This is a genomic window from Pseudomonas sp. MLB6B (genome assembly GCF_054508135.1).
Genome location: NZ_CP199313.1, coordinates 3,523,287 through 3,638,629 on the forward strand (window position 1 = coordinate 3,523,287; position 115,343 = coordinate 3,638,629).

Consider the following 115,343-nt stretch of genomic DNA (forward strand, 5'->3'; position numbering starts at 1 on the left):
GGCCAGGCGCGGATCTTCTCGGAGCTGGGCAAGGGCACCACGGTGACCATCTACCTGCCGCGCTCGCAAGGCGACACCGTCGAACAGCGCAGCGAGCCGAGCGCCACCAGCACGGTGCGCAACCAGGCGGGCAAGACCGTCTTGATCGTCGACGACGAACCGACCGTGCGCCTGCTGCTCGACGATGTGCTCAATGACCTGGGCTACACCGTGATCGATGCGGCCGACAGCGTGGCGGGGCTGACGGTATTGCGCTCCAACACGGCCATCGACCTGCTGATCACCGACGTCGGCCTGCCGGGCGGGCTCAATGGCCGGCAACTGGCCGACGCTGGGCGAGTGCTGCGGCCCCACCTCAAGACCCTGTTCATCACCGGCTATGCCGAGAGCGCGGCGATCGGCAACGGGCAGCTGGAGCCGGGCATGGCGATTCTGACCAAGCCGTTCGCGGTGGAGGCGCTGGTGGCGCGGGTCAGGGAATTGATGGGGGTATGACAGGCCTGCTCGCCTGATCGGCGAGCGCCTCCACCGTTACGGCCGCGCCGGTTCGTAGCGGCTCAACTCGTACTTGGCGATGGCCGCGCAGTGCACTTCGTCCGGTCCATCGGCCAGGCGCAGGGTGCGTTGCATGGCGTACATGTAGGCCAAGGGAAAGTCGTCGCTGACCCCTGCCCCGCCATGTAGCTGGATGGCCCGGTCGATCACCTGCAACGCCACATTGGGCGCCACCACCTTGATCTGGGCGATCTCGCTGCGCGCGACCTTGTTGCCGACGCTGTCCATCATGTGCGCCGCCTTGAGCGTCAGGAGCCGGGCCATTTCGATCTGCATGCGCGACTCGGCGATCCTGTCGAGGTTGCCGCCCAACAGCGCCAGCGGTTTACCGAAGGCGTGGCGGCTGGTGGCGCGGCGGCACATCAGCTCCAGCGCGCGTTCGGCCATGCCCACCGAACGCATGCAATGGTGGATGCGCCCGGGGCCTAGCCGCCCTTGGGCGATCTCGAAGCCGCGGCCAGGGCCGAGGATGACGTTTTGCAAGGGCACGCGCACGTCGTCGAAAGTCACTTCGGCGTGGCCATGGGGCGCGTCGTCGTACCCGAATACCGGCAAGGGCCGCACGATCTTCAGCCCCGGCGTGTCGGTGGGCACGAGGATCATTGAGTGCTGCTGGTGGCGCGGCGCCTGGGGGTCGCTCAGGCCCATGAAGATCAGCACCTTGCAGCGCGGATCGCAGGCGCCGGAGGTCCACCATTTGCGTCCGTTGATCACCCACTGCTCGCCCTGAAGTACGGCGGTGGCGGCCATGTTGGTCGCGTCGGAGGACGCCACGTCCGGCTCGGTCATGGCGAACGCCGACCGGATCTCGCCCTTGAGCAGGGGTTCGAGCCAGCGGCGTTTCTGCTCGGCCGTGCCATAGCGCACCAGCACCTCCATGTTGCCAGTGTCCGGCGCCGAGCAGTTGAAGGGTTCGGGGCCGAGCAGCGAGCGGCCCATGATCTCGGCCAGCGGCGCGTATTCGAGGTTGCTCAGCCCTGCACCCAGCTCCGATTCGGGCAGGAACAGGTTCCACAGACCGGCGGCCTGCGCCTGGCGCTTGAGGGTTTCGACGATGGCGGTGGGCTGCCAGCGGTCGCCTTCGGCCACTTGCCGGGCGAACACCGCTTCGGCGGGGTAGACATGCTCGTCCATAAAAGCGCTGACGCGTTCGCGCAGGGCTTGCACCTTGGGCGTGTAAGCAAAATCCATGGGCACGCTTTCCTGATGATCGGCGGGTGTGAGCGCAGAGCCTAGGCCAGAGGCAGCCAATCCATCCAGTGTATTTTTTACGTGTATTAACATTCATAAGCGTTATAGGATCAGCCGCAATGTCCGTCAGCGAGCAGCGCATATGAGCCTCAGCAAGGTCGACCTCAACCTGTTCATCGTTTTCGATGCGATCTACACCGAAGCCAACCTCACCCGCGCCGGGCAGATCGTCGGCATCACCCAGCCCGCGGTGTCCAATGCCCTCTCGCGCCTGCGCGAAACCTTCAACGATCCGCTATTCGTACGCACCGCCCAGGGCATGGTGCCCACCCCCATGGCGCAGAACATCATCGGCCCGGTGCGCAATGCGCTGACGCTGCTGCGGGTGTCGGTGCAGGAAAGCCGGCTGTTCAACCCCTTGGAAGCGAGCAAGACCTTCCGCATCAGCATGACCGACCTGATCGAAGCGGTGATCCTGCCGCCCCTGTTTCAGCGTCTGCGCCGGCTGGCGCCTGGGGTGACGATCGACAGCTTTCCCAGCAAGCGTCGCGAAACCACCAAGGAACTGGCCGCCGGCCGCCTGGACTTCGCCGTGGACGCGCCGCTCAACACCGACCCCCAGGTGCGCCACGTCAAGCTGTTGCAAGACCGCTTCGTCTGCGCCCTGCGCCAGGGCCATCCGCTGGCCGACACCCGCCTGACCCTCGATAGCTACTTGAGCATGGCGCACATCCACATCTCCAGCCGGCGCAACGGTTTGGGCTATGTTGACCTCGCCTTGGGCCGGATGGGCGTGCAGCGCAAGGTGGTGCTGCGCTCGCAGCATTACCTGATGGCCTGTCAGGTGCTGCAACAGTCCGACCTGGTGATGACCGTGCCCGAACGCTTCGCCCGCCGCCACCAGCTGCGCTACCTGCCCCTGCCGATCGACGTGGCGCCGCTGGAGACCCACCTGTACTGGCACGAAAGCACCGACCAGGACCCGGCCAACCGCTGGATGCGCGAGCAGATCATCGAGCTGTGCCAACGGGTGGCGGCGCAGGACGCGGCTACGCAACTGTGAAAAAGTTTAGCCAGGCAGCGTTGCTATAAGCATGGAACCGGTCCGTGCAAACCTATGACAGCGGAGCGTTCATTTGCCTGAGCGAATCGACGTATGTTTTTGCGGTTTAAAGCGGTTCATGCCTTGGGCAAAAGGTATGCCAGCAGCGGCTGTCGTCGAGGCCGAGTCGCCTAAGGCACTTGCCGCCAATAGTCTGACAGTGGCTTTGTTGCCCAAATCCTGATAACCAGAGACACCTATCCCGTCTACGCCTCGAGTGTTTACGTTATTAATATTTGAAAAGGCTTCAGCGAATGATCGAGTTCCAGGCGTACTGTAGCCACTTAAGCAGGCCATGAAGATGACCTCGCGATACCGGGCCGTATCGATTGCGTTCGTTTTTAACCACTCGCTAAACTGCTCAGGTCCTACCTTCTCACCCTGCACCAGCAATTTTCCTTCAGCGCCATGCGTATAAATCAACAATTTGCGTTTTTTAAAAAACCCCGACTTTGAATGGTAGACCCCAAGTTGATCATCGAATCGATAGAGGGGCTTTAGGTGCTTGTAAGTTACAAGTGCTCGGTTCTGCGCTGCCAGCGATTCAAAGGGCGCGCGACCGTCTGGATCGGACAGGGTAATAGGATTATTAAGCGCGTATGCATAGTAACTTATACCCCCGACCAAAAACGGACTTTCACCGTCGGGGCTGCCGAAGCGCATAAGTGTTGGAGAGTACCAACGATGGCCGTTTCCCAAGGGATACCATCCCAGTAGCTCATCCGGCCGCTCGCCACAAAACCCTACGGAACTGCGCTCAATACCGTCGGCGTAGCCAAAAGGTGTAAAGTTGAACGAAATGCGCTTTGCACCGGCGGTAGTCACCACCAGCGTCTGCATCGGATCTGTGTTGAGCAGACTCGCATTACTCTCATGGCTCCGCACGATAGCGAGCGTTCGACTAGCATACTTGACCAGTCTGGTGCTCGTGCGCACTGAAAAGACAGTGCTGATGTTTTCTTTTTGATAGAAAAAGTTATTCATCACAAGCCCCTCAAAAACCACAGTCTAGTTGACAGCGGTGTTGAATGGTCACTGGCAAAATTATCAGTTGCCCGTGCAAGGCAGCACACTGCCCTAAGGGAGCAAGCCGCTGGACCGTTGTGAATCGTCGCATGGTGCCTAAGCGATGCCATTCGCTGCGTATGGCACCGCACACGTATAGTTAAAGCACTCGTTTGATCAGAGATTCGATGCGGGTGTAGCGCAGCCGCCTTAGGAAAGTACGCACCTTTTTGGGATGGTCGCCCTGCTCACCCAACGTGTTGGCTTGGTCGACCAATTCAGTGTGTCGACGTATACCATCCAGTTCGAGTGCGCGTGGCCCCAACCACTCACCGTGGGGATCGTCTAGCAACAGCGCGTTTTCCAGGTCGAGATTGAAGCCGCGCGGGTTGAAATTGTTGCCGGTCAACAGGCTGTAGCGCTGATCCACCCACAGGCCCTTGGCGTGGAAGGTGTGGCCCGGGTCGTTCCACATGCGTATGTGCAACTGGCCACGCTCCAACGCGCGGTGCTGACGGCGGGCGAAGGCGCGCAGATTGTCCTCATAGAGATAGGGCAGCGCAGCGCTGGCGCTGAAGGGTTCTTCGGGCGCGACATAGAAATCGTTGGCGGTGCGGTGGCCGACGATCAGTTCGACTTGTACGCCACGGGCGAGCGCCAGGTGAATCTCGCGCATCAGCATACGCGGCGGGTTGAAGTACGGCGTGCACACTACCAGTTCGCCCCGGGCGGCGCGGACCAGGGCGCAGAGCGTATGGTTGAGGGCGTTGCCGCGACCGATGCCGAGCAGCGGCACGACGCGCAGGCCTTCGCTGACGGGCAACGCGACCCGGTACTGCAACTGCCGCATGCGCTCGCGCAAACGCCGGATCTTGCTGCGCAGGCTGCGGCTGTCGGGCACATCGGGCTGGTCGAGACGCGGCGTGGCGTTACCGTCGATGATCTGGCGCACCACCTGCACCATGCTGTCGGCCAGCGCGGGGCTGCGCAGCAGGTGGTAGCGGTCCAGGCGGTAGCGGTCGAAGCGGTGCAGGTAGACGTTGTTGAAGCTGGCGCCGGTATAGAGCACGCAGTCGTCGATCACGCTGCCCTTGAGGTGCAGCACGCCGAACAGCTCACGGGTTTGTACCGGTACCCCGTGGATCGCCACGTCCAGGCCCTGCAGGCGGCGCTGCGCCTGGTACCAGGCCGCGTTGCCGGGTTGCTTGCCAGCGCCGAGCAAGCCGCGTTGGGCGCGGAACAGGTCGACCACCACGGTGATGTCCAGCTCGGGTCGCGCGGCCTTGGCCCGGTACAGCGCATCGAGCACCTCCTGGCCGGCTTCGTCCTCTTGCAGATACAGCGCGACCAGGACGATGCGCCGGGTCGCGCCTTCGATCAGGTCGAACAAGGCGCGGCGGTAGCGGGCGGCGTCCGCCAGGACTTCGATGGCGTCAGGGGTGATGGCGATGCCGGGCAGGCGGGCGAGCGGGGAATCGAACGTCACGAAAAGGCAACCTCCTGGCTGGCAGCGACCGATGCGCTGCTGCGGTAGTCGATGGATAGGTGCCAGTGTAGGGCCTGGAACGCAGCTGGCCCAAACTAAATACCGATAGCCGCTTTGCTTGCAATGCACGCCTTGAGCGACGAACTTCCCCATTGCCCGTGAGTCTGACGGGCCACCACGATCATCGTTCGCACAAAGGACGCAACCATGAACAGCACCGCACCCGTCACGGATCCTCGGTCCCTTCTCGCACAGGTAGCCTTGGCATGAGCGGCTTTCCCCACGACCTCGACCTGGACACCTTCTGGGACGATTGCGACTATGCCCGCAAGGAATACACCGACGTGCCGCCCAGCGACGCCTGCATCGCAGAAGTCGAGGCCGAACTGGGCTACCGTTTGCCGGCGTCCTACGTCGCGTTCATGCGCAGGCACAACGGCGGCTTGCCGCGCAACACCTGCTTCCCCACCGAAGAATCGACCTCATGGGCCGGTGACCACGCTGCCATCAGCGGTTTCCTAAGCATCGGGCGGCAGAAGATGTACTCGCTGTGCGGCGAGTTCGGCAGCCGCTTCATGATCGAGGAATGGGGCTATCCGGATATCGGCGTGTACATCTGTGACACCCCGAGCGCCGGGCATGACATGGTCGCCCTCGACTACCGTGCCTGCGGCCCCAAAGGCGAACCCCAGGTGGTACACGTCGATCAGGAAGGAGACTATCACATCACCGTGCTGGCCAAGGACTTCGAGACGTTCGTATGCGGGCTGGTCAGCGAAGAGGTGTACGACAATTCCGAGGAAGTGTTCGAGGACGACCTGCATCGGGTCACCGAAGGCGAGTTTTCGGAGATGTTCGCACCTTTGCTGACGGACTTCGCGCCGTTTCCTCGCATCGGCGAGGCCGTGCGTGCGGTCAGCCTGCGACTGCTCGAAGAAAAACGCTGCTTCGCCCTGCACGCCGACCCATTGTCCTACCTGCTGTACGACGTGCAGTTCTGGGTGTATCAGCACCGCCACCGGGTGGAGCGCCGACAGCAGTATCTCGACGCCTATAGGGGGATGGTCGCGTTCGGTGGGAAAGGGTTCAGCACTGGAGGCTATGCACCAGGTTTCGTGGAGGACTGGTTCGAGGCGCGGGTGGCGGCTGGAGAATTGATCGAAACCGATCAGGGCTTGGTGTTGAGCGAGGCGCATATCGCGCAGATGATCGAACAGCTACGGCATGCGCTCAAGGACGTTGGACGATAACAGCGCCCCGGCCTGCAACCCTCCGCTCACCTCTGAGCTGGAAGCCGCGCAAAGGCGCCTCCAAAAAAGAGCCATGCATCAGGGTGGTACCGGCCAGTTAAGCAATCGGGGCCGCTTAGCGGCCTAATGGCCTCAATCCGGAGCCCACAGGATGAACGCGTTTGCCTGGATCAGGGCCGCGTCGCGGCCCATCGCGGCTAATCGGAACGCCGAACCGGCCGCTCCCACAGTTGTTTGTTGGAGCGGCTTTAGCCGCGATGGGCTGCAAAGCAGCCCCAAGTAACACTGTTTCGGCTTAGCTGGCTGACATGTTCCGCATCAGAGTCTCCTAGCTATACCGCACGGTCCAGATCGAACCGATCCAACTCCATCACCTTCACCCACGCCGCCGCGAAGTCCCGGACGAACCGCGCTTCGCCGTCGCTGCTGCCATATACCTCGGCCAACGCCCGCAGTTGCGCATGGGAGCCAAACACCAGATCGACCCGGCTCCCGGTCCAGCGCGCTTGCCCGGTGTTGCGGTCGCGCCCCTCGAAGGCGTCGTTGTCCGAAGAGGTCGGCTTCCACTCCACGCCCATGTCCAGCAAATGGCGGAAGAAATCGTTGCTGAGCACCCCGATCCGATCGGTGAACACCCCTTGGGTATTGCCGCCGTGGTTCACGCCCAGCACACGCAAACCACCGATCAGCACGGTCAGCTCCGGCGCGGTCAGGGTCAGCAGCTGTGCGCGGTCGAGCAGCAGGCGTTCGGCGCCGACGCTGTACCGGGTCTTGGTGAAATTACGGAAGCCGTCATGCAGCGGCTCCATCACGGCGAACGATTCGACGTCGGTCTGCTCCTGTGACGCATCGCTGCGGCCACCGTGGAACGCCACCTGCAAGGGATGCCCAGCCGCCTTGGCCGCCTGCTCCACCGCTGCGGTGCCGCCCAGCACGATGAGATCAGCCAGGGAAACGTCCCTGCCCTCGGCGCGGCATTGCGCCTGCACCTGTTCCAGCACGGCCAGCACCTTGCGCAACTGCTCGGGCTGGTTCACCGCCCAGTCCTTCTGCGGCGCCAGACGAATGCGCGCACCGTTGGCCCCACCGCGCTTGTCCGAGCCACGGAAGGTCGACGCCGAGGCCCAGGCGGTGGACACCAGTTCGCTCACGCTCAAACCGGATGCGAGCAAGCGCCGCTTGAGCGCGTCGGTGTCCGCGTTCGACAACGGCGCCAGCGCTTTGGGCAGTGGGTCTTGCCACAGCAGCTCTTCCCGCGGCAGTTCCGGGCCGAGGTAGCGCGACAGCGGGCCCATGTCGCGGTGGATCAACTTGTACCAGGCGCGGGCGAAGGCGTCGGCCAATTGCTCCGGGTGCTCCTTGAAGCGGCGTGCGATGGGTTCGTAGATCGGGTCGAAACGCAGCGCCAGGTCCGAGGTGAGCATCGACGGCGCATGGCGCTTGCCGGCATCGAAGGCGTCCGGCACCTGCCCTGCGCCCTGACCCTGGGTGGGCCGCCATTGGTGCGCGCCGGCCGGGCTCTTGAACAGTTCCCACTCGAAGTTGAAGAGGTTTTCCAGGTATTCGTTGCTCCAGCGCGTCGGGGTGGAGGTCCAGGTGACTTCCAGGCCGCTGGTGATGGCGTCGGGGCCGACACCGCTGCGGTAGCGGTTGTGCCAGCCCAGGCCTTGGGCCTCCAGACCGGCTGCTTCCGGCTCGGCGCCGACGTTGTCGGCAGGCGCGGCACCGTGGGTCTTGCCGAAGGCGTGGCCACCGGCGATCAGGGCCACGGTCTCTTCGTCGTTCATGGCCATGCGGCCGAAGGTTTCGCGGATGTCACGGCCGGAAGCGACCGGGTCGGGGTGCCCGTCCGGGCCTTCTGGGTTGACGTAGATCAGGCCCATTTGCACTGCGGCCAGAGGATTTTCCAGGTTGCGGTCCTGGCTCAGGTCGCGACTCTGTTCTTCGCCGTGCTTGTCGGGCTCGGCCACCAGGTCGCCCTGGCCCGGGGCCTGCGCTTTGCCATAGCGGGTATCGCCACCGAGCCAGACCTTCTCCGAACCCCAGTACACGTCCTGATCGGGTTCCCACGCGTCAGGCCGGCCACCGGAGAAGCCGAAGGTCTTGAAGCCCATCGATTCCAACGCTACGTTGCCGGTCAACACGATCAGGTCGGCCCAGGAAATTTTCTGACCATATTTCTGCTTGATCGGCCAGAGCAGACGCCGGGCCTTGTCCAGGCTGACGTTGTCGGGCCAGCTGTTGAGCGGCGCGAAACGCTGCTGGCCCGAGCCCGCGCCGCCGCGGCCGTCGGCGATGCGATAGGTGCCGGCGCTGTGCCAGGCCATACGTACGAACAGGGGGCCGTAGTGGCCGAAGTCGGCAGGCCACCAGGGCTGGGAGTCGGTCATCAGGGCGTGCAGATCAGCCTTGAGCGCCTGGAAATCCAGTTGGCGGAAAGCGTCGGCATAGTCGAAGTCGGGCTGCAACGGGTTGGATTGCGCCGAATGCTGATGCAGCACGGCGAGGTTCAGTTGGTCGGGCCACCAGTCGCGGTTGCTGGTGCCGCTGCCTGCGGTGTGGTGGAACGGGCATTTCGATTCGGTGGACATGGCTATCTCCCTACGGCTCGGGTCTGTCACGGTTGCGCGTTGTGCCTGCAAAAGTCGGCCGCGTCAAAAGTGCGCGATCTGGTGTTGGGTCGGCAGGGTCGCCGGACACTGGCGATTCCAAGCGGCGCCCGACCAGGCCGGGCAACCCCTCGAAAGAGCGTAGACGAGCTTTGAGACAGTTCTAATAGAACCGCTCTAGGGGGCCGATAGCCTGCCACCATCCATAGCTGACCAGACCCCATCCCGCCTGACCCAAAGAAGGGGCTTCAGCCCCTGACCGCCTTACGCAGCGCCTCCCACAGCCCCTCCACATGAACGCGTTCGGTCGGCAACGCGCCGATCGAGACCCGCACCATCCACTGCCCTTGCAACTGCGCGGGGGTCACGTAGGCCGAGCCACTGGCGTTGAGCCGCGCGGCCCAAGCCTGGGTATGAGCTTGCAGCGCGTCGCCATCGAGCCCTGGCGGGCAGTGGCGCAGGCACAGCGTCTGCAAGTGCACGGGCGCCAACAGCTGCCAATCCGCCTCGGCTTCGACCTGCGCCGCCAACCAGCGGGCATTGTCCAGGTCTCGCCGCAGCCGCTGCTGCAAAGCGTCCAGCCCTTCGCTGCGCAACATGAACCACAGCTTCAACGCGCGGAAGCGGCGACCCAGCGGAATGCCCCAGTCGCGCAGATTCTTCACCTGGCCGTCGACGCTCGATTGCAGATAGCTGGGGTTGGTGCTCATCACCCGAATCAGGTGCTGCGGGTCGCGCACGTAGTACAGCGAGCAGTCGAAGGCCACGCCCAACCACTTGTGCGCGTTGACCACCAGCGAGTCGGCGCGCTCGATGCCCTGCCACATCCAGCGGCATTCCGGCAGGATCATCGCCGAACCGGCCATGGCGGCATCGACGTGCAGCCACAACCCATAGGCCTGGGCGATGGCGCCGATGGCGTCCAACGGGTCGAGGGCGGTGGTGGCCGTGGTGCCGGTGGTGGCGACGACCGCGCAAGGTTGCAGGCCGTCGGCCAGGTCCTGCTCGATGGCCGCCTGCAAGGCCTCGGGGCGCAAGGCGTAGTGGGCGTCGGTGGGAATCAGGCGGATGTTGTCGCGGCCAAATCCTGCCAGCAGTGCGGCTTTGTCCACCGAACTGTGGGCCTGGGCGCTGACGTAGACGATCAGCGGCCTGGCCTGGGCTTGCAGGCCGCCTGCGGTCAAGGCGTAGCCGCTGGTGCGTTCTCGGGCGCAGATCAAGGCCACCAGGGTGCTGGTCGATGCGGTGTCCTGGATCACCCCGCTCCACTGCCCTGACAGGCCCAGCGCCTGGCGCAGCCAGTCGAGCGTGGTTTCTTCCAGCTCGCTGAGCGCCGGGCTCGATTGCCAGGACAGACCGAGCACGCCCAGGCCGGTGCTGAGAAAGTCGCCCAGCACCGACGACAGCGTGCCATTGGAAGGGAAATAGCCATAGAACTGCGGATGCTGCCAGTGAGACAAACCCGGCATCACCAAGCGCTGGACGTCTTCGAGCACGGCCTCGAAAGGCTCGCCCTGCTGCGGAGCGGCCGTGGGCAGCGCAGCTTTCAGGTAGCCGGGCTCGACCTGGGCCATAACCGGTCGTTCGGCCACGGTCTGGCGGTAGTCGGCGATCAGGTCGATGAGTTGGTGGCCGTACTGGCGAAACTGTTCGGGGGTCATGCGACGGGCTCCTGGGCACGATTGAACGATGCGCCAGTGTAGGCCGGCAACGGTACCCGCAGTACCGCGCCGGGCGCATAGCTGCTATGGCGAAAGCGGTGCGCTGCCCGGCACGCTGAACTGCGAATGGCACCACAGCGCAAAGACCCGTTCGCGCAACCAGCGGTGTTCGGGCGAGCCGTGCCAGCGCTGGTGCCACACCACCCAGTAGCGTTGCGTGTGCTCGACGAAATCCAGTGCGCGCCAGGTCAGGGGGTGGCGCAAGCACAACTGGCGCGCGATGTGTTCGGGCAATGTGGCCAGGTAATGGGTGCTGGCCACCACCTGCACGGTGGCGGTGAAGAACGGCACATCCAGGGCGATGCGGCGCTGCAAGCCGTGCTCGCGCAGGTGGCGGTCGACGAAGCTGTCCTTGTCGCCACCGGCGCAGATACGCACGTGCCCGTAGGCCAGGTAGTCGGTCTGGCTCAAGCGCTCGGCGGCGGCCAGGGGATGGTCCTGGTGCATCAGGCAGACCACGCGGTCCTCGCCCAGTACCCGGCCATGCAGGTTGGGCGGCGAGTCGTCGAACAGCGTGGTGGCCAGGTCTATCTCACCGTTGGCCAGCAACGGGTAGTCGCCCGCCTGCCAAGTGCGAAAACCCAAGGAAACGCCTGGCGCTTCCTGCGCCAGGGCGGCGACCAGCAACGGCAGCATGTGCTCGGCCACGTAGTCCGAGGCAGCCAGGCAAAAGCGTCGGGTGCAGCGTGCGGGATCGAACGCAGCGGGTTGCGGCAAGGCACTGAGCGAGTGCAGCACGGCCTGTAGCGGCGTACGCAACTGTTCGGCCCGCTCGCTGAGCACGTAACCGCGACCCTGGCGTACCAGCAGCGGGTCGTCGAACGCTTGGCGCAGGTGCGCCAATTGCCGGCTCAACGCCGATTGGCTGCACCCCAGGCGCTGGGCGGCGTGGCTGAGGTTCTTCAGGTGCAGGAGGCAGTCGAGGGTGCGCAGGTGGGCGAGGCTCAGGGCGGCGAACGCGGCGTTCATGGGCGGGGCCTAGACGGTGTGGGAAGCGAGCTTGCAGGGCACCTGCCAGGCGGACATCGACCCTGGAGGGGTTGTAAGGGACGTGAACGCGAAAAGGCGCTCGGCGCTGCCATGAGATGCGAGCAAACGCCAACCGCATTGGTCGCGGTTCAGGGTCGCCGGGGCCACGCGCGGGCCCCGGCGCGCTCGGTCACTCGGTGAGGCCGACGTAGACGTTCTGGACGTCGTCGTGATGGTCGATGGCTTCGAGGAAGGCTTCCACTTCGGCCAGGGCCTCGGCACTCAGGCTGCTGGCTGCGACCGGGTTCTTCGGGGTGTAGCCGATCTTGGCCGAGGTGACGGTGAAGCCGTGCTCGGGCAGGGCTTTCTGCACAGCGCCCAGATCACCGGTGTCGGTGATGAACAGGGTCGAACCCGGCTCTTCGCCTTCCTCGAAATCCTGGGCACCGGCTTCGATGGCGGCCATTTCCGGGTCGGCATCGCCTTCGGGGGTGGCTTCGATCAGGCCGACATGGTTGAAGTCCCACGAGACCGAGCCGCTGGCGCCAAGCTGGCCCTTGCGGAAGGCCACGCGGATCTCGGCGACGGTGCGGTTGACGTTGTCGGTCAGGCATTCGACGATCAGCGGCACTTGATGCGGCGCGAAGCCTTCGTAGGTGACGGCGGTGTACTGCACGGTGTCGCCGTCCAGCCCCGCACCCTTGCGGATGGCGCGTTCCAGGGTCTCGCGGGTCATCGAGGCCTTCTTGGCCTGCTCCACGGCCAGGCGCAGGCGCGGGTTCATGTCCGGATCGGCACCCGACTTGGCGGCGATCTGAATCTCCTTGGCCAATTTGCCCATGACCTTGCCTTTGGCGTTGGCCGCGGCTTCTTTATGTTTGGCTTTCCACTGTGCGCCCATGACGACTCTCTAGGTTTCGCTGGCCGATTCAGGAAGCGACCGGCCAAGGTGGGGTGCAGTTTATACGCCCTCGGCCAAGTGTCGACAACTCCGTACACCCCACCGCCGCGCGCTTTAGCGGGTGGCGACCACGAACAGCCTCGGAAAGGCCAGCAGCACCTGGGCGTCGTCGGCGCCCGGGTAGTCCGCGCGCAGGGCCTCGCGGTACTGGGCCAGGAACGCCGTTTGCCCGGCTGGGTCGAGGCGCGCCAGGTAGGGCCGCAACGCCGAGCCCTTGAACCACTCGACCACAGCGTCCACACCGCCGGCCAGGGGGTGGTGGTAGGTGGTGCCCCAGACGTCGACCCGCTCGCACAGCGGCGCCAGCAGCTCGAAGTAGAACGGCGCGGCGTGGCGTGGCGGCAGCCTGAAGTCGGCGAACGTAGCGGCCCATTCGCCACTGCCGGCGACTTCGCGCAGCCGGCGATGCGCGGGTTCGTCGAGGTTGTCGGGCGTTTGAACGGCCAGGCTACCGCCCTCGCTGAGTTGTCCGACCAGATGCGGGTAAAGCGTTCGGTGTTCTGGCACCCACTGCAAGGAGGCGTTGGCCAGAATCAGATCTTGCGGCTGCGCGGCGCTCCACTGGGCGATGTCGGCCTGCTCGAAACGCACGCGCGGCACGTTCAGGCGGGGGCGCTGGCGGGCCTGGTCGAGCATGTCCTGATCGTTGTCCAGGGCGGTCACCTGGCTGTCGGGGCAACGTTGCAGCAGCACCTCGGTGGAGTTGCCCGGCCCGCAGCCCAGGTCCGTGGCATGGCGGACGGGGCGCGGCGCTACGGCCGCGAGCAGATCGCGCACCGGGCGCGTGCGTTGGTCTTCGAAACGAACGTATTGGCTGGCGGACCAGGACATGGGCGACTCCTTGGAAGGGATGGGCAACAGCATAAGGCAGCTGTTCGCGATTGCCAGCCTGACCGTTTGCGGGTGGGGCTACCCTCGGTATCCGTAGGTGTGATCATGGCCCTGTGGCGGGATGGCGCGGACCGGCCGGCAGGCGCAGTGGCTCATCGTCGGGAAATCGCAAGCCGAGCCATCGCCACACAAGCATTCCGTTTCTCGACACCAACGGGCATAATGCCCGCCCTCGTTGGGGAGTAGCCTGCGCTGGCGGCCTTGGGCACCGCGCGTTCACGTCAACATTCTCGGCAGCCGCCGTGGCGTGGACATCTTCGGATTGGCGAGACCAACGACGCATCCATGCCTAAGGTCGGGCGTGTGGTCGCGTCGTTGACTCATAGCCCGACCGGATCCTGACCGTGAATCCCATTTCCCTCTTCTTCCTGGCCCTGGCCATGTCCACCGACGCGTTCGCGGCGGCCATCGGCAAAGGCGCCACCCTGCACCGCCCGCGCCTGAGCGAAGCGCTGCGCACCGGCTTGATCTTCGGCGTCATCGAAGGCATCACCCCGCTGATCGGCTGGGCCATCGGCCAGGCGGCCAGCGGTTACGTGCAAGCATGGGACCATTGGATCGCCTTCACCCTCTTGCTGCTCTTGGGCCTGCACATGATCCACAACGGCTTGCAGGCCGACCACGAGGAAGCGGAAAAGCCCACCCAGCACGGTTTCACGATGCTCGCCCTGACCGCCTTCGCCACCAGCATCGACGCGCTGGCCGTGGGTATCGGCCTGGCCTTCATCGACGTCAACATCCTGGTAGCGGCCGCTGCCATCGGCTGTGCGACCCTGGTCATGGTCACCCTTGGGGTGATGCTCGGCCGGGTACTCGGCACCCTGGTGGGCAAGCGTGCGGAAATCCTGGGCGGCGTGGTGCTGATGCTGATCGGCGCGACTATCCTCTACGAGCACCTGTCGGCGCAGTGACGCGCTGACGTGCCCGGCCCAGCGTGTCTGGACCGGGCACCGCAGGCTTTTCGCCTGCCCCCTCGTTGCCGCCCGGTTTTGTCGGTATGGTGGCGACAGAGAAGGATGTTCTACCTGCACAGGAAAGACCCAATGCCCACACGCAACGTCATCAACGCCTCCGTCAGCCCCAAAGGCAGCCTGGAGACGCTGTCGCAACGTGAAGTTCAGCAACTCAGCGAAGCCGGTTCCGGCACCCTCTACACCCTGTTCCGCCAGTGCGCCCTGGCCATCCTCAACACCGGCGCCCATGTCGACAATGCCAAGACCATCCTCGAGGCCTACCGCGACTTCGAAGTACGCATCCACCAGCAGGACCGCGGCGTGCGCCTGGAGCTGCTCAATGCGCCGGCCGACGCCTTCGTCGACGGCGAAATGATCGCCAGCACCCGCGAAATGCTGTTCAGCGCCCTGCGCGACATCGTCTACACCGAGAGCGAGCTGGCCAGCCAGCGGATCGACCTGGAAAGCTCCCAGGGCATCACCGATTACGTCTTCCACCTGCTGCGCAACGCCCGCACCCTGCGCCCCGGCGTGGAGCCGAAGATGGTGGTGTGCTGGGGTGGCCATTCGATCAGCAGCGAGGAATACCAGTACACCAAGAAGGTTGGCCACGAACTGGGCCTGCGCAAACTCGACATCTGCACCGGCTGCGGCCCTGGCGTGATGAAGGGCCCGATGAAGGGGGCGACCATCGCCCACGCCAAGCAGCGCATGGCCGGCAGCCGCTACCTGGGCCTGACCGAGCCGGGCATCATCGCCGCCGAAGCGCCCAACCCGATCGTCAACGAACTGGTGATCCTGCCCGACATCGAGAAACGCCTGGAAGCCTTCGTGCGCGTGGGCCACGGCATCATCATCTTCCCCGGCGGCGCCGGTACGGCAGAGGAATTCCTCTACCTGCTGGGCATTCTCATGCACCCGGACAACGCTTCGCTGCCCTTCCCGGTCGTGCTGACCGGCCCGCGTAGCGCCGAAGCCTTCCTGATGCAGCTGCATGCCTTCGTCGGCGCCACGTTGGGCGAGCAAGCGCAGCGGCATTATCAGATCATCATCGACGACCCGGCTGCCGTGGCGCGGCACATGGTCGAAGGGCTCAAGGAGGTCAAACAGTTCCGCCGCGAGCGTAACGACGCCTTCCATTTCAACTGGTTGCTGAAGATCGACGAGGGCTTCCAGCACCCGTTCGACCCGACCCACGAGAACATGGCCAACCTCAGCCTGCGCCGCGACCTGCCGCCGCACCAGCTGGCCGCCAACCTGCGCCGGGCGTTTTCCGGGATCGTCGCGGGCAACGTCAAGGACAACGGCATCCGCCTGATCGAGCGCCACGGGCCGTACCAGATCCGCGGCGACAGCGCGGTGCTCGACCCGCTGGGACGCCTGTTGCAGGCGTTCGTCGACCAGCACCGGATGAAGCTGCCAGGCGGCGCTGCGTACGTGCCGTGCTATCAAGTGGTGAGCTGAACGGCGTCGGAGCGGCCACCCGGCCGCTCCAACATCCGCTGTGTTTTCCTACACCCACTGGTGAACCTGCCGCTATAAAAATGGTCTTTGGCTGACGGTCAACCCACCCGACCGAATCACGGCCCGCTGCATGGGGCCTTCATTCGTCCCGTTCCAGCGAAGATCGATATGCCTGATTCCCGCCTCGCCCTCCCCGCCCTTGCCGTCCTGCGCGGCAGCCTGTTCGCCGCCCTGGCCGTGCTCGCCGCGCCGGCCCACGCCGAGACCCAGGCCAACGATGCCCGTTGGGTCAGCGACAGCCTGAGCACCTATGTGCGCAGCGGCCCTACGGACGGTCATCGCATCGTCGGCAACCTCAAATCCGGACAGAAAGTCACGCTGTTGGGCACCCAAGGCAACTACAGCCAGGTACGTGGCGAAAACGGCGACCAGGTGTGGATTCTCACCAGCGACCTGCAAGCCGTGCCCGGCCAGAACGAGCGCGTGCCGCAGCTCGAAGCCCAGGTCAACGAACTCTCCGGCCAGCTCAAGACCATCGACGACAGTTGGAAGAACCGCGTACAAGGCATGCAGGAGACCCTCGACTCGCGCAAATCGCTGGTCGATGAGCTGCAAGCGCGCAATACCACCCTCAGCGAACAGCTCGACGAAAGCCAATCGGCCCTCAGAGACACCCAGGCACGCCTGGGCGATGAAAACAAACAGGTGATGATGCGCTACATGGTCTATGGCGGCAGCATCGCCGGCGCCGGGCTGCTGGCCGGCCTGATCCTGCCGGCTCTGACCCGCGGCCGCAAACGCAACGACCGCTGGTTCTGAACCGCGCCTCAGATCGGCGCTTGAACGATGCGCGCGTTCCACTGCTCACGGAAACGTTCGCGCCACCCCGGGCTGCCACTGTCGAACCATTCGAGGGTGGCGGCAATGCTGTCGGGAGTGACCATGAAACGCTCGATATGGCCGGCCACGGTCGCGTCCGATAGATGCAGCAGCGCCAGATAGGCGTCGAAGGACTCGGCCAGCACCACGTACTCGTCGCCCTGCTGGCGCCGCCCGGTCCAGGCCGGCAGCCCGGCGACCATGGCCGCCACCTGTTGACGACCTTCGCGCAGGTCCAACAGCAGTACGCTGGCGCCACCGTCGCGACCGATGGGCAACAGCCCGCTCGACGGAAAGCCGTCGGTTTCGCGCAACTGCCCAAGCTCGAACGGGTTGGCGCCCCATTCGCTCTGCGCGTCGAGGCCGTACAACGTAAAGCTCAGGACATCGCGCTCACCGTTGGCCAGGGTCACGGCCACGTCGTAGTCGAGATCGGCGCCATTGATGCTGCGCAGGAACGCGCGATAGTCGTCAGGCAAGCGTGCGCCCAGCTGGGCCTCCAGCGAGGCGATGGCTTCTTCGCTGGCCGGCTGGCCGGTGTCTTCCAGCAAGAGTCCACGGTATTGGGTCATGGAGGGTTCCGATAAGTCTGTGTGTCAGGGTCGCCCAAGCGCTGCCAGGCAAGGCCGAACGGGGTGTCGGCGCTCGATGCCGTGCAGATAGTCGAACCCCATGGGCTCGATGCCGCGCTCGCTCGCTTCGTAGCCACACTTTACCCCGTGTCTCAAGACAGGTCCTGGTTCACCTGGCTGATCGCCTGCACCACACGCCTGGCCCCCTCCTTGATGTCGCTGATCGAAGTTCCGGCCTGGGACGCGAACGACAAGCCCAGCGCAGCGCTGCTCTGGCTGTTCTCGATCTCCACGATCGCCTGGCTGGCCAGGGTCTGGTTCTGCGCAACCACGCCCACGATCTCTTCGGTGGCCTTGCTGGTACGCGCCGCCAGTTGCCGCACCTCATCGGCCACCACGGCGAAACCGCGGCCCTGGTCGCCGGCGCGCGCCGCCTCGATGGCGGCGTTGAGCGCCAGCAAGTTGGTTTGCGAGGCGATGCCGCCGATGGTCTGCACGATCGAGCTGATCACCACCGACTGCTTGCCCAGCGCCTCGATGGTGACCGCCGCCGACTGCATCTGCTGCGAAACGCTTTGCATGGTCGATACCGCCTGATCCACGACGGACGCGCCTTCGCTGGCGCTGACATCGGTACTATTGGACACTTCAAGGGCCATTTGCGCTGCACGCCTGACCTCGTTCTCCCGCTGCACCTGGTCGGTCACCACCGAGGCGAACTTGACCACACGCACCAGGTTGCCTTCGGCATCGTTGACAGGGTTGTAGCTGGCCTCCAGCCATACCTCGCGGCCACGGCTGTCCAGGCGCTTGAAACGTCCGTTGACGTACTGCCCGGCGTTGAGAGTGCGCCAGAACTCGGCATAGGCGGAGCTTGCCGCGTATTCGGGTTCGCAGAACATGCGGTGGTGTTCGCCCACCACTTGATTGAGGCTATAGCCCATGCTGGCGAGGAACTGCTCGTTGGCCCCCAGCACCGTGCCATTGAGATTGAACTGGATGGTCGCGGTCGAACGCAGCAACGCATCGAGCAACGCCTGGTTTTCCCGCGCCAGGCTGACTTCCGCAGACACGTCGCAGCCATAGCCGACGATCTGTTGCAGCGCACCCTGCGCATCGCGCACTGGGTGCCAGGTCAGGCGCAACCAGGCCAGGCTACCGTTGGCGCGCAGGAAGCGGTAGTCGTCGCGCACCGGGACACCTGCCGCGACGGCCTTGGCATAGGCATGGAAACACGGCAGCTTGGACACGTAGCCAGGCACCAGCTGGGACAGCTTCTGGCCGAGGACCTGCGCATCGGCATAGCCCAGGGCCCGGGTGAAGGCGGCGTTGCATTCGGTGACACGGTTATCGGCATCCAGCCTGAGGACGATACCGGCCTGGTCCATCAGGCTCAGCAACTGTACGGCGCGCGCAAGATCGGCTTCGCGCTCGGCCAACGTGGCTTTCAGATGCCGGTTGAACATGATCAAGACCTACTGTGGGTTGAAGGAGAGGTGGCGGCGGCTTCAGGCAAGCGCCCGTGCCGCGCCGGCCGTGTGCAGCCAGGCTTCGAACGCTGCGCTGGGCATGGGTCGGGCAATCAGGAAACCCTGTGCCTCGTGACAGCCCAGCGCGCGCACATGGGACAACTGTTCGAGCGTTTCGACGCCTTCGGCGGTCACGCGGTATCCCAGCTCGATCGACAGTTCGACGATGGTACGGACCAAGATGCGTTCGCGCGAGCAGGCCGCCGACTGCTGGATCAGCGAGCGGTCGAGCTTGACCACCGAAGCCGGAATGCGGCTGAGGTAGGCCCAATTGCTGTAGCCGGTACCGAAATCGTCGATGGCGATGTCGATGTTGGCCGCGCGGGCCCGCGCCAGTTGCTGCTGGACCATTTCGAGGTGCTCCACCAACAGGCTTTCGGTGAACTCCAACTGCACCCGCGTGCTGCTCAACCCATGACGTTCAAGACCAACCAGCAGCGCGTCCATGAAGGCAGGACTTTCCAGATCGCCAGCGCTGACGTTCATGCTCACGCTGAAATCCTGGCCACGCGTGCGCAGCAGGATTGCAAGCACCTCATTCATCACCCAGTGGCTGAGCAAGGGCATCAAGGCGGTCTTTTCGACCAAGGGAATGAATTCGGCCGGCGAAATGGCGCCAAGCTCGGGGTGCTGCCAGCGCAACAGCGCCTCGGCAGAGCAACAGGCACCGCTGCGCAGGTCGATGCGCGGCTGCAGGTGCAACTGCAACTGGTCGTGGCCGAGCAGCGCCGTACTCAACGACGACAACAAAATGAAGGCACGCCGCTGCGCCGCATCGGCTTCGGGCTGATAGCCCGCATAGCGCGTGGGATTGCGCCGCGCGGCATCGGCGGCGGCCACCACGCGGCGCAGCCACTCAAGGTCGACACCGTCGCCATCGCCTTCGCCGATATGGCCGACCCCCACCCCTACGTCCAAGGGCACCGGGATGCCGTGGCATTCGATGGGTTCTTGCAACGTTTCGACCATGCGCGCGGCCAGGGCCTCGACGTCGTACTGGGCAGGCACCAGGGTGCCGAAACGCGTGGGGCTGATGCGGTACAGCTGCAGGTCGGGACCGACCTGGCGAACCAGGCGCTCCTTGATCTGCAAGGTCAGGTCATGGGCGAAGTTGTACCCCAGGGCCTTGACCACTTCGTTGAGCGCCGACGCCTGGATCACGTCGAAGGCCATCAGGCTGAAGCGCTCGCGCCGCGCCAGGCGATCCTTGACGTCGCATTCGAGCTTGATGCGGTTGAGCAGCCCGGTCGGATGGTCGAGGAAATTACGCTGGCGAATACCCTCGATGATGCGCATAGCGCACTCGGCGAAGCTGGCCAGCATGGCCCGGTCGGTGACGTTCATGGCAGGGCGCGCAGCCGTGTCGATGATGCAGAGGCTGCCGATGGCGAAGGTCTGCTCGACCATCAGCGGCATCCCGCAGTAATAGCGGATGCCCGGCTCGCCGGTGACCAGCGGGTTGGCCGCAAAACGCGGGTCGACCGATGCGTCGAGCACTTCGAACGGCTGCGTGTGCACGATGGTATGGGCGCAGAACGAAACGTCACGCTCCGTACTGTCTGCGGCCAGGCCGGTTTTGGCCATGAACCACTGCTGGCGGTCGCTGACGATCGAGATCAGGCAGATGGGCGCCTTGAAATAGACGCTGGCCAACTCTACCAAAGGTCGCAGCTCGCCGCGCGCGTCGTCGTGCATGACGCACAACCCGACGAGCTTGGCCAAACGCTGTTGTTCGTTGAAAGGGATGGGTACGCCGTTCATTGCACCCTCGTTGGCCTGGTCGCGATTTGCGTAAAGTCAGCATCACAAAAAACCGGAGACATAGCCATCATTTCGCCATTAATGTTTTCAATGACGGGTTGTGAAAGGTCGGGGTATTGAAAATGGTTCAAAAAGGGCCTGCGAAAATCGATAACTGACAGAATTGTGGCACATCAAAAACCGTTGGCTGTAAGGCCCAAGCGCCCGGAATATCGGATCAATCCTGGTTCATGGCCATGAGCCACCAAGCAGACAGACGCCCTGCTCGATCGTTCCGCGTCGCCGCCTTTTTTCATCGAATTAAAATCGGTTGATAATCGTCGGTTAATTGCCGTCATTAACATGACGGGCGAATGATTTCGATTGTCGACGAGACATACGTAGTTATTTATATATCGACCGCCCAACCTAAATCTGTAAACGCATGTACCTGAAATTTAGGAATGCTTTAATCGACAAAGGACGACAGTATCGAATCCGCTTACAACTAATACTTAAGTGTTAATCCCCGCATCGAGCATTCGTAGCGACGCGCTTTTTGGATTGCCCCGCTGAACAGGCGCTGGCCTATGTGAGTCGGCCGATCTAGGAACGAAGTGCGGTAGCAGGCACGCACCGCGCGCTCGCCTTGGAGATGCATGAGGTTTTCGGCACGCTGACTGGCACGCGGACCCTGGCTTTGCACACAGGGCCCGGCGCCTTTCGTCTCAATGTTTGGCGTGATGCTGCAAGGCGGCGATCAGTTCGGCTTTGCTCATGCTGGATCGCCCTTTGATGTCCTGAGTACGCGCTTGTTGGAGCAAGCTTTCCTTCGTCTGCGATTCCAACGACGCCTTGGACATTCGGTCGTGCGCTTCACGGGACTTGGCGGCGCGCTTGGCCGAGTCCGAACGTGCGGTGGCCTTTGCGCTGCTGGACTTTTTACGCCCCGAGCCGCCAGCCTTCTCACCGCCACCCGACTGCTTGTTGACCGTAGCCCAGGCGCGGGCCTGGGCTTGCTCGGCCGACAGACCCTCGCTCTGGTATTGCTGTTCGATGTGTTCGGCTTTGCGTTTCTGCTTGGCGGTGTATTTGGTCTTGTCACCCTGAGGCATGAGGTTCGCTCCTGATGGTTGGGCCTGATCTGTAGAATGGCCTAGCCGCCGAGGAGTGCCTGGCTTTGGACCAGCGGTCGACAGCGCGGCCCGCTTCGGAGGTGATTGCGACCATGACTTCGCCGACCGCGTTCGAACCCCACCCACCCTCACCGGTCCACTCCAAGACGCATCATCGTTTCCACATCGAGGAGCCCCCATGAGCAATGCCTATGTCCCCCCTAAGGTCTGGCGCAACGACGCCGCCTCCGGTGGCAAATTCGCCAGCACCAATCGTCCGGTCGCCGGGCCAACCCACGAGAAGGAACTGCCGGTCGGCAAACAGCCCTTGCAGCTGTATTCGCTAGCAACGCCCAACGGCGTCAAAGTCACCATCCTGCTCGAAGAGCTGCTCGCTCTAGGCCACACCGGCGCGGAATACGATGCCTGGTTGATCCGCATCGGTGAAGGCGATCAGTTCTCCAGCGGCTTCGTCAACGTGAACCCCAATTCGAAGATTCCCGCCCTGCTCGACCTCAGTGTCGAGCCGCCGCAGCGGGTGTTCGAATCCGGCTCGATCCTGCTGTATCTCGCAGAAAAGTTCGGTGCCCTGCTGCCCACCGAGCCCGTGGCGCGCACCGAAACGCTCAATTGGCTGTTCTGGCAGATGGGCGCGGCGCCTTACCTAGGCGGTGGTTTCGGCCACTTCTACGTGTATGCACCGGAGAAGATCGAATACGCCATCAACCGCTTCACCATGGAAGCCAAGCGTCAGCTCGACGTCCTCAATCGCCGCCTGGAAGAAAGCCCGTATTTGGGCGGCAACGACTACAGCATCGCCGACATCGCGGTGTGGTCGTGGTACGGCCAACTGGTCAAGGGCACGGTATACAACGCGGCCGAATTCCTTGCCGTCGAAGAGTACCCCCATGTGTTGCGCTGGGCCGAGACCATCGCTGCACGGCCGGCCGTGCAGCGTGGCTTGCGCGTCAACCGCACCTGGGGAGACGAACAGACCCGGGTGCCGGAACGCCACAGCGCGGCCGACCTGGACTGAGGCATCGCCAAGGCGTTCGTAGTACAGGCGATACCTGCGCGAAAAAGGGCCGCTTTCGCGGCCCCTTTTTGCATCTCATCCCACCAGATGCAGGAAGTGCAGGTGGCGCTCGTAGTGATCGAGGATGTCGCCGATCACCTCATCCTTCGACCAGCCCATGACGTCGTGGTCCTGGCCGCCTTCGCGCAAATGCACTTCGGCACGGAAATACTTGCGCTCCTCGCCGTCGGCCTCGCTGCTGACGAAGCTGGGCATCGCATAGGCCTGCGGGCGGATCTGATAAACGAACGTATCTTCGCTCGGCCCGACCTTGAGCGTCACATCGCCCTCCTCGCCCTGCTCAACGGCACACTCATAGCCTTGGCGGCGCCATTCTTCGGCGACCGATTGGCAAGCCGGCAAACCGACGTCGCTGATAAAGCGCAGCACGTGGGAGCGACGCGGGAACATCGCCAAGGTGCGCAAGCGGCGCTGCCAATTGCTGGCCCCTCGTGAGGCGGTCGGCGAAATCGCCAGCGCCTGATGGCGTAGCCCGCGCTTGGTGGCATCTAGCTTCAGGGCCTTGAGCAATCCACGCATGCTGAACAGCAAGGCGACGGTGAACGGCAAGGCGCTGGCGATGGTGGCGGTCTGCAACGCCGTGAGGCCGTCGGCGAGCAACAGCGCGATGGCCACCAGGCCCATGCTCGACGCCCAGAAAATGCGCTGGCGAACGGGTGTGTTCTCCTGCCCGCCCGAGGCCAGCATGTCGACCACCATGGCGCCGGAATCGGCCGAGGTGACGAAGAACACCACCACCATGACGATGGCCAAGGTGCTGATCACACTGGAGAACGGGAAGTGTTCGAGGAAGGCGAACAAGGCCAGCGACGTGTCGCGGTTCACCGCTTCGGCCAAGTCGGTGAAGCCCTGGTCGAGGATCATGTGGATGGCGGTGTTGCCGAACACAGTCATCCACAGCAGGGTGAAACCGGTCGGCACCAACAACACCCCCGTGACGAACTCGCGGATGGTGCGGCCGCGGGAAATACGCGCGATGAACAGCCCGACGAAGGGCGACCAGGCCAGCCACCAGCCCCAGTAGAACAGCGTCCAGCCACCGATCCAGTCGGTCGGTTGGTAGGCGTTGAGGTTCAAGGTGCGGCTGACGATTTCGCTCAGGTAGCCACCGGTGTTCTGCACGAAGGTCTGCAGGATGAGCACGGTCGGCCCCAGGACCATCACCATCAGCAGCAACAGCACCGCCAGGCCCAGGTTGAGCTCGGACAACCGCCGAATGCCTTTGTCCAGGCCAACCACCACCGACACCGTGGCCAGGAACGTGGTGCCGATGATCAGCGCGATCTGGACTGGAATCGACACGGGGACACCGAACAGCGCATTGAGCCCGGTGTTGATCTGCGACACGCCAAAGCCCAGCGAAGTGGCCACGCCAAGGACTGTGCCGATGATGGCGAAGATGTCTACGGCATGCCCGATGGGGCCATAGATGCGCTCACCGATCAGTGGATAGAGCGCCGAACGCAAGGTCAGCGGCAAGCCATGGCGGAAGCTGAAGTAGGCCAGGATCAGCGCCACTATGGCGTAGATCGCCCAGGCGTGCAGCCCCCAGTGGAAGAACGTGATGCGCATGGCTTCGCCCGCCGCCTGCACCGTACCGCCGTCGCCGAAAGGCGGTTTGGCGAAGTGCATGACCGGTTCGGCGACGCCGAAGAACATCAGACCGATGCCCATGCCGGCCGAGAACAGCATGGCGAACCAGGTGGCGCTGCTGTAGTCGGGCGTGCTGTGGTCGGGCCCGAGCTTGATGTCGCCATAGCGGCTGACCCCAAGAAAGACCACGGTGCCGAGAATGATCGCCACCGCAAGGATATAGAACCAACTGACGTTACCGATGATCCAGCCCTGGATATGGCCGAAGAGCGCTTGCGCGTGGGTTTGAAACACACTGGCGTAAACCACCAGTGCAAGCAGCAACAGGGCCGCTATCCAAAAGACGGGAGGATTGATACTGGATTTGCTTTCAGGGTCAGGCTTTGTCGGCATGCGGGTGAATCTCCTGCTATGGCGTCTTGACGGCGCTTTTATGAATGCGGCTTTCCCCTGACCCCGTTCCTCGGGCAGGGTTCGTATCGACGGCGATGTCGGCGTTGAAACGGTAAAAGCGCGCGTCAGCCTACACGACAAAGCGGATTGTTCGACAATATGTAGTGGCCAAAAACTTTCACTACAAAATTATTGACGACCTTCCAGAAGTTTGGGCATGATCGAACCGTCTCCCTGATCGGGGACACTGGCACGGGTATTCCAGGCGGCTTGCGCGGTAACGCAAACCGTCTCTGGAGCGGGAACTGTCCAAAAGACAGCGTGAGAAAGCCCCTTGTTGCAATGCTGCTGTAGCAGCTTTGGTAGTGCGCTACACGCCTGTGGCGAACACTCGGAACGACACCAGACAATGGGTAATGGGGGCTTTATGATGAACCTGAACGACAAACCGACCATCGATCAATTGGCCCAGCTGTTTGCGGCGCGCAAAGACAGCTTCGACGACCACCTGCTGTGGCTCAGCCAGACCGGCGAGGTTCGCCTCGACCGCCTGCCGCCCAACTCCCACGAAGAGCAGTTCGAGGCTCACCTGCCGAGCATGCGCGCGCGCTTCAAGGTGTACCGCCGCGGCCAGGGCTTCGTGGGGCGCAAGGCAGCCGCCGACACTGAATTCGTGGCGCGCGTGCTGCAAACGCTGCAACAGGAATGGCCCGCAGCCCGCGAGCGCGATGCGGTGAAGGTGATCGAATCGGTGGAGTGATGCAGTCTTCGCTATACCCTGACGCCCGGCCTTTGGTCGGGCGTTTCTGCGACTGCATCAGGCCTTTCGTTTAGCCAGCGGCGATAGCTCGACGGCGCCGGTCGCCAAGGCGCGTGCGCGGTCCACACCCCAGACCATGGCCCGGGTCATGGTTTCCCCCGGCCGCTGGCGATAATACTCTTCGCGGATCGCCGCACCTTCGCGGTTGTACAGGCCCAGGAACAGCTGTGTGGCGCCCAGGCGCGACAAGCGCACCTGGACCTCGAACGAAGTACCATCGCTGAGTGCCTCGTCATGGCAACGACTGTGCAGGTTGGCGTCGGCCCACTGCCAATAAGTATCTTCCCTGACTCTCATGGGATTTCTCCGGTGGACATTGCTGAAATGTCCGACAGAAAAGCACACCTGCGCAGGCCTCACGACCGCGATGTGCCAATCCCCTGCCCAAGATCAACGAATTGATCGAAAACACACGCCGTCGAGCCGATTGCGAAGCTTCACGCCAAGCGTACCGCCGTACCGCTGGCGAACATCACCACCATCCCGCCCTGCGCGCTGGGCATGCTGATTTCGAAGTTCACACCGACCACCGCGTCCGCGCCCAATTGCTTGGCATGCCGCTGCAGCTCGTCGGTGGCCTGCTCGCGCGCAGTGCGCAACGCACTTTCAAGCGTTTGCGAGCGCCCGCCGAACACGTCACGAAAGCGCGCGAAGAAATCGCGCACGAAGTTGACGCCCTGAACCGACTGGGCGCTGACCACGCCGAGGTATTGGGCGACAGGGCGGCCATCGATCTGTGAGGTTGTGGTGACAATCATGTTGAGTCTCCAGGAAATGCAACGCACCGATCTTAAGGGGTGAGCCCCGGAAAGTCATGGCGCAGGCTCCGCCTATGCAACGTCGCGAAACACTTCGAGACTTTGCGATGGCGCGTCGCCTCCAAGATGAGATGTCAAGAATTGCTCAGGGCTGGGTAACTAGCATTTCTGCCAGTTTCGTGGGATGTCCAGTCATCGCTATAACAGAGCCGAGATAACCCACGAACTGGAGATTGTCATGGCCAATTACACTGAAAGCGTCAAGAGCCTCATTGCTGAGAAGTCGGGTAAAATCTCGGACGACATCAAGCTTGACGCAACGTTAGTCGATGGTCTGGGCCTGGATTCAGTCGACATATCCGAATTACTCATGGACCTTGAGGAAGCATTCGACATCAAGATTCAGGACGAGCCCATTGAAGCGTTTACTACCGTTCAGAGTGTTGTCGATTACGTCAACCAGCACGCCAAGAGCAGCTGACCGGTGAGAAACGTCTAGTGTCGCGCGCCAGTCCAGCGCGACACCGCCCGGTAGCGGCCGGTGTCGCGCTCGAATGTAAGCCAGTCAGCGAGCAGTGCGTGCAGTGCGCGCAGTGCATGTAGCTTGCCGGTCCAAGGTGCTGCATGCATGTACGAACATCGAGGCCCCGCAAAGCCAGGCAGATTGCCCAGCCCATCTCAGGCAGTAGGACTACGCTGTGTGTGAAACCGTTGCGCCAGTCGCGGACCGAACACATTGACCAGCAGCCCCAACATCACCAGCCCCCCACCCCAACACTGCAACGCCGTCAGCCGCTCGCCCAGCAACCAGGCCGACGAACTCAACCCGATGACCGGCACCAGCAAGGAAAACGGCGCCACCTTGCCGGCCGGGTGCCGCGACAGCAAGGCGCCCCATAGGCTGTAACCGACCATGGTGGCGACGAAGGCCAGGTACCCCAGGGCCAACAGCGAATTCAGCGAGATGTTCAGCAGCGCATGGCTGATCGCCTCGGGCCCCTCCAGCCACCACGACAGCGCCAGGAACGGCAGCGGTGGAATCAAGCCGCCCCAGACCACCAGGGCCACCAGGTCCACCGAACCGAAGCGTCGGGTGATGATGTTGCCCATGCCCCACATTGCGCCCCCGCACAGGGTCAGCAGCAAGGCGATCAGCGGCACGTGGGCGCTGTCTTCGCTACCGATCACCGCCAGCCCCGCAGCCGCCACCAACAAGCCCAGCACACTCGCCGGGCGCAATCGCTCACCGAGAAACAGTGCAGCGAAGCCGAGCGTGAAGAACGCCTGGGACTGCAGTACCAACGATGCCAGGCCGGGCGGCATGCCGCTGTACATGGCTTGGAAAAGAAAGGCGAACTGCCCCAGTGAAATGGTCGCGCCATAGGCCGCCAGCCAACGCCACGGCAGCTTGGGCCGTTTGACCAACAGCACGGCGGGAAACGCCACCAGAAAAAAGCGCAGCGCGCCAAGCAACATCGGCGGCAAGCCATCGAGGCCGACTTTGATGACGACGAAGTTGACACCCCATGCAACGATCACCACCAGGGCGATCAGTAGGTCCTTGAGCGGCACGACTGGTTTCCTTATGCAGATTTTTTTGTAGAAACATCTCGAAACAGCATAACGCGACAGCGCTTGGGCCGTGCGGCACAGATCGCTCTAGAGAAAGCCATACAGTCCTGCGTCCCTGTCATCCGCTGGACACGCCACCGGCGTAACCTGCCGCGCATCGCCTCCAAGAGCCTGCCTGGTATGTCGCGTCTCATCGCCCTTCTCTGCCTGTTGCCGATACTGGCTTCGGCGGCCCCCAGCCAGTTGCGGATCCAGGGTTCCAACACGCTGGGCAGCGCCTTGGTGCCGGCGTTGGTGCAAGGCATGTTGCAGGCGCGCGGCGCGACCGCCATCGAGCAGCGGCCCGGCGCGCTCGCCAACGAGTGGGTGATTCGCGCGCGCGACGCGCAGGGCCAGCCGATACGCATCGACATCGGCGCCCATGGCACGCGCACCGGCTTCATTGCGTTGGCCGAAGGCCAGGCCGACCTGGCAAGCGCCTCACGTGCAATCGACGATGACGAATTCAAGCGTCTGAGCGGCGTGGGCGACTTGCGCAGTGCAGCCAGCGAGCAAGTGGTCGCGCTCGACGGCGTGGCGATCGTCACGCACCCGGACAACTCATTGAGGCAGTTGACGCTCGAACAACTGGCGCAGGTCTTTTCTGGTCAGGTGACACGCTGGGAGCAACTGGGCGTGGCGGGCGGCGAGATTCACCTGTATGCCCGCGATGGGCGCTCGGGAACGTTCGAGACCTTCGACAGCCTGGTGCTGCGTCCACAGCGCCTGCGCTTGTCGGCCCAGGCCAAGCGCTTCGAGTCGGCCGACGCATTGGTGGCCCAGGTACTGGCCGACCGCCAGGCGATCGGCTTCAGCGGCTTGGGCACGCTGCACGCGGCACGCACACTGGCGGTCGCAGCCGGCGATGGACCGGCGATGGCGCCCAGTCGAGCGCTGGTGGCCAGCGAGGACTATCCATTGTCACGGCGCCTGTACTTCTATCTACCCGCGCAGGCCACGCCCTATGCCCAGGGTCTCGCGGCGTTCGCCCAAAGCGGCGCGGGCCAGGCCATCGTCGCCGCGCAAGGCTTCGTCGCGCAGCAGATCGTGCCCATCGCCGTGGCACCGCTGCCCGACCAGCCACCGACCTACCGACACCTGGCTGGCAGCGCCGAGCGCCTGAACGTGAGCTTTCGCTTCCAACCCGACAGTGCCCTGCTCGACACCAAGGCCCTGCGCGACGTGCAGCGGGTAGCCGGCTACCTGCGGGCCACGGGTAAGCTGCGTGGCGGCGTGGTGCTGGTGGGCTTGAGCGACCGCAAAGACACGCCGGGCCGCGCCGCCCTGCTCTCGCGCCTGCGCGCGCTGGCGGTGCGCCGCGAACTGGCGCGCCAGGGGGTGCAGGCGTGGCGGGTATTGGGCCTGGGCGATGCGTTGCCGGTGGCGGGCAACGTGCAGTGGCAGGAGCGCCTGCGCAATCGCCGGGTCGAGGTATGGGTCGACCGATCCGCGTCCGAGTGAGGGTGACCGAGTACTGCACAGGCTGACGCCAAAAAACTTTTCGGCCTCCCCGAGGCCCGCCTCAGCCGTGTGCCGACGCGGCAGGGTTCAAGGCGCAAACCCTTCTACAATGATGACTTCGGCCTTGGCCGCGCCCTGGCGGTGGACACAGGCTTGTTGATACTCGGCCGAGCGATAGCAGGCCAAGGCTTGCTCGTAGGAGTCGAATTCGATCACCACGCTGCGTTGCGGCGTAGGTCGGCCCTCCAGCGCTTCGCTGCGCCCGCCACGGGCCAGGAAACGTCCGCCATAGACCTGGAACGCTGCCGGCGCACGTTGGGTGTACTGCTGGTATTGCGCGGCGTCGCTGACGTCGACATGGGCGATCCAATAGGCTTTCATGCACTGCGCTCCACGAGAGGGTATGTGTATGATGGTATACCACAACCTTTACAAGAAGTGAGCGTAGCGCATGGCTTTCAACAGCATCGAAGAACTCCTCGAAGACTACCGCCAAGGCAAGATGATCCTGCTGGTGGACGACGAAGACCGGGAAAACGAAGGCGACCTGCTCATCGCTGCCGAGCGCTGCGACGCCGCCGCCATCAACTTCATGGCCCGCCACGCCCGCGGCCTGATCTGCCTGACCCTGACCGAGGAGCACTGTCAGCGCCTCGGCCTGGAACAGATGGTGCCCGCCAACGGCAGCGCCTTCAGCACCGCCTTCACCGTGTCCATCGAAGCGGCCAGCGGCGTCACCACCGGTATTTCCGCCGCCGACCGCGCGCGCACCGTCGCCGCCGCCATGTCCGCCGACGCTCGCCCCGAAGACCTCGTGCAGCCGGGCCACATCTTTCCCTTGCGCGCTCGCGAGGGCGGCGTACTCAACCGCGCCGGGCACACCGAAGCCGGCTGCGACATGGCGCGCCTGGCCGGCTTCGCCCCGGCCTCGGTGATCGTCGAGGTGCTCAACGACGATGGCACCATGGCCCGCCGCCCCGACCTGGAAGTGTTCGCCGCGCAGCACGGCATCAAGATCGGCACCATCGCCGACCTCATCCACTACCGCCTGAGCACCGAGCACACGGTCAAGCGCATTGGCGAGCGCGAACTGCCCACCGTGCATGGCACCTTCCGCTTGGTCAGCTACGAAGACCGTATCGAAGGCGGCGTACACATGGCCATGGTGATGGGCGAGATCCACCGCGAGCGCCCGACCCTGGTGCGCGTGCACGTGATCGATCCGCTACGCGATCTAGTCGGCGCCGAGTACGCCGGCCCCGCCAACTGGACCCTATGGGCGGCCCTGGAAAAGGTCGCTCAGGAAGGCGCCGGTGTGGTGGTGGTCCTGGCCAACCATGAATCCTCCCAGGCGCTGCTCGAACGCATTCCCCAGCTCACCCAACCGCAACGTCCGTATCGGCGTGGGCAATCGCGGGTGTACTCGGAAGTCGGCACCGGGGCGCAGATCTTGCAAGACCTCGGCGTGGGCAAGCTCAACCACCTTGGCCCGCCACTCAAGTACGCGGGTTTGGCCGGTTACGAGCTGGAGGTGGTGCAGAGCATTCCCTTCGAGCCTGTTTGAGTACGCATCAGGCGCACACGAGCGGGGGCTACAGCGGGCCACGAAATCGCCCGTCCGTTGGCCGAGACATCCGCGCAGAGCGCAGGCGCCCCCCGCCAAAGAGCCTGACGTTCGGGGGTGGAGGACAAGTGATGGCCGGTAGCCTTCAATCACTTGCCAAAATCTTGGAATACCATAATATGACATTCCGTAGACCTTGATATTTACGTGCTGCATCCGAACCTAGCGTTGTCGCTTCACCCAGTACAAAGCTGCTCCCCGAACATGATTGGCGGGTGCACTTGACCCGCCTCGAATAACAAAAGTAACGAGGGCGTAACCATGCTGTTGAGCAAACGTGTAAGTGCAGTGCTGTCCGCCAGCCTGCTGACCCTGGCTTGCCAGGCGGCCATGGCTGCCGAGAGCGTCAATTTCGTCAGCTGGGGTGGCACCACCCAGGATGCGCAGAAAGAAGCGTGGGCCATCCCCTTCAGCAAACAGACCGACATCAAGGTGGTCCAGGACGGCCCGACCGACTACGGCAAGCTCAAGGCCATGGTCGAAAGCGGCAACGTGCAGTGGGACGTGGTCGACGTCGAAGCCGATTTCGCCCTGCGCGCCGCCAGCGAAGGCCTGCTCGAACCGCTGGACTTCAACACCATCCAACGCGACAAGATCGACCCGCGCTTCGTTTCCGACCATGGCGTCGGCTCGTTCTTCTTCTCCTTCGTACTCGGTTACAACGAAGGCAAGCTCGGCGCCAGCAAGCCGGTCGACTGGAGCGCCCTGTTCGACACCAAGACCTACCCCGGCAAACGCGCCCTGTACAAGTGGCCTAGCCCAGGCGTGCTGGAACTGGCCCTGCTGGCCGACGGCGTCGCGCCCGACAAGCTCTACCCCCTCGATCTGGACCGCGCCTTCAAGAAACTCGACACCATCAAGAAAGACATCGTCTGGTGGGGCGGCGGTGCGCAGTCCCAGCAGCTGCTGGCCTCGGGCGAAGCCTCGCTCGGCCAGTTCTGGAACGGCCGCGTGTACGCCCTCCAGCAAGACGGCGCGCCGGTCGGCGTGAGCTGGAAGCAGAACCTGGTCATGGCCGACTTCCTGGTCGTGCCCAAAGGCGCCAAGAACAAGGACGCGGCCATGAAGTTCCTGGCCAGCGCCAGCAGCGCGCAGGGCCAGGCCGACTTCGCCAACAAGACCGCCTATGCCCCGGTGAACGTCGATAGCGTCGCCAAGCTCGACAGCGACCTGGCCAAGAACCTGCCGACCGCCTACGCCGCCGACCAGGTGACCCTGGACTTCGCCTACTGGGCCAAGAACGGCCAGGCCATCGCCGCCCGCTGGAACGAGTGGCTGGTCAAATGAAAGTCGCCATCAACGCCTTGCAAAACGCCCAAGGGCCGGACACAGGCGCCGCCCCCGTGCGTCGCCCGAGCCTGAGCCAGCGTTGGAAGGGCAGCCGCAACCTGCTGCCGGCCCTGCTGTTCCTTGGCCTGTTCTTCTTCGCACCGCTGATCGGCCTGTTGCTGCGCGGCGTGCTGGAACCCGAGCCGGGCTTGGGCAACTACGCGCAACTGTTCGCCAACTCGGCCTATACCCGGGTCCTGATCAACACCTTCTCGGTGGCAGGCCTGGTGACGCTGATCAGCGTGCTGCTCGGCTTTCCGCTGGCCTGGGCGATCACCCTGGTGCCCAAAGGCTGGGGCCGGTGGCTGCTGAACATCGTGCTGCTGTCGATGTGGACCAGCCTGCTGGCGCGCACCTACTCCTGGCTGGTGCTGCTGCAGAGTTCGGGCGTGATCAACAAGGCGTTGATGGCCATGGGCATCATCGATACCCCTATCGAGATGGTGCACAACCTCACCGGGGTGGTGATCGGCATGAGCTACATCATGATTCCGTTCATCGTGCTGCCGTTGCAGGCGACCATGCACGCCATCGACCCGATGGTGTTGCAGGCCGGTTCCATCTGCGGCGCCAGCCCCTGGACCAACTTCTGGAAGGTGTTCCTGCCGCTGTGCCGCTCGGGACTGTTCTCCGGGGCCTTGATGGTGTTCGTCATGTCGCTCGGCTACTACGTCACCCCGGCGCTGCTGGGCGGGGCGCAGAACATGATGCTGCCCGAGTTCATCATCCAGCAGGTGCAGTCGTTCCTCAACTGGGGCCTGGCCAGCGCCGCCGCCGCGCTGCTGGTGGCGATCACCCTGGTGCTCTTCTACCTGTACCTGAAGCTGCAGCCGGAATCTCCGGTCGGCAACCCGAGGTAATCCGCCATGCTCCTCTCCCCCAATGCCATGGGTCGCCCGCTACGTACGGGCCTGTACCTGACCACCGGCGTCATCGCGGCGTTTCTGCTGCTGCCGGTGGTGTTCATCGTGCTGCTGTCGTTCGGCTCCTCGCAGTGGCTGGTGTTCCCGCCACCGGGCTGGACGCTCAAATGGTACGCGCAGTTCTTCTCCAACCCCGAGTGGATTGACGCCGCGCTCGCCAGCCTCAAGGTCGCCGTGCTGACCACCGTCGCCGCCGTCGCCTTGGGCCTGCCCACCGCGTTCGCCCTGGTGCGCGGCCGTTTCCCCGGTCGCGAAATGCTCTACGGCCTGTTCACCATGCCGATGATCGTGCCGCTGGTGATCATCGCGGTGGCGGTGTACGCGCTGTTCCTGAAACTGGGCTACACCGGCACGCTGTTCGCCTTCGTGGTCAGCCACGTGATCGTCGCCCTACCCTTCACCATCATCTCGATCATCAATTCGCTGAAGCTGTTCGACCAGTCCATCGAGGATGCGGCGGTGATCTGCGGCGCCTCGCGCCTGCAAGCCATCTACAAGGTGACCTTCCCGGCCATTCGCCCAGGAATGATCGCCGGCGGGCTGTTCGCCTTCCTCGTCTCGTGGGACGAAGTGGTGCTCAGCGTGATGATGGCCAGCCCCGACCTGCAGACCCTGCCGGTGAAGATGTGGACCACCCTGCGCCAGGACCTCAGCCCCGTCATCGCCGTCGCCTCGACGCTGCTGATCGGCCTGTCGCTGCTGGTCATGTTCATTGCCGCCGCGTTGCGCCGGCGTACCGAAGCCAACGCGTGAGCCTGTGAAAAGCAGTCTGCGGAGAGAATAAAAATGAGTGCAGTGATCCAAGACAAAGCGCCTGGCAAGACCCTGGTCAGCCTGCGCGGCCTGAACAAGCACTATGGCGACTTCACCGCCGTGGACAACCTCGACCTGGAGATCCAGGACGGCGAATTTCTCACCTTCCTCGGCTCCAGCGGCTCGGGCAAGTCCACCACCTTGTCGATGCTGGCCGGTTTCGAAACCCCGAGCAGCGGCGAGATTCTGGTCCAGGGCCAGTCCCTGGTGCAGGTGCCGCCGCACAAGCGCGACATCGGCATGGTATTCCAGCGCTATTCGCTGTTCCCGCACCTGAACGTGCGCGACAACATCGCCTTCCCCCTGGCGATCCGCAAGCTCAGCGCCACGGAAACCACCAAGCGCGTCGATGCCATGCTCAAGCTGGTGCAGCTCGAACCCTTCGCCCACCGCAAACCGTCGCAAATGTCGGGTGGCCAGCAACAGCGCGTGGCCATCGCCCGCGCCCTGGTGTACGAACCGCGCATCCTGCTGATGGACGAACCGCTCGGCGCACTGGACAAGAAGCTGCGCGAAGACCTGCAGGACGAACTGCGCCAGCTGCACCGGCGCCTGGGCATCACCATCGTCTACGTGACCCACGACCAGGAAGAGGCCATGCGCCTGTCGCAGCGCATCGCCATCTTCAGCCACGGCAAGATCGTTGGGCTGGGCACCGGCTACGACCTCTACCAGAACCCGCCGAACGCGTTCGTGGCCTCGTTCCTGGGCAACTCCAACTTCCTGCGTATCAAGGCCCGGGGCAACGCGGTAGGTACGTTCGAGGGCCAATCGCTGGCCATCCGCTTGACCCCAGGCCTTGCCGTCGAGCAGGACGCGCTGGTGATGGTGCGTCCGGAAAAGGCCCTGGCCCTGAGCGTCGAACAGGCCGCGCGCGAGCCACTGCCGGCCGGCTGGAACGAAGTCGGCGCCAAGGTGGGCGAAGTGCTGTTCCTCGGGGAAAGCCAGACCTGCCATGTGGTCACCGCAGGGGGCACGGAACTGACGGTCAAGGCACTGTCGGCTGCGGGCATGCCGATGCAGCCGGGCGATACGGTCAAGGTACGTTGGGCAGTGGCCGATGCTTGCATCTATACCGAGTGGGCCGAAAGCGACTTGAGCAAATCGGCCGGCGCCCACTGAAATCGAACGCGCGCCCGCAACGGACGCGCGATCTCTTGCACAGGCGCGGGGCTTCACACCCTTCGCGCCAACTTTCAAACACCCTTTTCAAACGCTTGTATGCTTTTTCGTTGACAGCCCGCCGGCCGCATCCTAACCTCGCTGCACTCCCAATGCGTGCAGGCACCCCGTGGGCAATCTCTATCTGATCCGACATGGCCAGGCCTCGTTCGGCGCCAGCGACTATGACGTGCTGTCCGAACTGGGCGTACGCCAGAGCCAGGCCCTGGGTGAACACTTCGCCCAGCTGGGGCTGCACCTGGACCGCTGCATCGCCGGCAGCCTGCGCCGCCAGCAAGACACCGCGCGCATCGCGCTCGATGCCCTGCAAGCCCATGGCAATGCCGTGCCCGCACTGGACACCGACCCCGACTTCAACGAGTTCGACGCCGAAGGCGTGATCCGTACCCTGCTGCCCGATCTGCTCCCCCACGAGCCCCATGTGCTCGACGTGATGCGCAACGCGCGCGAGCACCGCAGCGAATTCCAGCGCCTGTTCGCCCTGATGGTGCAGCGCTGGCACGCTGGCGAGCACAGCGCCGACGATGGCCTGGAAACCTGGCAGGCCTTCACCGCACGCATCGACCGGGGGTTGCAGCGCCTGCTGGATCAAGCCCAGGAAGGCCAAGACATCGCCGTGTTCACCTCGGGCGGCAGCATCGCCGCCCTGCTTCACCGCGTGACGGGCATGACGCCCGCCCAGGCTTTCACGCTGAACTGGCAGATCGTCAACACCTCGTTCAGCCATTTGAAATTCCAGGGCCACGCCGTAGGTCTGAGTACCTTCAACAGCCAGGCGCACCTGCGTTTGCTCAGAGCACCGGAATTGATCACCTACCGCTGACCGATCCGTTTCCACCCTGTATCCCGTCACCCACAACCGATAAGGAACACGCCATGACCTCCGTAGCCGATGCCGTGAAGAAGATGCAAGAGAAGTTCAACCCGTCCGCCGCTGCCGGCCTGGACCTGGTCTACGGCTTCAACATCACCGACGAAGACAAGCATTACGCGCTGATCATCAAGGATGGCACCTGCGAGCTGCAGGAAGGCGAGAACCCCGACGCCAACTGCACCCTGGTGCTCGACAGCGAAACCCTCAAGGGCATCGTCAGCGGCGAAACCGATGGCATGCAGGCCTTCATGGGCGGCAAGCTGCGCGTCGAAGGCGACATGATGCTGTCGATGAAGCTCAGCGAGCTGTTCCCCTCCTGAACCCGCCAGTGCGACGTTCGCCACGCCCGGGCGCCGCGCGCGGAATTGGAAACCGAAGCCTGTTGGCTTCGGTTTTTTTTACCCTCGGCTTGCGTCATCCCGCTCGCATCACAGCAGTTGATCGACCGCCAACACCCCGGTCTATCGAAGCCTGGATCGCTTGTCGCCAGCCGGTGCGCTGATTACCGTGCCCAGGTTGGTCGAAAAGAATACAAGGAAGACCGATGTCGCCTACAGAGCACACCATCGACGTCCGCAGTGGCGAAGCCTTCGACGTGGCGGAGGTCGATATTTACCTCAAGGCCCACCTGCCGGGCTTGAGCGGCAGCCCCGACGTGCGCCAGTTCCCAGGCGGCGCCTCCAACCTCACCTACCTGCTACGCTACGCCGAGCGGGACCTGGTGCTGCGCCGCCCGCCTTTCGGCCATAAGGCCAAGAGCGCCCACGACATGGGCCGCGAATTTCGCATCCTCAACCAGCTCAACGCCGGTTTCCCCTATTGCCCCAAAGCCTATCTGCACTGCACCGACACTGCGCTGATCGGCAGCGAGTTCTATGTGATGGAGCGGGTCGAAGGCATCATCCTGCGCGCCGACCTGCCGCCGGCACTGGACCTGGGGCCGGCTGCGACCCAGGCGCTGTGCGAAAGCTTCATCGATCGCCTGGCCGAGCTGCACCAAGTGGATTACGCAGCCTGCGGCCTGGCCGACCTGGGCAAACCCGAGGGTTATGTGCAGCGCCAGATCGAAGGCTGGGCGACACGCTACGAACAGGCGCTAACCCCTGACGCGCCGCGCTGGGAACGGGTGGTCGCCTGGTTGCGCGAGCACCTGCCCGCCGACCATCCGCGCCCGGCGCTCCTGCACAACGACTACCGCCTGGACAACGTCATCCTCGACCCGGCCGATCCGGCGCGCATCATCGGCGTGCTCGATTGGGAAATGGCCACCCTGGGCGACCCGCTTATGGACCTGGGCAACAGCCTGGCCTACTGGATCGAAGCCGACGACCCCGCGCCGATCCAGCAGCTGCGCCGCCAGCCGAGCAACGCGCCGGGCATGCTCAGCCGCCGGCAGTTCGTCGCGCGCTATGCCGAGCGCAGCGGGTTGCGACTGGACAACGTCGATTTCTATCACGTGTATGGATTGTTCCGGTTGGCCGGCATTGTCCAGCAGATCTACTACCGCTACTTCCATCGCCAGACCCAGGACGCCCGTTTCGCCAGCTTCGTGCGCATGAACCATCTGCTCGAACAGATGACCCAGCAGGTCATCGCCCGCTCACCCCTCTAACCCGTTTCAGGAGCGCCCCATGTCCAAGACGCACTTGTTCGACCTCGACGGCAAGATCGCCCTCGTCTCCGGCGCCAGCCGCGGCATCGGCGCGGCCATCGCCCAGCTCCTGGCGCAACAGGGCGCCCATGTGGTGGTGACCAGCCGCAAGCTCGAAGGCTGCCAACAGGTGGCCGACGTCATCGTCGCGGCCGGCGGTCAAGCCACGGCCATGGCCTGCCACATCGGCGAGCTGGAGCAGATCGAACGGACCCTCGACGCAGTTCGCGCGCGCTTCGGCCGGCTCGACATTCTAGTCAACAACGCCGCGACCAACCCGCAGTTCTGCAACATCCTCGACACCGACCCCAGCGCGTTCCAGAAGACCGTGGACGTCAACATTCGCGGCTATTTCTTCATGTCGGTGGCGGCCGGCAAACTGATGCGCGAGCACGGCGGCGGCAGCATCATCAACGTGGCTTCGATCAATGGCGTCACGCCGGGGCATTTCCAGGGCATCTATTCGGTGACTAAGGCGGCGGTGATCAACATGACTCAAGCCTTCGCCAAGGAGTGCGCGCCGTTCGGCATCCGCTGCAACGCCCTGCTGCCTGGGCTGACCGATACGCAGTTCGCTGCGGCGCTGGTGAAGAACCAGGCCATTCTCGACACCGCCCTGCAACACATTCCCCTCAAACGCGTGGCCGAACCGAGCGAAATGGCGGGGGCGGTGCTGTACTTGGCCAGCGCGGCGTCGAGCTACACCACGGGCGCTGCGCTGGCCGTCGACGGCGGCTATCTGGCATGAGCGTGCAGCCGCCGCTGGGTATCGCGCTTACAAACAGGTAGCGGCGGCCGCCTTGCGCTGCAAGGCCACGCTGTCCTGCTGCGCCGCGTAGAAATCGACGTGGGTACCGCCGCCCTGCGGGTAGACGTCCACGAACGCCTGCGCCTCACGGGTATACACGGTGAAGCCGCCCGCCTTGCGCGCTTGCAGGTAACCGCTGGCATCGACCCCGAACACCTTTTCGTCCTGCCAGCCGTACTGGATGCACTGGGCCACCAGATCGGCGTTCTTGCGCGAATCGAGCTGGGCGTTGGGCGCGCCGGTACGGGCGGCGTCCATGGTCGACGAAGCGCAGCCGACCATCAGCAGCGCGGCGGCCATCGGCAGTAGTGCTCGCATGTTCATTCCTCGAAAAAAAGAACGTGACTCTAGCACCCGGCTAGCACGCAAAGTGAATTGTCGTCGCGCCGGGATGTCGGATTTTGCACACACGTCCATAAGGAACACCGGTATGAAAGCCAACTCTCTGCTCTGCGCCCTGCTCTTCTCCGGCACCCTGGTCGGCGTGCCGATGGTGGTACAAGCCGCCGAATCGACCCAAGAAAGCGTCAAGTCCAACGAGACGCGCAACCGTGAGCTGGAAGTCGGCGATAAAGCGCCCGACCAGTACAAGCGCGACGAAGCGGCCGTCAAGGACTGGCAGTCCAAGGGTCTGCCGGCGCCAGAAAAAGAAAGCCACTGGGTGAAGATGGCTGGCCGTTACGTGCTGGTGCAGACCACCAATGGTGTGATCCTGGCGATTCATTCCGGCAAGAAATAAACCTGCGCCGGGTCCACCCAGAGAGCAGCGCGCTTACCCGCTGAAACGCAGTGCGGGCGCTGCCATTGACCTTCGAGACCCCGCGCCTGTCTGCATCCGCAGCGACGCGGCGGTTTCACCCCGAACTCTGCTTTGCCCAATACTTCCAGCCCACCCCCCAAGAATCGCAACCACCGCCCCTCGATGAGCCGCAAGACCTACTGCGCAGTGCGAACCCACTCGCAAAAGGCCTTCATCTACCTACTTTAGCGGCCAGTACGCATAACGAGCTTGTGCTCGCATCCACTGCACGACACCTGCAACACATCAATGCACCCGTCAGTAAAAACCTGCACAGTCTGCGCTCGGCTCCGGCGCAACCTCGACCATGCGCGCCTCCAGCTTCCTCACGTGAAGGATCACCTGCCCCATGAATGTCCAGCTGCTCTGGGTACTTGCCCTGCTGACCGCCGCCGTCGTGCTGTTCATCCGCAACCGTCCACGCATGGATGTGGTCGCCTTGCTGGTGATCCTCGCTTTGCCAATGTCCGGCGTCTTGACCATCGAGCAGGCCCTGGCCGGCTTCAGCGACCCTAACGTGGTCTTGATCGCCGCGCTGTTCGTGATCGGCGAAGGCCTGGTGCGTACCGGCATCGCCTACCGCATCGGCGAATGGCTCAGCGACACGGCAGGCCACAGCGAAGTGCGTCTTTTGCTGCTATTGATGGTGTCGGTGGCGGGCCTGGGCTCGGTGATGAGCTCGACGGGCGTGGTGGCGATCTTCATTCCCATCGTGTTGAGCATCGCCGCGCGTCTCCACATCGCGCCTAGCCGCTTGATGATGCCGTTGAGCTTCGCCGGTCTGATCAGCGGCATGCTCAGCTTGGTCGCGACGCCGCCGAACGTAGTGGTTCATGGCGAGTTGCTGCGCCATGGCGTAGAAGGGTTCGGCTTCTTCAGCTTCACCCCGTTCGGCTTGGTGGTGCTGGTGCTGGGTGTCGGTTACATGCTCCTGACGCGCCGCTGGCTCAAGGGCGAGTCGCACACCGAGGGCCGCAGCCAGGCGCGTCCGACGTTGCATGACCTGGTGCAGGACTACAAACTCAGCGGCCGCGAGCGGCGCTTGCGAGTCCGCGCGCACTCGCCCCTGGTCGGCCATTCGTTGGGCGAGCTGGCGCTGCGCACGGCCCACGGCGCCAACGTGGTGGGCATCGAACGCCAGCACACATTCACCACGCGGGTGATGGCCGCCGATTCGGCGACTGTGTTGCAGGCGGGTGACGTACTGCTGCTCGACCTGTTTGACAAGGGCAAAGACCTGCACGGCCTGTGCCAGTCGATGCAGCTTGAACCCCTGCGTTTCAAGGCCGCCTACTTCATCGACCAGTCCCAGGACTTGGGCATGGCCGAGGTGTCGCTGCCACCCGGTTCGAGCCTGCTGGGCAAGACCGTATTGGGTTTGGCGTTGCGCACACGCCTGGGGCTCAACGTCATGGGCCTGCGCCGTGAGCAGCAGGCCATCGAAGAGGGCCTGCTGGAAACTCCACTGCACATGGGCGACACCCTGCTGGTGGTCGGTCCGTGGAAGGCCATCCGCCAACTGCAGACGCACCCGCACGACTTCATCGTGCTCAGCCTGCCGGCCGAAATCGACCAGGTCGCCCCGGCACGCCGCCGCGCCCCGCAAGCCCTGGCCAGTCTGGCGGTGATGGTAGCGCTGATGGTCAGCGGGCTGGTGCCCAACGTGGTGGCGGCGCTGATCGGTTGTCTGTTGATGGGCGCAGGGCGCTGCATCGACATGAACAGTGCCTACCGTGCCATCCATTGGCAGAGTCTGGTGCTGATCGTCGGCATGCTGCCCTTCGCCCTGGCGTTGCAACAGACCGGTGGCATCGCCTTGGCGGTCGAGGGCCTGGTCGGCCTGCTCGGCGGTGCCGGCCCGCGTACGATGCTGGCGTGCCTGTTCGCCCTGACGGCGGTGATCGGTCTGTTCATCTCCAACACCGCCACCGCAGTGCTGATGGCGCCAGTGGCGATCAGCATGGCCAGTCAACTCGGCCTATCGCCCTACCCGTTCGCCATGACCGTGGCGCTGGCCGCGTCGGCGGCCTTCATGACGCCAGTGTCTTCGCCGGTCAACACATTAGTGCTGGGGCCAGGGCAGTACCGTTTTGCCGACTTCGTCAAAGTCGGCGTGCCGTTTACGGTATTGGTGATGCTGGTGACGGTGGTCATGGTGCCGTGGCTGTTCCCCTTGTGAGTCGGGTATTTGCCCGCTTGCGGTACAGCCAATCGCCAACGAACCGGCTACGATGACATCCATTTGACATCAATTACTCGCTTGAACCACACTTCCCGCGTCGTTGCCGAGCCTGACCTCGAAGCTCGGTCTTTCCTCTTCACCGCGCATGTGGTCCACGCTCATGGTGTTTTCAGCCCGGTCGCGTCTGGTGGTCTACCTGGCCTTGTTCAGCCTGACGCTGGTGTTGACGCTGGCCGGCATCCTGGCGCGCCCGTTCGCCTCGCTGTCGTTGTTCTGGCCGGTGAATGCGGTGCTGGCCGGTCTATTGCTGCGCCACCCTCGCCAGGCCAGCCCGCTTGGCTGGTGCCTGGTCTACCTGGCCATGGTCACCGCCGACCTCGCCTGCGGCAGCGAGTGGCGCCCGGCGCTGTGGTTCAACCTGTGCAACCTCGGTGTGGTATCGACCTTGTGGCTGCTGATGGCGCGCCTGCCGCGCAACGACCGTCGCCTGCACACGCCCTATGGCGTGCTGTGCCTGCTCGGCGCCAGCGCCAGCGCCGCCGTGGTGGCGGCAAGCCTGGCTTGCCTGGTGGCCGCACCCTGGTTCAACGAGTCGGTGCGCGCCACCTGGCTGGCGTGGTTCAGCGAGCAGTTCTCCACCAGTGTCCTGGTCCTGCCTGTGGTTCTAAGCGCCCCTTCGGCACGCGTCCTGCTGCGCAGTGGCAGCCAGCCGATTCCGATCGCCCCGCTGCTGGTGCTGCTAGGTTCGCTGGGCGTGGGTCTGGCGGTGGGGGGGCCTGGCGCCATCGCATTTCCAATCGCCGCCCTGGTGTGGTGTGCGCTGAGCTATTCACCGTTCCTGCTGTCGCTGCTGACGCTGGGCGCGGGCAGCACGCTGATCGTCGCCGTGGCGCAAAACGTCATGCACTTCAGCCTGCCGCAGACCGAAACGGCGGTCACCGCGCTGATGTCGGCGCGCCTCGGGATCGCCATGCTGGTGCTGGGCCCGTTGGTAGTGGCCTGCGTCAGCCATGCCAACCGGCAACTGCTCGGCCGCCTGGCGCACCAAGCGGCGGTCGATCACCTGACCGGTGCCCTGAGCCGCAGCGCCTTCACGCACCAGGCCGGCGCTCTACTGCACAGTTGCCGCCAGCCGGCGCTGCCGATCACCCTGATGATGCTCGACATCGACCATTTCAAGTCCATCAACGACCGTCATGGCCATGCCGTGGGCGACCGGGTGCTACGCGAATTCGCGCGCACCGTGCAGGACCAGTTGGGTAAAGGCGCCTTGTTCGCGCGCTTGGGTGGCGAGGAATTCGCCATCGTGGTACCCGGTTTGGCCCCGCAACAGGCCAGCTTCCTCGCCGAACGGCTGCGCCGGGCGGTCGAGTCCCTCACGCTGCAAGGGTATGGTCAGGCCTTGCGCATCAGTGTCAGCATCGGCCTGGCCGGTGGCGCCCTGGTGCCGGGTGAGAGCCTGGATAGCCTACTGATTCAGGCCGACCAGGCCCTCTATCGCGCCAAGGAACAGGGCCGCAATCGCGTGGTGCAGCAATCCTCGCAGCGGGAAGTGAGTTAGGCGCGCAGCACCTGCCCCCCGGAGAAACGCCGCATGTTCAGCCACATACAGCTAGGTGCCCGCGACTTGCCACGCATGGTCGCGTTCTATGAGGCCGTCCTGGCATGTCTGGGCCTGGTTCGCCTGCCGGAGGTCGACGACCAGGGGCCTGAAGGGGCCGGTTGGCAAGCCGCAAACGCCGAATGGCCGCAATTCTACGTGCAACGGCCTTTCAACGGTCGACCGGCCAGTGCAGGCAATGGCACCCAGGTCAGCTTCGCGGCGCAGGATCGGGAACAGGTACAGGCCGCGTGGCGCACAGCCTTGCGACATGGCGGCAGCGACGAGGGTACTCCGGGGCTGCGCCCGCAGTACGGCGAAGGCTTCTACGCGGCCTATTGCCGCGATCCGGAAGGCAACAAGTTGTGTTTCGTGCATGTACAGGGCTGGTGATACAGCGCGGGCTCGCCTACAGACCGTCACGCGCATACAAGCTTCGCTCGAGCGATGGTGCGCCAAAGTGTACGGTCAATAGCGGGGAAAGCTCACAGCTCATGGACCGCGATCGAACGCTCGGTCGTGTCCAGGTCCGCGTGGATAAGGCCGATGAGCTGCCTGGCGTTGCCGGCATGCACCTGCAGCAGCACACCTTCCGGATCGACCGACACCTCGATATCCACACCCCACGCAGCGTCGCTGCCTGAGTGCATGAATCCTGCGTAGTCCGCCCGCGAAGCAACGCACCGGTAGAAGCCGGACGCACTCAGCGCCGAGGCGACGCGTTCGATCAACTCCCCTGCGGGCTGCTCGCTGCTGAGTCGATACTGTCGGCCCATGTGGATCTCTCGAACAATTGAAGTGCAGAAGGGCATGGAACCTCGGGCCCTTCACTCGCCGCGCGGAGTGTTACCTAAACGGAAACGTTCAGGATGAAACAGTTCAGGGCGATGGCAAACATAATTTGTACAAATTCTGCGCAATCCAACCGAAGCCTTTAAAGCCAAGCCTTCGGGCGCGTTATCCACAGACCTACCCACGGTTTCTGTGGACAAATTTCCTACCCCATTCACTCGATTTTCAACAAAGCCTGATTGGCCTGCCTGACCAGTTCGATCCATTCGCGGGTGCTGATGGCACCGGCCTGTTCGAGCACCTGCGCTTGCAACAGCGCCCGCGCGTAATCGTCTTCGTGGAATGAGGTGTGTTCGAGAAAATGCGTGCGCCACCGCCCCATTGCAGCTGTACCTTTATGGGTGTGCCACATTGCGTATGCCTCCTTGGATCAGGACGCTGCGCAGGGTACAGCAAGCTTTGTGAAGGGATCATGACCTGCCGCCCTTGACAAGATAGACACGGCCGAAACCACGAGCTGGCCTGGGCCTGTCCGAGGGCGGAACAGGCCAGACGCCTGGCGGTCAGGGGGGTGGAATGGTTCCCAGCAGGCCGATACAGAGGGTCAGTAACAGAAATCCCCCAAGAAACCACACGAGCTTGCCCATTGAAACCTCTCAGTGCATTAGCGAAGCGGCCTGGCTGACGCACGCCGATGCCACGGCGCGTAGCCGTCCCAACGCAGGCCTGGCTGCTCGGCTGGGATGACGCTATGGTCGCGCCGCAACTGATACGGTTACAGATTCAGGTTGGTGAAAAAAAAGCAGATCAGAGGCCGTTGGCAGCCTGACCTGGAAGCCTCAGCACCTCTGCGGGCAACCAGCCTAACTCGCCATCGCTCAAGCGTTTGCACCAGTACCAGCCGTTGAGCGGGCGCAGCACTTCGATCAACTGGCCCGGTTCGACGTCCAGTTCGTGGGCGCAGTAAGGCTCCCGGGCACGGCCCTGGCCCACGCCCAGGATCTCGATCAACTGCGCGGGCACCCAACCGGGCGATTGTCCGGCGCAGCTGCACAGGTACCAGTCTTCCCAGCTTTCGCTGCCCTCATAGCGTTGGCCAACACTCAACAGTTGGCCGGCGACCAGACGAATGGGTTGAGGGTATTCGCTACGATGGACCTTGATCACGACGGACTTCATGCGCCACTCCTTGGCTGCGGTGAACCGTCGATGCTAGCAGAGGCCAGCGTCAGAACCTGACGCGCCTGCGAAGGCAGCGCTCGATGCAATCAGCATGCGCCGGTGGCCTGCAGAGGAACTTCCCGTATCCTGGATGCGGGCGCCAGGGCGGCCAGCTCGACGGCGACCTCGCGGGCACGCACCACGCCCCAGGCCAAGGCGCGCGTCATCGATTCACCGGGGCGCGACCCATGGGCTTCTTCATGCAACGCCAAGCCCGAAGCGTTGTACACCCCAAGGAACAGTTGAGTCGCCCCAGTGCGCGACAGTCGTACCTGGACGTCGAGGCACGTGCCATCGGACAGCGTTTCGTCGTGCCGACGATGGTGCAGCGTGGGGTCGGCCCACGACCAGAACGAATCACCACGAATGCGCATGCCAAGCTCCTCCTGAGACCCAAGACGTATCGACCGATAGCGTTGTGCCAACACTAGCCGAAGCGAAGCGGGAAGCAAGGCACCTGGCGAAAATTGTCGGACAATCTTTGCCTGCCGGAAACCTGCGCGGCAGCGAGTCCCTTCCCCCACCAGCCAGCACGGCATGGCTCAGGGCCATCATCGTGCGATCCAGGCCCGGCCAAAACGTCGGACTACAGACATCCTGTATTTTCCTTACGGCAAAACTGGAAAATACCGCCCCCGCCCCATACCCTGCGCTATCGACCCACGCCGCGAGCACGAACATGTCAGGGATTGTCTATTTCGAACGGCCACGCTGGTTGCGCGATCTCGTGCGCTTTCTGCCCCTCAAGAGTCAATTCGTCTTGTCGGGCAACATCCGCGACTTGCAAGCCACGCAGATCGCCCCTGGCGCGGTCACCGCGCAAAGCTTCAACCAGACCTTGTGCAATGCCCTGCTCGATGCCGGCTTCAGCCACGTGCTGCTGTGGAACCCGGTCAGCGGCTTCAGCGCCATGAACCGTCCCGGCGCCAACCCGGCCGGCGGCCTGGCCGCCTTGCAGGCATTGGGCCTCAATGCCGTCGACGGTGTGGCGCCGGCCGGCATCGACCTGCTAGGCGTGACCTTGGAGCGCCTGGTCGCCCACAGCGGCGAGCCCGTGGCGCTGATTCTCGATTTCGCCTCGCGCCTGGCGGTGCGCAACGACCAGCTCAGCGCCGCCGAGCATCGCCTGTTCACCCAGGCCCTGGTGCTTTCGCACCAGGCGCGCAGCCGCCCTGCCACGGCCGAGCGCAAGCCGTTCTTCAACACCTTGCTGTGGCTGGTGGAAAAAGAAGGCGACTTGCCGGACTGGCTGCTGGTAGACAACCCGCGCCTGCGCCACATCCCGGTCGGCAAACCCGACCAACGCGCACGCCGCGCACTGGCGCCGGCCCTGCTGCGCGGCCTCGTCGGCAGCCAGGGCGCCGAGCCGCAGGCGCTGGACGCGGCGGTCGAGGCTTTCGTGGAAAACACCGAAGGGCTGCTGCTGCTCGACCTCAGCGCCATCGCCCAGCTGGCGCGGGTCGAGCACGTGGACATGACGCAGATCAGCGACGCCGTGCGCCGCTACAAGGTGGGCGTCACCGAAGACCCCTGGCTGAGCCTGGACCGCACGCGCATCCGCAGCGCCGACGGCATCGTCCAGCGCCGGGTCAAGGGCCAGCGCCACGCGGTCACGCACATGCTCGACATCGTCAAGCGTGCGGTGACCGGCGTCGGCGCCAGCCGCAAGGGCAATCGCCCGCGCGGTGTGGCCTTTCTGGCCGGGCCCACCGGGGTCGGCAAGACCGAGCTGGCCAAGACCATCACCCACCTGCTGTTCGGCGACGAAGGCGCGTACATCCGCTTCGATATGTCGGAATTTAGTGCCGAACACGCCGACCAGCGCTTGATCGGCGCGCCGCCCGGCTACGTCGGTTACGACGTGGGCGGCGAACTGACCAACGCCATCCGCGAGAAACCCTTCAGCGTGGTGCTGTTCGACGAGATCGAAAAGGCCCACCCGCGTATCCTCGACAAGTTCCTGCAGATCCTCGACGACGGCGTGCTCACCTCCGGGCGCGGCGACCGTGTGTACTTTTCCGAAGCGCTGATCGTGTTCACCTCCAACCTGGGCATCTATCGCCAGGGCGAAAACGGCGAGCGGGTCGCCAACGTGCAGCCTCACGAGCCGTTCGAGCAGGTGCAGGGCAAAGTCCACAGCGAGATCGACCGTTATTTCAAGCTGGTGCTCAACCGCCCGGAAATCCTCAACCGGATCGGCGAAAACATCATCGTCTTCGACTTCATCCGCGAAGACGTGGCCACACAGATCTTCGAGCAGATGGTCGCGACCACGTTCGCCGACCTGCACGCCCAGGGTTTCAGCGTCGAACTCGGCGAGCCGGCGCGCCAGGCCTTGCACGCCCTATGCCTGCAAGACCTGGGCAACGGTGGCCGGGGCATCCGCAACCAGCTCGAAGCGCACTTGCTCAACCCGCTGGCGCGGGCGCTGTTCGACCAGGACGTGCAGCCGGGTCGAGCCCTGCGCATCGGCGCCCTGGACGCCACGGGCCTGACCCTGGAAGCGCGCTGAACATGCACCTGAGCCTGTCGCGGGTGCACTTTCCCGTCACCACCCTGGGGCCGGGCCAACGTGTGGGCATCTGGTTCCAGGGCTGTAGCCTGCGCTGCCCCGGCTGCATCTCGGCCGACACCTGGGGCCCCGGCAGGCGCCAGGTGAGCCTGGACGCGCTGCTGACGCAGATCGCGCCCTGGCTGGCCCAGGCCGACGGCGTCACGGTCTCCGGCGGCGAGCCATTCGAGCAGTTCGACGCCCTTCTCGCCCTGCTGCGCGCCCTGCGCCAACGCAGCGCCGGCGACATCCTGGTGTACAGCGGCCACAGCCTGGAAGCGCTGGGCCCGCAACTGGAACAAACCCAGGGGCTGATCGACGGTCTGATCAGCGACCCTTATCAAGAACACAGCGAACAGACCCTCGCCCTGCGCGGCAGCGACAACCAGCGCCTGAGCCTGCTCACGCCCTTGGGCCAAGCGCGCCTGGCCGATTGCCAACGCCTCCTGCGCGCCGCCGACAAAGCCCTGGACCTCATGTTCGACGAGGCCGGCAGCGTGTGGATGGCAGGCATTCCGCGACGTGGCGACCTATTGCGCCTGCGCGACCTGCTGCACAGCCAGGGCCACCAGTTACAGACCAGCGCCCACACATCGAAGCGGCGCTGAGCGGAGTTCACCGACATGATGCGTTTTTGCCCCAACTGCCACACCGAGCGTGGCCTGGACGAGCTGTTCTGCGCCGGCAGCGTGCACGGTCAGCCCTGCGCCTGGGACCTGTCCGCCGAGCCGATCCACGCCGATGGCTGGCGCCCGAACGAGGCCGCGCCGGGCGAGGCCCAGGCGGCCGATGCCGGTCACCCTATCGAATCGGCGGCCCCGACCGATCTATCGACCACAGAGCCGGCCAAAGCCGTCAGCGCCTCGGCGCCCGCGCTGGCACCGCAGTGCAGCAACGGCCATGCCCTGGAGCCCGGCGACCTGATGTGCCTGACCTGCGGCGCGCCAGTGGCTGTCATCGCCCAGGCGAAGCAGGCTCAAGCCTCGAACGCTGAGCTGCCCACCTGCGCGCCTGTCGACGGGACCACGGGCGATGCGCCGGCCAGCGACACCCCCAGCGAAGTGGAAGGCTGGCGACTGGAACAGGCGATCAGCAACACCGACGGCATCCGCGAGCGCTACCTGGCCGAGCACCGCGAGAGCAGCCAACGCGCCGTGCTCACCCTCTACCGCCCCGGCGCCGAGCCGGACCCGGCCGTCTACGACGTCCTGCGCCGCCTGCCCCTGGCCCACGTGCCCGAGCTGTTCGCCACCGGCCGTTGGCAAGGCCGCGCCTTCGAAGTGATCGAGGCGCTGGACGGCGGCAGCCTGGCCGACCTCGGCCCCGTGGTGGTCGACCTCGACAGTGCCAGCCATCTGCTGCGCGAAGTGGGCCAGGCCCTGCACGCCTTCAACGAAGCCGGCCTGCGCCACCGCGACCTGCGTCCGACCAGCCTGCTGGTGCGCAGCTGCGAGCCGCTGGACATGGTCATCAGCGGCTTCGGCTCGGCGCGCCTGTCGGAGTTCGACCTGGACATCGTCTCGCCCCTGGAAACCAGCCGCTACATGGCGCCCGAAGCGGTCGCCGGCGGTGTGGCCGCGGCGTCGGACTGGTGGAGCCTGGGCATGATCCTGCTCGAACAACTGACCCGCGGCGCCTGCTTCGAGGGCGTGCAGGCCAACGCTTTCCTCATCCATGTGCTGGCCAACGGCGTGCCACTGCCCGATACCCTGGAGCCGCGCCTGCACCTGCTGCTGCGCGGCCTGCTCGCCCGTGACCGCCACCAGCGCTGGCAGTGGCCACAGGTGGCGGCCTGGCTCGACGGCGCGGACGTGCCGGCACCGCCGGCCGCCAACGAAACGCCGGACGATGGCAGCGGCGCGCGCCTGTCGCTCGGCGAGCGCCAGTACCGCAACGCCCAGGTCTTCGCCCTCGCCGCAGCGCAAGCGGAGCACTGGGCCGAAGCCTTGCAGCACCTGCTGCGCGGGGTGGTCGTGACCTGGGCCGAACAAGCCGGCCTGGCACCCACGCTGCTCGCGGGGCTGCGCCAAGTGGTGCAGCACGAAGGCTTGCACGACGACCTGCGCCTGATGCTCGCCCTGAAGCTGCTCAACCCGGAAATCCCGCTGATCCTGCGCGGCGAGATCGTCACCCCCGGCTGGCTGCTGGAGCACCCGCTGGAGGGCTATGCGCTGATCAGCGGCGACGTGCCCGAGCTGCTCGAACGCCTGCACAACGACCACTGGCTCAGCCGCCTCAAGACTCGCGCGCAGAACGTGCGCCAGCGCGCCCTGCACCAACACATCGAGCTGGTCGAAGACGACTTGCGCATCTATTTGCTGTCGACCTCGCGGGCCACCCTGGCCAGCCAATGGGAGGCCCGCCAGCGGCTGTTCCCCGACACCGACCACCCCGGTTTGCAGTCGCTCAGCCAGCGCCGCTTGATCGCCGAAGAAGACCTGATCGTGCTGCTCAGCGCGAGCCTGGACCAGTTCCGCGCCGCCGACGCGATCGTCGCCGAAGCCGCCGCGCTGGCGCGCGAGCACGAAGTGGGCTGGTTCGAGGCCGACACCGCCGCGCAACGCCTGCAACGCCCGCAGGCCGAGCTGATGCGCAGTGTCGACGAGCGCATCCAGGGCTTTGCCCGCTGCGGTGTGGAAGCGGTCGACCAGTGGGCCGAACAGTTCCGGCTGGAACGGCGCATGCCCCTGGCCCAAGCCCTGGTGCTGCTGGCGATCGAACCCAGCCAATGGCTGGAGCCGCAGAAGCAGCAATACGTCGCGCAGATCCTGGACTTCTTCGAGAAGAAGGTGGTGAGCGCGGTGATGCGCGGCCCGCTGGTGCGCATGGCCATCGGCAAGACCACGGCCCGTGTCGACCTCAACGAACTGCACAGCGAGCGACGCCCTGCCCCGGCCTTGCTCGACCACCTGCTGCAACGCAACGCCCGGGCGGTCAGCCTCGACCCACAGACGCTGCAACTCGACCCAGGCCTGGCCGCGCGTCTGCACGGCCTGCATCGGCAGAGCGCGCTGTACAAGCGCGACACCGGCATCGACGGGCTGTACCTGGGCTTCCCCTTCCTGCTCAGCCGCGACGCGCGCAGTAACGCGCGGCCTCGCATCGTTCCGGTGCTGCTGTGGCCGCTGAGCCTGCAACTGGAAGTGGGCCAACGCGGCCAAGCCGCCCTGGCCTTCGACAGCGAGCGCGAAGAAGTGCGCCTGAACCCGGCGCTGGAAAGCGTGCTGGGCGTCGAGGCGTGCAAGCGCTGGCGCGCCACGGCCGATGAGCTGTTGGGCCGCTCGTCCCTGCGCGCCAGCGACGTGATGGACGCCTTCGGCATGCTCGCCCCGGCCCGCGCGCGCCAGCTCGGCGCACTGCCCAGCCCGTCGCTGCAACTGGCCTCGGACCAGGACGAACTGGCCTGCGCGGCGGTGCTGTTCCACGTCACCTTCATGGGCCAGGCCATTGGCGAAGACCTGCGCCACCTCAAGAGCCTCGCGCCCTCGGGCACGGGCCTGGAAACCGCGCTGCGCCTGCGGGCGGCCGAATCCACCGCCGGCGAGCTCGCCGAGCCCCAGACGGTGGGCGAGTTGCACCGTTACTTCACCGTAGCCAGCGACCCGTCCCAGGAAGCGGCGGTGATGCAGGCCCGGCAAGGCCCAGGCTTGCTGGTCGAAGGCCCGCCCGGCACCGGCAAGAGCCAGACCATCGTCAACATGGTGGCCGATGCCATCGGCCGCCAACGCAGCCTGCTGATCGTCTGCCAGAAGCATGCGGCGCTGGAGGTGGTGCACAAGCGCCTGGTCGCCGAAGGCCTGGGCCAGCGCGTGGTCATGCTCAACGACATCAACCGCGACCGCGAGCCAGTCATTCGCGGCATCCGCGAGCAACTCGACACCTTGTTCGGCCAAGGCAATCCCAGTGCGCCCTGGCAGCGCCAGCGCCAGCAGTTGGCCGCGCGCATCGAAACCCTTGAAGGCGAGCTCGACCGCTACCACCAGAGCCTGCACCAGCCAGACCCCGACAGCGGCCTGAGCTACCGGCGCCTGCTCGGCGAACTGATCGAGCTGCAGTCGGGGCCCGCGCCGCTGCACTTCCCGGCCCTGCGCCAGCGTCTGGCCGACCTCGACATCGGCAGCCTGGCCCAATTGGAGGAGCGTTGCGCCCCGCTGATCGGCCTGTGGCTGCCGGCGCGCTACGAGGGCAGCCCGCTGGCCCGCCTGCAAGCCTTCGCCGCCGACGCCCCCACCCTTGAGGCCTTCGCCGAAACCTTGCAGCGCTTCGGCGAGGTCGAAGCCCAGCGCGAAGCGGCCCTGCTGGCGCATCCGGCCAGCTTCGAACTCGACGATCCGGCCCCCTACCGCGCCTGGCTCGCCGCCCACGCCAACACCTTGCTCGGCCTCGACGAGCGCGCCTGCCAGCGCCTGGCGCAATGGCTACCCCTGTTCCGCGAAAGCCCTGGCGACGGCACCTTGCGTGGCCACGCGCTGCTGAGCCAATTGCACGCGCTGGACGCGGCACTGGCCGCTATGGAGCAGAGCGCGCATCACGCCGACCTGTCGCCAGCGCTGGGCCAACTCGACGATACGACCTTCGCCCGTGTGGCCGACGACGCCCGACGCGTGCATGCCAACCGGGGCTGGCAACGCTGGCTCAACCCGATGCACCATCTGCGTCGCCGCCGCCTGCACGGCTTCCTCGCCCCCCTCGGCCACGACGACCTCGACACGGCGCTGCTGCCCCTGCTGGGCGCCGCGCAGTTGGAACGCGCCTGGCGCCCCTTGCGCGGGCAATTGCAGGCCGTACAGCGCGCGCTCGAACTGCCGCCGGTACCCGCCGACAGCGGCTCCGACCTGCTGCCCAAGGCGCGCAGCGTGCAACGCCACCTGCACCAGGTGCGGCAACTGGCCGAAGCGTTAGCGCAATCGCCGCGCCCGGCCCAGAGCGATGCCGCCGCGCTCGGTGGCGACCCGCGCCAGGTGCAGGCGCTGCTGGCCGACGTCGACGCCTCCTTGCTGCGCCAGGGCGCGCGCCAGGCCAGCCTGGTGCGCCTCGAACTGCTGAGCCAGTGGCTGGACGCCGACCTGGAGGCCGAGCTGGCCGATGCCGTGCGCCACAACCGCAGTACCCAGGCCAGCCTGCAAGCCCTGCAAGACGCGCTGCCCAGCCTTGCCGCCTATCAGCGCTTCCGCGCCCGCGCCACCTTGTTGTCGGACGCCGAACTGGCGCTGCTGGCTTTGCTGCGTCAGCGCCAGGACGCCCTCGACGCCGTGCCAGCCGCACAGCTCGAAGGCACGGTCCGCCGCCTGCTCAACCTGGAAGCCCGCCTCGGTTGGAAGCACCGCATCGAGCAAGCCCACCCCGAGCTGCTGTTCAGTCAGCACGAAGCGCAGGCCAAGATCGCCAGCCTGGCCGAGGCCGACGTGCAGATGCGCCTGCTCAACCGCGATCTGCTCGGCCAGGGCATCGACCCCGATCGTCTGGGCAACCGCAAGCAATGGGAAGACCTCACCCGCCTCACTGGCAAGCGCTCTCGGCGTCTGCGCGAGTTCATCGAGCTGGGCAGCCGCATCGGGCTGATGCACCTGCGCCCCGTCTGGCTGATGAACCCGGACGTGGCCAGCCGCGTGTTGCCGCTGCAGGCCGGGCTGTTCGACACGGTGATCTACGACGAAGCCTCGCAGATGCCGGTGGAATACGCCTTGCCGACGCTGTTCCGCGGCAAGGTCACGGTGGTCAGCGGCGACGAGAAGCAGATGCCGCCCACCGCGTTCTTCTCCAGCCGCATCGAGAGCGACGAGGCGCAGGTGTTCGATGGCGACGAACCGGACGAGGACACCGACGAAGAACAGCGTGAGGCGTTCGAAGACACCTGGAACCGCCGCGAGATCAAGGACTGCCCGGACCTGCTGCAACTGGCGCGCAACGTGCTGCCCAGCACCACGCTGCAGATCCATTACCGCTCGGCCTACCGCGAGCTGATCGGCTTCTCCAACGCCTCGTTCTACGGCAATCGCCTGAACGTGCCGGTGCGCCACCCACAGGCCAACATCCAGCGCATCAAGCCATTGGAGCTGATCCAGGTCGAAGGCGTGTACCAGAACCAGAGCAACCCTGCCGAAGCAGAACGGGTGGTCGACTACCTCGCCGATCTGTGGCAGCAGCCTTTCGCCGCGCGCGAGTCGGTGGGCGTAGTGACCTTCAACCGCAAACAGGCCGAGCTGATCGAAGATTGCCTGGAACTGCGCGCCGAGCAGGACCCGGCCTTCCGCGCGGCCTACGCCGAAGAGCGCGAGCGCAGCGAAGACGGCGAGAACATGGCGGTGTTCGTCAAGAACGTCGAAAACGTACAGGGCGACGAGCGCGACATCATCGTGTTTTCCTCGACCTTCGGCCGCAACGGCCAGGGCACCTTCCGCCGCAACTTCGGTGTGCTCGGGCAGACCGGTGGCGAGCGCCGCTTGAACGTGGCGGTGACGCGGGCACGGCGCAAGGTGGTGATGATCACCTCGATGCCGATCGCCGACATCTCCGACATGCTCAACACCCAGCGTGCTCCGGCCAGCCCGCGCGACTACCTGCAAGGCTACCTGGAATACGCCCGCAGCCTCACCGCCGGGGAGTTCGCCAATGGCGCACGTCTACTCGACCGTTTGCAGACCGACCGCAGCAGCCTCCCGGCGCGCGTCCAGGACGGTGTGCGTGACGGCTTCGTGCGCCTGGTGGGCGAATACATCGCCAGCCTGGGTTGGCAGGCTGCGCCGGCCAGCGAGGGCGATGCTTTCGGCCTCGACTTTGCCATCGAACACCCACTGACCGGCCTGTACGCCATCGGCATCGAGTGCGACGCGCCTTGCCACGCCTTGCTGGCCCATGCCCGGGCGCGGGAAATCTGGCGCCCGCGGGTACTGGGCCGGGCCATCGCGCATCTGCACCGGGTGTCGTCGCAGGCCTGGTATCACGACCCCGCCGCCGAGCGCGAACGCCTGCGCCTGGCGATCGAAGCGGCCATGGGCAGCACGTTGCCCGCACCCGCCCAAGAGGCTTCGGCCTCTTCCACCGAGGTAGCGCCATGAGTGGGCCGAAAGTCGTACGTATCGTTACCCGCGAGGAAATCCTGGCGATCTGCCAGGGCCATCTGCAACGCCTGGCACAGGCCATGGCGGACTGGACGGCGCAGGCCGCTGAGTTGGGCAGCGTCGACACGGCGCAGTTGGCCGCGACCCAGGCCAGGCACGCGCGATTGCAGACGTTGTTGGTCGAAGAGCGCTTCAGCGAATTGCAAAAAGCGGTGCCGGAGGAAATCGAGTTCCTGCGCCGCGACCTGCGCGAGCGCGAAGGTGAGGCGATCGAGCGGGCCGCGCAGCAGCGTCAACGGGCGCGCCGGGTGCGTGAAAACGCCCAGGCGCTGCTCAAGGCACTGGAGACGAGCCGTCAGCCAGTGGCAGCGCACGTGCTGGCAGCGCTGGCCGGCTTGCGTGACCGTCCTGGCCAGGACGATGCGGATGCCGTGCTGGCGCGGGGCTTCGCAGCGCTGGCGTCTGAAGCTGCCTCCCCGACCGCCTTGAGCGAGGCGCAGCAAGCGCTGGCGCAACGGCTCAAGGGCGACGCCGAACAGCCCTCCTACGCCCAGTGGCTGGCCACGCACGGGGCAGGCATCGGGCGTGACGAGCGCCTGTTGCGTATAGACCGCTACATCGCGCAGTTGCAGCTGTTGCAAGGCGCATCCGCGGCGCAGCCCTTCCTGCTCGCTTTGCAGCACGCCGAGCAGGCGCAGCAGCCCGGGCAACGGGCGCTGTTGCTGGACAGCCTGGTGATCGACCTCGCCAGCGCCACCCGCGCCTTCGAGCAGGTGCGCGAGCGGCTGCAACGGGTGCGGGGCCTGGCAGGCGAACTCCATGCACTGGCTGATTCGACGGCCGAGACCGACCCACTACAGGCTGCTACGCAGGCGGCGCTGCGCACGCAGCTGGACGCGTGCGGGCCGGGCGACCGCGTTGCCGAGCTGGATGCCCTGATCGCGCAAGCCCAAGCCGCGCTCGACGCGCACGCCCAGGCCCTGGCGGCCCAGGCACGGCGCGAGGCGGTGCTGCGCGGTTTGAGCAGCCTGGGCTATGAGGTGCGCGAAGGGATGGCCACGGGCTGGGCGCAGACCGGCCGCGTGGTGTTGCGCAAACCGGCTACGCCAGGCTATGGCGTCGAAGTGGGCGGCCAGGCCGAGGGCGCGCGTTTGCAGGTGCGCGCGGTGGCCTTCGATCCGTCGCGCGACAAGGCTCGCGACCTGGATGTCGAAACCTTGTGGTGCGGCGATTTCCAGCGCTTGCAGGCCCTGTTGGGGGAGCAAGGCGATGCCTTGCTGATCGAGCAGGCGCGGGCCGTGGGGGAAGTGCCGTTGAAAGAGGTCGCGCAGGCACAAGCCCACGCCAGCGCCGAGGCGTCGCTGCAACAGCGCCACTGAACGCGTCCGCGCAGCGCGCCGCAGACGCGCGCTGGGTCCTGCCTCCCTGCGGTGCCCTGTTCTATGGCGGTAGTCGCGCCATAAGCGTGCAGGCCGCCATTGTGCATGCCACCCCATGGGGCAATGCTAGCCAGTTAAGCGATTGGGGCCGCTGGGCGGCCCATCGCGGCTAAAGCCGCTCCAACAGGATTGCGCCTGTTCTGTAGGAGCGGCCGGTTCGGCGCTCCGATCAACCGCGATGGGCTGCAAAGCAGCCCCAATGAACACTATTTCAGCTTAACTGACTGGCATTGCCCCATGTGGCACTTCTGGCCTCGGCCGTGACGAACGCCGGCGCTAGCCCGGCAACCTTGCAAAGGGCGCGATCTTTGCAAACGAGCTTACAGGCCCCGCTTTTGTGACCGACGGGTCACATTTTTAACCGGGTATCTCCTACACTCGAAATTCGGTGTCATTGCCGTTCGGAACTATCGCTCAAAACGGGTAGAACTTTCCGCTCGACGCACCGGTCAGCACTTAAGCAGGCCGCGCTATCAAGAGACGTTCTTCTCACGGCCTGCCCACCCCACAGCGCGTTAACGCTTGCGGCCCGGAAGGCCCAGGCGTTTCCAAGGTTGCACAGAATTCGGGGCATGGATTGCAAGACGCTTCACCAGTTCAGAGAAGAGAGCCAGCACGATGTAACGCAAAGGCCCAGAGGGCCTGAATTTAGGGATGGAGAGTACGATGATCAGCGCCGCTGTCGAGCCACATGCAGACACGTTCAAAACGGAACACCGCGGACCTCAGGTCCCAGGCTTCATCACGGCTGGCAGATCACCCGGCGCCAAGCGCCAGCAGAACCCGAACAAACGCAAAGTACTCTTCGTCACCTCGGAGATCGCCGATCTGGTCAAGACCGGCGGCCTGGGCGACGTTTCCGCGGCCCTGCCGCGCGCCCTCTCCGACCTGCACGACGTGCGCGTGCTGATCCCTGGCTACCCGCAGGTGATGGACAGCGACAACCCGATCCACATCGTCGGCCAATTGGGCGGCCATGCCGCGCTGCCGCCGTGCAAGATCGGTCGGATGGACCTGCCTGACGGGCTGGTCATCTACGTGCTGATCTGCCCCGAGCTGTACCAGCGCGAAGGCACCCCCTACGGCGACAACGACGGTCGCGACTGGGCCGACAACCACATCCGCTTCGCCCGCCTGGGCCTAGCCGCCGCCGAGATCGCCGCAGGCGAAGGCCTGGTCCACTGGACGCCGGAACTGGTCCATGCCCACGACTGGCCGGCAGGCCTGGCCCCGGCCTACATGCACTGGCGCGGCTTGAGCACCCCGACCCTGTTCACCATTCACAACCTGGCCTACCAGGGTGTGTACAGCCTGGCCTGCTGCCCCGAACTCGCCATTCCCGAGCACGCCCTGCAACAGGAAGGCATGGAGTTCTACGGCAAGCTGTCGTTCCTCAAAGCAGGCCTGGCCTACTCCAGCCACATCACCACCGTCAGCGCCACCTACGCCCAGGAAATCACCACACCGGCGTTCGGCTGCGGCCTGGACGGCTTCCTCGCCAGCAAGGCTCAGCAAGGGCTGCTCAGCGGCATTCCCAACGGCATCGACGAAAGCTGGGACTCGGCCACCGATGAGCATCTGCAACACAACTTCAGCCTCAACGACTGGGAAGGCAAGGCGCGCAACACTCAGGAAGTGCGCCGCTTGTTCGGTCTGGATGACAGCGAAGGCCCACTGTTCGCCGTGGTCTCGCGTCTGGTCTACCAGAAAGGCCTGGACCTGACCCTGGCGGTGGCCGAGTTCATCGTCGAGCAAGGCGGCCAGATCGCGATCATCGGTCGCGGCGAGCCTGCCGAAGAGCAAGCCATGCGCGAACTCGCCTTGCGCCATCCCGGCCGCATCGGCGTGCGCATCGGCTTCAACGAAACCGATGCGCGGCGCATGTTCGCCGGCAGCGACTTCCTGCTCATGCCGTCGCGCTACGAGCCATGCGGCCTGAGCCAGATGTACGCGCAACGCTTCGGCTCCCTGCCGGTGGCACGTAACACGGGCGGTTTGGCCGACACCATCGAAAACGGCGTGACCGGTTTCCTGTTCGACGAATCCACCCCCGAAAGCTATCGCGAGGCGCTGAACCGTGCCTTCTACGTCTACAGCCAGCCTGAGCTGCTCAACGCCATGCGCTGCCTGTCGATGACCCAACCGTTCAACTGGTGCCAGGCGGTGACCCCATACGCCCGGCTGTTCGAAGACCTCGTCAAACAGGCACACGTCGCCCACTACTGATCCGGAGATCCGAAGATGCACAGACATGGCGCACACCTGCTGGACGCCACGTCCGCGCGCTTCGCCCTCTGGGCGCCAGACGCGCGTCACGTGAACGTAGTGCTCGAGGGGCAAGCGCCCTTCGAGCTCACACCTGAAGAAGATGGCTGGTTTGCAGGCACCGTGCCTTGCACCGCCGGCCAGCACTACCGCTACCAGATCGACCATGACCTGAACGTCGCCGACCCGGCGTCGCGCTATCAACCAGAAGGCGTCACCGGCCCCAGCGTAGTCGTCGACACCCAGGCCTACCACTGGCAGCATCCCTACCCCAACCGTCCTTGGCACACCGCCGTCATCCAGGAAGTCCACGTAGGCGTGCTAGGTGGTTACCAGGGCGTTGGTGCGCATCTGGAACGCCTGGCCAAGCTCGGCATCACCGCCATCGAGCTGATGCCGCTCGGTCAGTTCCCTGGTGATCGCAACTGGGGCTACGACGGCGTACTGCCTTTCGCCGCCCAGCACAGCTACGGCACGCCCGAAGAACTGCGCGCGCTGGTCGACAAGGCCCACGGCCTGGGCATCAGCGTCATGGTCGATGTGGTCTACAACCATTTCGGCCCCGACGGCAACTTCCTGCACGAATACGCCGGTTCGTTCTTCAACGAAGACAAGAAGACCCCCTGGGGTGCGGCCATCGATTTCCGGCAGCCGGCGGTCCGCGAGTTCTTCATCCAGAACGCCTTGATGTGGTTGCAGGACTACCGTATCGACGGCCTGCGCCTGGATGCGGTCCACGCCATCGACTCACCGGATTTCCTCAAAGAGCTGGCCGAGCGAGTACGCAACGAAACCCAAGGCGACCGCCAAGTGTGGCTGGTGCTGGAAAACGAACATAACCAGGCGTTCCTGCTCGAAGAGCACTTCGATGCGCAGTGGAACGACGACGGCCACAACGCTCTGCACGTGCTGCTCACCGACGAGACCGAAGGCTATTACGCCGACTATAAGGACGCGCCGACCCAGCAGTTGGCCCGTTGCTTGTCGGAAGGCTTCGTGTTCCAGGGCCAGGCCAACCGCCATGGCGAACCCCGCGGCGAACCGAGCGGCCATCTGCGGCCCAGCGCCTTCGTGCTGTTCCTGCAAAACCACGACCAGATCGGCAACCGCGCCTTGGGCGAACGCCTGACCCGGCTGACCCCGCCCGCCGCATTGCGCGCTGCCACTGGCTTGCTGCTGCTGTCACCGATGATCCCGTTGCTGTTCATGGGCGACGAGCAAGGCAGCCGGGCGCCGTTTCTGTTCTTCACTGACTTCCACGACGAATTGGCCGACGCAGTGCGCGAAGGTCGACGCGGCGAGTTCGAACATTTCGCCGCCTTCTCGAACCCGGAAACGCGGGAAAAAATTCCCGATCCCAATGCATTGGCTACGTTCCAGGCCTCCAACCCCGATAGTCACGACGTCATCGCCGGCTGGCCCGGGTTGTATCAGCAACTACTGGAACTGCGCCATCGGCTGATCGTGCCGCATCTGCCGGGCACCACTTCGCTCGGTTGCAGCGTGCTGGCCGACAAGGCCGTCAGCGCGCGCTGGCGTTTGGGTAACGGCCAGGAGCTGCGCATCGACCTCAACCTGGGCAAAAGCGCCGTCGACATCGGGCTGCCCGGCCCGGGCGTACGCCTGTTCGACAGTGGCGACACCACGCATTCCGACTCGTCGTTGGCAGCCTACAGCTGCGTCGTCAGCCTGATTCCTACCGTTTCGGAGAGCGCATGAGCGACCACGCCCTGCATCAATTGGCCGCACGGGTCGGCATCGCCCGGGACTGGACCGATGCCAACGACCGCCCTCAGCAAGTCAGCGACGAAGTGCTGCGCGGTGTGCTCAGCGCCTTGGGGCATCCAGCGCAAGATACCGCCGAAGTCAACGAAAGCCTGGCCGCACTGGAACGCCAACAAGACCTTCAGGCATTGCCTAAACTGCTCACATGTGACATTGGCCACGCCTTGCCGTTGCAGCCTTGGTTTCCTGCTGGCAGCACGGCGCGGTGCACCGACGAAAGCGGCAACGTCCGTGAGTGCACCTTGGGTGATCAGGCCGATCTGCCAAACGACTTGCCGCTGGGTTACCACCAGGTCGAGGTCGACGGCCGCTCGCTGACCGTGGCCGTCGCGCCTGCGCGCTGCTACAGCCTGGACGACGCCGTCGAAGAGGCGCCAGCCCGCTGCTGGGGCTTAGCGGCGCAGCTGTACAGCCTGCGCCGCCCAGGCGACGGTGGCTATGGCGACTGCCTGGCGCTCGAACAACTGGCGCGCAGCGCCGCCGAGCGCGGTGCCGACGCGTTGGCGATCAGCCCGATCCATGCGCTGTCGGCCTTCGAGCAGGAGCACTACAGCCCCTATTCCCCCTCCAGCCGTCTGCTGCTCAACACCCTCTATGCCAGCCCCGCCGCCTTGCTAGGTGAACGCGAGGTGCGCGCTGCCATCGAAGCCGAGGGCCTGGCAGACGCCTTGCATGAACTGGAACAGCAACCCTTGGTCGATTGGCCCCGCGCGGCCGAAATGCGCCAGCGCCTGTTGCAGGCCTTGTATAAGGACTTCAGCCAAGGCCAACACCCGCTACGGGCCGATTTCGACAGCTTCCGCGCCGCTGGCGGCGAAGCCTTGGAGCATCACTGTCGCTTCGAAGTGCTGCAAGCCGAGGCAGTCGACCAAGGCCTGGGTGCCGACTGGCGGCGCTGGCCGAAAGCCTGGCACGACCCCTACCACGCCGAAGTCGAAGCCTTCGCCAACACCTACCCGGCGCGGGTCGAGTTCCAGGTGTTCTGCCAGTGGCTGGCCGACCGCAGCCTGCAACGGGCCCAGCAGGCGGCGCGCACCAACGGCATGAAGGTCGGCCTGATCGCCGACCTCGCAGTAGGCGCCGACGGCGCCGGCAGCCAGGCCTGGAGCCGACAGGACGAACTGCTCGCCGACCTCACCGTCGGTGCCCCGCCCGACATCATCAACCGCTCCGGACAAGACTGGGGCATTTGCGGCTTCTCGCCAGAAGGCCTGAGACGCAACGGTTTCCGCGCATTCATCGAAATGCTGCGCGCCAACCTGGCCCACGCCGGCGGCCTGCGCATCGACCATGTGATGGGCCTGCGCCGGCTGTGGTTGATTCCACGCGGGGCTTCGCCGCGCGAAGGCGCCTACGTGCATTACCCGTTCGAGGACATGCTGCGCCTGCTGGCCCTGGAGTCGGTACGTCACCAGGCGATCATGCTCGGCGAGGACCTGGGTACGGTGCCGGACGGCCTGCGTGAGCAGCTGGCCGACAAGGCCGTGTTGGGCATGCGTGTGCTGCCCTTCGAACAGAACGGCCCTGGCCGTTTCACTGCACAGCAGGACTGGCCGGACAACGCCCTGGCCACCACGGGCACCCACGACTTGGCACCGCTGGCCGGCTGGTTGCAAAGCCGCGACATCGACTGGCAAAGCCGCCTGGGTCTGGTCGACAAGGATGCCGAAACGCAATGGCGCGAAGACCGCGCCACGGAATGCGCAGGTCTGCGCCGCTTGCTGGAAGCCGACTACGGCCCTCTGGCCGATGACAGAGCCCTGATCGACGCCGCTATCCAGTTCGTCGGCGAAACCCGCGCACCGCTGGTACTGCTGCCGCTCGAAGACCTGCTCGGCGTCGACGAACAACCCAACTTGCCCGGCACCACCGAAGGCCATCCCAACTGGCGCCGCCGCTTCGACCTCAACACCGAACAACTGCTGGACGATGATGACGCCTTCCGGCGTCTGCAACTGCTGGCGAAGGCCCGCAATAACGCGTGGGAGCGCGACCGATGAAGCCCTTGACTGCGACCGTACGCCTGCAATTTCACAGCGATTTCACCCTCGATCACGCCGTTCCTCTAGTGCCCTACTTCGCTCAACTGGGCATCAGCCATCTTTACGCCTCCCCCATCCTCAAGGCCCGCGCCGGTTCCCGGCACGGCTATGACGTGGTCGACCCGACTCAGGTCAACCCGGAATTGGGCGGCGAAGCGGCCCTTGAACGGCTGGTGGCGGCCATGCGGCAACACGGCATGGGCCTGATCCTCGACACCGTGTCCAACCATATGGCCGTCGGCGGTGCCGACAACCCCTGGTGGCAGAGCCTGCTGGCCTGGGGCCGTCGCAGCCCCTATGCCGAGTTCTTCGACATCCAGTGGAACTCCAACGACCCGCTGCTGGCCGGGCAACTGCTCTTGCCGTTCCTGGGCAACGACTACGGCGTAGCCCTCAAGGAAGGCGAACTGCCGCTGACCTTCGACGCCGAGCACGGCCGTCTGGAGGTGGCGCACCACGAACACCGCTTCCCGATCTGCCCGCTCGACTACGGCCAGGTGCTCAAGCACAGCGAAGTCAGCGAACTGCAAGCCCTGGCCGAGCGCTTCGACGCCCTGCGCCAGGCGCAAGATCCGCTCGAGGCGGCCAAGCCGCTGCAGGCCGAACTGTCGCAGCTGCATGCCGACGGCGCGCGTCTGGACCCCGTGCTGCGCCTGTTCGATGCGCGCAGCGAAGCCGGTTTGCAGCGCCTGCACGCGCTGCTGGAGCGCCAGTCCTACCGCTTGGCCAGCTGGCGCACCGCCGCCGACGACATCAACTGGCGGCGCTTCTTCGACATCAACGAACTGGGCGGCCTGCGCGTCGAACGCGCCAGCGTGTTCGAAGCCACCCATGCCAAACTCTTCGAGCTGATCGAACGCGGGCTGGTGGACGGCCTGCGCATCGACCACATCGACGGCCTGGCCGACCCTCGTGGCTATTGCCGCAAGCTGCGCCGTCGGGTCAATAGCCTGCTCGCCGCACGCCCGGTACAGACGGCGGTCGAACACTTTCCCATCTACGTGGAGAAAATCCTCGGCACCGGCGAACACCTGCACCGCGACTGGAACACCGACGGCACCACCGGTTACGAATTCATGAACCAGGTGTCGCTGGCCCAGCACGACCCGGCTGGCGAAGCGCCTTTGACCGAGCTATGGCAGCGCGTCAGCGAACGCCCCGAATTCCCCGAAGAAGTGCGCCAGGCGCGCCGCCTGGTACTCAACGCAAGCCTGGCCGGCGACTTCGAATCGGTCGCCCAAGCGCTGCTGCAAGTCGCCCGCAACGACCTGATGACCCGCGACCTCACCCTCGGCGCCATTCGCCGTGGTGTGCAGGCGTTGGTCGAGCATTACTCGGTGTACCGCACCTACATCAACGCCTGCGGCCGTCCGAGTGAAGACGAGGCGTTCTTCCAACAAGCGCTCAACGACGCGCGCCAGACGCTGCCCGAGGCCGACTGGCCGGTGCTCGGCCACCTCGAACAGTGGCTTGGCGGCCAGCGCTGGCGTTCGCTGCCGGTGGGCAAGGCGCGCAAGCAGCTGCGCCATGCCTGTGTGCGCTTCCAGCAACTGACTGCGCCGAGCGCCGCCAAAGCCGTGGAAGACACTGCCTTCTACCGTTCGGCGCGCCTGCTTTCGCGCAACGATGTGGGCTTCGAAGCCGAACGCTTCAGCGCGCCGATCGATGAGTTCCACGAAGAAGCCAAGCGCCGGCTGCGTGACTTCCCCGACAACCTGCTCGCCACCGCCACCCACGACCATAAGCGCGGGGAAGACGTGCGCGCACGCCTGGCCGTGCTCAGCGAGCGTGGCCCATGGCTGGCCGAGCGGATCGAACACTGGCGCGAGCTTGCCAGCGGATTGCGCAAGGAAGATGCCGAAGGCCCGGTGCCGAGCCCGGGCGACGAAATGATGCTGTTCCAGCTGCTGCTGGGCAGTTGGCCGCTGGACCTGGACCTGAACGACAGCACCGCAGTGTCGAGCTACATCGAGCGCATCCAGCAGTGGCAGCAGAAGGCCCTGCGCGAAGCCAAGCTGCGCAGCAGCTGGAACGCGCCCAACGAAGACTACGAGAAGGTCTGCACCGGCTACACCGAGCAACTGCTGCAAGGCCGCGAGCACGCCGAGCTGCGCCAGTCGCTGGAGAGTGCCGCGCAGGCTATCTCCACCCCAGGCGCCTTGAACGGGCTGACGCAGACTTTGCTGCGCATGACCGTGCCCGGTGTCCCGGACCTTTACCAGGGCAACGAGTATTGGGACCTGACCCTGGTCGACCCCGACAACCGCCGCCCGGTGGACTATGCCGCCCGCCGCGCCAGCCTGGACGACAGCGCCGCGCTGTCCGAACTGGTCGCGCACTGGCGCGACGGGCGCATCAAGCAAGCGCTGATCGCGCGCGTACTCGACTGCCGCCGCGCGCACCCCGAGCTGTTCCGCCGCGGCGACTACCAGCCGCTGCCGGTCGAAGGCAAGCATGCCGACAAGGTCATGGCGTTCGCCCGCGTCGGTGAGGGCGAACGCGCCGTCGTGGTGCTGCCGCGCCTGGCGGCGAGCCTGTTGGGCGAGCACGCCGACACGCCGTTGATCCCCGCCCATGCCTGGGAAGATACGCGGGTGATTTTGCCGTTCGCCTTGTCTTCCACCACTTGCTCGGGACTTTTCGGAAACAGCGCTGTCAGCCCTACTAAGGAGCTGAAGTTGAGCGCCGTTCTAGCCGAGTTTCCGGTCAATCTGTTGATCGAACATGATTAAGCGCAGCCAGGAGCATCGTGATGAGTGTTGAAGACAAACGTATCCGCGAGTTCGCCTACCAGATCTGGGAGTCCGAGGGCCAACCCCACGGCGAAGACGAGCGTCACTGGAACATGGCCCGCAAGCTGGCAGAAGCCGAGGCGGTAGCGCCCAAGGCCAAGCCGCGCAAAGGGGCCAGTGCCAAAGGCAAGGCCGCCGCCGATGCGGACAAGGCACCAAAAGCCGCGGCCAAGGCCGCCAGCGTCGCCAAGAGCGCCGCCCTGCCAGGTGCCGAAAGCACGACTTCTGGCAAGGCACCTGCGGCGAAATCGTCGGCTGCCAAGTCTTCGGCCAGCAAACCTGCCCCTGCCAAAGCGCCAGCTGCGAAGAAACCCCGCGCAGCGAAGAAACCTTCTGCCGGGTGATCGCCCGACAGTCTCCGGCAATGCACGCAACGTCGCACAGCGGCGGTCAGGCAAAGCGGTAAACAGGTCAGAAACGACAGGCGTCGCGTCCTATCCCCAGGACGTCACGCTTGGCCTGTTTACCCCCAGCACGATCATCTCCTGCACGTTCCGTGCAAAGCCAAGCGGTGCCGGTCCACGGTCCCGCCCCGCGATACCCCGGTATAGGCATCACTCGCTAAACGGTCCGACTCCTTGGAGAACGGACCCATTGGCGTGGAGGCCAGTAGCGCTGCTCCGTCACTTTTTTTGGCCACCCGAGACCTGACATGACCCAACGTACTCCGAAGAAAAACCGCTCCGTCGCCCCTTCGCGCATTCGTGAAGGCATGCCCTTTCCGCTCGGTGCCACCTGGGACGGCCTGGGCGTCAACTTCGCCCTGTTCTCGGCCAATGCCACCAAGGTCGAGCTGTGCATCTTCGACTCGACCGGCGAAAACGAACTCGAGCGCATCGAGCTGCCCGAGTACACCGACGAGATCTACCACGGCTACCTGGCCGACGCCCACCCGGGCATGGTCTACGGCTACCGCGTATACGGCCCGTACGAGCCGCAGAACGGCCACCGCTTCAACCACAACAAACTGCTGATCGACCCCTATGCCAAGCAATTGGTCGGTGAACTGAAATGGGACCCGGCCCTGTTCGGCTATGTCCTGGGCGAAGAAGACACCACCTTCGACGAACGCGACAGCGCGCCTTTCGTGCCCAAGTGCAAGGTCATCGACCCGGCCTTCACCTGGGGCCGCGACGAGCGCGTGCAGGTGCCGTGGGAAAGCACCGTGTTCTACGAAGCCCATACCCGTGGCATCAGCATGCAGCACCCCTCGGTGCCCGAGAAGCTGCGCGGCACCTTCGGCGGCCTGGCCAACGACGACCTGCTCAAGCACATCAAGGACTTGGGCGTCTCCAGTATCGAACTGTTGCCGATCCACGCTTTCGTCAACGACCAGCACCTGCTCGACAAGGGCCTCAACAACTACTGGGGCTACAACACCATCGCTTTCTTCGCGCCGCACCCGACGTACCTGGCCAACGGCAAGATCGCCGAGTTCAAGGAGATGGTCGCGCACCTGCACAACAAGGGCCTGGAGCTGATCCTCGACGTGGTCTACAACCACACCGCCGAAGGCAACGAGAAAGGCCCGACCCTGTCCATGCGCGGCATCGACAACGCCTCTTACTACCGCTTGATGCCCGACGACAAGCGCTACTACATCAACGACTCGGGCACCGGCAACACCCTCGACCTCAGCCACCCCTGCGTGCTGCAACTGGTCACCGACTCGCTGCGCTACTGGGCCGGTGAAATGCACGTCGACGGCTTCCGCTTCGACCTGGCGACCATCCTCGGCCGCTACCACGACGGTTACGACGAACGCCACAGCTTCCTCGTGGCCTGCCGCCAGGACCCGCTGCTGAGCCAGGTGAAACTGATCGCCGAACCTTGGGACTGCGGCCCGGGCGGGTACCAGGTGGGCAACTTCGCGCCCGGCTGGGCCGAATGGAACGACAAGTTCCGCGACACCGTGCGCTCGTTCTGGAAAGGCGACGAAGGCCAGCTCGCCGATTTCGCCGCACGCATCACCGCTTCCGGCGACCTGTTCAACAACCGTGGCCGTCGCCCGTACGCTTCGGTCAACTTCATCACAGCCCACGACGGCTTCACTCTGCGCGACCTGGTGTCGTACAACGAGAAGCACAACGAGGCCAACGAAGAGAACAACCAGGACGGCAGCAGCAACAACATGTCCTGGAACTGCGGCGAGGAAGGCCCGACCGAGAACCCGGACATCAAAGAACTGCGCATGCGGCAAATGCGCAACTTCTTCGCCACGCTGCTGCTCTCCCAGGGCACGCCGATGATCGTCGCTGGTGACGAGTTCAGCCGCACCCAGCACGGCAACAACAACGCCTATTGCCAAGACAGCGAAATCGGCTGGATCAACTGGGATCTGGACGAAGAAGGCCAAGACCTGTTGGCGTTCGTCAAGCGCCTGAACCGCGTACGTACTACCTATCCGGTGCTGCGCCGTTCGCGCTTCCTGGTGGGCGACTACAACGAAGCGCTCGGGGTCAAGGACGCTACCTGGTTGGCGCCCGACGGCAACGAGATGAGCGTCGAGCAGTGGGAAGACGCCAATGGGCGCTGCGTGGGCTTGCTGATGGACGGTCGTGCGCAGGTCAGCGGCATCGAACGTCCGGGCGATGACGCCACGGTGCTGCTGATCGTCAACGCGCACCACGACACCGTCAACTTCAAGCTGCCTGCCGTGCCACAGGGCGAGCACTGGACCTGCCTGATCGACACCGACCAGCCGAAGCTGCGCAAGGGCAAGCCACTGCAATTCGACACCGAGTACGAAGTGACGGGCCGTTCGCTGGTGCTGTTCGCCTTGCAGCGCGAGGAAGACTGAACCCCGTAGGGGCGGCCAGGTCCGAATCAGTACCTGCCCGCCCCTACGGCAGTTCAGGAGGATGTGTGAACCACGAAGCCGACGTCACGGGTTTCGCCTCTCCCGATCAGACCCCGGCCGTACACCGGCTGCGGGTCCTGACGGTCAACACCCACAAGGGTTTCACCGCGTTCAACCGGCGCTTCATCCTGCCGGAGCTGCGCGAAGCGGTGCGCAGCACCCAAGCCGACGTGGTGTTTCTACAGGAAGTGCTCGGCAGCCATGACCGACACGCCGCCCGCCATCCAGGCTGGCCTACCACCTCGCAATACGAATTCCTCGCCGACAGCATGTGGAGCGATTTTGCCTATGGGCAGAACGCGGTCTACCCCGACGGCCACCATGGCAACGCGCTGCTGTCCAAATACCCGATCCTCGAACACCGCAACCTCGACGTGTCGATCACCGGCCCCGAGCGCCGCGGCTTGCTGCATTGCGTGCTCGATGTGCCTGGCCCGCAGCCGGTGCATGCCATCTGCGTGCACCTGTCGCTGCTTGAAAGCCATCGGCAGAAGCAGCTCAAACTCCTGCGCACCCTACTCGACTCCCTGCCCGCCGACGCCCCGGTGATCGTCGCCGGCGACTTCAACGACTGGCAGTTGCACGGTAACCGCACCTTGCATTTGCAGCGCGACCTGCACGAGGCCTTCGAGCGCCACCATGGCCGCCTGGCCCGCACCTACCCTGCGCGCCTGCCATTGCTGCGTCTGGACCGCATCTACCTGCGCAACGCGCAGAGCCACGCGCCGAAGATCCTCGGCCATCGGCCGTGGACGCATCTGTCGGACCATTTGCCGTTGGCGGTGGAAGTGCACTTCTAAACCGTTGCGAAACCGCTCTTAGAACGTTGCTGCGTCTTTGCCCGATTGCGCCTTGATCCGGTCGCGAAAGCTCTGGATCAACGGTTCCCTCGATCGCCCACGGCGGATCGCCGTAGTAAAGGGCGCTTGGTAGCCGAAGGTATTGGGCAGCAGGACTTTCAAGCGCTTCTGCTCTACCCATTGCTGGGCATGGTGCTCTGGTAAATAGCCGATATAGGCCCCCGACAGCACCAGAATCAGCTGCGCCTCCATCGATTCCACCGTGGCCGCGCTGTGCTTGAAGCCATGCCGCGCCAGCTCGGTCTGGCTCCAGTAGCCGCGCCCGACCATGCGCTGCTGGGCGATCACCTCGGCGGGGATGCGCGTCTGCGTGTAGAGCGGGTGCCGGTCGCTGCAGTACAACCAGTGCTGTTCCCTGTACAACGCTTGGTAGACGAGACCGCTGGTGCGCACCGAAAAGGCACCGATGGCCAGGTCCAGGCGGTTTTCCAGCAGGCCCAGTTGCAACTCGGCCGGGCTCAGCACGGCCAGGTGCAGGTGCACGGCCGGGTGTTCCTGGGTATAGGCGCCAATGATCTCGGCCAGCGGCAACGCCGGATCGCTGACGGTGGAGTCCAGCACGCCGAGGTTGAGCGTACCGCGCAGCTCGCCCTTCAACGAGGCAGCGTAGCGCTCGAACTCGTGCAGCTCGGCGAGCATGCGCAAGGTCTCCTGGAGGAACAGCTCGCCCTTGACGGTCAGGCTGAAGCCGCCGCGCCCGCGGTGGCACAGGGCGACCCCAAGCAGCGTCTCCAGCTGGCTCATGTAGGTGCTGATCGCCGAAGTAGACAGATTCAATTCCTGCTGCGCGGCGGCGAAGCCCTGGTTGCGCACCACGCTGGCGAAGATGCGTAGCAGCTTGAGGTCGGGTAAGGCGGACGACATGACGGCGTTCCTGGCGAAAATCACGGTGAGCGCCAGTCTACCGCCCGATAGTTTAGAAATCTCTGAACTGATTATTTGCTCGCAGCGATTTGTCGCACCCTGCGCAGTCTCCAGAATCGGCCTACGACAACCATAAAATCTGTGAGGCCCACCGTGGACGACTCCCTCCACCAACCCCTGGGCGGCAACGAGATGCCGCGTTTCGGCGGCATCGCCACCATGCTGCGCCTGCCCCATGTGCAGGGCCCGGACGAACTCGCCCGGCTCGACGCCGCGTTCGTCGGCATCCCCCTCGACATCGGCACCTCGCTGCGCTCCGGCACCCGCTTCGGGCCACGGCAGATCCGCGCCGAATCGGTGATGATCCGCCCCTACAACATGGCCACTGGCGCCGCACCCTTCGATTCGCTGAACGTCGCCGACATCGGCGACGTGGCGCTCAACACCTTCAACCTGCTCGACACCGTGCGCATCATCGAGCAGCACTACGACGGCATTCTCGAACACGGCATCATCCCCCTGACCCTGGGCGGCGATCACACCCTGACCCTGCCGATCCTGCGGGCGATGAAGAAGAAGTACGGCAAGGTCGGCCTGGTACACATCGATGCCCATGCGGACGTGAACGACCACATGTTCGGCGAGAAGATCGCCCACGGCACCACCTTCCGCCGCGCCCAGGAGGAAGGCCTGCTCGACAGCGACCGCGTGGTGCAGATCGGCCTGCGTGCCCAGGGCTACACCGCCGACGACTTCAACTGGAGCCGCAACCAGGGCTTCCGTGTGGTGCAGGCCGAAGAGTGCTGGCACCAGTCGCTGACGCCGTTGATGGAAGAAGTGCGCGCCAAGGTCGATGGCGGCCCGGTCTACCTGTCGTTCGACATCGACGGCATCGACCCGGCCTGGGCGCCGGGCACCGGCACCCCGGAAGTCGGTGGTCTGACCACTATCCAGGCGCTGGAAATCATCCGTGGCTGCCAGGGACTGAACCTGGTCGGCTGCGACCTGGTGGAGGTCTCGCCGCCTTACGACACCACCGGCAACACCGCATTGCTCGGCGCCAACCTGCTGTACGAAATGCTCTGTGTGCTGCCAGGCGTGGTGCGTCGATGACAACCGCGTCGATGGGCCGAGAAGCCGAGGTGCAGGCCGCCGCCGAGGACTTGGTGGCGGCCTTCGCCAGCAACGACACGGCGCGTTACTTCGCCTGTTTCAGCGAGGACGCCACCTTCGTGTTCCACACCCAGCCGCAACCGCTGTCGCTCGAAGCCTATCGCGCGCTCTGGCAGCAGTGGCAGACGGAGGGCTTTGCCGTGCTGGGCTGTCGCTCCAGTGGCGCGCTCATCAGCCTGCAAGGCGATGAGGTGGCGATTTTCGTCCATGACGTCGCGACACGCTTGTACCTGGATGGGCAGGAACACGATTTGCAAGAACGCGAAACCATCGTGTTCCGCCATCGAGCCGGACGCTGGCTGGCGTGCCACGAGCACTTGTCGGCCCCGAGCTCGAGCTGACCCTCCGGCGTGCGCGGGGCCACCCTTCCCGCGCCTGCCACGGCCCCACACCCGGGGGCCTTGCCGTACTGCCGTAACACCGCCCACCTGCGAAAAGCCGGGGGTGAATAACAAAGGCCGGTGAGCCTGAACCGGCCTTACAAGAACCGTGACAGGCACCGGAGACACACCATGAGTACGGGTATCGAAACCTTTGGCGTCGAGCGGATTCCTGACGCCCAGCGCGATGCATCGCCCACCGACCTCTTCCGCCTGATCTTCGGCGGCGCCAACACCTTCGCCACGGCGGTGCTGGGCAGCTTTCCCGTGCTGTTCGGCCTGTCGTTCCAGGCCGGCGTCTGGGCGATCGTGCTGGGCGTGGCGGTCGGGGCGCTGATTCTCGCGCCCATGGGCCTGTTCGGCGCGCTCAACGGCACCAACAACGCGGTGTCGTCCGGCGCACACTTCGGCGTGCATGGGCGCATCGTCGGTTCCTTCCTCTCCCTGCTCACCGCCGTGGCGTTCTTCTCGCTGTCGGTGTGGAGTTCGGGGGATGCCCTGGTCGGCGGCGCCAAGCGGTTGGTCGGCCTGCCCGAGAACGACCTGACCTTGGGCTTGGCCTATGGACTGTTCGCCGTGCTGGTGCTGGCGGTGTGCATCTATGGGTTTCGCATCATGCTGTGGGTCAACAAGGTCGCGGTGTGGGCGTCGAGCCTGCTGTTCCTGCTGGGTGTAGCGGCCTTCGCCGGGCCGTTCGACGCCGGCTATGCCGGCACCCTGAGCATCGAACAAACCGGTTTCTGGGCGGCGTTCATCGGCGCGGCGCTGCTGGCGATGAGCAATCCGGTGTCGTTCGGTGCCTTCCTCGGCGACTGGTCGCGCTACATTCCGCGCCATACCCCCAAGCGCCGAATCATGCTGGCGGTGGTCGCAGCCCAGGCCGGTACGCTGATCCCGTTCCTGTTCGGCCTGTGCACGGCCACGCTGGTGGCTACCCAGGCGCCGCAGTACATCGAAGCGAGCAACTATGTCGGTGGCCTGTTGGCGATTTCGCCGAGCTGGTTCTTCCTGCCGGTGTGCCTGATCGCACTGATCGGCGGCATGTCCACCGGCACCACCGCGCTGTACGGCACGGGCTTGGACATGTCGAGCATGTTCCCGCGGGTGCTGAGCCGCGCGGTGGCCACGCTGCTGATCGGTGTGGCGGCCATCGCCTTCATCTTCATCGGGCGCTTTGCTTTCAACCTGGTACAGAGCGTATCGACTTTCGCTGTGCTGATCGTCACCTGCACCAGCCCGTGGATGGTGATCATGATCCTCGGCCTGATCGTGCGTCGCGGCCACTACCACGCCGACGACCTGCAAGTGTTCACTCGCGGCGAGCGCGGCGGACGCTACTGGTTCCAGCGCGGTTGGAACTGGCGCGGCCTGGGGGCGTGGATTCCGAGCGCGGCACTGGGCTTGTGCTTCGTCAACCTGCCCGGCCAGTTCGTCGGCCCCTTGGGCGACTCGGCCGGCGGCATCGACGTCAGCCTGCCGATCACCTTGGGTATGGCGGCGCTGCTGTACCTGGCGCTGCTCAACCTGTTCCCGGAACCGGCCGAGGTCTACGGCCCCTTGGGCCCGCGCTGGGTGCGGCAGAAAAGCCCCGTCGGCTTGACGCTCGACAGCGCCGGTATCGCCTGAGCGCATCTGTGGTTTCCCGTGCACCGGGCGTGCTGCGCCCGGTGTCCCTTACTTCCAGAACAATGAGAACAACACCATGCTCCTGGATATTTCCGTAGTGATCCTTTACGCCGCCGGCATGCTGCTGCTCGGCTGGTACGGCATGCGCCGCGCAAGCACCCAGGAAGATTACCTGGTGGCCGGGCGCAACCTCGGCCCGGCCTTCTACCTCGGCACCATGGCCGCCACGGTGCTGGGCGGCGCTGCGACCGTCGGCACCGTACGCCTGGGCTATGTGCACGGCATTTCCGGGTTCTGGCTGTGCGCAGCCCTGGGCGCGGGAATCATCGTACTCAACCTGTTCCTGGCCAAACCCCTGCTCAAGCTGCGCATCAGCACCGTGACGCAGATTCTCGAGCGCCGTTACACGCCCATGGCGCGCCAGGCCAGCGCGGTGGTGATGTTCGCCTACGCGCTGATGATCGCCGTGGTCTCGACCCTGGCCAGCGGCACCGTGCTGCAGGTGTTGTTCGACCTGCCCTTCGTCACCGCCATCCTCTTGGCCGGTGGCGTGGTGGTGGTGTATTCGAGCATCGGCGGCATGTGGTCGCTGACCCTGACCGACATCGTCCAGTTCGTGATCAAGACCGTGGGCCTGATGTTCGTGCTGCTGCCGATCTGCCTCTGGCGCGTCGGCGGCTGGGACGCCTTGCAGGCCAAGCTGCCCGATACGGCGTTCAGCTTCACCACCATCGGCTACGACACCATCCTCACCTACTTCCTGATCTACTTCTTCGGCATCCTCATCGGCCAGGACATCTGGCAGCGCGTATTCACCGCGCGCAGCGAGGGCGTGGCGCGGGTGGCCGGCAGCCTGGCCGGGGTGTACTGCGTGGCCTACGGCCTGGTCGGCGCGCTGATCGGCATGTGCGCCAAGGTGCTGCTGCCGGATTTGGCCAATGCCAACAACGCCTTCGCCTCGATCGTACAGAGCGCCTTGCCCGATGGCATCCGCGGCCTGGTGATCGCCGCCGCCCTGGCGGCGATGATGTCCACCGCCAGCGCCGGTCTGCTGGCCGCCTCGACCACCATCACCGAAGACCTGCTGCCCAAACTGCGCAACGGCCGCGCCTCGACCCTGGGCATGGCCCGTGCCTTCACTTTCCTCACCGGGTTGGTGGTGCTGGGCGTGGCGCTGGTGGTCAGCGACGTGATCGGCGCCCTGACCCTGGCCTACAACCTGCTGGTCGGCGGCATCCTGATTCCGATGCTCGGCGCCATCTACTGGAAGCGCGCGACGACCACCGGAGCGATCCTGAGCATGGTGCTGGGCTGCGGTACGGCGCTGGTGTTCATGTTCCGCGACGGCTTGGAGGCCAATACGCCGATCTACTACAGCCTTGCCATCGGCCTGCTGGCCTTCGTCGTCGGCAGCCTGCTGACCCGGCCGCAGGTGCACGCCACCCGGACCGCCTGAGGGCGGCGTCGACCGCCGCATGCGGTGTCGGCCGCTAGACGCCGGCACCGCGTTCCACTCTGAAAGGAAAACCGCAATGACCACCTGTGGAGAATTTCTCGTCCAGCAGCTCCAGGCCTGGGGCGTGGACACCGTGTTCGGCATTCCCGGCGTACACACCGTCGAGCTGTACCGTGGCCTGCCCGGCAGCGGCATCCGCCATGTCACCCCGCGCCACGAGCAGGGCGCGGGCTTCATGGCCGACGGCTACGCGCGGGTCAGCGGCAAGCCCGGCGTGTGCTTGATCATCACCGGGCCTGGCATGACCAACATCCTCACCGCCATGGGCCAGGCCTATGCCGACTCCATCCCCATGCTGGTGATCTCCAGCGTCAACGAGCGTAACCGGCTGGGCCAGGGCCGGGGTTACCTGCACGAGCTGCCCGACCAGCGTGCGCTGGTGGCGGGCGTCGCTGCGTTCAGCCAAACCGTGCTAGCAGTCGAGGAACTCCCTGAAGTGCTGGCACGGGCGTTCGCGGTGTTCGACGGCCAGCGGCCCCGGCCGGTGCATATCGAGTTGCCGCTGGATGTGATTACGGCCTCTGCCGACCATCTGGACCTGCAACCACGCTTGGTCACAACGCCACCTGCTCCCTTGCCCGCGCTCATCGAGCAGGCGGCGCAACACTTGCGTGAAGCACACAGGCCGCTGCTGCTGATCGGCGGTGGCTGTGTGGCGCAGCCGGCACTGGTGCGCCAGCTGGCCGAAGCCCTGGACGCGCCGACGGCACTGACCATCAACGCCAAAGGCCTGCTGCCGCCCGATCACCCTCTTCTGTTGGGCAGCAACCAGTCGTTGCTGCCAGTGCGGCAGTTGGCATGGGACGCCGACGTGGTGCTGGCCATCGGCACCGAACTGGGCGAAACCGACTACGACGTGGTGTTCGACGGCGGCTTCCGGATCGGCGGCGCGCTGATTCGAATAGATATCGATGCCGAGCAATTGGACCGCAACCACTCACCCATCCTGGCACTCCACAGCGACGCAGGCCTTGCCATCGAAGCGCTGCTCGCCGCCCTGCCGGAGCGCGCAGTGCCTGACCGCGATGGCGCCGTTCGCGCCGAAGCGGCGCGCCGCCAACTGGCCGAGGATTTCAGCGGCTGGGCGCACTACCGGCGCTTGTTCGACTGCATCCTCGAGGTGCTGCCCGATGCGCGTTTCGTCGGCGACTCCACGCAAACGGTGTACAGCGGCAACCACCTGGTGGAACTGGCCGGCCCGCGCCGCTGGTCCAACTCATCCACCGGCTACGGCACCCTGGGCTACGGCCTGCCGGCGGCCATCGGCGCCAAGCTTGCGGAGCCGACGCGTCCGGTGATCAGCTTGATGGGCGACGGCGGCATCCAGTTCACCTTGCCCGAGCTCGCCAGCGCCGTGGAGGCGCGGGTGGGGGTGGTCGTGCTGCTGTGGAACAACCAGGGCTATGGCGAGATCAAGCGCTACATGGAGCGGCGCGACATCACCCCAGTGGGCGTCGACATCTACACGCCGGACTTCATCGCCATCGCCCGTGGCTTCGGTTGCCTGGCCGAGCGCGCGCGCGACCATGCGCATCTGCAAGCGTTGCTGCGCGAGGCGCCGGGCGACCGGCCGTTGTTGATCGAGCTGGCCGAGGCGCCGCCTTTTGCGCCTTGAGATCCCGCCATTGGGCCGGCGTTGCCGGCCATCGCGGCTGAAGCCGCTCCCACAAAGTCCCCACTGGAGCGGCCTGGTGGGAGCGGCTTCAGCCGCGATGGGCTGCGCAGCAGCCCCATAGGCGCTCGCAACGTTCCACCGCCCGTCATCTACTGCCGCGCCCACTCACATTCCACTGTCCATCATCCACCCCCGCGCCTGACTCAGGCCACTGGAGCCCCCATGAACACCCCTCACTACATCGCCGGCCGCTGGCTGGCTGGCGAAGGCGCCGACGTGATCGACGCGTTCGACCCCGCCACGGCCCAGCCCTACGCCGAACTGCGCGCCGCCAGCACCGAGCAGGTCGACCAGGCCGTCGCCGCAGCGCGCCAGGCCCTGCCGGCCTGGAAAACCACCGCGCCTGACGAGCGTGCTCGCTACCTGCGCGGCTTCGCTCAGGCCCTCGGCGAACGCGGCGCCAGCCTGATCGAACAGCAAATGCGCAACAACGGCAAACCCCGCCACGAAGCCGAAGTCGACCTCGACGACGCCGTGGCGACCTTCGCCTACTACGCCGACCTGGCCGAAGGCTTGAGCGACCGGCAGAACCGTCCGGTGGCGCTGGCGGCGTCCGGCTTCAGCTCGCATACGCGCCTGGAAGCCATCGGCGTGGTGGGCCTGATCGTGCCCTGGAACTTCCCCCTGGTGACCAGCGCCTGGAAGATCGCCCCTGCCCTGGCGGCGGGCTGCACGGTGGTGCTCAAACCCTCGGAGGTCACGCCCCTGATCGAACTCGCCTACGGCGAGATCGCCGACGAACTCGGCCTGCCCGCAGGCGTGCTGAACATCGTCGGCGGCAAGGCCGAGGTGGGCGCGGCGCTCGGCGCCCATCCCGGCCTGGACAAGCTCTCCTTCACCGGCAGCAACGCCGTGGGCAGTCGCGTGATGCACAGCGCCGCCGAGCACTGCCGGCCGCTGACCCTGGAGCTGGGCGGCAAGTCGGCGATCCTGGTGTTCGACGACTGCGACGTCGCACAGGCCGTCGAGTGGATCGTCGCCGGCATCGCCTGGAACGCCGGCCAGATGTGCTCGGCCACCTCCCGGCTGCTGGTGCAGGACGGCATCGCCGACGCGCTGCTGCCGCGCCTGGCCGAGGCGCTCGACGCGCTGCGGGTCGGCAATCCGCTGCAGCAGGACATCGACATGGGCCCGCTGACCAGCCAAGCCCAGTGGCACAAGGTGGGTGAGTACTTTGCGGTGGCCGAGCAAGAGGGCTTGCGCTGCCTGGCGGGGGGACGGCCACTGGACGGGCCGGGCTGGTTCGTCGCGCCGACGCTGTATGCCGATGTTCCCACCGACAGCCGCCTATGGACCGAAGAAATCTTCGGCCCCGTCCTCTGCGCCCGACGTTTCAGCCAGGAAGACGAAGCCATCGCCCTGGCCAACGACAGCCGCTTCGGTCTGGTCGCCACTGTCGCCAGCGCCGACCTGGAACGTGCCGAACGGGTCGCGGCGGCACTGGAGGTAGGCCATGTGTGGATCAACTCGGTGCAAGCGGTGTTCGTGGAAACGTCGTGGGGCGGCACCAAAGGCAGCGGCATCGGCCGCGAGCTGGGACCGTGGGGGTTGAGCGCGTACCAGTCGGTCAAGCATGTGACACGGTGCTTGAGGTGACTTACAGGCCTAGGATGTCGCAGCGAAGATGACAACTGCGATGTCCCGCAAAGCGGGCTTTTTGCAGACCCAATCGCAAAAGGCTCGCTGCGGCGACGATTACCGGGCCGCGCCATAGACTGACCTCCTGCGGTTCAAATTATCAGGAGGCGTTACGACCAGGGCGTCTCAAAAATTTCTGCAAGCTTTTCTCGTACTGAATGTGCGATTTCGTTCAACACGGCACGCAATCGAAGACAGTAAACGCACCCGCGCGCAACTGGTAAGTTTGCCAGTTTACTCGCAAAAAAAACCCCCCATACTCATACCTGGAACACCAAAACATTTACCTTGGCAACCTTCATATTTCGCGACTAATAAACCACCACAAGCGATCTTTGGTTTTGGCAGTTGGGTAATCATGACTCAACAAGAATTTTACGACCGCCTGGACATTCACATTTCAGCGAGGATCCATATTATGCACACCTCATCATACACAGCCTATGGATATTCTCCTGAACGACTGGGCACTGTCGGCTTCTGCGGCGGTTGCCATTCACACGTCGCGCACCTCTATTTACTAGGGACCGGTTATCACAGAGCGTATTGCACCACCCTTATGCGGTTTCTCTCCCCTGACAGTTCGAGCCCATTCAATGAGGGAGGCGCTAATACTTACGCCTACTGCGCCGGGGATCCGATAAACCATACCGACCCCTCTGGCCACTCTCCCCTTGGCCAGGGTTTAAAAATCCAAAGGCGGCCAAAACGAGACACTAAATTTTTCGATTCTGCTAAAGCAGTACACCCGACAAGATACTTGGCTGCCGAGGATGCCGAGGCTCTCAAGTCAGCCATGGCTGCCATGGCTGCCAAGGCTGCCAAGACCGCCGAGGCTATCGAGGCTATCGAGGCCGCCAATAAACGACCAGCGCGCAAAGTAACGTTCGCTGAAGAATTCAGCCCTTCTAATAAGTCTCAGTGGAATCCTGACTTAGCACCAAGTCGGCCAACGTTGAAAACAAGCCCCAGCCTACTGGACGAAATACAGGACGTGATGTTTTATGTCGAAAGCACTCCAAAAGTAAGGGCGCTGCTTAGAACCTCCCATCAGACTTCCGAACGAAGGCACTTACTTGAACATTTACCGGCAAGACATCCACAAGTCAAATTTCTACTTCAACAAATGCCTTCCGATATCAGGGCGACCCATCCCATTGCCTTACGGCCACCCTTCCCAATTCCATGAATCCTCGGAGCGCCAGCCACCTCAAGAAAAATTTGGCATTTTGAATGCGGGTACCGACAATCCCATTGCGTAAGCCCACCACAACCTTCGGCCCTATCCTCGCGCCAAGACGGCGTCCACTTTCATCCCGCACAACACTCTGGAAAATTAGGTGTCACGGTTCAAGACTGGGAAAGTACTGCGAACCCGTTTCAATTCCATATGAGCATCATTCATCGGCGCCACGCGGCGAGTCGAAAGCCGCCGCGCGAAAGATTGTAATCGGCTTGTACAGTATGAATTCGACTCTATTCCGTTGCGACCGTCCAGCGGGCTTAACCTACCGCCCTCACCGCCACCTGGCGGTGGCGCTCCTGCGCCGCATAGGCCACTTGCGGCCACAAGTGCACCGTCTCGCCCGGCAGGCACTGCGCCAACCGCGCCACCGCCAACGGGCTCAACGCGCCCAGCCGTGGATAGCCGCCGATGGTCTGGCGGTCGTTGAGCAGGATGATCGGCTGGCCGTCGGGCGGCACCTGCACCGCGCCCAGCGGGATGCCTTCGGAAATCAGGCCGGGCCCGGTGTAGCGCAGCGGTTCGCCGGTCAGGCGCAGGCCCATGCGGTCGCTGCGTGCGTCCACGGTCCAGGATTGGTTGAAGACGTCGAACAGGCTCTGTCCGGTAAAGCCGCCGGCCTGGGCGCCGAGGATCAACTCGAGGTGCGCCGGGCCAAGCAGGTCGGGAATCCGCGCCACAGGCACGGCGCGCACAGCAGCCGGCTCGCCGGCCCAGGCCAACCGGTCGCCCACGCGCAAAGCACTGCCCTGCCCGTCCAGGCCTCCGACCCCTTCGCGCTGCACCGTGGCGCAACTGCCGGCCAGCAACGGCGCCTGCACCCCACCCGGCACTGCCAGGTAAGCACGCGCGCCCAGGCGCGGGCTGGCGAAGCGCAGTCGCTGTCCAGCCGCCACCTTGAACGGGCGCCAGACCTGCAGCGGCTGTTCGTCCAGCGTCGCGCCGAGGTCAGCGCCGGCCAGCGCCAGCCAACCCTCGCCTTGGCATTCCAAGTGCAGCCCGCCGAGCGTAATTTCCACTACGGCGGCGTTCAGTGCGTTGCCCAGCATCCAGTTGGCCCAGTGCTGGGCCAGCCAGTCGAGCGCGCCGCCCTGGGTCAGGCCGAGATGCCGCACCCCGCTGCGGCCGCCGTCCTGCACGCTGGCCTGGGGACCGGCTTTTTCCACGATCAGTGCTGTCATGGCTGCGCCTCCATCGGCGTCGCATCGCCGCCCAGGCAAAGGAATTCGTCGCGTTCGATCGGCACGAAGCGCACTCGGTCGCCAGGCCGCAGCAGGCTGAAACCCTCCAGTGCCGGGTCGAACAAGCGTGTCGGGCTGCGCCCCACCAGGTTCCAGCCGCCGGGCGAGACGGCTGGGTAGATCGCCGTCTGCCGCTCGGCGATACCCACGCTGCCGGCGGCCACCGCCTTGCGCGGCGTGGCCAGCCGCGGGCTGGCCAGGCGCGGATCGACGAGGCCCATGAAACCGAAGCCCGGCGCAAAGCCCAGGGCAAACACCGAATAGGTGCGGCCGCTGTGCAAGGCAATGAGTTCGTCCACTGCCAGACCGCGCTGTCGGGCCAGCGGTTCGAGGTCGGGACCGACGCTTGGGTGGTACCACACCGGCAACGCCACTTCGCGGCCTTGCTCGGCCGTCGCAGGGGTGAGTCCGCTCAAGGCTTGCCGGCATAGGACGCGGGCCTGGGCATCGTCCAGTTGCGCCAGGTCGTAGTGCAGCATCAACGTGGTGTACGACGGCACCAGATCCACCAGCGCCGCACCGAAGGTTTCGCGAAGCCGTTCGGCAGCGGCCAGCAGCCAGGGCACGTTGGCTTCGTCGATGGCGTCGAACAGGCGCAGGGTCAGGCAGTCGATGGCGGCGACTTCGAGGCGCAGGTTCATGCCGGCAGACCGTCCAGGGCTTGACGGATCTGTCGCACCGCCGCCACCGACGCCGGGTTGTCGCCATGCACGCAGAGGGTATCGATCTGCAAGCGCAAGGCGCTGCCGTCGCGGGTGAGCAAAGGCTCGCCGCGGGCCAGGCCCAAGGCTTGCGCCACGACCTGCGCCGTTTCGTGGTGCACGGCGCCGGGCAGACGGCGGCTGACCAATTGCCCGTCGGGCTCGTAGGCGCGGTCGGCGAAGGCTTCGAACCACAGGCTCAGGCCGTGTTGGGCAGCCAATGCGCGGCTCGCGGTGGTGTCGGCAGTGGCCATCAACATCAGCGGCAACCGTGCATCGAAGGCGCGTACGGCCCGCATCACCGCTGCCAGACGCACGGGATCGGCCATCATGTCGTTGTACAGCGCCCCGTGGGGTTTGACGTAGCGCACCTGCGTGCCCTCGGCACGGCACATCGCCTCCAGCGCGCCCAGTTGGTACAGCACCAGGTCTTCGATCTCCTGCGCCGAGCAGGCCATGCTGCGCCGGCCAAAGCCGGCCAGGTCAGGATAGGCCGGGTGCGCGCCGATGCGCACGTCGTGGCGCACGGCCAGGGCCACGGTGCGGCGCATGATGCCCGGGTCGCCGGCATGGAAGCCGCAGGCGATGTTGGCGCAGTCGATCAAGGGCATGACCTCTTCGTCCAGCCCCATGGACCAGGCGCCGAAGCTTTCTCCGATGTCGCAGTTGAGCAGGGGGCGTTTCATGGGCGTCTCCAGATGGCCGATGGGCCCGATGGTCACGCCGGGCCCATGCGCACGTCCAGCGAATAATTGGCCCGCAGGCGAGTGGAAGCGTCAGTCGCCCTGCGATCTCGAGGTCTTGGATTGGGTGGGCATGCGTGCGTTGAGGACATGCACACGCCTGTAACCGCCAACGATGCCGATGCGTCACCGCACCCGATTTGAGTGACGCGAGACCGGCCCTCGACCGAGGGCCCTGCCTGCAAGGACGAACGGGGCCGCGAAGCGACCCCGAATGGCTTACGCCTGCAAAGGCGCTTCGAGCTGCATCACCAGCACACCCAGCGGCGGCAGACTCAGCGACACAGAATACGCCTGGCCGTGGCTGGGCAGGTGCTCGGCACTCACAGCGCCGCCGTTGCCGAAGTTGCTCCCGGCATAGCGCTCGGCGTCGCTGTTGAGCAACTCGCGCCATTGGCCTTCGAATGGCACGCCGACGCGATAGCCTTCGCGCGCCACCGGCGTGAAGTTGGCCACCACCAACACCGCCTCGCCTTTGCTGCTCCAGCGCAGCCAGGCGTAGACGCTGTTCTGCGCGTCGTCGCCGATCAACCACTGGAAGCCCGTAGGCTGGCAGTCCAGCTCATGCAAGGCGGGCAGATCGCGATACAGACGGTTCAGGTCGCCGACCAGATCCTGTACGCCTTTGTGGTTGGAGTACTGCAGCAGGTACCAGTCGAGCTGGGCGTCGTGGTTCCACTCGCGCCACTGGCCGAACTCGCAGCCCATGAACAGCAGCTTCTTGCCAGGGTGCAGCCACATGAAGGCCAGGTACGCCCGCAGGTTGGCGAACTGTTGCCATTGGTCGCCCGGCATCTTCTGGATCAGCGAGCCTTTGCCGTGGACCACCTCGTCGTGGGAGATGGGCAGCACGAACTTTTCCGAGTACGCATAGACCAGCCCGAAGCTCAGCTCGTTGTGGTGGTGCGCACGATAGATCGGGTCGTTCTGGATGTAGTGCAGCGTGTCGTGCATCCAGCCCATGTTCCATTTGTAGGTGAAGCCCAAACCGCCCTGCTGGGTCGGGTGGCTGACGCCTGGCCAGGAAGTGGATTCCTCGGCGATGATCAGCGTGCCCGGCGCTTCCTGGCCGGCGATGTCGTTGAGCTGGCGCAGGAATTCGATGGCTTCGAGGTTTTCGCGGCCGCCATGAACGTTCGGCACCCACTCACCCACCTTGCGCGAATAGTCGCGGTAGAGCATCGAGGCCACCGCGTCGACGCGCAGGCCGTCGATGTGGAAGCGCTTGAGCCAATGCACGGCCGACGCCAGCATGAAGCCACGCACCTCGTTGCGGCCAAGGTTGTAGATCAGGGTGTTCCAATCCTGGTGGAAACCTTCGTGAGGGTTGGCGTATTCGTACAGGGCGGTGCCGTCGAATTGCGCCAGGCCATGGGCGTCGGTCGGGAAATGCGCCGGCACCCAGTCGAGGATCACGCCGATGTCGTGCTGGTGGCATTGGTCGATGAAAGCGGCGAAGTCCTCCGGCGTGCCGTAGCGCGAGGTCGGCGCGAACATCGACAGCGGCTGGTAGCCCCACGAGCCGCCGAACGGGTGCTCCATGATCGGCAGCAGTTCGATGTGGGTGAAGCCCAGGTTTTTCACATAGGGAATCAGACGCTCGCCCAACTCGCGCCAGTTATAGACATGCGACACGGCGCCGCCGTCGTCCACTTCGCACTGCCAGGAACCGGCGTGCAATTCATAGATCGACAGTGGCGCGTGGATGTCGTGGCGCTGCTCGCGCTCGCTCATCCAGCGCTCGTCGTTCCAGGCGTGGGCCAATGGCCCGGCGACCCTGGAAGAAGTACTCGGCGGCAGCTCGGTGGCACGCGCCAGCGGGTCGGCCTTGAGCGGCAGCACGGCGCCGTCGCGGCCAAGCACTTCGAATTTGTAGGACTCCCCGGCGCCCAGGCGAGGTATGAACAGCTCCCACACGCCCGATTCCGAACGCAAGCGCATGGGGTGGCGACGTCCGTCCCAGCCGTTGAAGGCACCGACCACCGAGACTCGACGCGCATTGGGCGCCCACACGGAAAAGCACACGCCGTCCACGCCGTCGACTTGGGTCATCTGGGCGCCAAAACGCTCGGCCAGCTCACGGTGGGTACCCTCGGCGAACAAGTGCATGTCGATCTCGCCGAGCAGGGCACCGAAGCTGTAGGGGTCTTCGGTGACTTGCTCGCCGCCGGCCCAGCCGATTTGCAAGCGATAGGGCTGCTGTTCCTTAAGATGGGCGAAGAACAGGCCCGGCAAGCTGCCCTGCTGCATGTCGGCCAGCACGCGATCGTCTTCGCGGGCCAGCACCCGAGCGCTTAGCGCCGAAGGCAGGAAGGCGCGGACCGTCACACCGCCGTCAGGATCGGTATGGGCGCCAAGGATGGCGAACGGATCGGCGTGTTCGGCACGCGCCAGCGCATCCAGGTCGCGCTGGCGCAAGCCGCCGTTTTCACGCGTTGTAGCATTCATTCTGTCTCTCCCCAGGTACTGATCAGTCCGTGTAGGCCGTGCAAGGGCACGGCAAGCCAGGCAGGACGATTTTCGGCTTCATAAGTGATTTCGTAAGCGGCCTTTTCCAGGCAGAACAGCTCCAGCGCCGCCCGCTCGCCATCGCCTTGCTCCCAGGCATGGGGCATGGCGGCGGTGGCAAGGCCGTAGGCTTCGACGAAGGCGTGTCGCGACTGGTGCAGATACTGCCGGGCCACACGTTGTCGGGCTTGTCGCTCCGGCTCGGAAAGGTCCGCGGCAGACGCGCTGCGCAAGATCATCGCGGCAGCATAGTCGAAAGAGCGCAGCACGCCGCTGACATCTTTATAGGGGCTGTGCTTGGCACGCCGCTCCTGCAAGGGACGCGACGGCTCGCCTTCGAAGTCGATCAGGTAGGCATCGCCTTGAACCACCAGCACTTGCCCCAAGTGCAGGTCGCCGTGCACGCGGATCAGCAACCCGCCCTGAGCCTGCTCGGCCAGACGGGCGACGTGCTGGGCCAGGCCCTCGCGCTGCTGTTGCAGGTCGTCGACCAAGGCCTGGCTATCGGCATCCAGCGCGTCGCGATGCTGGGCCAGCAAGTCCAGCGCGTGGTTCAGCTCGGCGCCGATCTGCTGTGCCCAGCGCTGGCTGTCGTCATGGCCGCTGACCTGCGGCGCGAACGCGGCGTCGTCGGTGGGTGCTGCCAGGTGCAGGTGCATTTCGCCCAGGCGCTGGCCGAACAGTGCGGCGAAGTCGGCCAGTTCGGTTTGAGCGTCGGCATGGCCCTGTTCGGTGCCTTGCTGTGCTTCCAGCTCGTCGCGAATGGCCCGTTCCAGGGTGTTCTGGGTCCAGGCCCAGGCGTCGCCCTGATTGCTCAGGTAACCCTGGGCGATCATCAACAGGTGCGGTTGCGCCTGCTCGTCGACGCGGCTGACCCAGGCCAGCAATGGCGAGATGTTGGCGAAACCGGCTTGGGTCAGGTAAGCGCTCATTTCCAGTTCCGGGTGCACGCCGCCATTGACCCGGCGGATCATCTTGAGCACCAGGTGCTCGCCGACCACCACGGAGCTGTTGGACTGCTCGGCGCTGAGGTAGCGCACCGAGGTGTTGTCGTCGAGCTCAAAGCCTTGCAGATGCTCGGTGCGGTGGAACTGCAACTCCCCCTGTTCCAAAGGCAGGCGCTTTTCGTCCTGGCAGGCGCGCAGCACCTGGCGAATGAACGGTTCGAGGACGAAGGCATCGGTGATCAAGCCCACCTCATGGCTGCGGCGCACCCGCGACAGGGCCAGTTGCTGAGGCAAGGCGGTGCTGATGTGCTCTTCGCGCAACAAACCGAAGGGCAGCTGGTAGCGGCTGGCCACACCATTGCTCAACACTTCGATTTCGGTGAGCAATGCAGGATGCTCGTCACTGCCGAAGCGCACGCCATAGCTGAGGCTGATGCTGTCGAGCGGGCCTTCCTTGCCGGCGAACCAGCGGCGCTTGGGCAGGTATTGCGGCAGGATGGTGCCTTCGAGCTCATCGCGGGCGGGGGGTTGCAGCAGCTCTTCGAGACGTCGACGTAATACCAAGGTAGTCAGCTCCGGTAGGGCCTCGGCCGGCTGCTGGTGCCAGCTGGGCATGCGCTCGTGGCTGGCCAGCTGGAACCAATAGAAGCCGTAGGGCGCGAGGGTAAGCAGGAAGGGCAGTTGGCCGATGGGCGGAAACGCGCTGCCGCCGAGCATCTCGACCGGCACCTTGTCGGCGTACTGCGACAGGTCGAGTTCGGCGGCCTGGGCCGTGCGCGACACGTTGGCCACGCACAGGATGACTTCGTGGTTGCCGGCCTGGTCGGTGTACTCCCTAACATAGGCCAGGATGCGCCGATTGCTCGGCGTCAAGGCCTTCAAGGTGCCGCGGCCGAAGGCTCTCTGCTGGTTGCGCACGGCGATCAGGCGACGGTTCCAGTTGAGCAACGAGTGCGGATCGTGGGCCTGGGCTTCGACGTTGACCGTCTGGAACCCGTACAGCGGGTCCATCACCGGCGGCAACACCAGGCGCTGCGGGTCGGCACGGGAGAAGCCGCCGTTGCGGTCGGGCGACCATTGCATGGGCGTGCGCACACCGTCGCGGTCGCCCAGGTAGATGTTGTCGCCCATGCCCAGTTCGTCGCCGTAGTAGAGGGTCGGCGTGCCGGGCATGGACAGCAGCAGGCTGGTGAGCAGTTCGATACGTCGGCGGTCGCGCTGCAACAACGGCGCCAGACGGCGGCGGATGCCGAGGTTGATGCGCGCGCGGCGGTCTTCGGCGTAGTGGTTCCAGAGGTAATCGCGCTCACGGTCGGTGACCATTTCCAGGGTCAGCTCATCGTGGTTGCGCAGGAAGATCGCCCATTGGCATTTGGCGGGGATTTCCGGGGTCTGGCGCAGGATGTCGGTGATCGGGAAGCGGTCTTCCATGGCCAAAGCCATGTACATGCGCGGCATCAATGGGAAGTGGAAGGCCATGTGGCATTCGTCGCCCTCGCCTTCGCCGAAATACGGCCGAGTGTCTTCGGGCCACTGGTTGGCCTCGGCCAGCAGCATGCGGTCCGGGTAGTGGGCGTCGATCTCGGCGCGGATGGCCTTGAGCACCGCGTGGGTCTCGGGCAGGTTCTCGTTGTTGGTGCCGTCGCGCTCGATCAGGTACGGGATGGCATCCAAGCGCAAGCCGTCGACGCCCAGGTCGAGCCAGAAACGCATGACCCCGAGCACCGCTTTCATCACCTGCGGGTTGTCGAAGTTGAGGTCCGGCTGGTGCGAATAGAAGCGGTGCCAGAAGTACTGGCCGGCGACCGGGTCCCAGGTCCAGTTGGACTTTTCTGTGTCGAGGAAAATGATGCGCGTACCGTCGTACTTCTGTTCGCTGTCGGACCACACATAGAAATTGCGCGCCTTGCTGCCGGGTTTGGCGTGGCGCGCGCGCTGGAACCAGGGGTGTTGGTCGGAGGTGTGGTTGATGACCAGCTCGGTGATGATGCGCAGGCCGCGCTTGTGCGCTTCGGCGATGAAACGCTTGGCGTCGGCCAGGGTGCCATAGTCGGGATGCACGGCTTTGTATTCGGCGATGTCGTAACCGTCGTCGCGTCGTGGCGAGGGGTAGAACGGCAGCAGCCAAAGGGTGTTGACGCCAAGGTCGGCGATGTAGTCGAGCTTGCCGATCAGCCCGGCGAAGTCGCCGATGCCGTCGCCGTTGGCGTCGAAGAACGATTTGACGTGCAGCTGATAGATCACCGCGTCCTTGTACCACAGCGGATCGTCGATGAAGGCTGCCGGGCGCGAACGTTTGGCCATGTGCAACTCCCTTGAAGTCGGTGGTAAACCCATTGCCCCGCCAGTCTCGCGCCTGTTAGAGCCTAGCGCCTGTAGGAGCGGCTTAAGCCGCGATGGGCCACAAGGCGGCCCCAAATGAAACACCGTATACCCCCGATCCAGGCGTATGGCCGACTACTTGCGCCCATTACCTATGGACCTGGTTCCGCAAACGCCGGGGCTGCTGCACCAAACGCCAGGCGCGTAGCCCCGTCGGCAGATCAACTGCGACAGTCCGGATCATTCGCTACGGCTGATCCGCCAGATACCAAACGGCTGATAGTTCGGATCGATGCGCATCCACTGCGTCTTGCCATGCCAGGTCCAGCGATGGCCGTTCATCAAGTCTTCGCCCTGGGTATCGGCATGGTCTTCCAGACCCAGCTCCCACAGCGGCAACTCGAAATGCGCCTCTTGCACGTTGTGCGGATCGAGGCTGACGGCTACCAGGATGTAGTTGTCGCGTTCCGGCGTACGTTTGGCGAAGTACAGGATATTGTCGTTCCAGCAGGTCAGCATCGTCACACCCAAGTGGGTCTGCAACGCGCGGTTCTGCCGGCGGATGCGGTTGAGCTGGGCGATCTCGGCGATGATGTTGCCGGGTGCGGTGAAGTTGCGCGGGCGGATCTCGTACTTCTCCGAGTCCAGGTATTCCTCTTTGCCCGGCAGGGCTGCGGCTTCGCACAGTTCGAACCCCGAGTACATGCCCCACAGGCCCGAACCCATGGTCGCCAGCGCGGCGCGGATCAGGAAGCCTGCGCGGCCGCACTGTTGCAGGAAGAACGGATTGATGTCGGGGGTGTTGACGAAGAAGTTCGGCCGGTAGCAGTCGCGCCACGGCGCCTGATTCAGCTGCTGGAAGTATTCGCTCAGCTCTTGCTTGGTATTGCGCCAGGTGAAGTAGGTGTAGCTCTGCGCGTACCCGACCTTACCCAGGCGCGCCATCATCGCCGGCTTGGTGAAAGCCTCGGCGAGGAACAGCACCTCGGGATACTGGCTGCGCACATTGGCGATCAGCCATTGCCAGAACGGCAAGGGTTTGGTGTGCGGATTGTCGACGCGGAAAGTCTTCACGCCCTCCTCAACCCAGCCGATCACCACGTCGCGCAGGGCGATCCATAGGTCGGGCACGGCGTCGGCCGCGTAGAAGTCGACGTTGACGATGTCCTGGTATTTCTTCGGCGGGTTCTCGGCGTAGCGGATGGTGCCGTCGGGACGCCAGCTGAACCAACCGGGATGCTCCTGTAGCCAGGGGTGGTCCTGAGAGCACTGGATGGCGAAGTCCAGGGCGATCTCCAGGCCGTGCTCGGCGGCGGCGGCGACCAGCTTGCGGAAGTCTTCGCGGCTGCCCAGTTGCGGATGGATGGCGTCGTGACCGCCGTCGGCGCTGCCGATGGCGTAGGGGCTGCCGACATCGTCCGGGCCGGCGTTCAGGGAATTGTTCGGGCCTTTGCGGTGCTGGCGGCCGATCGGGTGGATTGGCGGGAAATACAGCACGTCGAAGCCCATGTCACGGATCATCGGCAAGCGCGCGTGGACATCGCTGAACGTGCCGTGGCGCGCCGGGTCGTCGGTGATCGAGCGGGGGAACAGCTCGTACCAGCTGGCGAACAGCGCCGCTTCGCGGTCGACGTCCAGGGGCAGGACGGGGCTGTGGGTCAGGTAGCTGCGGTGTTCGGCTTCGGTCATCAATAGCGCGGTTTGCGGCTCCAGCAGCGTCGCTACCTGTTCATGGGTGGACAGGCCTTCCAAGCGCTCGCGCACCTGGTGCAAGCGGCCTTGCAGTTCCGGTTGGCAACGGTGGGCGGCCTGGTCCAGCATGATCTGCCCTTCGCGCAGTTCGAGGCCGATATCGACACCCGCCTGATACTTCTTCTCCAGGTCGTAGCAGTAGGTCGCGAACGGGTCGATCCAGGCTTCGACGCGGAACTGGTGCGGGCCGAGCGCCTCGGGGGTGAACTCGCCCCGCCAGAGGTCGTTGCCCATGTCGATCAGGCTCGTGCTATGCCAGGCATCGGCTGCGGCGGTGCGCCAGTGCAGCACCACGGCCAGGCGGTCGTGGCCGTCGCTGTAGACCTTGGCGCTGACCGCGACCGGCTGGCCGACCACGGCCTTGGCAGCGAAGGCGCCCCCGTCCAGGGTCGGCTGGATGTCTTCGATCACGATGCGCGGCGCCATCAACGCCTGGGACAGGCTGATCGCCTGCTGCGGGTGGTCGTTGGCCATGGGCACGCTTTCAAAAGGCTCGTTACGTGACATCTGAGCTTGCTCCCTGAGACTTTAGGCGGTGAAGGTTCAGAGCCGCCGAAACGTGCCAGGGTTCAAAAACAATTGAGCCAAGCCGGCTTGGCAGCGGTCGCACGTAGGGCCAATAGCTCAACTTACGATGCGAGGTGACACGATGCCCCTGCCCATGCCTGGAAAAACACCCGATCCGAACATCGACCAGCCGGAGTTGCCGACTCCGGCGCCCGAGCAGGAGCCCCATGATCCGGCCAGAGAGCCGACGCCGGTCGGGGATCCGCCTGCGAACGAGCCGCCTATCGAAGCGGGACGTTGATGTCGCCGAGCACCGCTACGCCGGAGGCAGACAGCGCGGCTCGTTCTCTCGAACGGCCGCCGCTGTGTCGAAGCATGAGATCGGCGTTCTTGCTTCTACGATGCAGCGCACCCCTAACGCGCGCCCCAGGCTCGTGGCATCGTTTACGCCGCCTGGACGGCCCTCATCGGTTTACGACCTACATCCATCAAATACCTGATCGCTCTGGATCACACCAAGCCCCCGACTCAAGCGCCTTCAGGCTGACCTCGCGCATCCTGAACTTCTGCACCTTGCCCGTCACCGTGGTGGGAAACTGCTCCACGAACCGGAAATGCCGCGGCACCTTGAAGTGCGCGATGCGTGCCTTGCACCAGTCCCGCAGCATATCGGCCTCCAGCGTCTGCCCTTGACGCAACCTCACCCAGGCCACCACCTGCTCGCCATAGCGCTCGCACGGCACCCCGACCACCTGCGCCTCGGCGATCGCCGGGTGGGTGTGCAGAAACTCCTCCAGCTCGCGCGGATAGATGTTCTCGCCGCCGCGAATGATCATGTCCTTGCCGCGCCCGACGATACGCACATAGCCCTCCTCGTCCATCACCGCCAGGTCGCCGCTGTGCATCCAGCCTTCGCCGTCGATGGCCTCGGCGGTGGCCTGAGGGTTGTCCCAATAGCCCAACATCACGCTGTAGCCGCGGGTGCACAGCTCGCCGATCTCGCCACGGGCCACCACCGCGCCGTGCGCGTCGACGAGTTGGGTTTCCAGGTGGGGCTGGGTACGGCCCACGGTGGTGACGCGCCGTTCCAGCTCGTCGTCGGCACCGGTCTGCAGCGACACCGGGCTGGTCTCGGTCATGCCATAGGCGATCTGCACCTCGGCCATGTGCAACTGGTCGATGACCCGGCGCATCACCTCGATCGGGCAGGTGGCGCCAGCCATGATGCCGCTGCGCAGGGTCGACAGGTCGAGTTGCGCGCGTGCCGGGTAGTCGAGCATCGCGATGAACATGGTGGGCACGCCATACAGCACGCTGGCGCGCTCTTCGGCGACGCAGCGCAAGGTCAGTTCCGGGTCGAAGGCGTCGCTGGGGTAGATGAGGGTGCTGCCGTGGGTGATGCAGCCCAGGTTGCCCATGACCATGCCGAAGCAGTGGTACAGCGGCACCGGGAGCACCAGGCGGTCATGCTCGGTAAGGCCCAGGCTGTGGCCGACCATCAAGCCGTTGTTGAGGATGTTGCGATGGCTCAGCGTGGCGCCTTTGGGCGCGCCGGTGGTACCGGAGGTGTACTGGATGTTCACCGGCTGGTCGCAGCGCAGCTTGGCCTGACGGGCGCAATAGGCCGGCCACGGCACCTGCCCTGCCCGCCCGGCCAGCTCGGCCCAGGCGACGAAGCCCTGCGGTGGCTGCGCGGCCAGGCTGACGACGCCGCGCAACGCCGGCAGCGCGTCGCTGTGCCAGTGGCCTGGCGCGTGGGTCGCCAGGCTCGGAATCAGTTCGACGAGCATGGCGTGGTAATCGGAGGTCTTGAACGCGTCGGCGCAGACCAGCCAGCGGCAGCCCGACTGGCGCAGCACGTAGTCCAGTTCGTTGACCCGATAGGCCGGGTTAATGGTCACCAGCACCGCGCCGACCTTGGCGCTGGCGATCTGCAGGATGCACCACTCGGCGCAGTTGGGCGCCCAGATGCCGATCCGCTCGCCGGGCTCGATGCCTAGCGCCATCAAGGCCCGCGCATGGGTGTCGACCGCCTCGGCCAATTGCCGCCAGCTGTAGCGCAGGCCTTGGTGGCGCACGACCAGCGCTTCGCGGTCGGCATGGCGGGTGGCGCAGGCGTCGAACGCCTGGCCGAGGGTCTGGGTGAGCAGCGGTGGGTCCTGGCGGCCACGGCTGTAGCTGGGTTGAGTCATGGGCGTCCCTTCTTGTGATTGTTCTGGGTACGAACGAGCCGCACGTACTCTGGCCCAGGATTCCGTTTACGTAAAGGTGATCGGTAGATTGACAGGCTCAAGCGTCGTGTTTACGTTAACGTAAAGGTGAAAGGCCAGACGTCCGAGTTTCAGTTGACCGTGCTGGCCTGCGCTCGGTAAGCCCAACAAGGTCTTTGGCCAATGCAATCGAAACGTCGGCCCGCAAAGTCCAGCCCTGCTGACCAGGCTGTCGAACATCACTGCCGATTTCCAAGAACAACAAGGTGCCGCCATGTACTACGCCTCCCTCAACTTCGCCTTGGGCGAAACCCTCGACATGCTGCGCGACCATGTGCGCGCCTTCGTCGCCGCCGAAATCGCCCCACGCGCCGCGCAGATCGACCAGGACAACCTCTTCCCCGCCGACCTGTGGCGCAAGTTCGGCGACATGGGCCTGTTGGGTGTGACCGTACCGGAAGCATACGGCGGCGCCGGCTTGGGCTACTTGGCCCATGTGCTGGTGATGGAGGAGATCAGCCGCGGCTCGGCGTCGGTGGCGCTGTCGTACGGCGCGCACTCGAACCTGTGCGTGAACCAGATCAACCGCAACGGCAGCGAAGCGCAAAAGCGCCAGTACCTGCCCAAGCTGATCAGCGGCGAACACGTCGGGGCATTGGCCATGAGCGAGCCCAATGCTGGCTCCGACGTGGTGTCGATGAAGCTGCGCGCCGACAAGCGCGGCGATCATTACGTGCTCAACGGCAGCAAGACCTGGATCACCAACGGCCCCGACGCCAACACCTACGTGATCTACGCCAAGACTGACCTGGAGCGAGGCGCCCACGGCATCACCGCGTTCATCGTCGAGCGCGACTTCAAGGGGTTCAGCCGCAGCCAGAAGTTCGACAAGCTGGGCATGCGCGGCTCCAACACCTGCGAGCTGTTCTTCGACGATGTCGAAGTGCCGCAGGAAAACATCCTCGGCCAGCTCGACGGCGGCGTACGCGTCCTGATGAGCGGGCTGGACTACGAACGCGTAGTGCTGGCCGGCGGCCCGACCGGGATCATGCAGGCCTGCATGGACCTGGTGGTGCCCTACATCCACGATCGCAAGCAGTTCGGCCAGAGCATCGGCGAATTCCAGCTGATCCAGGGCAAGGTCGCCGACCTCTACACCCAGCTCAACGCCAGCCGCGCCTACTTGTACGCCGTGGCGCAGGCCTGCGACCGCGGCGAGACCACACGCAAGGATGCCGCCGGCGTGATCCTTTATACCGCCGAGCGCGCCACGCAGATGGCCCTGGAGGCGATCCAGATCCTTGGGGGCAACGGCTACATCAACGAATTCCCTGCCGGGCGTCTGCTGCGTGACGCCAAGCTGTACGAAATCGGCGCGGGCACTAGCGAGATCCGGCGCATGTTGATTGGCCGCGAGTTGTTCAACGAAACGCGGTGAGCGCTCGCTGTATCGCTCACTGCCCATAGGCCGGACCAGCCGACTCTGGCTCGACCCGCACTAGCCGGTAATGCCGATTCGATGGTGACGTCGCCCGTCGGCATAGCCTCACCTGTTCAGCCGGCCATGCCGCAACGACTTGCCGCCCAACGAGGCTCACGATGATTCTCAAAACCCAGCTCAACGCCCATTCGCCCGAGTTCGCCCGCAACCGCCAGGCGATGCTGGCCCAGGTCGAAGCGCTGCACGCCTTGCTGGCCCAGGTCAGCCAGGGCGGCGGGGCCCAGGCCCAGGCCCGGCACACCGCGCGCGGCAAACTGTTGCCGCGCGAACGCATCGACCGCCTGCTCGACCCAGGCTCGCCCTTCCTCGAAATCGGCCAGTTGGCCGCCTACCAGGTGTATGACGAAGAGGTGCCCGCCGCAGGCCTGGTGGCGGGCATCGGCCGGATCGAAGGGGTCGAATGCGTGATCGTGGCCAACGACGCCACGGTCAAAGGAGGTTCCTACTACCCGCTGACGGTGAAAAAACACCTGCGCGCCCAGGCCATCGCCCAGCAGAACCGGCTGCCGTGCGTCTATCTCGTGGATTCGGGCGGCGCCAACCTGCCCCGCCAGGACGAAGTGTTCCCCGACCGCGAGCATTTCGGGCGGATCTTCTTCAACCAGGCCAACCTGAGCGCCCAGGGCATCCCGCAAATCGCCGTGGTGATGGGCTCGTGCACGGCAGGTGGCGCCTACGTGCCGGCCATGGCCGACGAAGCGATCATGGTGCGCCAGCAGGCGACCATCTTCCTCGCCGGCCCGCCCTTGGTGAAGGCCGCCACGGGCGAGGTGGTGAGCGCCGAAGACCTGGGCGGCGCTGACGTGCACTGCCGCACCAGCGGCGTGGCCGACCACTACGCCGAGAACGACGAGCACGCCCTGGCCCTGGCGCGCCGCTGTGTGGCGAATCTGAACTGGCGCAAGCACGGCCAGGTGCAGTGCCAGCCGGTCAGCGCGCCGCTGTACGAGGCCGAGCAGCTGTACGGCGTGGTGCCGGCCGACGCCAAGCAGCCATTCGACGTGCGCGAGGTGATCGCGCGTCTGGTGGATGGCTCGCAGTTCGACGAATTCAAGGCGCTGTTCGGTACCACGCTGGTGTGCGGCTTCGCCCACCTGCATGGCTATCCGGTGGCGATCCTGGCCAACAACGGCATCCTCTTCGCGGAGGCGGCGCAAAAGGGTGCGCACTTCATCGAACTGGCCTGCCAGCGTGGCATTCCCCTGCTCTTCTTGCAGAACATCACAGGCTTCATGGTCGGCAAGAAATACGAAGAAGGCGGCATCGCCAAGCACGGCGCCAAGCTGGTCACCGCCGTGGCCTGCGCACAAGTGCCGAAATTCACCGTAATCATCGGCGGCAGCTTCGGCGCCGGCAACTATGGCATGTGCGGCCGCGCCTACGACCCGCGCTTTCTGTGGATGTGGCCCAACGCGCGGATCGGTGTGATGGGCGCCGAACAGGCGGCCGGGGTACTGGTGCAGGTCAAGCGCGAGCAGAGCCTGCGCAGCGGCGAACCGTTCGACGCCGAAGCAGAGGCACGCCTGCGCCAGCCGATCCTCGACCAGTACGAGCGCCAAGGCCACCCCTACTATTCCAGCGCGCGGCTGTGGGACGACGGCGTCATCGACCCGGCGCAGACCCGCGACGTGCTGGGCCTGGCCCTGAGCGCCGCCCTCAACGCGCCTATCGCGCCCAGCCGTTTCGGCATCTTCCGGATGTGACGCCATGAAGCCTTTCGACACCCTCGAAATGATCCACGACCCTCGCGGCTTCGCCACCCTGTGGCTGAACCGTGCGGACAAGCACAATGCGTTCAACGCGCAGATGATCGACGAATTGTCGAGTGCGCTCACCCAGCTGGGCGAGGACGACACCCTGCGCTTCGTGCTGCTGCGCGGACGCGGCCGGCACTTCAGCGCCGGTGCCGACCTGCAGTGGATGCAGCAGGCGGCGCAACTGGACCTGGCGCAGAACCTCAGCGACGCCCAAGCGCTGGGCGAGCTGATGTACCGCCTGCACGCGCTGCCCATGCCGACCCTGGCCGTGGTGCAAGGCGCGGCGTTCGGCGGTGCGCTGGGCCTGATCGGTTGTTGCGACATGGCCATCGGTGCGGACGATGCGCAGCTGTGCCTGTCGGAGGTGCGCATCGGCTTGGCGCCGGCGGTGATCAGCCCGTTCGTGGTCCAGGCCATCGGCGCCCGTGCCGCGCGCCGTTACGCCTTGACCGCGCAGCGCTTCAGCGGCATGCAGGCGCAGCGCCTGGGCTTGCTGGCCGAGACCTACCCGGCGGCGGAGCTCGACACCCAGGTCGAAATCTGGATCGCAACGCTGCTGCTCAACAGCCCCCAGGCAATGCGCGCCAGCAAAGCGCTACTGCGCCAGGTTGACGGCAGTGTCCCTTCCCAGGCCGTGCGGGAAGCATGCGAACAGTGCATCGCGCAAATCCGTGTCAGCGCCGAAGGCCAGGAAGGTTTGCAGGCCTTCCTGCACAAGCGCCTGCCTGCCTGGCAGGCCATTCCCCGCGAGCAGGAGCCGCGCCCATGACCTCGTCCACCCTGAATACCTTGCTCGTCGCCAACCGCGGCGAGATCGCTTGCCGCATCCTGCGCACCGCCAAGGCCATGGGCCTGACCACGGTGGCCGTGCACAGCGGCGTCGATCGCCAGGCACGGCACGTGCGCGAAGCTGACCTCAGCGTCGACCTGGGCGGCGCCAAGGCGGCCGACAGCTATCTGGACATCGACAAGCTGCTGGCTGCGGCACGTACCAGCGGCGCCCAGGCGGTGCATCCGGGCTACGGCTTTCTCTCCGAGAACGCGGCATTCGCCCAGGCCGTCGAAGACGCCGGGCTGGTCTTCCTCGGTCCACCGGCGCGCGCCATCAAGGCCATGGGCAGCAAATCGGCGGCCAAGGCCTTGATGGAACAGGCCGGGGTGCCGTTGGTGCCGGGTTACCACGGCCAGGCGCAGGACCTCGACACCTTCCGCGAAGCCGCCGCACGCATTGGCTACCCGGTGCTGCTCAAAGCCAGCGCCGGAGGCGGCGGCAAGGGCATGAAGGTTGTCGAGCACGAGGGGCAACTGGCCGAGGCCCTGGCTTCGGCACAGCGCGAAGCGCAGGCATCGTTCGGCGACGCGCGCATGCTGGTGGAGAAATACGTGCTGCAACCGCGGCATGTGGAAATCCAGGTATTCGCCGACCGCCACGGCCATTGCCTGTACCTCAACGAACGCGACTGCTCGATCCAGCGCCGCCACCAGAAGGTGGTCGAAGAAGCGCCGGCGCCCGGCCTCTCCCCGGCCTTGCGCCAGGCCATGGGCGAGGCCGCGGTGCGCGCTGCGCAGGCCATCGGCTATGTGGGCGCCGGTACGGTGGAGTTTCTGCTCGATGCCCGTGGCGGTTTCTTCTTCATGGAGATGAACACGCGCCTGCAAGTCGAGCATCCGGTCACCGAGGCCATCACCGGCCTGGATCTGGTGGCCTGGCAGATTCGTGTGGCGCGGGGCGAAGCGCTACCCCTGACCCAGGCCGAGGTGCCATTGCGCGGGCATGCGATCGAAGTGCGTCTGTATGCCGAAGATCCGGCGCAGGACTTCCTGCCGGCCACCGGCACTTTGGCCCTGTACCGGGAGCCTGCGCTGGGCGCCGGCCAGCGTATCGACAGCGGGGTCGGCGAAGGCGACACGGTCTCGCCCTACTACGACCCGATGCTGGGCAAGCTGATCGCCTGGGGCGAGGACCGCGAACAGGCGCGACAACGCCTGCTGCAGCTGGTGACGGGCATGGCCATCGGCGGTGTGAAGACCAACCTGGCGTTCCTGCAGCGCATCCTCGCCCACCCCGCGTTCGCGGCGGCCCAGCTGGACACAGGCTTCATCGCCCGCCATCAGGACGTGCTGCTACCTCCTCCACAAGCCTTGCCCGACGCGTTCTGGCAGCGTGCGGCGCAGGTCTGGTTGCAGGAGATGGGCAGTCGAGGTCGCGATGACGATGCCCAGTCGCCCTGGTCGCGCACCGACGGCTTGCGTTTGGGGCTGGCGGCACGATGCGTGGTGGCCTTGCAGTGCGACGGTATGGATCGTGTCGTGGCGCTGGAGGGTACGGCCTGCATGGAGACCGTGGCGGATTCGACAGCGCCTGCTACGCCGGCCATACGCCGTGGCGACACGCTGTATCTGCGCTGGCAGCAGCAATGGCACGGCCTGTGCGCCTACGATCCGGCCAGTGCCGCGCAAGGCAGTGCCGCTCTGGCCGGTGGGCTCAGCGCGCCGATGAACGGCAGCATCGTACGGGTCCTGGTCACCCCAGGCCAGACCGTGGAGGCAGGCGCTGCGTTGGTGATCCTGGAGGCGATGAAGATGGAGCACAGCATTCGCGCGCCCGAAGCGGGAGTGGTGAGCGCGTTGCTATGCGCCGAAGGCGAGATGGTCAGCGAAGGAACGTTGCTGGTGGCTTTGTGAGAACGGGCAGCCGGGGCGCGTGCGAATTTGCCTCGGCCGGCAGCCCTGCCGCACGGCGCACGTGCCGTGGCAGCTCCTCGTCACCTCAGTGCACCCCATGGGAGCGCACCACAACCCCGATCACCTCGAACCCCGCACCGCACAACAGTTTCGGATAGGTGGGGTTGAGCGGCTTGAGGAAGCGCTGGCCGCCATCTTCCACCAGCTGCCGGAACATGGCCGTGGTCCCCTCTTGACGAGCGATCACCAACTTCCCAGGAGCGGCGGGCACGCCAGGGTCGACCAGTACCAACATGTGCTCCGGCACGCTGGGGCCGGTGGCCGAGCTCATGAGATCGCCCTCGACCCGCAGCCAAAACGCGTTGCCTTGGGCGCAGTAATCGGTCTGTTCGGTGACGATGCTGGAGGTCGGCAGCGGCCCATCCAGCTCGGCCCATGCCAAGACCGGGTAACGGAAACACAAGATGTATTGAGATATGTCCGTTTCAGCATCCGTGTCGGAAGCGTCCTGCGCCCCGTAACGACCAGCGCGTTCGGCGACAGCGTTCGCCGGCGCGATGCTCAGGGATACGTGCAAATGCGGCATGCCCAGGGCCACCAGGACCTTGTTCATCATGTCGATTTTCGGTGTGCGCGTACCGCGTAGCCAGTGGCCGACGCCGCCTTGGGTGACGCCGACACGTTCGGCCAGCTGCTCTTGTGAGAGGCCGAGCTCGCGCAGTTTTAGCTTTACCAATGCGATCCATTTATCCATCGCCCGCACGATACGTCCTGTCCCGTTGCGCTCAATACACAAATGGTATTATTTGTAACGGTCTCGCCAAATACCGTTTGTACTATAGTAGGGAAACATTCCCTCCCCGCTCATCACTATTTGGTAACAGGATGAAACCCACGACATATTCAGACAAAGAACTGGACAGCGAAGCCGCCCGCCGCGCGCTGGACTACTACCTCAATCCTACTGCAGCTAGCACTTCGGTCGATCGCACGCCCTGGACCGTGCGCGACGACGTCAGCCCCGACATGGTCGACGCCCATGTCATGAACCTGTTGCGCAGCGCTGCCGCCACCGCGTGTGAAAGCGCCAGTCACCAGCAGGGCAATGTGCGTGAAGTAATGTACGCCTTGATGCACATGATCAACATGGCCAGGTCGCTGCTGGAGCAGCGGCATTCGCAGGAAGGATGAGGGTGCGTAGGTGTTGAAGGCCGGGACCGGCTTTGAAACCGCGATCAGGAAGTGCTCAGGCTTTTTTCGCCACATCGCTAAAAATCATTTGACCGCCAAATGATAACGATTATTATTGCACTCAGCGGGTCGAGAGACTCGCTGGATATTCCGAAAGCCCTCAGGTCGGGCGTTCAGTTTATCTCCTCATCAGGCTAATCACGGTTTTTGACCCAGCTTTTGCTGGGTCTTTTTTTTGGTGCTCTTCAGGCTAATGAAGAAGGGTTGTCGCTTGAGTGGCCGAATCATAGCAAAGCTCCGCATAGCGAGAACACAGGCGCACGAAGCTTTCACCAATCAGCACTTGAGAATCAATCTCGTTACCACTAAGCTCATGTAGCGTCACGGACGACGCCCCCTCTACTTCCCGCCGCTACGCAAGGAGCTGTCCATGAGCCCTGTATCGCTGCCACCGATGCAACCTGCGCATGCCGTCGAACAACCGTTGCGCAACGCCATGCCGCGACGCTTCGCACGCCTGCCGCGCCGCGCCCAACAGGTCTTTCTGCTCAGCCGCTTGGACGGTCTCGACTTCGCCCAGATCGGTGAGCGCCTCGGCCTGCGTATCGAATGCGTCGAGCGACTGATGGCGCAGGCGCTGCATGCGACCCTGCCGCCGCCGAGCGCTATCGCCGCTCAGGCCTGTCATTGGTATGTCAGGCTGCAAAACCCGGCCACCACCGCCTGCGAGCGCATCGACTTTCGTCGCTGGCTCGATGCCTCGCCTGCGCATCTGCACGCGTTCCACGCCACCGAACTGCACTGGCGCAGCCTGTTGGCGCCAGCCCAGGCGCTGGGCGAGCGCAGCAGCTACCGTCAGGGGCGCGCCGCTTTGTCGCTGGGCGGCTGCGCCCTGGCGGTGGGCCTGGGCGTGGTGGCGGTCCTGGCTTTCGGCCTGGGGGCCTGAGGGGTAAAGTGACGGCACAATAACGCCAGAGGAGCTTGGCAATGGCCGTGACGCTATCCCCGCTGCACATCGACTGCGACTTCGATTCGGGCAACATCGAGGTCGTGGATGCCTCCCAGCCTCGACACGTACGCTTGGCCCTGCGGCCCGACAGCCATAGCGGTCACTTCCAGTGGTTCCACTTCCGTGCCCAAGGCCTGACCCCAGGCCAGCGCCATCGCTTCAGCCTGGAAAACGCCAGCCGAACCTCCTACCCCAACGCCTGGACGGGCTACCATGCGGTCGCCTCCTACGATCAGCAGACCTGGTTCCGCGTGCCCAGCGAGTTCGACGGCACCGCCCTGCACATCGACCTCGATGCCGAACAGGCGCACGTGTGGCTGGCCTACTTCGAACCCTACCCACGCGCACGGCACAACCAACTGATCGAACGCGCGCAAGGCATCGCCGGCGTGGCGCTGCTGGCCAGCGGGCGCAGTGTGCAGGGTCGCGATATTCCCCTGTTGCGCGCTGGCGACGGCGCCCCCGGCAAACGCAAGCTTTGGCTGATCGCCCAACAGCACCCTGGCGAGCACATGGCCGAATGGTTCATGGAAGGCGTCATCGACCGCCTCGAACAGAACGATGCCAAGGTCCAGGCGTTGCTGGCCGTTGCCGACCTCTACCTGATCTGCAACATGAATCCCGACGGTGCTTACCACGGCCACCTGCGCACCAACCTCAAGGGCCAGGACCTCAACCGCGCCTGGCAGAACGCCAGCGTCGAACTCAGCCCCGAGGTGTTCTTCGCTCAGACGCAGATGCAGCGCCATGGCGTGGACGCGTTCATCGACGTGCACGGCGACGAAGAGATTCCCCATGTGTTCACCGCCGCTTGCGAGGGCAATCCGAATTACAGTCCGCGCCTGGCCGATTTGGAACAGCGCTTTCGCGATACGCTGTGCGCGCTTACCGAGGACTTCCAACAAGTACACGGCTACACCCGCGACGCGCCCGGCCAGGCCAATATGGCCTTGGCCTGCAACGCCGTCGGCCAGACCTACGATTGCCTGTCGCTGACCTTGGAGATGCCGTTCAAGGACCACGACGACGCGCCCAATCCGCGCACCGGCTGGTCGGGCGCGCGTTCCAAGGCGCTGGCGGGCGCCGTGCTGGACACCTTGCTCGAACTGACCGCCGAACTGCGCTGAGCTACACGGGTACCTGCCCTGGGCAGTACAGGGTGGATACCCGTGCACGATGCCGCTTGGCTCGACTGCGCAGGCCTTCCTCTACGCCTCGCAAGCCTGTTCTTGTCATCACGTGGTAGCGGGAGCGCCAAGCCGGTGAAAGGCTCGAATGGGTATAGCCATCGACGTCATAAGTCAGGCTTGACTTCATATTCCGCTACGTACCGGCGGCCTATAGAAGGCTCACTGCCCACTGGTACAAGGTCATCTTGCCGACGAACGGTAGGCCCATTGGAAAAACCTGTACAAAAAATCTTCCTCCGTAGAACCTAGTGCTCTGCCTGGCCTCAAATGGCCACTTTCCGACGCTCAATTCGTACTTTTCTGATAACGTGGGCGCACGAATTTCCCTTCCTTTTTCACCTGCTTGCGGCCTCGCCCCGTGGCCATGAACGGAGAGTGTTTCTTGACAACCGCCCAGAACGCTTTTGACGAAGCGGTCGAACGCTGCGCCCAGGAGCCTATTCAGATTCCGGGCAGCATCCAGCCCCAAGGCTTCATGCTGGTCCTCGACGAACGCGACCTGCGCATCGTCCAGGCCAGCGAGAACGTGCGCCAGTGGCTGGGCATCAGCGCACAGGACGTGCTCGAGCGCCCGTTCGCGACGCTGTTCGATGGCTTTGATCTGCATGCGCACCTGCCCCAGGTGCCGGAAGACGACGTGTTTCCCTTCCACTTGGCCGACGTGCGTCTGAATGCCGACGCCATCTGGCAAGAACCCCTGCGCCTGCTGGTACACCGCCATGACCAGGTGTTGATCGCCGAATTCGAACCTTGCGGCAGTACCCCACGCGCCGACTATCACCCCCTGGTGCGCGGCTTCGTCGGCAGCCTCAACCAGGCGATCGACCTCGAAGCGCTGCTCGACCAGTCGGTGCAACAGATCAAGCGCCTGACCGGCTTCGGACGGGTGAAAGCCTATCGCTTCGATGCCGAGGGCAACGGCCTGGTCATCGCCGAAGCCGTGGACCCTGGCTATCCGCATTACCTGGGCTTGTGCTTTCCAGGTTCGGACATCCCGCGCCAGGCCCGCGAGCTGTACCGGATCAACCGCATCCGCCTGATCCAGGACGCCACCTACCAGCCTTCGGCGCTGCTGCCCACGCTCAACCCCTTGACCGGCAAGCCGCTGGACATGAGCTTCGCGTCCTTGCGTAGCGTGTCGCCAGTGCACCTGCAATACATGTGCAACATGGGCACACTGGCATCAATGTCGCTGTCGATCGTGGTCGACGGCCAATTGTGGGGGTTGATCTCCTGTCACCACGCCGAACCTCGCGCTGTCGACTTCCAGACCCGCACCGCCTGTGAGCTGCTGGCCAGCGTCCTGTCGCTGCAGATCGAAGCACGCGAGTCGCACACCAATACCCGCCAGTTGCTCGATCTGCGCCGCCATATCGTGCGCATGCTCTCGTCCATGGCCGACCGCGACAGCGTAAGCGACGGTTTGCTGGCACTGCCGGAGGTGATGCTCGACTTCGCCGCCGCCAAGGGCGTGGCCATCATCAGTGCCGAGCGGTGCGACCTGATCGGTGACACACCGCCCGAAGCGCAATTGCTGGCACTGGTGCATTGGCTGGGGCAACGCGACGAGGAAGGCGTGTTCCACACCGATAACATTCGCCGCGACATTCCGCTGCTGCCCGAGCTTGCCGACCATGCCGGCGGCGTGCTGGCGGTGGCGATCTCGCAGATCCATTCGCACTACCTGCTGTGGTTCCGTCCCGAGCAGGTGCGCACCGTGCACTGGGCCGGGCGCCCGGACAAGCACATCGACGACGCCACCGGCCGCCTCAGCCCGCGGCACAGCTTCGAGCGCTGGCACGAAGAGATTCGCGGTTTCTCGCAACCCTGGGACCCGCTGATCGTCGAAGGCGTGCTGGAGCTGCGCATCGCAGTCCTGGGCATCGTGCTGCGCAAAGCCGAGGAAATGGCGCAACTGGCCGGTGAACTCAAGCGCTCCAACAAAGAACTCGAAGCGTTTTCCTACAGCGTGTCCCATGACCTGCGCGCGCCGCTGCGGCACATCGCCGGTTACAGCGAGCTGCTCAGCGAATTCGAAGGCCAAGGGCTGTCCGAGCGTGGCAAGCGCTTCCTGCATCACATCGAGGAAGCGGCGCAGTTCGCCGGCACCCTGGTGGACAACCTGCTCAACTTCTCGCAGATGGGCCGCTCGGCCTTGCGCATGTCAGACGTCAACCTCAATGCGTTGATCGACACCATTCGCACCGAGTCGGCACCCGACTATGCCGGGCGGGAAATCGTCTGGGACGTCGCCCGCCTGCCCAAGGTGATCGCCGACCCCGCGTTCATCAACCTGGTCTTGCAGAACCTGATCTCCAACGCCATCAAGTACACGCGCGAACGAAACCCGGCATGTATCGAAATCGGCTCGCATGAGAACGACGAGGAAGTCGAGATCTACGTCCGCGACAATGGCGTCGGTTTCGACATGGCCTACGCTAACAAACTGTTTGGGGTGTTCCAGCGTTTGCACCGCATGGAAGACTTCGAAGGCACCGGCATCGGCCTGGCCAGTGTGCGCCGCATCATCGAGCGCCACGACGGACGCGTCTGGGCCGAAGGCGCGATCGACCAGGGCGCCTCGTTCCACTTCGCCCTTCCCCTCCACCCCCAGCACGCTTGAGGGACCGTACCGAACATGCTCAAACCCATCTTGTTGGTCGAAGACAACCCCAGAGACCTGGAGTTGACCCTCGTGGCGCTGGAACGCAGCCAGCTGGCCAATGAAGTCATCGTCATGCGCGATGGCGCCGATGCTCTGGATTACCTGATGCGTCGCAACGCCTACAGCGACCGCGACGACGGCAACCCTGCCGTGCTGTTGCTGGACTTGAAACTGCCCAAGGTCGATGGCCTGGAAGTGCTCAAGGAAGTGCGCTCCACCCCCGAACTGCGCAGCATCCCTACGGTGATGCTGACCTCTTCGCGCGAGGAGCCCGACTTGCTGCGCGCCTACGAGCTGGGCGTCAACGCCTACGTGGTCAAACCTGTGGAGTTCAAGGAATTCGTCACAGCCATTTCTGACCTGGGGGTGTTCTGGGCCGTGCTCAACGAGCCGCCACCCGGCTCGCTGCGCCTGCCTCGCCGCGGCATTACCTGAGGCGGACCGGATGCAGCAGATGTCGCTGAAATTGCTGATGGTCGAAGACAGCTCGATGGACGCCGAACTGACCCTGCTACGCCTGGAGCGTAACGGCCTGCATATGCAGGCCAAGGTGGTGTTCGACCATGTCGGCGTCGAGAACGCCCTGCTCGAAGAAGATTTCGACCTGATCCTGTGCGACTGCGTACTGCCCAGTTCGTCGGGCACCCAGGTGCTGGCCATCGCCCAGCAGTTGGCCCCGGCCACACCCTTCATCTTCCTCTCCGGCATTTACGGGGAAGAACATGCGGTGGAGATGATCCGCCTGGGTGCCACCGATTACGTCTTGAAGAAAAACCTGTCGCTTTTGCCCAAGGCCGTACGCCGAGCGCTGACCGAGGTCCAGGAGCGCCAGCGGCGGCGCACGGCCGAGGAAGCGCTGGCCGACGTCGAGGCGCGCGCACGCATCGCCATCGACGCGGCCGGCATGGGCACCTGGGACTTGCGCCCTCTCGAAGGCGTCCTGCGTTGGGACGAGCGCGCCAAGGCGCTGTTCGGCCTTGCGCCGGACACCGAGCTGTCCCTGCAAGTGTTCTACGACGGCATCTATCCCGGAGACCTGGAGCAGGTCCGCGCTGCGGTCGACATGGCCATGCAGCCCGGCAGTGACGGCCAGTACCGCGCCGAATTCCGTATCGAGCGGCCTTATCACGACGAACCGCACTGGCTGCTCAGCAGCGGTCAAGCGCGCTTCGTCGATGGCGAGTGCGTGCGCTTTTCCGGGGTGATACAGGACATCCACCAGCAACGTCAGGCGACCCAGGGCCTCAAGCAGATCAACGAGATGCTGGGCGAGCGCGTCGAGCGGCGCACCCGCGAGCGCGATCGGGCTTGGGAGCTGTCCCAGGATCTGCTGGCCGTGCTCAGCAACGACCTTACGCCCGTGGCGCTCAACCCGGCGTGGGAAGCGACGCTGGGCATCAGCCGCGAGCGTCTCAGCCAGACCTCGCTGCTGGACATCATCCCCTACCCCGAGCAACAGGTGTTCGTCGATGCACTGACCGCTCTGGACCAAGGCAGCACGAGCGCGCGCTTCGTCGGGCGGGTGCAGCATGTGAGCGGCGATCAGCGCTGGCTGTCGTGGGTGGTGGTGCGCGAAGACAATATGCTCTACGTCGTGGCCCGCGACATCACCAGCGAACGCGAGTCGGCCCTGGGTCTGGTCGAGGCCAACAGCCGCCTGCGCGAACAGATCGCCGAGCGCGAACGCATCGAGGCCGCCTTGCAGCAGATGCAGCGCCTGGAGGCGGTCGGCCAGCTCACCGCAGGCGTGGCCCACGACTTCAACAATCTGCTGACGGTGATCATCACCGGCTCCAGCTTCCTGGAGCGCGACCTCAACCGCGAAGACCTGACCAAGGCCCGTTCACGCCTGCAGCACATCCGCGAAGCCGGCGAGCGCGGAGCCAAGCTTACGGCACAGTTGCTGGCATTCTCTCGGCGCCAGCGCCTGGACCCAGTCGCGCTGAACCTCAACCGCACGCTGGACGGCGTCGAGGAGCTGCTGCAACGCTCGCTGGGCGGCAACATTTCCGTGCGCCTGGACCTGGACCCGGCGCTGTGGCAGGCGATGACCGATCCGACCCAGACCGAGATGATCATTCTCAACCTGGCGATCAATGCCCGCGACGCCATGCCGGCCGGTGGCCAACTGGTGCTGATGACGCGCAACACCACGGTGCACGAGCCGGCACGCCGACCCGAGGACCCAGAACCGGGCGAGTACGTGATGCTGGCGATTCGCGATACGGGCTTTGGCATGAGCGAAGAGGTGGTGGCCAAGGTCTTCGAACCTTTCTTCACCACCAAGGACATCGGCAAGGGTTCAGGCTTGGGTCTGGCCCAGGTGTTCGGCTTCGCCAAGCAGTCCGGTGGCGGTGTGCGCATCGATACCGCGCCCGGCAAGGGCACTCAGGTCAGCGTTTACCTGCCCGCCGTACGCGAGCTGCCGGTGGTCGAGCCGACGCTGAGCACACCATTGTCGACCGACCTGGAAGACAGCGGCATGGACCGTACCGTGCTGTTGGTGGACGACGACCACTTGGTGCGCGACCTGCTCGGCGACGTGCTGCGCCAATATGGCTACCGCGTGCGTCAGGCGCACAGCGGCGAGCAGGCTCTGGCACTGCTGGACGATCAGATCGACGTGCTGCTGACCGATTTCGCCATGCCGGAATTCAATGGTGGACAATTGGCCAGCGCCGTACGCGAGCGCTTCCCGTCGTTGCCGGTGGTGTTCCTGACCGGTTATCCCGAGCTGGAGGGGCTGGATCTGCCCACCAGCCTGGTGATGCAGAAACCGGTGCAGCCGCAGGTGCTGGCCCAGGCCCTCAAGGACCTGCTGGCGGTGCCGGTACTGTGATCGCTAACGGAGTTGGCGCCTTGAGGGTTTTCTGTAAATAGACGCTTGGCCTGCCCTGGCGGCCAATGCCATGCGGGTGACAGTGATGTCACCCACGTGGCGCTGCATCAAGGCAGGCGCGATTAGGCAGCCAAACCGGTGCCCTACTGCGCCCCCAGCCCCACCTTGAGCAATGCCCCATCCTTGGCGTCGGTGAGCACGTACAGGTATCCGTCCGGCCCCACCCGCACATCGCGAATGCGCGCCTTCAGTTCGCCGAGCATGCGCTCTTCATGCACCACCTTGTCGCCCTCGAGTTGCAGGCGGATAAGCTCCTCGGTGGCCAGCGCACCGATGAACAGGTTGTGGTCCCAGGCTTTCTTGAAAGTCGGGCTGTCGTAGAACGCCATCCCGCTGATGCCGGGCGATTTCTCCCAGACGTGGTGTGGGTCTTCCATGCCGTCGACATGTTTGCCCTTCGCTTCCGGGATGGGCGTCATCGAATAGTTGATGCCGTGGGTCGCGATCGGCCAACCGTAGTTCTTGCCCGCTTCGGGAATGTTGATTTCGTCGCCTCCGCGCGGGCCATGCTCGTTGATCCAGACCTGGTCAGTCCAAGGGTTGAGCGCAGCGCCCTGAGGGTTGCGGTGGCCGAAGGACCAGATCTCGGGTTTGACGTTTTTCTGCCCTACGAACGGATTGTCTTTGGGCACCTCGCCATCGGGCAGGACACGCACTATCTTGCCCTGCAATTTGTCCAGGTCCTGGGCCGTGGGCCGCTGGTTGTTCTCGCCCAAGGCGATGAACAGGTAACCCTCACGGTCGAACACCAAGCGCGAGCCGAAGTGGTTGCCTTCGGACAGCTTTGGCGTCTGGCGGAAGATCACGTTGAAGTTCTCCAGACGGGTGCGGTCTTGCGACAACTGGCCGCGCCCCACGGCGGTGCCGGCCTTGCCGTCTTCACCGACCTCGGCGAACGACAGGTAGACTGTGCGGTCCTTGGGGAAACTTGGCGACAGCACCACGTCCAGCAACCCGCCCTGCCCTTCGTACCACACCTTTGGCACGCCGGAGATGGCCGGTCCTACTTGGCCATCGGCGTTGACGATGCGCAAATTGCCGGGCCGTTCGGTGACCAACATGTCCTTGCCTCCAGGCAGGAAGGCCAGCGCCCAGGGATGGCGCAGGCCTTCGGCGACGGTGTCGATGGTCAGCTCGCCCTCTTCACTGGGCAGGCGCTGCTGGTCGGCCGCGTGCGCTAGCAAGGGGAGCAGGGCGGCGGCGGTCAGGGTGAGTAAAAAGCGTCGGGGCATGTTCGGTTCCTTCCAGTAGTGGAAACGGGCAATGGTCAGTAATAGCCGAAGCGGACGACCTTCGAAGCGTGCGAGCGGTCGATCAGGGGGTGCGCCGGGTATCGCGGGGCGAGCGTGAAGGTTCGAAGTTGGGCGTCTGTTGCTGGCGACGCAGGTTGTCGCCGTTACCGATACCGCGGTTCTCCAGGGTGGGCGGCGTGAGGCGTGGCACGGTGGAGGGCACCCGCACTGGAGGCGTGGCGGGCACACTGCCTTGCTGGCTGTTGGGATTGGCGCGTTGGATCGGGCTGTTGTACGGATTGGCGGCCGGTACCTGGGTGCGCGCGGCGGGCACCGCAGCGGCATGCGCCAGGATCGGGGCGCTTAGCAGCAGACTGAATAGTACGGCTGAAAGTGTTGTACGACGCATACTCCACCTCGTGTACGAAGATTCGTGATCAAGGCTTGGAGGGCTGGAATGGCGCCAGGTTCGTTACAAAGGATTCGACGTGCCGACGACGATGATTCGCGATGTTTCCAAGAGCACTGGCAACGCACCCCTGCCGCCTCGTCGAAGCGATGACAGCAAGGGCTACGCATACCATCTAGTGCTGCTCGGCACCCTCGAACCAGGCCAGCTTCTCACGAAGTTTGACCACCTCGCCGACGATCACCAAGGTCGGCGCGTGCACTTCATGGCGCGCGACCAATGCAGGCAAGTCCGCCAGCGTGCCGGTGAACACCCGCTGGTTGCGTGTGGTGCCCTGCTGCACCAAGGCTGCTGGGGTATCGGCGGCGCGGCCGTGGGCGATCAGCTCGGCGCATATGGCCGGCAGACCCACCAGGCCCATGTAGAACACCAGGGTCTGATTGGGCGCGACCAGGTCACGCCATGGCAGGTTGCTGCTGCCATCTTTCAGATGGCCGGTGACGAAACGTACCGACTGGGCGTGGTCACGGTGGGTCAGCGGAATGCCGGCGTAGGTCGAACAGCCGCTGGCGGCGGTGATGCCCGGCACCACTTGGAAGGGAATGCCATGCTCGGCCAGTTCTTCGATCTCTTCGCCACCGCGACCGAAGATGAACGGGTCGCCACCCTTCAGGCGCAGCACGCGTTTGCCCTGGCTGGCCAGCTCGACCAACAGGCGGTTGATCTGGTCCTGCGGCACGGCATGCTCGGCGCGGCGTTTACCGACATAGATACGTTCGGCGTCGCGTCGGCACATGTCGATGATCGCCGGCGCCACCAGGCGATCGTACAACACCACGTCGGCCTGCTGCATCAGGCGCAAGGCACGGAAGGTCAGCAGGTCGGGGTCGCCAGGGCCGGCGCCGACCAGATACACCTCGCCGCCTTGCTGGGCCGGTGCGCCTTCGACCTTGTCGCGCAGCATGCGCTCGGCTTCGGCGCCCTGCCCAGCTAGTTGCCGCTCGGCGATCGGGCCTTGGAAGACCTCTTCCCAGAACCCGCGGCGCTGGTTGACGTCTGGATAGAGCGCCTTGACGCGGTGGCGAAAACGCGCCGCGAGCCCGGCCAGTTCGCCGTAGGCCGCTGGAATCCAGGTTTCCAGCTTGGCGCGAATCAGGCGAGCCAAGACTGGTGCGTCGCCGCCACTGGACACCGCCACCACCAAGGGCGAGCGGTCGACGATGGCAGGAAAGATCACGGTGCACAGGGCCGGCGCGTCCACCACGTTGACCGGCAGGCTGAGGGCCTGGGCGTCGTGGGATACCTGCGCGTTGAGCTGGGTATCGTCGGTGGCGGCGATCACCAACCGGCAACCGTGCAGGTCGTCGGCCGCGTAGCCGCGCAGACGGATTTCGCCGCCACCGGCATCGACCATCTCGCGCAACTGCGCATCGACCACAGGGGCTACCACGCGCAGCTCGGCACCGGCGTCGGCCAGCAGGCGTGCCTTGCGCAAGGCGATCTCGCCACCGCCGACGACCAGTACACGCCCGCCCTGCAGCTTGTGGAACAGCGGCAGGTAATCCATTTAGCGGATGACCTCGACACCTGCCATGTACGGCTTGAGCACCTCGGGTACGCGGATCGAACCGTCGGCCTGCTGATAGTTCTCCAGAACCGCGACCAGGGTACGGCCTACCGCCAGACCCGAACCGTTGAGGGTATGCACCAGCTCCGGTTTGCCGGTCTCCGGATTGCGCCAGCGTGCGCCCATGCGCCGGGCCTGGAAGTCGCCGCAGTTGGAGCAGGAGCTGATTTCGCGGTACTTGCCTTGGCTCGGCACCCACACTTCCAGGTCGTAGGTCTTCACGGCGCTGAAGCCCATGTCGCCCGTGCACAAGGCCAGCACCCGGTACGGCAATTCCAGGGCCTGCAACACGCGCTCGGCATTGGCGGTCAAGCCTTCCAGCGCTTCCATGGACGTGGCGGGCGCGACCACCTGGACCATTTCGACTTTGTCGAACTGGTGCTGACGGATCATGCCGCGCGTATCGCGACCCGAAGCGCCGGCCTCGCTGCGGAAGCACGGCGTGTGCGCGACGAGCTTGAGCGGCAGTTGCTTGGCGTCGAGGATTTCGCCAGCGACCAGGTTGGTCAACGACACTTCGGCGGTAGGAATCAGGTAGAAGTCGGCCTCGCCTTCACGGCTGATCTTGAACAGGTCTTCTTCGAACTTGGGCAACTGGCCGGTGCCCTGCAAAGCTGGAGCTTGCACCAGGTAGGGCGTGTAGGCCTCTTCGTAGCCGTGCTCGCTGGTGTGCAGGTTGATCATGAACTGCGCCAGGGCACGGTGCAGGCGGGCGATCGGCCCACGCAGTACGGCGAAGCGGGCGCCCGACAGCTTGGCGGCGGCTTCGAAATCCAGACCACCGCTGACTTCGCCCAGGGCGACATGGTCCTTGACGTCGAAGTCGAATTGGGCCGGCGTGCCCCAGCGGCGCACCTCGACGTTGCCGTCTTCGTCGGCGCCGACCGGTACGCTGGCGTCGGGCAGGTTGGGCAGGGTGAGCAGCAAGCCGTCCAGCTCGGCCTGGATGCCGTCCAGCTCGGCCTTGCCTTCGGCCAGTTCAGCGGCCATGCGCTCGACGTCGGCCATCAGCGGCGCGATGTCTTCGCCCTTGGCCTTGGCGTGGCCGATGGACTTGGAACGCGCGTTGCGCTCGGCCTGCAGGTGTTCGGTGCGGGTCTGCACCGACTTGCGGCGTTCTTCCAGCGATTCGATGCGCGCGACATCCAGGCTGAAGCCACGGGTGGACAGGCGGTCCGCCACGTCCTGGAGTTGGCCGCGTAGCAGTTTGGCATCGAGCATAGCGTTCTCTCGTTATGTAATAGGTTGGTTCAAATTCGGGTCAGGGCCAGGCCGGCCCAGGTCGCTAGCAGCCCACCCATGACGCTGAGGACGGCATAGCCGAGCGCCATGGGGACTTGCCCGCTCTCGAGCAGACGCACGGTGTCCAGTGAAAAAGACGAAAAGGTCGTCAGACCACCGAGAAAGCCGACGATCAGTCCGGCGCGCAATTCTACCGGCACCGACGGCTTGAGCAGAAACAAGCCGTACAGCAGGCCGATCAGCAGGCAACCTACCAGGTTGACCGCCAACGTACCGAGGTAGAAGTGACGTGGCCAATTAGCCAGCACCCATTGACTGGTCGCGAAGCGCAACAGTGTACCGGCGATACCGCCGGCGGCAACGGCTGCGATGAGGGTAATCATGGTTTTCTCCGCTGGCGAGGGCTGGTGCGGTCGAGATCTGCAAGGTGACGCAGCTTCTCGCCGATCTTCAATTCCAGGCCTCGCGGCACCGGCTGGTAATAGGGGCGAGGCGGCAATTGCTCGGGAAAGTAGTCTTCACCGGCGGCATAGGCGTCAGGCTCGTCGTGGGCGTAACGGTATTCGTCGCCGTAGCCGAGCTGCTTCATCAACTTGGTCGGCGCGTTGCGCAGATGCAGCGGCACCTCCAGCGAGCCGTGTTCGGCAGCCTCGCGCAGGGCGCTCTTGAAGCCGCTGTACACCGCGTTGCTCTTGGGCGCGCAGGCCAGATAGGTGATGGCCTGCGCCACCGCCAACTCGCCTTCGGGGCTGCCCAGGCGCTCCTGTACGTCCCAGGCGGCCAGGCACAGGCTCAACGCTCGAGGGTCGGCGTTGCCGATGTCTTCGCTGGCCATGCGCACCACACGCCGGGCGATGTAGAGCGGGTCGCAGCCACCGTCGAGCATGCGCGCATACCAGTACAGCGAGGCATCGGGGTTGGAGCCGCGCACCGACTTGTGCAGTGCGGAGATCTGGTCGTAGAACGCCTCGCCGCCTTTGTCGAAGCGGCGTCGGCTGTCACCCAGCAGGCTTTGCAGCATCTGGGTATCGATACTTTCGCCGTCTTCGGCGAGGTCTGCGGCGTTCTCGAGGAAATTGAGCATGCGCCGGCCATCGCCATCGGCAGCGGCCAAGAGCATCTGAAACGCCTCGTCGCTGACGCTGAGGCGACGCTTGCCCAAGCCACGCTCCTCGTTCAGAGCGCGGTCGACCAATTGGCGCAGGGCGGTTTCATCGAGGCTCTTGAGCACGTAGACCCGTGCCCGCGACAGCAGCGCGTTGTTCAGCTCGAACGATGGGTTTTCGGTCGTGGCGCCGATGAAGATCAGCGTGCCGTCTTCGACGAAGGGCAGGAAGGCATCTTGCTGGGACTTGTTGAAGCGGTGTACTTCGTCGACGAACAGGATGGTGCGCCGGCCGTACTGGGCCGCCTGTTGGCGGGCCACTTCAACGGCCTGGCGAATTTCCTTGACCCCCGCCAGCACCGCGGAAACCGTTTCGAAATGCGCATCGCAAAACTGCGCCAACAGCCGCGCCAAGGTGGTCTTGCCCACCCCCGGAGGCCCCCAGAAGATCATCGAATGCAAGGCGCCCTGCTCCAGGGCTTCGCGCAGCGGCTTGCCCCGCGCCAGCAGATGCGCTTGACCGACGTATTCGTCCAGGTTGGTCGCACGCATGCGCGCGGCCAGCGGCTGGGCGACGGGTTCGTTTCGAAACAGGTCCATGGCGGGATCAGGTCACTCCTGGATGATGTCGGCACCTTTCGGAACATCGAAACGGAAGCGGCTGTCGGGTACCGGCTGGTTGGCTTTTACGCCGTTGAACAGGATGTTGGTGCGCTGGCCGACGCTGTCGATCAGTTGCATGTCGTTGATCAGCCCCTTGCGGAACGACACGCGCAGAGAATCGAACAAGGTGTCCTTGGTCTTGGGCTTGAGGGTGAAGTCCATCACTTCGCCCTGCTCCTTCGACGTGATGTCGAAGCTCTGGCTGATCTTGGAGACGTCACCGGACAGCAACAGCGCCGGCGTCTGGTTCAGGCGCACATCGAGCTTCTTGATCGTGGCCTGTTCCAGGTCCGGGTCCCACAGGGTGACCTTCTGGCCGTCGGAAACCACCACCTGTTCCTGCGGCGCATCGGTGTGCCAGTAGAACAGGCCGGGGCGTTTGACCGTCATCTTGCCCGTGGTCTCCTGCAAGCTGGTACCGCTGGCGTCGAGGGTCAGCTGGGAGAAGGTGGCGTCGATGGTCTGCGACTTCTCCAGCAACTGGGTCAGGCGGGCGACGTCCTGCTCAGCGGCCAGGGCAGGCAGAGCGGCGGCGGTCAGGGCAGAAACCAACAGCATGCGAATCGCGCGCATGGAAATCCTCGTCAAACAATGAATGGGCCCGGCACCCATCGGAAGTGCCAGGCGGGTTGATCATCAATCGCGCGGGCCGCCCGGCGCAATCACTTCCCGCGAACCGTTGCTGTTCATGGGCGTGACCACACCGGCCATTTCCATGGATTCGATCATGCGCGCGGCGCGGTTGTAACCGATCTTGAGCTTGCGCTGCACGGCGGAGATGGAAGCGCGGCGGCTTTCCAGCACGAACTGTACGGCTTCGTCGTAGAGCGCGTCGGTCTCGGCATCGTCGTCGCTGCTGCCGCCACCGCCGTCGAAGCCGCTGCCGGCCTCCTCGACGCCATTGAGGATGTCGTCGTTGTAGTCCGGTGCGCCGCGCAGCTTCCAGGCCTCGACCACACGGTGCACTTCATCGTCGGAGACGAAGGCGCCGTGCACGCGGATCGGCAGGCTGGTGCCCGGCGGCATGTAGAGCATGTCGCCATGGCCGAGCAACTGCTCGGCGCCGCCCTGGTCGATGATGGTGCGCGAGTCGATCTTGCTGGAAACCTGGAAGGCCATGCGTGTGGGAATGTTGGCCTTGATCAGGCCGGTGATCACATCCACCGACGGCCGCTGGGTAGCGAGAATCAGGTGGATACCGGCCGCACGCGCCTTCTGCGCGATACGGGCGATCAGTTCTTCGACCTTCTTGCCGACGATCATCATCATGTCGGCGAACTCGTCGACCACCACCACGATGGTCGGCAGCGTGCTCAGGCTCGGCGGCTCGTCGTCCATGCTCTCGCGGCGGTACAGCGGGTCATGGATGACCTCGCCGGCGGCTTCGGCATCCTTGATCTTGCGGTTGAAGCCGGCCAGGTTACGCACACCCATGGCCGCCATCAGCTTGTAGCGCCGCTCCATCTCGGCGACGCTCCAGCGCAGGGCGTTGGCGGCGTCCTTCATGTCGGTGACCACTGGGCATAGCAGGTGCGGGATACCTTCGTAGATCGACAGTTCGAGCATCTTCGGGTCGATCATGATCAGCCGCGCGTCTTCCGGCCCGGACTTGAACAGGATCGACAGGATCATCGCGTTCACGCCCACCGACTTACCGGAACCGGTGGTACCGGCGACCAGCAGGTGCGGCATCTTGGCCAGGTCGGTGATGACCGGCTTGCCGCCGATGTCATGGCCGAGCGCCAGGGCGACCGGGGAAGTGGATTCGTCGAACTGGGCCGCCGACAACACTTCGGAGAAGCGCACCATCTGCCGGTTGTCGTTGGGAATCTCGATACCGACGGTGGTCTTGCCGGGAATGACTTCGACCACGCGCACGCTGGTCACCGCCAACGAGCGCGCCAGGTCCTTGGCCAGGTTGGCGATGCGGCTGACTTTCACGCCG

The 115,343-nt window shown here is 64.8% G+C and carries 90 protein-coding genes, 1 pseudogene and 1 riboswitch (2 of these 92 cut by a window edge); of the genes and pseudogenes, 51 read left to right on the plus strand and 40 right to left on the minus strand.

Annotation, left to right across the window (positions count from 1 at the left end):
* Positions 1-495, plus strand: partial view of a hybrid sensor histidine kinase/response regulator gene (locus ACSMEV_RS15635; RefSeq protein WP_459208362.1) — the 3' end only. The gene continues 2,400 nt to the left of window position 1, outside the view; the window shows 495 of its 2,895 coding nt (coding positions 2,401-2,895); its start codon lies beyond the left edge, outside the window; the stop codon is at positions 493-495.
* Between the two features lie 36 nt (positions 496-531).
* Here the strand turns inward: ACSMEV_RS15635 and ACSMEV_RS15640 are convergent, their stop codons facing one another.
* The gene (locus ACSMEV_RS15640; RefSeq protein WP_459205965.1) at positions 532-1,746 is read right to left on the minus strand and encodes an acyl-CoA dehydrogenase family protein; all 1,215 of its coding nucleotides are present in this window, start codon (positions 1,744-1,746) and stop codon (positions 532-534) included.
* 142 nt (positions 1,747-1,888) lie between these two features.
* On the opposite strand from ACSMEV_RS15640, the gene ACSMEV_RS15645 reads away from it, so the two are divergent.
* The gene (locus ACSMEV_RS15645; RefSeq protein WP_459205966.1) at positions 1,889-2,809 is read left to right on the plus strand and encodes a LysR family transcriptional regulator; all 921 of its coding nucleotides are present in this window, start codon (positions 1,889-1,891) and stop codon (positions 2,807-2,809) included.
* Between the two features lie 69 nt (positions 2,810-2,878).
* Here ACSMEV_RS15645 and ACSMEV_RS15650 read toward each other — a convergent pair whose 3' ends face one another.
* Positions 2,879-3,832 (minus strand): RHS repeat-associated core domain-containing protein, encoded by a 954-nt coding sequence (locus ACSMEV_RS15650; RefSeq protein ID WP_459205967.1) that lies wholly within the window; start codon positions 3,830-3,832, stop codon positions 2,879-2,881.
* Between the two features lie 181 nt (positions 3,833-4,013).
* Positions 4,014-5,339 (minus strand): CDP-diacylglycerol--serine O-phosphatidyltransferase, encoded by a 1,326-nt coding sequence (gene pssA / locus ACSMEV_RS15655; protein ID WP_459205968.1) that lies wholly within the window; start codon positions 5,337-5,339, stop codon positions 4,014-4,016.
* 266 nt (positions 5,340-5,605) lie between these two features.
* On the opposite strand from pssA, the gene ACSMEV_RS15660 reads away from it, so the two are divergent.
* Positions 5,606-6,589, plus strand: a complete 984-nt coding sequence (locus ACSMEV_RS15660) for an SMI1/KNR4 family protein (protein ID WP_459205969.1) — start codon at positions 5,606-5,608, stop codon at positions 6,587-6,589.
* A 332-nt stretch (positions 6,590-6,921) separates the two neighbouring features.
* Here the strand turns inward: ACSMEV_RS15660 and katG are convergent, their stop codons facing one another.
* The 5 genes from katG to tam all read right to left on the minus strand — a co-directional run bounded on the left by katG (position 6,922) and on the right by tam (position 13,680).
* Complete coding sequence (katG, locus tag ACSMEV_RS15665; protein WP_459205970.1) at positions 6,922-9,180, minus strand: catalase/peroxidase HPI; 2,259 nt, start codon at positions 9,178-9,180, stop codon at positions 6,922-6,924.
* Between the two features lie 266 nt (positions 9,181-9,446).
* Entirely contained in the window at positions 9,447-10,859 is a 1,413-nt protein-coding gene (locus tag ACSMEV_RS15670; RefSeq protein WP_459205971.1) for a DOPA decarboxylase, read from the minus strand.
* Between the two features lie 84 nt (positions 10,860-10,943).
* Positions 10,944-11,888 (minus strand): LysR family transcriptional regulator, encoded by a 945-nt coding sequence (locus ACSMEV_RS15675; RefSeq protein WP_459205972.1) that lies wholly within the window; start codon positions 11,886-11,888, stop codon positions 10,944-10,946.
* Positions 11,889-12,078: 190 nt separating this feature from the next.
* Complete coding sequence (locus ACSMEV_RS15680) at positions 12,079-12,789, minus strand: YebC/PmpR family DNA-binding transcriptional regulator (protein ID WP_459205973.1); 711 nt, start codon at positions 12,787-12,789, stop codon at positions 12,079-12,081.
* A 114-nt stretch (positions 12,790-12,903) separates the two neighbouring features.
* Positions 12,904-13,680: a trans-aconitate 2-methyltransferase gene (gene tam / locus ACSMEV_RS15685; protein ID WP_459205974.1), complete on the minus strand. Its 777-nt coding sequence runs from the start codon at positions 13,678-13,680 to the stop codon at positions 12,904-12,906.
* 225 nt (positions 13,681-13,905) lie between these two features.
* A riboswitch (yybP-ykoY riboswitch) is annotated at positions 13,906-14,078 on the plus strand.
* Positions 14,079-14,084: 6 nt separating this feature from the next.
* Here tam and mntP point away from each other — a divergent pair.
* The 3 genes from mntP to ACSMEV_RS15700 all read left to right on the plus strand — a co-directional run bounded on the left by mntP (position 14,085) and on the right by ACSMEV_RS15700 (position 16,976).
* On the plus strand, positions 14,085-14,651 hold the full coding sequence (gene mntP / locus ACSMEV_RS15690) for a manganese efflux pump MntP (RefSeq protein WP_459205975.1): 567 nt from the start codon (positions 14,085-14,087) through the stop codon (positions 14,649-14,651).
* Between the two features lie 132 nt (positions 14,652-14,783).
* Positions 14,784-16,157, plus strand: a complete 1,374-nt coding sequence (ppnN, locus tag ACSMEV_RS15695) for a nucleotide 5'-monophosphate nucleosidase PpnN (RefSeq protein WP_459205976.1) — start codon at positions 14,784-14,786, stop codon at positions 16,155-16,157.
* A gap of 168 nt (positions 16,158-16,325) precedes the next feature.
* The gene (locus tag ACSMEV_RS15700) at positions 16,326-16,976 is read left to right on the plus strand and encodes a TIGR04211 family SH3 domain-containing protein (protein ID WP_459205977.1); all 651 of its coding nucleotides are present in this window, start codon (positions 16,326-16,328) and stop codon (positions 16,974-16,976) included.
* Positions 16,977-16,984: 8 nt separating this feature from the next.
* Here the strand turns inward: ACSMEV_RS15700 and ACSMEV_RS15705 are convergent, their stop codons facing one another.
* The 5 genes and pseudogenes from ACSMEV_RS15705 to ACSMEV_RS15725 form a co-directional block, all read right to left on the minus strand.
* Positions 16,985-17,608: an SMI1/KNR4 family protein gene (locus ACSMEV_RS15705; protein ID WP_459205978.1), complete on the minus strand. Its 624-nt coding sequence runs from the start codon at positions 17,606-17,608 to the stop codon at positions 16,985-16,987.
* Between the two features lie 152 nt (positions 17,609-17,760).
* A complete protein-coding gene (locus tag ACSMEV_RS15710) occupies positions 17,761-18,267 on the minus strand; it encodes a methyl-accepting chemotaxis protein (protein ID WP_459208363.1) in 507 nt (168 codons plus the stop codon).
* Positions 18,268-18,345: 78 nt separating this feature from the next.
* A pseudogene (locus ACSMEV_RS15715) lies at positions 18,346-19,074 on the minus strand (PAS domain-containing protein); the annotation flags it as partial.
* Between the two features lie 42 nt (positions 19,075-19,116).
* Positions 19,117-20,898, minus strand: coding sequence for a sensor domain-containing diguanylate cyclase (locus tag ACSMEV_RS15720; protein WP_459205979.1), 1,782 nt, complete (start codon positions 20,896-20,898; stop codon positions 19,117-19,119).
* A gap of 707 nt (positions 20,899-21,605) precedes the next feature.
* Complete coding sequence (locus ACSMEV_RS15725; RefSeq protein WP_459205980.1) at positions 21,606-21,992, minus strand: termination factor Rho; 387 nt, start codon at positions 21,990-21,992, stop codon at positions 21,606-21,608.
* Positions 21,993-22,191: 199 nt separating this feature from the next.
* Between ACSMEV_RS15725 and yghU the strand changes: the two genes are divergently transcribed.
* The gene (gene yghU / locus ACSMEV_RS15730; RefSeq protein ID WP_459205981.1) at positions 22,192-23,028 is read left to right on the plus strand and encodes a glutathione-dependent disulfide-bond oxidoreductase; all 837 of its coding nucleotides are present in this window, start codon (positions 22,192-22,194) and stop codon (positions 23,026-23,028) included.
* A 75-nt stretch (positions 23,029-23,103) separates the two neighbouring features.
* On the opposite strand, the gene ACSMEV_RS15735 is transcribed toward yghU, so the two are convergent.
* The gene (locus ACSMEV_RS15735) at positions 23,104-25,074 is read right to left on the minus strand and encodes a BCCT family transporter (RefSeq protein ID WP_459205982.1); all 1,971 of its coding nucleotides are present in this window, start codon (positions 25,072-25,074) and stop codon (positions 23,104-23,106) included.
* Between the two features lie 427 nt (positions 25,075-25,501).
* Between ACSMEV_RS15735 and ACSMEV_RS15740 the strand changes: the two genes are divergently transcribed.
* On the plus strand, positions 25,502-25,834 hold the full coding sequence (locus tag ACSMEV_RS15740) for a hypothetical protein (protein ID WP_296268479.1): 333 nt from the start codon (positions 25,502-25,504) through the stop codon (positions 25,832-25,834).
* Positions 25,835-25,891: 57 nt separating this feature from the next.
* Here ACSMEV_RS15740 and ACSMEV_RS15745 read toward each other — a convergent pair whose 3' ends face one another.
* The gene (locus ACSMEV_RS15745) at positions 25,892-26,191 is read right to left on the minus strand and encodes a hypothetical protein (RefSeq protein ID WP_459205983.1); all 300 of its coding nucleotides are present in this window, start codon (positions 26,189-26,191) and stop codon (positions 25,892-25,894) included.
* A gap of 140 nt (positions 26,192-26,331) precedes the next feature.
* On the minus strand, positions 26,332-26,652 hold the full coding sequence (locus tag ACSMEV_RS15750) for a YbjQ family protein (protein WP_459205984.1): 321 nt from the start codon (positions 26,650-26,652) through the stop codon (positions 26,332-26,334).
* 238 nt (positions 26,653-26,890) lie between these two features.
* On the opposite strand from ACSMEV_RS15750, the gene acpP reads away from it, so the two are divergent.
* Positions 26,891-27,133 (plus strand): acyl carrier protein, encoded by a 243-nt coding sequence (gene acpP, locus ACSMEV_RS15755; RefSeq protein ID WP_459205985.1) that lies wholly within the window; start codon positions 26,891-26,893, stop codon positions 27,131-27,133.
* 197 nt (positions 27,134-27,330) lie between these two features.
* Here acpP and ACSMEV_RS15760 read toward each other — a convergent pair whose 3' ends face one another.
* Entirely contained in the window at positions 27,331-28,224 is an 894-nt protein-coding gene (locus tag ACSMEV_RS15760; RefSeq protein ID WP_459205986.1) for an EamA family transporter, read from the minus strand.
* Between the two features lie 180 nt (positions 28,225-28,404).
* On the opposite strand from ACSMEV_RS15760, the gene ACSMEV_RS15765 reads away from it, so the two are divergent.
* On the plus strand, positions 28,405-29,724 hold the full coding sequence (locus ACSMEV_RS15765; protein WP_459205987.1) for a phosphate ABC transporter substrate-binding/OmpA family protein: 1,320 nt from the start codon (positions 28,405-28,407) through the stop codon (positions 29,722-29,724).
* A gap of 87 nt (positions 29,725-29,811) precedes the next feature.
* On the opposite strand, the gene ACSMEV_RS15770 is transcribed toward ACSMEV_RS15765, so the two are convergent.
* Positions 29,812-30,105: a DUF1330 domain-containing protein gene (locus ACSMEV_RS15770; protein ID WP_459205988.1), complete on the minus strand. Its 294-nt coding sequence runs from the start codon at positions 30,103-30,105 to the stop codon at positions 29,812-29,814.
* A gap of 70 nt (positions 30,106-30,175) precedes the next feature.
* Between ACSMEV_RS15770 and ribBA the strand changes: the two genes are divergently transcribed.
* The 9 genes from ribBA (at position 30,176) to ACSMEV_RS15815 (ending at position 38,868) form a co-directional block, all read left to right on the plus strand.
* A complete protein-coding gene (ribBA, locus tag ACSMEV_RS15775) occupies positions 30,176-31,288 on the plus strand; it encodes a bifunctional 3,4-dihydroxy-2-butanone-4-phosphate synthase/GTP cyclohydrolase II (protein ID WP_459205989.1) in 1,113 nt (370 codons plus the stop codon).
* Positions 31,289-31,609: 321 nt separating this feature from the next.
* Positions 31,610-32,635, plus strand: coding sequence for an ABC transporter substrate-binding protein (locus tag ACSMEV_RS15780; RefSeq protein WP_459205990.1), 1,026 nt, complete (start codon positions 31,610-31,612; stop codon positions 32,633-32,635).
* Positions 32,632-33,537 (plus strand): ABC transporter permease, encoded by a 906-nt coding sequence (locus ACSMEV_RS15785; RefSeq protein ID WP_459205991.1) that lies wholly within the window; start codon positions 32,632-32,634, stop codon positions 33,535-33,537. The genes ACSMEV_RS15780 and ACSMEV_RS15785 overlap by 4 nt, the downstream gene beginning before the upstream one ends.
* 6 nt (positions 33,538-33,543) lie before the next feature.
* Positions 33,544-34,353: an ABC transporter permease gene (locus ACSMEV_RS15790; RefSeq protein WP_459205992.1), complete on the plus strand. Its 810-nt coding sequence runs from the start codon at positions 33,544-33,546 to the stop codon at positions 34,351-34,353.
* Between the two features lie 33 nt (positions 34,354-34,386).
* Positions 34,387-35,535 (plus strand): ABC transporter ATP-binding protein, encoded by a 1,149-nt coding sequence (locus ACSMEV_RS15795; RefSeq protein ID WP_459205993.1) that lies wholly within the window; start codon positions 34,387-34,389, stop codon positions 35,533-35,535.
* A 169-nt stretch (positions 35,536-35,704) separates the two neighbouring features.
* Positions 35,705-36,418 (plus strand): histidine phosphatase family protein, encoded by a 714-nt coding sequence (locus ACSMEV_RS15800; protein WP_459205994.1) that lies wholly within the window; start codon positions 35,705-35,707, stop codon positions 36,416-36,418.
* Between the two features lie 53 nt (positions 36,419-36,471).
* Positions 36,472-36,789, plus strand: a complete 318-nt coding sequence (locus tag ACSMEV_RS15805) for an SCP2 sterol-binding domain-containing protein (RefSeq protein WP_296268491.1) — start codon at positions 36,472-36,474, stop codon at positions 36,787-36,789.
* Between the two features lie 224 nt (positions 36,790-37,013).
* Positions 37,014-38,081 carry a phosphotransferase family protein gene (locus ACSMEV_RS15810; RefSeq protein WP_459205995.1) on the plus strand — a complete coding sequence of 356 codons (1,068 nt, stop codon included), beginning with the start codon at positions 37,014-37,016 and terminating at the stop codon, positions 38,079-38,081.
* A gap of 19 nt (positions 38,082-38,100) precedes the next feature.
* Complete coding sequence (locus ACSMEV_RS15815; RefSeq protein WP_459205996.1) at positions 38,101-38,868, plus strand: SDR family oxidoreductase; 768 nt, start codon at positions 38,101-38,103, stop codon at positions 38,866-38,868.
* Positions 38,869-38,895: 27 nt separating this feature from the next.
* Here ACSMEV_RS15815 and ACSMEV_RS15820 read toward each other — a convergent pair whose 3' ends face one another.
* Positions 38,896-39,246, minus strand: coding sequence for a hypothetical protein (locus ACSMEV_RS15820; RefSeq protein ID WP_459205997.1), 351 nt, complete (start codon positions 39,244-39,246; stop codon positions 38,896-38,898).
* 112 nt (positions 39,247-39,358) lie between these two features.
* On the opposite strand from ACSMEV_RS15820, the gene ACSMEV_RS15825 reads away from it, so the two are divergent.
* The 4 genes from ACSMEV_RS15825 to ACSMEV_RS15840 all read left to right on the plus strand — a co-directional run bounded on the left by ACSMEV_RS15825 (position 39,359) and on the right by ACSMEV_RS15840 (position 43,902).
* A complete protein-coding gene (locus ACSMEV_RS15825; RefSeq protein WP_296268495.1) occupies positions 39,359-39,667 on the plus strand; it encodes an RcnB family protein in 309 nt (102 codons plus the stop codon).
* A gap of 409 nt (positions 39,668-40,076) precedes the next feature.
* Positions 40,077-41,906 (plus strand): SLC13 family permease, encoded by a 1,830-nt coding sequence (locus ACSMEV_RS15830; protein WP_459205998.1) that lies wholly within the window; start codon positions 40,077-40,079, stop codon positions 41,904-41,906.
* A 163-nt stretch (positions 41,907-42,069) separates the two neighbouring features.
* Positions 42,070-43,470: a GGDEF domain-containing protein gene (locus ACSMEV_RS15835; RefSeq protein ID WP_459205999.1), complete on the plus strand. Its 1,401-nt coding sequence runs from the start codon at positions 42,070-42,072 to the stop codon at positions 43,468-43,470.
* 33 nt (positions 43,471-43,503) lie between these two features.
* Positions 43,504-43,902, plus strand: coding sequence for a VOC family protein (locus ACSMEV_RS15840; RefSeq protein ID WP_459206000.1), 399 nt, complete (start codon positions 43,504-43,506; stop codon positions 43,900-43,902).
* A 92-nt stretch (positions 43,903-43,994) separates the two neighbouring features.
* On the opposite strand, the gene ACSMEV_RS15845 is transcribed toward ACSMEV_RS15840, so the two are convergent.
* The 4 genes from ACSMEV_RS15845 to ACSMEV_RS15860 all read right to left on the minus strand — a co-directional run bounded on the left by ACSMEV_RS15845 (position 43,995) and on the right by ACSMEV_RS15860 (position 45,896).
* Positions 43,995-44,285 carry a hypothetical protein gene (locus ACSMEV_RS15845; protein WP_459206001.1) on the minus strand — a complete coding sequence of 97 codons (291 nt, stop codon included), beginning with the start codon at positions 44,283-44,285 and terminating at the stop codon, positions 43,995-43,997.
* Between the two features lie 230 nt (positions 44,286-44,515).
* On the minus strand, positions 44,516-44,713 hold the full coding sequence (locus tag ACSMEV_RS15850; protein WP_459206002.1) for a hypothetical protein: 198 nt from the start codon (positions 44,711-44,713) through the stop codon (positions 44,516-44,518).
* 395 nt (positions 44,714-45,108) lie between these two features.
* Entirely contained in the window at positions 45,109-45,480 is a 372-nt protein-coding gene (locus tag ACSMEV_RS15855) for an SH3 domain-containing protein (RefSeq protein ID WP_459206003.1), read from the minus strand.
* Positions 45,481-45,569: 89 nt separating this feature from the next.
* A complete protein-coding gene (locus ACSMEV_RS15860; protein WP_459206004.1) occupies positions 45,570-45,896 on the minus strand; it encodes a hypothetical protein in 327 nt (108 codons plus the stop codon).
* Between the two features lie 305 nt (positions 45,897-46,201).
* Here ACSMEV_RS15860 and ACSMEV_RS15865 point away from each other — a divergent pair, with 305 nt between their 5' ends.
* The 11 genes from ACSMEV_RS15865 to ACSMEV_RS15915 all read left to right on the plus strand — a co-directional run bounded on the left by ACSMEV_RS15865 (position 46,202) and on the right by ACSMEV_RS15915 (position 69,117).
* Complete coding sequence (locus ACSMEV_RS15865) at positions 46,202-48,034, plus strand: AAA family ATPase (RefSeq protein WP_459206005.1); 1,833 nt, start codon at positions 46,202-46,204, stop codon at positions 48,032-48,034.
* A 2-nt stretch (positions 48,035-48,036) separates the two neighbouring features.
* A complete protein-coding gene (locus ACSMEV_RS15870; RefSeq protein ID WP_459206006.1) occupies positions 48,037-48,681 on the plus strand; it encodes a 4Fe-4S cluster-binding domain-containing protein in 645 nt (214 codons plus the stop codon).
* A gap of 15 nt (positions 48,682-48,696) precedes the next feature.
* Complete coding sequence (locus tag ACSMEV_RS15875) at positions 48,697-55,131, plus strand: AAA domain-containing protein (RefSeq protein WP_459206007.1); 6,435 nt, start codon at positions 48,697-48,699, stop codon at positions 55,129-55,131.
* A complete protein-coding gene (locus ACSMEV_RS15880; protein ID WP_459206008.1) occupies positions 55,128-56,513 on the plus strand; it encodes a hypothetical protein in 1,386 nt (461 codons plus the stop codon). Before ACSMEV_RS15875 ends, ACSMEV_RS15880 begins: the two co-directional genes overlap by 4 nt.
* A 726-nt stretch (positions 56,514-57,239) precedes the next feature.
* A complete protein-coding gene (gene glgA / locus ACSMEV_RS15885) occupies positions 57,240-58,799 on the plus strand; it encodes a glycogen synthase GlgA (RefSeq protein ID WP_459206009.1) in 1,560 nt (519 codons plus the stop codon).
* 15 nt (positions 58,800-58,814) lie between these two features.
* The gene (gene treZ, locus ACSMEV_RS15890; protein ID WP_459206010.1) at positions 58,815-60,557 is read left to right on the plus strand and encodes a malto-oligosyltrehalose trehalohydrolase; all 1,743 of its coding nucleotides are present in this window, start codon (positions 58,815-58,817) and stop codon (positions 60,555-60,557) included.
* A complete protein-coding gene (malQ, locus tag ACSMEV_RS15895) occupies positions 60,554-62,623 on the plus strand; it encodes a 4-alpha-glucanotransferase (protein ID WP_459206011.1) in 2,070 nt (689 codons plus the stop codon). The genes treZ and malQ overlap by 4 nt, the downstream gene beginning before the upstream one ends.
* Positions 62,620-65,397 carry a malto-oligosyltrehalose synthase gene (locus ACSMEV_RS15900; protein ID WP_459206012.1) on the plus strand — a complete coding sequence of 926 codons (2,778 nt, stop codon included), beginning with the start codon at positions 62,620-62,622 and terminating at the stop codon, positions 65,395-65,397. Before malQ ends, ACSMEV_RS15900 begins: the two co-directional genes overlap by 4 nt.
* Positions 65,398-65,417: 20 nt before the next feature.
* Complete coding sequence (locus ACSMEV_RS15905; RefSeq protein ID WP_459206013.1) at positions 65,418-65,801, plus strand: DUF2934 domain-containing protein; 384 nt, start codon at positions 65,418-65,420, stop codon at positions 65,799-65,801.
* Positions 65,802-66,109: 308 nt separating this feature from the next.
* Positions 66,110-68,257, plus strand: coding sequence for a glycogen debranching protein GlgX (gene glgX / locus ACSMEV_RS15910; protein ID WP_459206014.1), 2,148 nt, complete (start codon positions 66,110-66,112; stop codon positions 68,255-68,257).
* A 65-nt stretch (positions 68,258-68,322) separates the two neighbouring features.
* Positions 68,323-69,117, plus strand: a complete 795-nt coding sequence (locus tag ACSMEV_RS15915; RefSeq protein ID WP_459206015.1) for an endonuclease/exonuclease/phosphatase family protein — start codon at positions 68,323-68,325, stop codon at positions 69,115-69,117.
* A gap of 18 nt (positions 69,118-69,135) precedes the next feature.
* On the opposite strand, the gene ACSMEV_RS15920 is transcribed toward ACSMEV_RS15915, so the two are convergent.
* Positions 69,136-70,041, minus strand: coding sequence for a LysR family transcriptional regulator (locus ACSMEV_RS15920; RefSeq protein ID WP_459206016.1), 906 nt, complete (start codon positions 70,039-70,041; stop codon positions 69,136-69,138).
* A 153-nt stretch (positions 70,042-70,194) separates the two neighbouring features.
* Here ACSMEV_RS15920 and speB point away from each other — a divergent pair, with 153 nt between their 5' ends.
* The 7 genes from speB (at position 70,195) to ACSMEV_RS15955 (ending at position 79,238) form a co-directional block, all read left to right on the plus strand.
* The gene (gene speB / locus ACSMEV_RS15925) at positions 70,195-71,154 is read left to right on the plus strand and encodes an agmatinase (RefSeq protein ID WP_296268515.1); all 960 of its coding nucleotides are present in this window, start codon (positions 70,195-70,197) and stop codon (positions 71,152-71,154) included.
* A gap of 11 nt (positions 71,155-71,165) precedes the next feature.
* Positions 71,166-71,555, plus strand: coding sequence for a YybH family protein (locus ACSMEV_RS15930; protein WP_459208364.1), 390 nt, complete (start codon positions 71,166-71,168; stop codon positions 71,553-71,555).
* A gap of 171 nt (positions 71,556-71,726) precedes the next feature.
* Positions 71,727-73,220: a purine-cytosine permease family protein gene (locus tag ACSMEV_RS15935; RefSeq protein WP_459206017.1), complete on the plus strand. Its 1,494-nt coding sequence runs from the start codon at positions 71,727-71,729 to the stop codon at positions 73,218-73,220.
* Between the two features lie 76 nt (positions 73,221-73,296).
* Positions 73,297-74,676 (plus strand): sodium:solute symporter family protein, encoded by a 1,380-nt coding sequence (locus ACSMEV_RS15940; protein ID WP_459206018.1) that lies wholly within the window; start codon positions 73,297-73,299, stop codon positions 74,674-74,676.
* Positions 74,677-74,752: 76 nt separating this feature from the next.
* A complete protein-coding gene (locus ACSMEV_RS15945; protein ID WP_459206019.1) occupies positions 74,753-76,351 on the plus strand; it encodes a 5-guanidino-2-oxopentanoate decarboxylase in 1,599 nt (532 codons plus the stop codon).
* Between the two features lie 222 nt (positions 76,352-76,573).
* Positions 76,574-78,007, plus strand: a complete 1,434-nt coding sequence (locus tag ACSMEV_RS15950; protein ID WP_459206020.1) for an aldehyde dehydrogenase family protein — start codon at positions 76,574-76,576, stop codon at positions 78,005-78,007.
* 400 nt (positions 78,008-78,407) lie between these two features.
* A complete protein-coding gene (locus ACSMEV_RS15955) occupies positions 78,408-79,238 on the plus strand; it encodes an RHS repeat-associated core domain-containing protein (RefSeq protein WP_459206021.1) in 831 nt (276 codons plus the stop codon).
* 314 nt (positions 79,239-79,552) lie between these two features.
* On the opposite strand, the gene ACSMEV_RS15960 is transcribed toward ACSMEV_RS15955, so the two are convergent.
* The 7 genes from ACSMEV_RS15960 to ACSMEV_RS15990 form a co-directional block, all read right to left on the minus strand.
* Positions 79,553-80,473 (minus strand): 5-oxoprolinase subunit C family protein, encoded by a 921-nt coding sequence (locus ACSMEV_RS15960; RefSeq protein ID WP_459206022.1) that lies wholly within the window; start codon positions 80,471-80,473, stop codon positions 79,553-79,555.
* On the minus strand, positions 80,470-81,174 hold the full coding sequence (gene pxpB / locus ACSMEV_RS15965) for a 5-oxoprolinase subunit PxpB (RefSeq protein WP_459206023.1): 705 nt from the start codon (positions 81,172-81,174) through the stop codon (positions 80,470-80,472). Before pxpB ends, ACSMEV_RS15960 begins: the two co-directional genes overlap by 4 nt.
* Entirely contained in the window at positions 81,171-81,920 is a 750-nt protein-coding gene (locus tag ACSMEV_RS15970; RefSeq protein ID WP_459206024.1) for a 5-oxoprolinase subunit PxpA, read from the minus strand. Before ACSMEV_RS15970 ends, pxpB begins: the two co-directional genes overlap by 4 nt.
* 276 nt (positions 81,921-82,196) lie before the next feature.
* Positions 82,197-84,425, minus strand: coding sequence for a 1,4-alpha-glucan branching protein GlgB (gene glgB / locus ACSMEV_RS15975; protein ID WP_459206025.1), 2,229 nt, complete (start codon positions 84,423-84,425; stop codon positions 82,197-82,199).
* Complete coding sequence (treS, locus tag ACSMEV_RS15980) at positions 84,422-87,736, minus strand: maltose alpha-D-glucosyltransferase (protein WP_459206026.1); 3,315 nt, start codon at positions 87,734-87,736, stop codon at positions 84,422-84,424. Before treS ends, glgB begins: the two co-directional genes overlap by 4 nt.
* 258 nt (positions 87,737-87,994) lie before the next feature.
* Complete coding sequence (locus ACSMEV_RS15985) at positions 87,995-90,013, minus strand: alpha-1,4-glucan--maltose-1-phosphate maltosyltransferase (RefSeq protein ID WP_459206027.1); 2,019 nt, start codon at positions 90,011-90,013, stop codon at positions 87,995-87,997.
* Between the two features lie 488 nt (positions 90,014-90,501).
* Positions 90,502-92,205 carry an AMP-binding protein gene (locus tag ACSMEV_RS15990; protein WP_459206028.1) on the minus strand — a complete coding sequence of 568 codons (1,704 nt, stop codon included), beginning with the start codon at positions 92,203-92,205 and terminating at the stop codon, positions 90,502-90,504.
* 292 nt (positions 92,206-92,497) lie between these two features.
* Here ACSMEV_RS15990 and ACSMEV_RS15995 point away from each other — a divergent pair, with 292 nt between their 5' ends.
* The 4 genes from ACSMEV_RS15995 to ACSMEV_RS16010 all read left to right on the plus strand — a co-directional run bounded on the left by ACSMEV_RS15995 (position 92,498) and on the right by ACSMEV_RS16010 (position 98,166).
* On the plus strand, positions 92,498-93,661 hold the full coding sequence (locus ACSMEV_RS15995) for an isovaleryl-CoA dehydrogenase (protein ID WP_459206029.1): 1,164 nt from the start codon (positions 92,498-92,500) through the stop codon (positions 93,659-93,661).
* A gap of 161 nt (positions 93,662-93,822) precedes the next feature.
* Positions 93,823-95,427, plus strand: coding sequence for a carboxyl transferase domain-containing protein (locus tag ACSMEV_RS16000; protein WP_459206030.1), 1,605 nt, complete (start codon positions 93,823-93,825; stop codon positions 95,425-95,427).
* Between the two features lie 4 nt (positions 95,428-95,431).
* The gene (locus ACSMEV_RS16005; protein WP_459206031.1) at positions 95,432-96,250 is read left to right on the plus strand and encodes a gamma-carboxygeranoyl-CoA hydratase; all 819 of its coding nucleotides are present in this window, start codon (positions 95,432-95,434) and stop codon (positions 96,248-96,250) included.
* Positions 96,247-98,166, plus strand: coding sequence for an acetyl/propionyl/methylcrotonyl-CoA carboxylase subunit alpha (locus tag ACSMEV_RS16010; protein ID WP_459206032.1), 1,920 nt, complete (start codon positions 96,247-96,249; stop codon positions 98,164-98,166). Before ACSMEV_RS16005 ends, ACSMEV_RS16010 begins: the two co-directional genes overlap by 4 nt.
* 85 nt (positions 98,167-98,251) lie before the next feature.
* Here ACSMEV_RS16010 and ACSMEV_RS16015 read toward each other — a convergent pair whose 3' ends face one another.
* Positions 98,252-98,920: a LexA family protein gene (locus ACSMEV_RS16015; RefSeq protein WP_459206033.1), complete on the minus strand. Its 669-nt coding sequence runs from the start codon at positions 98,918-98,920 to the stop codon at positions 98,252-98,254.
* A gap of 131 nt (positions 98,921-99,051) precedes the next feature.
* Between ACSMEV_RS16015 and ACSMEV_RS16020 the strand changes: the two genes are divergently transcribed.
* The 6 genes from ACSMEV_RS16020 to ACSMEV_RS16045 all read left to right on the plus strand — a co-directional run bounded on the left by ACSMEV_RS16020 (position 99,052) and on the right by ACSMEV_RS16045 (position 107,060).
* Positions 99,052-99,357, plus strand: a complete 306-nt coding sequence (locus ACSMEV_RS16020; RefSeq protein ID WP_296268538.1) for a DUF6124 family protein — start codon at positions 99,052-99,054, stop codon at positions 99,355-99,357.
* A gap of 430 nt (positions 99,358-99,787) precedes the next feature.
* A complete protein-coding gene (locus ACSMEV_RS16025; RefSeq protein ID WP_459206034.1) occupies positions 99,788-100,303 on the plus strand; it encodes a DUF4880 domain-containing protein in 516 nt (171 codons plus the stop codon).
* A 41-nt stretch (positions 100,304-100,344) separates the two neighbouring features.
* Positions 100,345-101,493, plus strand: a complete 1,149-nt coding sequence (locus ACSMEV_RS16030; RefSeq protein WP_459206035.1) for a M14 family metallopeptidase — start codon at positions 100,345-100,347, stop codon at positions 101,491-101,493.
* A gap of 427 nt (positions 101,494-101,920) precedes the next feature.
* Complete coding sequence (locus ACSMEV_RS16035) at positions 101,921-104,179, plus strand: ATP-binding protein (protein WP_459208365.1); 2,259 nt, start codon at positions 101,921-101,923, stop codon at positions 104,177-104,179.
* Between the two features lie 15 nt (positions 104,180-104,194).
* Entirely contained in the window at positions 104,195-104,656 is a 462-nt protein-coding gene (locus ACSMEV_RS16040; RefSeq protein ID WP_296268545.1) for a response regulator, read from the plus strand.
* 10 nt (positions 104,657-104,666) lie between these two features.
* A complete protein-coding gene (locus ACSMEV_RS16045) occupies positions 104,667-107,060 on the plus strand; it encodes a hybrid sensor histidine kinase/response regulator (protein ID WP_459206036.1) in 2,394 nt (797 codons plus the stop codon).
* A gap of 143 nt (positions 107,061-107,203) precedes the next feature.
* Here the strand turns inward: ACSMEV_RS16045 and ACSMEV_RS16050 are convergent, their stop codons facing one another.
* From ACSMEV_RS16050 to ACSMEV_RS16085, 8 genes are all read right to left on the minus strand, one after another.
* The gene (locus ACSMEV_RS16050; protein ID WP_459206037.1) at positions 107,204-108,352 is read right to left on the minus strand and encodes a PQQ-dependent sugar dehydrogenase; all 1,149 of its coding nucleotides are present in this window, start codon (positions 108,350-108,352) and stop codon (positions 107,204-107,206) included.
* An 82-nt stretch (positions 108,353-108,434) separates the two neighbouring features.
* Positions 108,435-108,761: a hypothetical protein gene (locus ACSMEV_RS16055; protein WP_459206038.1), complete on the minus strand. Its 327-nt coding sequence runs from the start codon at positions 108,759-108,761 to the stop codon at positions 108,435-108,437.
* Positions 108,762-108,936: 175 nt separating this feature from the next.
* Entirely contained in the window at positions 108,937-110,328 is a 1,392-nt protein-coding gene (gene cysG, locus ACSMEV_RS16060) for a siroheme synthase CysG (RefSeq protein ID WP_459206039.1), read from the minus strand.
* Entirely contained in the window at positions 110,329-111,609 is a 1,281-nt protein-coding gene (serS, locus tag ACSMEV_RS16065; RefSeq protein WP_459206040.1) for a serine--tRNA ligase, read from the minus strand.
* Between the two features lie 29 nt (positions 111,610-111,638).
* Entirely contained in the window at positions 111,639-112,013 is a 375-nt protein-coding gene (gene crcB / locus ACSMEV_RS16070; RefSeq protein ID WP_459206041.1) for a fluoride efflux transporter CrcB, read from the minus strand.
* Complete coding sequence (locus ACSMEV_RS16075; protein WP_459206042.1) at positions 112,010-113,335, minus strand: replication-associated recombination protein A; 1,326 nt, start codon at positions 113,333-113,335, stop codon at positions 112,010-112,012. The genes crcB and ACSMEV_RS16075 overlap by 4 nt, the downstream gene beginning before the upstream one ends.
* A gap of 12 nt (positions 113,336-113,347) precedes the next feature.
* Positions 113,348-113,971 carry an outer membrane lipoprotein chaperone LolA gene (gene lolA / locus ACSMEV_RS16080; RefSeq protein WP_313740218.1) on the minus strand — a complete coding sequence of 208 codons (624 nt, stop codon included), beginning with the start codon at positions 113,969-113,971 and terminating at the stop codon, positions 113,348-113,350.
* Between the two features lie 63 nt (positions 113,972-114,034).
* On the minus strand, positions 114,035-115,343 hold the 3' portion of the coding sequence (locus tag ACSMEV_RS16085; protein WP_459206043.1) for a DNA translocase FtsK. 1,202 nt of this gene lie beyond the right edge of the window; only the last 1,309 of its 2,511 coding nucleotides appear in the window; the start codon falls outside the window, past its right edge; it ends in the stop codon at positions 114,035-114,037.

Coding starts and splice junctions, on each gene's coding strand:
- ACSMEV_RS15640 (WP_459205965.1), bottom strand. CDS start 1,746: ATGGATTTTGCTTACACGCCCAAGGTGCAAGCCCTGCGCGAACGCGTC.
- ACSMEV_RS15645 (WP_459205966.1), top strand. CDS start 1,889: ATGAGCCTCAGCAAGGTCGACCTCAACCTGTTCATCGTTTTCGATGCG.
- ACSMEV_RS15650 (WP_459205967.1), bottom strand. CDS start 3,832: ATGAATAACTTTTTCTATCAAAAAGAAAACATCAGCACTGTCTTTTCA.
- ACSMEV_RS15660 (WP_459205969.1), top strand. CDS start 5,606: ATGAGCGGCTTTCCCCACGACCTCGACCTGGACACCTTCTGGGACGAT.
- katG (WP_459205970.1), bottom strand. CDS start 9,180: ATGTCCACCGAATCGAAATGCCCGTTCCACCACACCGCAGGCAGCGGC.
- ACSMEV_RS15670 (WP_459205971.1), bottom strand. CDS start 10,859: ATGACCCCCGAACAGTTTCGCCAGTACGGCCACCAACTCATCGACCTG.
- ACSMEV_RS15675 (WP_459205972.1), bottom strand. CDS start 11,888: ATGAACGCCGCGTTCGCCGCCCTGAGCCTCGCCCACCTGCGCACCCTC.
- ACSMEV_RS15680 (WP_459205973.1), bottom strand. CDS start 12,789: ATGGGCGCACAGTGGAAAGCCAAACATAAAGAAGCCGCGGCCAACGCC.
- tam (WP_459205974.1), bottom strand. CDS start 13,680: ATGTCCTGGTCCGCCAGCCAATACGTTCGTTTCGAAGACCAACGCACG.
- ppnN (WP_459205976.1), top strand. CDS start 14,784: ATGCCCACACGCAACGTCATCAACGCCTCCGTCAGCCCCAAAGGCAGC.
- ACSMEV_RS15700 (WP_459205977.1), top strand. CDS start 16,326: ATGCCTGATTCCCGCCTCGCCCTCCCCGCCCTTGCCGTCCTGCGCGGC.
- ACSMEV_RS15705 (WP_459205978.1), bottom strand. CDS start 17,608: ATGACCCAATACCGTGGACTCTTGCTGGAAGACACCGGCCAGCCGGCC.
- ACSMEV_RS15710 (WP_459208363.1), bottom strand. CDS start 18,267: ATGGCCCTTGAAGTGTCCAATAGTACCGATGTCAGCGCCAGCGAAGGC.
- ACSMEV_RS15720 (WP_459205979.1), bottom strand. CDS start 20,898: ATGAACGGCGTACCCATCCCTTTCAACGAACAACAGCGTTTGGCCAAG.
- ACSMEV_RS15725 (WP_459205980.1), bottom strand. CDS start 21,992: ATGCCTCAGGGTGACAAGACCAAATACACCGCCAAGCAGAAACGCAAA.
- yghU (WP_459205981.1), top strand. CDS start 22,192: ATGAGCAATGCCTATGTCCCCCCTAAGGTCTGGCGCAACGACGCCGCC.
- ACSMEV_RS15735 (WP_459205982.1), bottom strand. CDS start 25,074: ATGCCGACAAAGCCTGACCCTGAAAGCAAATCCAGTATCAATCCTCCC.
- ACSMEV_RS15740 (WP_296268479.1), top strand. CDS start 25,502: ATGATGAACCTGAACGACAAACCGACCATCGATCAATTGGCCCAGCTG.
- ACSMEV_RS15745 (WP_459205983.1), bottom strand. CDS start 26,191: ATGAGAGTCAGGGAAGATACTTATTGGCAGTGGGCCGACGCCAACCTG.
- ACSMEV_RS15750 (WP_459205984.1), bottom strand. CDS start 26,652: ATGATTGTCACCACAACCTCACAGATCGATGGCCGCCCTGTCGCCCAA.
- acpP (WP_459205985.1), top strand. CDS start 26,891: ATGGCCAATTACACTGAAAGCGTCAAGAGCCTCATTGCTGAGAAGTCG.
- ACSMEV_RS15765 (WP_459205987.1), top strand. CDS start 28,405: ATGTCGCGTCTCATCGCCCTTCTCTGCCTGTTGCCGATACTGGCTTCG.
- ACSMEV_RS15770 (WP_459205988.1), bottom strand. CDS start 30,105: ATGAAAGCCTATTGGATCGCCCATGTCGACGTCAGCGACGCCGCGCAA.
- ribBA (WP_459205989.1), top strand. CDS start 30,176: ATGGCTTTCAACAGCATCGAAGAACTCCTCGAAGACTACCGCCAAGGC.
- ACSMEV_RS15780 (WP_459205990.1), top strand. CDS start 31,610: ATGCTGTTGAGCAAACGTGTAAGTGCAGTGCTGTCCGCCAGCCTGCTG.
- ACSMEV_RS15785 (WP_459205991.1), top strand. CDS start 32,632: ATGAAAGTCGCCATCAACGCCTTGCAAAACGCCCAAGGGCCGGACACA.
- ACSMEV_RS15790 (WP_459205992.1), top strand. CDS start 33,544: ATGCTCCTCTCCCCCAATGCCATGGGTCGCCCGCTACGTACGGGCCTG.
- ACSMEV_RS15795 (WP_459205993.1), top strand. CDS start 34,387: ATGAGTGCAGTGATCCAAGACAAAGCGCCTGGCAAGACCCTGGTCAGC.
- ACSMEV_RS15805 (WP_296268491.1), top strand. CDS start 36,472: ATGACCTCCGTAGCCGATGCCGTGAAGAAGATGCAAGAGAAGTTCAAC.
- ACSMEV_RS15810 (WP_459205995.1), top strand. CDS start 37,014: ATGTCGCCTACAGAGCACACCATCGACGTCCGCAGTGGCGAAGCCTTC.
- ACSMEV_RS15815 (WP_459205996.1), top strand. CDS start 38,101: ATGTCCAAGACGCACTTGTTCGACCTCGACGGCAAGATCGCCCTCGTC.
- ACSMEV_RS15820 (WP_459205997.1), bottom strand. CDS start 39,246: ATGCGAGCACTACTGCCGATGGCCGCCGCGCTGCTGATGGTCGGCTGC.
- ACSMEV_RS15825 (WP_296268495.1), top strand. CDS start 39,359: ATGAAAGCCAACTCTCTGCTCTGCGCCCTGCTCTTCTCCGGCACCCTG.
- ACSMEV_RS15830 (WP_459205998.1), top strand. CDS start 40,077: ATGAATGTCCAGCTGCTCTGGGTACTTGCCCTGCTGACCGCCGCCGTC.
- ACSMEV_RS15835 (WP_459205999.1), top strand. CDS start 42,070: ATGGTGTTTTCAGCCCGGTCGCGTCTGGTGGTCTACCTGGCCTTGTTC.
- ACSMEV_RS15840 (WP_459206000.1), top strand. CDS start 43,504: ATGTTCAGCCACATACAGCTAGGTGCCCGCGACTTGCCACGCATGGTC.
- ACSMEV_RS15845 (WP_459206001.1), bottom strand. CDS start 44,285: ATGGGCCGACAGTATCGACTCAGCAGCGAGCAGCCCGCAGGGGAGTTG.
- ACSMEV_RS15850 (WP_459206002.1), bottom strand. CDS start 44,713: ATGTGGCACACCCATAAAGGTACAGCTGCAATGGGGCGGTGGCGCACG.
- ACSMEV_RS15855 (WP_459206003.1), bottom strand. CDS start 45,480: ATGAAGTCCGTCGTGATCAAGGTCCATCGTAGCGAATACCCTCAACCC.
- ACSMEV_RS15860 (WP_459206004.1), bottom strand. CDS start 45,896: ATGCGCATTCGTGGTGATTCGTTCTGGTCGTGGGCCGACCCCACGCTG.
- ACSMEV_RS15865 (WP_459206005.1), top strand. CDS start 46,202: ATGTCAGGGATTGTCTATTTCGAACGGCCACGCTGGTTGCGCGATCTC.
- ACSMEV_RS15870 (WP_459206006.1), top strand. CDS start 48,037: ATGCACCTGAGCCTGTCGCGGGTGCACTTTCCCGTCACCACCCTGGGG.
- ACSMEV_RS15875 (WP_459206007.1), top strand. CDS start 48,697: ATGATGCGTTTTTGCCCCAACTGCCACACCGAGCGTGGCCTGGACGAG.
- ACSMEV_RS15880 (WP_459206008.1), top strand. CDS start 55,128: ATGAGTGGGCCGAAAGTCGTACGTATCGTTACCCGCGAGGAAATCCTG.
- glgA (WP_459206009.1), top strand. CDS start 57,240: ATGATCAGCGCCGCTGTCGAGCCACATGCAGACACGTTCAAAACGGAA.
- treZ (WP_459206010.1), top strand. CDS start 58,815: ATGCACAGACATGGCGCACACCTGCTGGACGCCACGTCCGCGCGCTTC.
- malQ (WP_459206011.1), top strand. CDS start 60,554: ATGAGCGACCACGCCCTGCATCAATTGGCCGCACGGGTCGGCATCGCC.
- ACSMEV_RS15900 (WP_459206012.1), top strand. CDS start 62,620: ATGAAGCCCTTGACTGCGACCGTACGCCTGCAATTTCACAGCGATTTC.
- ACSMEV_RS15905 (WP_459206013.1), top strand. CDS start 65,418: ATGAGTGTTGAAGACAAACGTATCCGCGAGTTCGCCTACCAGATCTGG.
- glgX (WP_459206014.1), top strand. CDS start 66,110: ATGACCCAACGTACTCCGAAGAAAAACCGCTCCGTCGCCCCTTCGCGC.
- ACSMEV_RS15920 (WP_459206016.1), bottom strand. CDS start 70,041: ATGTCGTCCGCCTTACCCGACCTCAAGCTGCTACGCATCTTCGCCAGC.
- ACSMEV_RS15930 (WP_459208364.1), top strand. CDS start 71,166: ATGGGCCGAGAAGCCGAGGTGCAGGCCGCCGCCGAGGACTTGGTGGCG.
- ACSMEV_RS15935 (WP_459206017.1), top strand. CDS start 71,727: ATGAGTACGGGTATCGAAACCTTTGGCGTCGAGCGGATTCCTGACGCC.
- ACSMEV_RS15940 (WP_459206018.1), top strand. CDS start 73,297: ATGCTCCTGGATATTTCCGTAGTGATCCTTTACGCCGCCGGCATGCTG.
- ACSMEV_RS15945 (WP_459206019.1), top strand. CDS start 74,753: ATGACCACCTGTGGAGAATTTCTCGTCCAGCAGCTCCAGGCCTGGGGC.
- ACSMEV_RS15950 (WP_459206020.1), top strand. CDS start 76,574: ATGAACACCCCTCACTACATCGCCGGCCGCTGGCTGGCTGGCGAAGGC.
- ACSMEV_RS15955 (WP_459206021.1), top strand. CDS start 78,408: ATGACTCAACAAGAATTTTACGACCGCCTGGACATTCACATTTCAGCG.
- ACSMEV_RS15960 (WP_459206022.1), bottom strand. CDS start 80,473: ATGACAGCACTGATCGTGGAAAAAGCCGGTCCCCAGGCCAGCGTGCAG.
- pxpB (WP_459206023.1), bottom strand. CDS start 81,174: ATGAACCTGCGCCTCGAAGTCGCCGCCATCGACTGCCTGACCCTGCGC.
- ACSMEV_RS15970 (WP_459206024.1), bottom strand. CDS start 81,920: ATGAAACGCCCCCTGCTCAACTGCGACATCGGAGAAAGCTTCGGCGCC.
- glgB (WP_459206025.1), bottom strand. CDS start 84,425: ATGAATGCTACAACGCGTGAAAACGGCGGCTTGCGCCAGCGCGACCTG.
- treS (WP_459206026.1), bottom strand. CDS start 87,736: ATGGCCAAACGTTCGCGCCCGGCAGCCTTCATCGACGATCCGCTGTGG.
- ACSMEV_RS15985 (WP_459206027.1), bottom strand. CDS start 90,013: ATGTCACGTAACGAGCCTTTTGAAAGCGTGCCCATGGCCAACGACCAC.
- ACSMEV_RS15990 (WP_459206028.1), bottom strand. CDS start 92,205: ATGACTCAACCCAGCTACAGCCGTGGCCGCCAGGACCCACCGCTGCTC.
- ACSMEV_RS15995 (WP_459206029.1), top strand. CDS start 92,498: ATGTACTACGCCTCCCTCAACTTCGCCTTGGGCGAAACCCTCGACATG.
- ACSMEV_RS16000 (WP_459206030.1), top strand. CDS start 93,823: ATGATTCTCAAAACCCAGCTCAACGCCCATTCGCCCGAGTTCGCCCGC.
- ACSMEV_RS16005 (WP_459206031.1), top strand. CDS start 95,432: ATGAAGCCTTTCGACACCCTCGAAATGATCCACGACCCTCGCGGCTTC.
- ACSMEV_RS16010 (WP_459206032.1), top strand. CDS start 96,247: ATGACCTCGTCCACCCTGAATACCTTGCTCGTCGCCAACCGCGGCGAG.
- ACSMEV_RS16015 (WP_459206033.1), bottom strand. CDS start 98,920: ATGGATAAATGGATCGCATTGGTAAAGCTAAAACTGCGCGAGCTCGGC.
- ACSMEV_RS16020 (WP_296268538.1), top strand. CDS start 99,052: ATGAAACCCACGACATATTCAGACAAAGAACTGGACAGCGAAGCCGCC.
- ACSMEV_RS16025 (WP_459206034.1), top strand. CDS start 99,788: ATGAGCCCTGTATCGCTGCCACCGATGCAACCTGCGCATGCCGTCGAA.
- ACSMEV_RS16030 (WP_459206035.1), top strand. CDS start 100,345: ATGGCCGTGACGCTATCCCCGCTGCACATCGACTGCGACTTCGATTCG.
- ACSMEV_RS16035 (WP_459208365.1), top strand. CDS start 101,921: ATGAACGGAGAGTGTTTCTTGACAACCGCCCAGAACGCTTTTGACGAA.
- ACSMEV_RS16040 (WP_296268545.1), top strand. CDS start 104,195: ATGCTCAAACCCATCTTGTTGGTCGAAGACAACCCCAGAGACCTGGAG.
- ACSMEV_RS16045 (WP_459206036.1), top strand. CDS start 104,667: ATGCAGCAGATGTCGCTGAAATTGCTGATGGTCGAAGACAGCTCGATG.
- ACSMEV_RS16050 (WP_459206037.1), bottom strand. CDS start 108,352: ATGCCCCGACGCTTTTTACTCACCCTGACCGCCGCCGCCCTGCTCCCC.
- ACSMEV_RS16055 (WP_459206038.1), bottom strand. CDS start 108,761: ATGCGTCGTACAACACTTTCAGCCGTACTATTCAGTCTGCTGCTAAGC.
- cysG (WP_459206039.1), bottom strand. CDS start 110,328: ATGGATTACCTGCCGCTGTTCCACAAGCTGCAGGGCGGGCGTGTACTG.
- serS (WP_459206040.1), bottom strand. CDS start 111,609: ATGCTCGATGCCAAACTGCTACGCGGCCAACTCCAGGACGTGGCGGAC.
- crcB (WP_459206041.1), bottom strand. CDS start 112,013: ATGATTACCCTCATCGCAGCCGTTGCCGCCGGCGGTATCGCCGGTACA.
- ACSMEV_RS16075 (WP_459206042.1), bottom strand. CDS start 113,335: ATGGACCTGTTTCGAAACGAACCCGTCGCCCAGCCGCTGGCCGCGCGC.
- lolA (WP_313740218.1), bottom strand. CDS start 113,971: ATGCGCGCGATTCGCATGCTGTTGGTTTCTGCCCTGACCGCCGCCGCT.